Below are 115343 nucleotides of genomic sequence, written 5' to 3'. Positions count from 1 at the left end.
AATTCTGTTAGTAGTTCCTTCGTTTGTCCAAACAAGTAATCCCGGTAAATGGAGAAATCACGTCCTGTGCTCTCTGCAATAAATTTCGGATCAAAACGGAGCGGATGCTTAGGATCAACGGTATAGTGTGAATGATGCCAGTCTATCAAAGAATGATAGAAGCCGACCTTCATATCGCGCTGGCGGAATGCATCGACCATTGGCCTAAGCACATCGCGTCCCGCCGGAGTGTTCGTCGCTTTATAATCCGTAAGCTTGCTATCCCATAAGCAGAATCCTTCATGATGCTTGGTCGTTACAACGAAATATTTCATCCCAGCATCAGATGCTAGCTTGGCCCACAGGTCAGGATCGTACAAATCCGGATCAAACCGTTTAAAGTATTTACTGTATTTTTCCGAACTCATTCTTTCCCTTGATTGCAGCCATTCATGTCTCGCCCCCAATGAATATAAACCCCAATGGATAAATAAGCCGAAACGGTCATGAGTGAACCATTCGCTATTGCCTGTAGTTTGTTCAACTTCAAAAGCCACGTGTTTTTCCTCCTTGCATTTAATTAAGAACTCTTTTCATACGACAAGCTCAAGCCAGGTTCCATTCCTGAGCCTGTGCTGCTTTTCGCCAATTTGGATATGAAAGTGTAGCTCCCAGAGCCTGCTTCGTATACCGTCTGATTTTGTTCTGAGCTCATAAGACGAAGAGCCGGTTGGCTATCTTGTTGATCGTCATTCACAACCCTACCTGGAACATGGATAGTAGCTGTTGTGTTCACAGGAATGCGAACCTTCATAATGAAATAGGACTTCTCGTGCTTCCATTCCACGTTGATAGTACCGTACACGGACTTGAATTCTCCTTTTGCAAAATGCAGCCCGCCTCCCGGACGGGGATGTATCACTATGTGCTTATATCCCGGCTGATCTTCCACGGTATTGATACCAAGGATTGTCTGGTACATCCACTCTCCGACAGAACCTAATGAATAATGATTGAAGGAGTTCATGCCTGGATTTTGGAAGCCATCCGTTTCCGTCCAGGCATCCCACCGTTCCCAAATCGTTGTCGCTCCGTGCTTGACTGAATACAACCAAGAAGGGAACGTATCCTGAATTAACAAGGAATAGGCAACATCTTCTCTCCCCATCTCGGTTAGCGCAGGAAGCAAATATCCTACTCCAAGAAACCCGGTCGTCAAGTGATTGCCATGCTCCTGAATGTTATCCACCAAATATTTTATGGCAAGTGTACGCTGGGTCTCTGTCAGCAAGTTCATTTTCAACGCAAGCACGTAAACCGTCTGCGTATCCCCTTTGATGCGACCATCAACATCCACGAACGCAGTACCGAAAGCTTGTTTAATCGCCTCGAACAGCTCTGTATATTTACGCGCGTCCTCATCCTTTCCAAGTGCTTTGGCTGCTTTGGAAAGCAATACGGTACTGTAAGCAAAATAAGCGGTATCCAGAACATCCTTCGGTGTTTCAGCATTGATGGAGAGCCAGTCTCCATAGTTCGAGTAGCCAGGTCGGATTAGACCGCTGCTGTTTTCTTTTAAATATTCCACCCATTTGACCATAGCCGGATAGCTATTCTCCAATATTCTCAGATCGCCATACACTTGGTAGACGGTCCAAGGAATAATAACGCCAGCATCTCCCCAGCCGCCGTTATCCGGCGCATGCCAGTTAAGCTCTTTATGGTTGTGCTTAAAATGCTCCCAGCCTGAGTCCGGCGCTACATCTGGAAAAGCTCCTGAAGGCTGCTGCGCATCGATAACATCCGTCATATATTTATTGAAAAATCGTGCTACATCCATGTTATAACTAGCCGTCCGGGCAAAAATCTGCGCATCCCCCGTCCATCCCAGCCTCTCATCACGCTGCGGGCAATCGGTCGGAACGCTAATAAAGTTACCGCGTTGCCCCCACTCGATATTACTCAGCAGCTTATTGAGCATCACATTCGAGGTTTCTATCCAGCCTGTTTGCGGCGTTGCCGAATGAATGACCCTTCCGATAACCGAATTCAATGTTGGTGCATGAATTAGCCCCGTCACTTCAACATAACGGAACCCATGAAAAGTAAAGTGCGGCTCCAGCATTACTTCCTTTTGCCCATCTAGGATATATTTCTCCTGCTGTACCGCTTCCCGAAGATTTATACTGTACAAAGTATTATCGCTATTTAGCATTTCTGCACAAGCAACGGTTATCTCTTGACCAGATTGACTACTTTCGATCTGAAGTCGAACCCAACCGACCATATTCTGCCCCATGTCAAACATGTAGGTGCCTCGGTCCGTTTTTTTCATGCTAACCGGAAGCAATTCCTTCATTACTTGTACGGGCGGGTCCACCTGTGCGGTCATCACTCCGTCATAAGAGCTAAGTACAACCGGAGCATCCCAAGATGAATCGTCGAATCCGGGAAGCTTCCATCCTGTAGGCTCCAAACGGGCATCATACGTTTCACCTTTGAGCAAATCTGAATAGAGAATGGGCCCTGACAACGTCTTCCAAGATTCATCCGTTACCACCACCTGAGTAGTCCCATCCTCATATTCAATTTGCAGCTCGATGAGTACATGAGGGTTATCTCCGTAACGGTTCGGGCCGAACATTCCTACATAACCACAATACCAACCCGTTCCTACAATGGCTCCCAATGTAGCCTCCCCTGTGAGAAGATGAGCAGTCACATCGTAGGTTTGATACTGTACTCTAATGTTATAATCAGTCCACCCCGGTGCAAAATAATCATCACTGACTCTTTCGCCATTCACATATAGTTCATACAATCCTAAGGCGCTTGCGTATAACAGGGCTTGCTTGACTGGCTTTTCCACGCGCAATGTTTTCCTGAAATACGGAGACGGCAGAAGATCAGCCGTTTCAGGCTTAGTTCGTCCAATCCAGCTAGCCTGCCATTCATTGCCGTTAAGCATACCCATAGACCATCGTGCAATGCTGCTCCATGGAGAAGAGTTATCGTGTTTATCCCAAACTCTGACTTTCCAGTAATAAACCTGTCTTGATTCGAGCAATTTCCCTTTGTAAACCACGTTCAAAGATTGGTCGGATAGCACCTTACCGCTGTCCCAAACATCGCTTTTATTGTCATGCAACAATTGTGGACAACTAGCAACTATCACTTGATAGGCCGTCTGGAACTGACCGTATATTTCAGATTCAATAATCCAGCTTAATCTCGGCTCGGACGTATCGAGACCTAACGGATTTTCGATGTATTCCGTCTTTAAATCGCTAACTCTCATCCTCTTACCCCCCATGGTCAGATTCTCGGCAATTCACTCAGAAGCTCCGAGGACTCTTTTGATAAAGTAACTTGATTTAAAGTTTACAGGAATGACAATGACCCATTATAGGGCGAATTCATCCTATTTATAGGCGACGGCTTGCACCATTCATGTATTTTCTGACCCTTTATTAATGACCAGACTCTTTTTTAGCATTGGATAAATGGAATTCGTGATCTTTTCGAAGGTAAGCATTAGAAAACCGGGAACTAACATTAGCTCCCGGTTTGTAGGTGTATATCAACAATTTACTTTTACATGGCCTATTTCTTAGAACTTCGCACCGCTTCAAGCCACGTTGACGCCATTAGCGTATCCCCGAGACTGTTCATATGAACTCCGTCTGTTGTTAAATCCAGTCCGGTATTACATTGTAAAAAATGAAGGAACGCTTGATGCGTCGGTACGAGGACGGCTTGAAATTCTTCAGCTAACCGATCGACGATTTCCACATATGGCTTTAACAGCAAATTTCCTGTCGTATCCGGATATTCCTTTATTATGGTTGGCTGCATAAGAACAAGACGGCAATTAGGAAGCGATTGGGTCTGATCTAACAAACCTCGGTATACCGATTCGAATCGATCAGGGTAAACCTGTTCACCATCCGGCGAATCCAACTGTCTCCACACATCGTTGATTCCAATCGAAATCGAAATCCATTGCGGCCGGTGATCCATGACATCTAGCGTCCACCGTCTGGCCAAATCGATCACACGATTTCCAGATACGCCTTCATTGATTACCTTCAAGGAAAGCTCAGGGTATAGAGCCAATAGGGAATCATGCAGCATCCGCACGTAGCCTGACCCCAGCTTTAAGGGGTCTTTTTTCCTTCCCTTGTCCGTAATACTGTCACCTATAAATACAATTCTATCATTTGCTTGAAACGGCATTAAGAAACCCTCCCTTTACTAATTTATATAATGAATCCAGTTGTTCCACTTCTCGTCGGTGATTTTCTCTAAACGCACTGGCGTCTTTGGAACGACAATGTAATGTGATCGGGAGTCCTCTTTGCTGTAAGTGATACTTCGCATTAATTGGATACATCTGCAGCTCCACTAAGGAGGCAGCTCCTGCAAATGACTGAATCGTCTCCGCAGCATCCGGTTCAACACTCCATAGCTCCGTTAGTCGCACATATAAATCAGGGTGGAAATTAGCCATTACACCGCTAAACCCAGCCGCTCCCAGCTTCAAGGATTCCAGCAGAGTAGCTGAGTTGGCGTTAAATATTTGCAACTGACTCCCCCTTACTGCATCCAATTTGTCAGCAATACTGTTTATATCGCAGGAGGTATCCTTAAGAAACAAGAAACGCCCCGAATCTGCGCACCATTCGAGCATGGTCGGGGTCAGCAATCTTTTGTAAGGGTAAGGACATTCATATATGCCGAACGACACATCCGGTATCCGATCAAGCAGCTGCTGGGTGCGATGACTCCAGACTTCGTCCGATTCCTCTGAAGACGCCAGCCTGTTGCTAACCAGCACGACCGCATCGACTCCCGTGTCCGCCATCCGCTGCAGTTCATCCACCTGATCATCAAATCCATCCGATATATGCCCCGAAGCAATAACCGGCACTCGACCATCAGACTTTTCCTTAACGAACCGTGCGATTCGCACCCTTTCCTCAAGGGAAAGGTAAAACATTTCGCTTGATTGACATACCGCGAATAAACCATGAACGCCTTGGTTAATGTACCACTCAATCAGCTGTTCCAATGCTATATAATCCACCTCATTGGAATTCGTGAACGGAGTAATCATCGTCGGCCAGACTCCGGTTGGAATATTATTTTTCAACGGCTTCAGCTCCTTGTCGGGGTTATAGAAATACTTGCTATAAATCCTTTTCTCCTACTATAAGCTCAATTGAACGTTCCGCAAATGGGGGATTCAAACCATTAACTTGGAGATGATTAACCGAAAAGTCCAATCAACCTATAGATCAGATACTATAACCCTCTTGGCGAGCTAATCACCTGTAGTACTCTTCAGATAGAGGTCACGTACAAATAGGATCAGCAGTTAAAAAACTAAAAAAGGTGTGTTCTTATGGATATTCAAGCCTATTTAACTCCTTACAAATACGGCAAACCGGTCCTGGTAGGATCAGGTATTCCTGGCCATTTTGACGAAAATGCCGTCGATTGTCCCTTTGTATTTCAGCATAATGAGAAGTTTTACATGATGTATGTCGGTTTCGACGGAACCGGCTATCAAACGGCTTTGGCGACAAGTGAAGATCTGCTGAATTGGGAGCATCTTAGCGTCATTTTACGTAGAAATGAAGGTTCCGGATGGGACTCAGTCAATATTGCCGGCACTTGGATAATGAAGGAGAACCGAATCGAAGCCCCGCCTGTGCTCAAAAAATGGAACGATAAATATTGGCTAGTCTATCACGCCTATCCTGAGACAGGCTATGAGGAAGGCTCCGCCAAAATCGGCATTGCCTGGACTGATGATGAGGACCTGTTGACCTGGCATAGATGTCCGGACCCGATCCTCACTCCTGAGGAAGGCGCAGATTGGGAGAAAGGTGGCCTGTATAAAGAATGCCTTGTTGAGCACGAAAACAAATTCTATTTATTTTATAATGCTAAAAACAAAAACAAAGGCAGATGGATCGAGCAAACAGGAGTAGCCTTCTCCTCCGACCTAAAGCAGTGGAACAGATATGAGCATAATCCTGTCCTGCACGTCTCTGCGGACCGTTGGGACTCCGGTTTTGTCAGTGATCCATGCGTTCTGCTTCACGGTAATCAGTGGGCGATGTATTACTTTGGCTACAATTACAAGCAAGCTCAAGAAGGCATTGCCTTATCCCAGGATCTCATCCATTGGGACAAATATCCAGAGCCGATCATCACCGTAGGTGAGCAAGGAAGCATTGACTCTATCTTCGCCCACAAGCCATCCGTTATAACGTATAACGGGGTATTGTATCACTTCTACTGCTCTTGCAGGCTGTTTAAAGAAGGAGATCCAACCCGTAATTATGGCAAGGAGTTCCGCTCGATTACGGTCGCTGCATCGCATCCTATTTTTAACGAATGACAACTTTTTCCATTAAGGAGACTTGATAACGATGCAGTTTGGTGAGATGTTGGTAGAAAGCAAAATTTGCCCGATCGGAATCGATGCAGTTACTCCCTCCTTCAGCTGGAGCTATAAGAATGAGCCAATTCGTGCTCAGCTTCAAACCGCATACCGTATCCTTGTGTCCACTTCTGTGGAGGGCATACATGGTGAATCTAGCGACATATGGGATAGCGGAAAAATAGAGAGCCGAAAAAACATTCATATTGAGTACAAAGGTACACAGCTGTTATCTCGCCAGCGTTATTATTGGAAAGTGCAGGTGTGGGATCAGAACAATAAAATGATCGAAAGTCCGGTGTCTTGGTGGGAAATGGGTCTTATGGAAACGCATGATTGGTCTGCAAGCTGGATCGGTGAGTCTGATCAGGAGCATGACGCTCCTGCTTCACTCCCCTTGTTCAGACATGAATTTACCCTCGATAGGCCTGTTGCAAGAGCACGTGCTTATGTGTGCGGCCTAGGACATTTCGAACTCCGTTTGAACGGAAGCAAGATTAGCGACAACGTATTGGAGCCTGGCTGGACAAATTATCATAAGACCTGCCTATATTGCGTATATGATGTGACTGACGATGTTCACGAGGGCTCCAATGCAGTAGGAGTTATGCTTGGCAATGGCTTTTACAATGTGACGGGAGGCAGATATCGCAAATACAAAGGCTCGTTTGGCGATCCCAAATGCTTGGTTCAGCTTGAAATCACCTATGCGGACGGCACTACCTTAACGGTTCCTAGCCACCCGGGATGGCGGACCTCCTCTGGGCCTATCACCTTTTCATGTATATATGGTGGCGAGGACTTCGATGCCCGCCTGATGCAGAGGGGTTGGGATCAGTCTGGGTTTCAGGGACATGCTACATGGAAGAATGCAGCACTTGTAGAGGCTCCTGCGGGAAAGCTGAAATCGCAAGGGACATCTCCATTGAAGGTGATGAAGAACTTCCAGCCAGTAAGCTTCAGTCAGCCTTCTCCAGGCTTGTACGTTGCCGATCTCGGACAAAACTTCTCCGGCTGGGTCGAACTGTCCGTGCAAGGTCCTGCAGGAACCAGAGTTACTTTGACCCCTGCAGAATTGTTGAAAGAAGATGGAACCGTCAATCAGAAGTGGACCGGTTCCCCTACCAAGCTGCACTATACCCTCGAAGGTTCTGGTGAGGAAGTGTGGAAGCCCCGCTTCACCTATACCGGTTTCCGTTATGTACAGATCGAAGGTGCAATCCCGTCCGCTCTAGCGGGAGAACGAAAACCAACCGATAGCGCAAGGTTGCTCCGATTCGAAGGCCAAATGATTTATCCAGATACGCCGGTTACCGGAAGCTTCGAATGCTCGGACATGCTGCTTAACCGAACTCATGAATTGATTAATTGGTCCATTTTAAGCAATATGAAAAGTATTTTCACCGATTGCCCTCACCGTGAAAAGCTTGGTTGGCTCGAGCAAATTCATCTGATGGGTCCATCCGTAGCGTATAATTATCAGATTGAATCCTTGTTGGTCAAATCAATGGAAGACATCCGTGACGCTCAGCTCTCTAACGGCATGGTACCGACAACAGCACCGGAATATGTCGTATTTTCCGAGCAATGGCACTGCTTTCGCGATTCCGTATCCTGGGGAGCTGCCTATGTACTTACAGCTTGGAATCTTTACCGCCTATATGGGAACACTCGAACCATGAAGGAGCATTATCCTGGAATGAAAGCCTATATCGATTACGTGACTCAAGGCTCGGATTCTTTTATCGTTCAAGGTGGCCTTGGAGATTGGTACGATGTTGGCGTGGGTGATCCCGGTTTTGCTAAGAACACGCCTGTCTCTCATACGGAAACAGCGATTTATTATCACATGGTTGATATTTTTGCACAAATGGCGGGCTTATTAAATTATCATACAGATTCCGAACAATACGCGGCGTTACGGGAGAAAATTAAAACAGCGTTCAATGATGCCTTCTTCCACCCTGAAACATCCAACTACGCAACAGGGAGTCAAGCGTCCAACGCATTGCCGCTAGTATTGGGGCTCGTCGATGACCATCACAAAGAAAATGTTCTTTCTCATTTAATTGAGGACATCCGTCTACACGGTTATCATACGACTGCAGGTGATGTAGGCCACCGGTATGTTCTGCACGCATTAGCTATGAATGGTCGGTCAGACGTGATATACGAAATGACGCGAACAACCGATCACCCAAGCTATGGTTATCAGATAGCACATGGGGCAACGTCCTTAACAGAAGCGTGGGACGGCCCAACGGTTGGCAAATCACAAAACCATTTTATGCTGGGACATTTGGAAGAGTGGCTCTATCAAGGGTTATCAGGAATTCATTACCAGTATGAAGCCTCGACCGATTCCTATCAAATATCGATTAAACCGTTTTTGCCTTTTAACTTGGATAGAGCTAAAGCAGAACATCTACTCCCAGTTGGAAAAATTCGTGTCGAATGGGCGCGGGAACTAGTTATGAATGAATGGACTCAACTCACTTTAAAAATAACCATTCCCGTAAATTGCGACGCGGATGTGTATATCCCCTCTGTAAAGGGGGCCTCTATTAAGGAAAGTGGTATTCTTATAGAAGACTGTAAGGATATCGAGTTCCTGTTTCATGAAGCAGGTTATTCTGTCGTTCGTCTTTTATCGGGACAGTATGAATTTATTAGTGCAATCTAATTCCAAATATCCCTGCTATACTCTTGATTATGCCAACTCTCATCCTCACAAACCAAAACCGCCGTAACCTCATTGAGGCTGCGGCGGTTTTTCTTTGCATTTTTTTACTGCGGGTTCGTTTGCTTAGGTATTTCATTTAAGCTCGGAGGAACATCAGCAGCATTCTCTGCGTGGACGACAGCTTCATCCTCTGTAAATTTATTTTCTTTAAAGTTTGGGTTATTTTTAGTATTTGCTTTAGCATTATCCATCGATCATTCACCCCCTCTGCATGTAGAATTTAGTATTTCCATTTCCGTATTTTGTATGTTTTTTGTAATCAAACTTTAACATAACGCTCGACAGCGTTTTACATATTTTACATGCAGTTCATATTATAATAGCTCGATGTGAGGAAAAAAATGTTATCGAATGGGGATATAGGAAAAAATGGACGATGTATTGCTGAAGCGAAATATGGAGCAAATGCAAAGCCGATTATATCAGTTGGTGGAAAAAACCGGAAGCTTGGTAGATCCCCGGGTGGTCGAATTAAGTCAGCAAATTGATTATTTAGTTGTCACTTTACAGCAAAGAAGGATGAAATATCACAGGACAAGCACTCGTAAAAACAGTGCCTCTTTTTAGAAGTCGCCCTTGATAAACATTACATGATGTGTTATATTGAAATCAAGCAAAATCAAGGTTTTTTTGCTGACATGGCACTCTCATTGCAGCTGGAATCCCCTATCTTGATACAGCATAACGATCATGTAAAGGAGCGATACAATATGGCTTATGAAGCTCAAAACCAGCAGGGAAAACAAACCATTTCAGTTGAATTAACGTTAAATGAGGCTTTAGCTTTAACCGGTGTACGTTTTCCTCAGAACCATCAATTGGAAGTAGATGCCATGAGTAAAATCAAACGGTCATTGGAAGATCAAATTTTACTTGACCCCAAACGGAGAACAGTTCAATAAAATTTATTTAGCATAATAATGAAGATCTCCTCCCCTATCCTTATTGGGCAGAGGAGGTCTTTTTGTATATAATGATAATATTCTGATGGCACACCAAAGGAGTATGAGAAATCATGAAAACAACAATCGCAGCAACCATCGATCAACATGCAGATAGCTTCATCCAAATCTCCCGGTTTATCGGTGAAAACCCTGAGCTAGGGCACGAAGAATGGCTGGCCTCTCGCCGACTGATGGATGAGCTAAGGGTTCACGGGTTTGAGATTCAAAATCCAGTTTTGGATTTGCCGACTGCATTTATGGGTACATACTCGAGCGGAAAGCCGGGCCCTATCGTCGCTTTTCTATGCGAATATGATGCACTAGCCGACCTTGGACATGCCTGTGGTCATCATATCATAGGAACCATGGGTATCGCTGCGGCAATTGGGTTAAAATCAGTAATCGACGAGCTGGGCGGTACGATTCGCGTTTACGGTACGCCGGCTGAAGAAACTAAAGGAGCCAAGGTACCCATGTCGGCAGAAGGCTTATTCGATGACGTCGATTTTGCGCTGATGGCACATCCTTATTATACATATGAAAAGTCCGGAGAATCGCTGGCCATGGATGCCATTCAGTTCGAATATTTCGGCAAAGCAGCTCATGCCGCGGCAAGTCCTTATGAAGGTGTCAATGCTTTGGATGCCGTCCTGCTTCTTTTTCAATCCATCAATGCATTAAGACAGCAGCTGCAGAGCCATGTTCGCATCCATGGAATTATTCCTGAGGGCGGGAAAGCAGCTAATATTATCCCGGACTATGCATCGGCACAATTTTATGTACGGTCGTCCAACCGTCCTTACACCGATGAAGTGGTGCAAAAAGTGCTGCGTTGTGCCGAAGGGGCAGCTATCCAAACGGGATGCGCACTTAAAACCTCGAATTACGAGTTCTCCTATGACGAGCTGATTACCAATCAGACGTTATCCGACCTGTTTACCAACAACTTAATAGCAATGGGCGTTAAAGAGGAAGAAATCCAGTACGGTAAGGATCACGGCTCTGTCGATCTCGGAAACGTATCGAGACATTGTCCTACTATCCATCCTTATATCAAGGTTGTTGATGAGGTCCACCTGCTTCATACCAAAGAATTCCGCGACCTGGCGATGAAGGACCGAGCTTTTGATGGAATGCTGCTTGGCGCTAAGGTATTGGCCCATACAGCTTATGATGCGATTGCCAACCCAGACGTATTGAAAGCGATCCGTGATGAGTTCAAAAAAAGCATACATTCTGACTTAAAATAATAATTGAAAAGCTGTTCCTCATCTGCTATGCTACTCTAAATGGTTAATTTAGGAAGGAGCCGATGTCATGAATCCAATTCTTGAGTCGTTCAGGTCGTCTAAGCTGCTCTTTCCTATTTCATATGATTTCGTTTATAAGAACTAAGGCCCTGTGCTTTAGTTCTTTTTTTTGCCCAAGGTTTAAAGTCCAAGTGATCTCATTCATTGTGGAGGTGCTATCCATGTCCAAGTACAAACGCATTTTGATCAAGCTTAGCGGTGGAGCTGTTGCCGGAGGTAACGAGTTTGGATTCGATCCAGATCGGTTGGAGCATATTGCGAAGGAAATTTTGGCTGTAGTTGAAATGGGAATAGAGGTTTCTATCGTTATCGGCGGCGGGAATATTTTCAGAGGCAATATGGCTGAACATTGGGGCATTGAGCGTGTTGAAGCGGATAATATCGGGACATTGGCCACGGTCATTAACAGCTTAATGCTAAGAGGTGTTCTGAAGCATAAAACCGGCAAAGAAGTCCGAGTAATGTCATCTTTCCCTGTGAACTCCGTTGCGGAGCCCTACATTCGATTACGAGCTATCCACCACTTAGAGAAAGGGTATATCGTTATTTTTGCTGGAGGTAATGGTCAACCCTATGTCACTACGGATTATCCATCGGTGCAGCGCGCTTTGGAGGTGAGTTGTGACGCTATTCTGGTAGCTAAGCAAGGGGTTAATGGGGTATTGGATAGTGACCCGCGGACAAATCCGTCTGCAAGGGCTTACGCCACCTTGCCATACGATGAAGTATTAAATCAAAATCTGACCGTTATGGATCAATCCGCCTTTATATTGGCGAGAGATTATAAGCTGCCAGTATTCGTCTTCAACTTCGATCAGGCGGGTTCCATGAAAGCAATATGCGAAGGAGAGCCGGTTGGAACCGCGATTTATCACGGCGCTCCTGTCGCTTATAGAAAATAAGGATTTTCAGGCGGTCAGGCTAAAGAACCTTGCCCAGAAACTCTTTCGTTCTAGCTTGCTGGGGATTCGAGAATACTTCTGTCGGATTCCCCTGCTCGATAATTTTGCCACCATCCATGAAGACGAGACGGCTGCCCACTTCACGTGCGAACCCCATCTCATGCGTAACAACTATCATCGTCATTCCATCCTTAGCGAGCTGCTTCATGACATCAAGCACTTCTCCGACCATTTCCGGATCGAGTGCACTAGTAGGCTCATCGAACAGCAGCATGTCAGGGGACATTGCTAATGCACGGGCGATGGCGATTCTTTGTTTCTGACCGCCGGACAGCTGCCCGGGATACCGGTCTGCTTTGTCCGTCAATCCGATTTTGCGGAGAAGGTCATGAGCAATTTTGTTCGCCTCGTCTACGCTCATTTTCTTAAGCTTACGAGGAGCCAATGTAATATTTTCCAGAACAGTCATGTGAGGAAATAGATTGAACTGTTGAAATACCATCCCCATCTTTTGACGAAGCTGATTAATATTCGCTTTTCCTTTAAGCAATGAGGTTCCTTCAAATATGACGTCGCCTCCTGTCGGCTGCTCCAACAGGTTCAAGCAGCGCAGAAACGTACTTTTACCTGAGCCGCTAGGACCAATGACAACAACGACTTCCCCTTTTGCAATGTCAATATCGATCCCGTTTAGAACGACATTGTCCCCAAATGATTTGCGCAAATCCGTAACTTTAATCAGAAGTCCTCATCCTCCTTTCGGCAATTCCGAGAATTTTGGATAACGTGAAGGTGATGACAAAGTAAATGATCGCAACGATGATAAGCGGCTCAAACGGACGGAATGAGTTCCCGCGAACCGTATCTGCATTGTACATCAGTTCACTAATTCCGATAACGGAAACGATGGACGATTCCTTAATAATGACGATAAACTCATTACCCAGCGCAGGAAGCACGTTGCGAATCGCTTGAGGCAAAATAATAAACCGCATGGCCATGCTGTGAGGCATCCCTAGAGATCTAGCAGCTTCCATCTGACCTTTATCGATAGCTTGAATACCTGCACGGAACGTTTCCGCAACATATGCGGCGCTGTTTACTGAAAGTGCCACGACTCCCGCCATAAACTCGGGAAATGCCGTTCCGAGTGCAGGGACATCCGGAAATTCGATCCCCAGCTTCGGTAACCCGTAGTAAAACAAAAACAACTGGACCAACAACGGAGTCCCTCTAATGAACTCGATGTATGCGGTAGCGATCATTTTCAAGGGAGCTATTCGGGATTGGCGCATCAAAGCCAAAATAACTCCGAGAATAACGCCGAGGATGACGGTAAACAAAGACAACAGCAAGGTTACCTTGGCCCCGTTCAAGAAGAACATATAATACTTAGGCAAAAAAGAAAAATCCACCGGATCGGCTCCTTCTTCATATTGTGATAAACCAAACAAAAACCCGTCGGGTATCCGCACAGGTTTTTGTTTGCGTGCTTGATCTTATTATTCCACCAAATCGTTGGCTTCCATTACAAATTTATCCACGGTCTTATCATTCATCAGCTTGTCCAACGAAGTGTTCATAGCGTCCACTAAATCGGAGCTACCTTTCTTCACTGCAATCGCAGAACCACTGTCTTCTGTCGACAATTTGATATCTGAGACGACCAAGTCTGGGTTTTTAGACAAATAAGCCGTTGCTACTGGCAGTTCTACTACAAGTGCGTCCGTTTTCTTATTTTTCAAATCCAGCATCAAATCGGATATTTTACCTAAAGACTTCATTTCCGAACCTGGCATTTGCTTGGTTACGATTTGTTCTTGAGTTGCGCCTTTTTGTGCTCCAACTCTCTTGCCTTTCAAATCGTCAACCGATTTGAATTTATCTTTGTCTTCGGCACGAACTACAGTCGTTTGAACAGCAGTGTAGTAAATTTTGGTAAAGTCTACACTTTGCTGACGCTCCGGAGTCGGTGTCATCCCGGAGATGATGAAATCGATATTGCCGGCTTCCAGTGCAGCAAGCAAGCCTTCATACTTCAAGTCCTTGATTTCAAGTGTCACACCCAGATCCTTAGCAACGGCTTTTGCGATTTCGATATCGAAGCCAACGATCGTATCCTTACCGTTCACTTCTTTATGAAACTCGTAAGGAGGATAATCGGCGCTAGTACCTACAACAATTTTGCCCGCCTTTTTAATTTGCTCAAGCTTCGTTGCTTTCGCCGCTTCCGGCTGTGCACCGTTCGAATTAGCGGAATCAGCAGCAGGCTTTTGTCCGCACGCCGAAAGAACCAAAACTAGACTTAACAACATAAGAATAAGAGCTTTAGATTTAAACATTGGTCAATTCTCCTTTCTAAATAACTTCAACATTATATCCCACATACCCCTATTTGACAATAACGTTATATTGACTATAAATATGAGATCTAATCTAGCATTTTACCCTTATAGTCTAGTATAATAAAAAGGTTTTGAAGCAGCTACTATCGGGGGAATAGCAATGAATACCAGCAAAAGAAGTCCTGTCCCTTTATGGATAATATTTACGGCAGGGATTATAGCCATCTCGTTCTCGTCCATCTTCGTCAAGCTTTCTGCTGCACCCATATCCGTATCTGGGATGTACAGGCTCTTTTTCACGAATCTTCTAATGTTACCTATTATGTGGAAGTATATTCCAGAAATAAAAAAGTTATCTGGAAAGGATTGGTTATTTCTAATTGGTTCCGGCATTGCCCTGGGTTTGCATTTCTTACTGTGGATGGCGTCACTAAGATATACTTCCGTGGCAAGCTCAACTGTATTGTTAACCTTGGAGCCTATTTTCGTTCTTGCGGGGGCATTTTTGGTTTATCGTGAAAGAACAACCGCAGCGGCTGTTGCCGGCATCTGTCTGGCTGTGTTCGCCGCGATGATGATTGGGGCGAAAGATTTTTCAATTTCGGGGACTGCCTTACAAGGAGACCTCCTCTCGCTCTTGGGTACCGCGGCCGTAGCCGTTCATATGTTATTAGGTCAAAAGCTTAGCAAGCATATTTCTTCGTTGTTATATAGCTTTGTCGTTTTCTTCGTGGCAGGTATTTGTTTTGCCATTTACAACGGATTTAATAGCTATTCTTTTGTTCATTATTCGTTCAATGAGTGGGGTTTATTTTTGCTGTTAGCTTTGGTGCCTACAGTATTCGGGCACATCCTATTCAACTGGCTGTTGAAATATGTTAATGCCGCATCTGTATCCAGTGCTGTATTGGGTGAGCCTATAGGGGCGACACTTCTAGCGTGGATGATGCTTGGGGAGTCCATCAATTGGGTTCAGATTCTAGCCGGATTCCTTCTCATTCTTGGAGTGTGGGTCTTTTTGAGAAACAATCACGTTCGTTACGAGCCGCAAAAAGCGCATTAAACTTTTGAAATATGGAATTACAAAAAGACAAAGCGCCCAGGCTTTGTCTTTTACATTCCTTTCCCTGTATCATCAGGTATAGGTACATAGTTCGATATATTATTCCGTTAGTAAGCTCTGATTAAGAAACACCGGAACAGGAAGATGGATAAAGTCATATAGCTGCTTCGTTACGCCGCCTTTGCCAAAGCGAAGGATGCTCCCGGACGTTCGTTCCTTCTCGCTTTTTTCTCGAATCAGATTCAAGAACGAAACTGTTGCACTCCGTCGCTGGAGTACATCCCGGTAACCGAAATTATAGAGCCACTGATCGATTGTGTTATAAATCCCTCGATTTAAACCAAACGTTTGAAAGCAATACGTGACAAACTGAATATCCGGCAGGTTCAATACTTCCGACTCGCTCAATTCCGCCCACGGCTCCACATTGGCTATCATCGAATCCAACTCCTCTTTATTAGAATCCCATTGCGAATCTATCTAACAAAGAGACTGCTCGATTCTAGTTAGCGAATCCGCCAAAGCACTGCGAATCAACTACTATTCTCGAACAGTCTCCGGTGTACCGGTAGACAACCGTCTGTTTTACCCTTTGCGCCGGTTTCCTTGATGTCTTGCATCTACCACCTGCTGTTCTCTCAGCGCCACTTCGGATTCAAATCTTTTGCGCTCTGTTCGTTCGATTTGAACGATTCTACCATCATGTACAACAATTTGTACGGTTCCATATTCTAAGCCATTTACAGAGTTCACAATTCTGCTGCTCCAAACTTCATCGATTTCCAACGGTTTTGCCATTTTCAATCCCTCCAATTTATTATTCCTATGTCTTTTATCGGATTAAAATCTAAAAAAATAAGGTTAAATCGTCCAGTCATACCAATCGTTTCTGCGTTTATCTAAGGACAAGAGCCAATTTTTCGTTGCTGAAATCAATTGAATATAGGCTTGACCCGATGAATACGTATGATCCGCTTGAAAAATAACCTCTTTATCACACTGACCTTGAGATCTAAGCCAAAAGAGCTTCTGATACAAGAAGCAATAATCAACTGGAATCACTTCATCGCTTGTTCCGTGAACCACTAATACATCTCCAGAGAACTTCCTGGTTTGTTCCAACGGCTGATGCCCTGCTAACGACTCAAAGTAGTCTGGTTTAAATGAATAACCCAAATAATCAGTAGAGCCTAATTGTACCGCTTCTTCATATGATTTTTTACCGATAATTTTCAAAATATCATTAAAGGGATGAGCAACGGCTGACCATAACACTAACGATTTAATTCTCTTATCTCTCGCTGCTGTAAGTACGGATACGGCGCCTCCCAAGCTATGTCCTAACAAAATGAGACGGGTTGGGTCTACGCAGTCAATCTGTAAAGCATAATCAATGACCGTGCGTGTCTGGTCGATCATAGCATCGATCCCACCGGAGCCATATTCACCCGTGCTCTCGCCGCATCCAGCATAATCAAAGCGTAATACCATATAGCCTTGGTCGCTGAATTCTCGTGCCGCTTTGACAAACAGCCGATCCACACCAACCCGATTGCCTATAAATCCATGCGCAATAATAATGATTGGATTCTTGGATCCGGTTGATGCCGGATAATGAAGAGTTGCCGCCAGCTCCGCATATTCGCTTTGTATTGTGATGTGATGTTCCATTGACAACTCTTCCTCTCGATTAAATGTGTACCGGTAGCGGATCGATTTTCAAACCGTTCTCAACCGTTAGATTTTCCTGATCATTAAACAAATAAACCCTATGAATAAGAACATGCACGGGATCACCCGGCTTGATCGTCTCCTGCTCCAAGGACCTGTAGGCATACACGATCTGGTTGCGCACCTCAACTTCTACCTGCCAATTGGTACCACGGAAATATATATTTTTCACAGTGCCAATTTCCGATGCGGATGGAAACGATATTTCATTAGGAAACCCAATTTCAACAAACTCGGGCCGAATAATGGCTTTAGCGTTCTGTAAATCGGCTTTTTCAAAGCCTTTGAATGTGCTTATGTGGGACAGACTGTTCGACTCTCCGATAAAGCCGGCAACGAATGGCGTCTCAGGATTTTGATAAATCTCAATCGGTGAGCCCTTTTGCTCCAACGTGCCCTGATTAATAATCATGATTTGGTCGGCTACCTCGACGGCTTCCTCCTGGTCATGTGTAACGAAGATAGTCGTAATACCGACCCGATTGATCATATCTTTCAGCCATGTACGAAGCTCTTTGCGGACCTTAGCATCAATAGCGGCGAAAGGCTCATCCAGCAGCAGCAGCTGAGGTTCTGGAGCGATGGCCCTAGCGAAAGCCACCCTTTGACGCTGACCGCCTGATAGCTGGTGTGGCAGCCTTTTCTCCAGTCCCTTAAGCCCAGTAAGCTCAATGAGCTCACTGACTCGGGCTTTGATCTCCTGCTTGGAACGCTTTTGTACCGATAAGCCGAAGGCTATGTTATCAAACACGCTCATATGACGAAACAACGCATAGTTCTGGAACACAAAACCGATGCCGCGCTCTTGCGGAGGGAGATGGTTTACTTTTTTACCATGAAACAAAATCTCTCCGGAGTCTGGTTCCTCTAACCCTGCCAGCATACGCAAGATCGTTGTTTTACCGCCACCGCTTGGCCCGAGCAGCCCAATCAGCTTCCCCTTTTCAATCTCGAAACTGACATCTCTGGTAGCTTGAAAGCGGCCAAAGCTTTTCATCAAGTGTTTGGCTACAATATGCATGCTCCCTTACTCCCCTTCCTGCTGCTTCGCACCGTTAAATTTCCATTCGATGACCGACTTCACCACAAGCGTGATAACCGCCAGCAGAACCAATAATGATGCCATAGCGAAAGCACCGGCAAAATTATATTCGTTGTACAAAATTTGAATATGAAGCGGCACTGTGTTCGTTGAGCCTCGAATATGCCCGGATACTACAGATACTGCACCAAACTCGCCCATCGCTCTCGCATTACATAAGATAATGCCGTATAATAGCCCCCATTTGATGTTCGGCAGCGTAATTTTCCAGAAGATGCGCCAGCCCTTCGCTCCAAGTGTAACCGCCGCTTCCTCTTCTTGAACCCCTTGCGCCTGCATCAACGGAATCAGCTCACGTGCTACGAAGGGAAACGTAACGAACACCGTTGCCAGAACAATGCCTGGCAGTGCAAAGATGATTTTGATATCATGTTCTCCGAGCCATGGACCGAACCAACCCTTAGCTCCGAACAATAAAACATAGATTAGACCGGAAATAACGGGTGAGACAGCAAAAGGTAGATCTATCAGCGTGATAAGCAGATTCTTGCCTCTGAATTTGAATTTGGTGATAGCCCATGCCGCCGCTAATCCGAATACCAAATTGAGCGGAACGGCTATTGCTGCCGTCATTAAAGTTAGTTTTATAGCTGCTGCAGCATCAGGATCGGAAAAAGCTTTAAAGTACACCTCGCTGCCCTTTCTGAATGCCTCTACAAACACGGATACGAGAGGAAGCACCAGCAGTAAGCCTAGAAATAATATTGCAATGGTAATTAAAATCCATTTAACGACCGCCGGTTCGGTTATATGCCTTGGTCTATCCGTTGCACCCGAACCTAATTTCACGGTTGCCACATATCCGGCCATGGGGGACCCTCCTAAAAGTTTTTGCGTAGCAAAAACTGACTTCGTAAGCGATGCTGGTAAGCGTTACTGAGTTTTTGGTGTACAAAACGTTAACTCGTAACATTCAGGCGGTTCGCCCGCCATTGAATAAAGTTGATGATAAGAAGCATAAGGAATGAAATCACCAGCATAACCAGTGCAATAGCCGTCGCACCCGCATAATCGTACTGCTCTAACTTGGTCATGATGAGCAGAGGAGCAATCTCGGTCTTCATTGGCATATTGCCAGAGATGAAGACAACGGAACCATACTCACCAACCGCTCTGGCAAAGGCTAGCGTAAAGCCGGTCAATAATGCAGGGAGCAGTTCGGGGAAAATAACCTTGGTGAACGTCTTCCACCTGCGAGCCCCCAGACTGACCGCCGCTTCCTCGATTTCCTTCTCCAACTCTTCAATGACCGGTTGGAGTGTACGAACAACAAATGGTATGCCGATAAAGGTAAGTGCCAAAGCTATTCCGATGGGTGTGAAGGCCACCTTAATTCCTAAAGGCTCAAGAATACTGCCAATCCATCCATTCTGTGAATAAATCGTTGTCAGCGCTATCCCTGCCACTGCTGTAGGCAGTGCGAAAGGCAAATCAACCAGGGCATCAATAAATCGTTTGCCGGGAAAAGAGTAGCGGACTAACACCCAAGCCACGATAAAGCCGAAGATTGTGTTGACCAACGCGGCGCCGATCGCCGTACCGAAGCTGATTTTGTAGGATGCAATGACACGTGGATCCGTAACCACGTGCCAGAACTGCACCCAAGTCAATCCGGAAGTTTTAATGAAGATGGCTGATAACGGAAAGAGGACGATTAGACTTAGATACAACACCGTAAAGCCCATTGACAATCCGAAACCGGGTAAAATACTTCGCTCTTTCCAACCTTTTGCCATGGATTTCTCTCCTCTGACTCTCAGACTCTTTCATCTATTCTCTATCTCTCATTAAGGTTTATAGATTTGGTCAAACACGCCGCCATCACTAAAATGCGTTTTCTGTGTTTTCGTCCATCCGCCAAACGGCTCATCGTCAATCGTAAACAAGTTGACTTTGCTAAACTGGGATTCATATTTTTTGGCTACCGATTCCAAACGCGGACGGTAATAGTTTCTTGCGGCAATGTTCTGGCCTTCTTCGGAGTACAAATATTCCAGATAAGCTTGCGCCACTTCACGTGTTCCTTTTTTATCGGCGACTTTATCGACAACAGCAACCGGAGGCTCAGCCAATACGCTAATGGATGGAGTAACAATCTCGTATTTGTCTTTACCGAATTCGTTAATAGACAAGTATGCTTCATTCTCCCAAGCAATCAATACGTCACCAATGCCGCGTTGTACAAACGTGGTTGTTGAATCACGAGCTCCGGAGTCCAATACGGGCACATTCTTGAACAGCTTTTGCACGAAGTCCTTAGCTTTAGCTTCATCCTTGCCATACTTTTGGTAAGCATAGCCCCAAGCGGCTACATAGTTCCAACGAGCTCCGCCAGATGTTTTCGGATTCGGTGTGATAACCTGCAGACCCGGCTTGATCAAATCATCCCAGTCCTTAATCCCTTTCGGATTTCCCTTCTTCACCAAGAACACGATAGTTGAAGTGTAAGGAGAGCTGTTGCTGGCTAGCTTCTTCTGCCAATCCTTCTGAATTAAACCTGCTTCTTGTATGGCATCAATATCATAGGCGAGAGCCAGTGTAACTACATCAGCATCCAGTCCATCAATAACCGAACGCCCTTGTTTACCTGAACCGCCATGCGATTGCTTGAACGTAACGGTTTGGCCCGTTTTATTTTTCCAATAGGTAGCAAATGACTTGTTATAATCCTGATACAGCTCGCGTGTTGGATCATAGGATACATTGAGAAGCTCTACAGGCTTAGCTGCTGCTGTTTTATTATCTGAGCTTCCTGATGGAGCCGTGCCTGCTGCAGGCGTTCCTGCACCTCCTCCGCACGCGGTAAGACCTAGTAACGATAAACTAACTAAACTAACAACGGACCACTTTTTCCAATTCAACAGGCTTATATTCGACATATTTTATTTCTCCCCTCATCTATTAGGACACAGTCGAACCATATGTAATCTGTTGTCGGTTAAGGACTTATGCCCTTACCTCGGTTTGAAATCTCCGGTGGTCCGGTTGATTAACTTTTATTCCGATCTGATTACTATGATTTATAGTCAGTATATTAGCACCGCTGGTGAAATGTGTCAATTGTTTTTTTTCTTACTTATGAAACCAACAAAAAAACCTTCAGACCCGTGGGCCTAAAGGTTTTTAGGATTGCATCATTGGTTTGTTGCTTTAGCTGAACATTCGTTACAGTAACCGAAAATTTCAAAACGATGGTTCATAATTTGAAAACCCTCAGGAAGACTAGGAACATCCTTCATAGGACAAAACTCGAAGGTAATGGTCTTCTCACATTGAAGGCATATCATATGATGATGATGGTGTGATTGGCAGCGTGCACGAAATTTAACGCCTTCATTCAAATAAAATTGCTCCAGAACGCCCATCTCGCTCAACAGTCGAAGGTTCCGGTATACCGTATCAAAGCTGACGCCAGGATATTTTTGCCTCATGGACTCATATACATCCTTCGGTGACAAGTATCCTTCGGCCTCTGCAAACAAGGCAGCTAAGCTTTTACGTTGATCCGTAATTCTCCAGCCTTTATTGGCCATGGCACGGACCATTTCCTGAATGGTTTCTTGCGTATGTTGTTCATGCTCATGATTTGACATATTTATCCCTCAATTTACGCATACTTAGGTTAATAATGCCCGATTTTGCCAATAGAGTCAATCCTTTTGCTCCAACGACGCCAATTCTGCTGCTAGTCGCTCTTTGGAGAAATGCTCTCCGATAAACACAGCGACATTAGGCAAATCTTCTTTAGGGGTAATTTTCACAAAATCCATCTCACGATAAGCATACTGGAATAAAAATAAGCTGGCTGTATCCGAAAAACGAAGAATGCCTTTAGCCCGATACACTTCTTGCGGCAATCTGCCGACCAACTCCTCAAACTGCTCACTATCAATAGGACGGCTGAAATAATGGGTGTAAACCATCACATGATCGTGTGAATGATGTGCATGTCCATGGTGGAGTTCATCATGCTCGTGATGATGCGTCGGATCGGTGCAAATACCGCTCTCCCCATGTGCATCGCATTCTGAGTGACCTGCTTCTCGATGTGCATGCTCAGTTGCGCTTACGGTTCCAGCGGCTTCCGTTAGCCTGTCGAATAAAGTCATATCAACTTGGCAGCGTACTGTTGCTGTCATAGGAGCAACGGGATTAAGCTCGCGGATCCCCTGCTCAAGTGAGGCTATAGCTTCCGGTTGTATCAAATCGATTTTATTTAATATAAGCTGTGTTGCACAACGGATCTGATCCTGCATGAGACGAAAGGTTTTGCTCTGTCCACCTTCATGCTGTTTCTGGAATTGTGCTGCATCGATAACGGTAATCACCGACTTCAGCTCAAGCTCTGTTAATAACGAAGCATCCGTTACTCCGTCCAAAATTTCAATCGGGTTCGCAGCCCCCGTACATTCAACGAATATGACATCAGGATCGTTATCCCTTATCAAATCACGCAGCTCAAGCCCAAGATCACCCCGGATCGTACAGCAAATACAGCCGCTAAGCATCTCTGTCATCGGAACGTCGTCCTCCACCAGCATACCGTCCAAATTGACATCACCAAGTTCATTCATGAGCACTGCAGGCTTCTTACCGCTTTGCTTATAATAATCGATGGCCTGCGATAGCAGGGTCGTTTTACCGCTGCCCAAAAATCCGGACAAAATGTGTACGGGTACAGCTTTTTTCATGACGCTATCTCTCCTCATCCATCAGCAAAAAAATTGTGTATAAGAAAATTGTAGCTCGTACCGGAACCAATGTCAATTATAAGTAATTATTTCTATTAACAATTTTCATTAGTCAATAAAAAAGCACTCGATCTATTTTAGATCAAGCACTTTGCTTAGACATGAAACTAGATTATCTTCGTTCTCTTTCATGTTCCCGGTTATATCCGCGCTCACCAAAGGGTTGAAGCTCCTTCAGCCACTTTTCCTCCAGCTTGCCTAACGCTTCTTTAGCATTAAAGTAAGGATCATCCTCTTCTATTTTTAACGGCTCCAATAGCTCGATTACAAAAGCAGCTTCACCGTATTGTTTCCATTCCTTTTGAAGCTGCTTGTTATCATGTGAACCCATTTGAAGCGAAAATCGTTTGCCGTTCAACGAATTCATGTTAGGAGTGCTAGCGATAAGCATCTTTCCATTCTGCGTATTTTTTATTTGGTATACACCGGCAACGGTCTTTATTTCTTTATACTGCATCTGAAGTTCTTTTCTCCGATTCACGACAACCTCTCCTTTCAACTATATAATAACAAACATTTTTATATTTTGTCTATATTTTAAATAACCATTTACCTTTAACGTCTAATATACAAAAAAAACACCCTGCCTAGAGTTCAAAAGCGGTTCCGCTTCTAATCCTCAGATCAAAGGTGTGATTCAGCATTTCATATTCTGTTAGATTACAAGCTAATAGTCGCTTGATTTAAAGTTTCTGCAGACTCCGCCACCTTGCTTGTGGCTGCCCCGATCCCTTCAATAACCGTCACAAGCAGCTCCAGCTCCTGCTCTACCTTGGCAACCTCATGAATGCTCCGCTGCATTGTTTCGGTTATATGATTAAATACGTTACGCGCATCCGATGACTCCTCCTGCCCTTTCTCGACAAGCTGCTGTACCTCAGTGATAGATTGGACAACATGGTTAGAGTATTCTCCGGTTTGTGCGATGAATTGCGATATTTCGTTTACCGCTTGCTTGGTATCCTCCGATAGCTTTTGGACTTCACTTGCAACGATCGCAAAGCCTCTGCCGTACTCTCCCGCCCTGGCAGCTTCTATGGATGCATTCAAAGAAAGCAGCTTCGTCTGATCCGCGATATCCTGTACGATGCGTATAATATGTATAATATTGCCTGAAGATTGATTAAGCTTGGTGACCATTTGCTCCATATTTAAGGTACTGTCATGGATATGATGAATACGCTGCTCCAGCTGCTCAATTCTTTCCAGTCCCTGCTTAGAGAAATTCTGAGATTCCTTGGACTTGGCGACACTTTCGAGGAACGTGGAATTCAGCTGGGTACTGCCTGTAACCAGCTCTTGTACGGAGTTACTCGTCTGTTCAGTCATTTGTGCCAGCTCCTGGCTGAATGCGGTGATCTTGCTCTTCAATTCCTCTTTAACTTCCTGATATTGAAGCTCTTTGAGCTTCGTGTTTTCTTTTTCATAGGCCTCCAACACGATTTGCTGCTCGAAACTGAGGAGCTTGGCGATAACACTGCCGATTTCAACCGTCTCTTGGTTATTCGAGGTATGGTTATTTATCATTGATAGCAATGTATTTTGCAGGTTCTGAAAAGCACCCATATACCATTTCGGTTCCAACCCGATACGCTGATGGACACTTGCGATTTTGAGCCGCTTCTGGATAAATTCCTCGTCAATAGTTCCGCTGAACATTTCAATAAGGTGCATTTTTAGCGTTTGCTTCAGACGTTCCACTGTGCTATGTTCAACAATAATGCTTCTCAGCTTTTCCACATCAATAACCGACTGATAAAATTGATCGGTTATTTCATCAATATGCTGCTCTATCAATGGTTGTAATGCCTTAAGCACAGATAAATCTTTTTCACTTAGCCCGATCATTCTCATCTGTGCAAATATTTCCGTCTGAGTATCGATCTGAATGGATACAGACTCCATGTCTCTTTTGGTTAGCCATCCGTCCTGCTGATTTGGTCCGTCCTGTGAAGGCTTTCCGAACAAACGAGAAAACATTTGCTGTTTATATGGCTTCATAGCTCAAGCCACCCCCAATTAAACAAGTATATTTTCTTTTTACATTTCGACAATTTTCTACACTTTCCTTCCGCTTTGCAAGAAATATTTTCTAGCGATTTTTATTTTGTTTTTAAGAGATGATCTGCTTATAATCGACTATTTCGGTTCCTATGAACATATGTAGCTGTATAAACTTTTTAATCCTTCGTACCTGATCGGCAGCTGCAACGAAAGAGGTGACACAGATGAAAAACCTGTTGGGCCCATCCATACAAATCGATCCGACCTTTCCATACTACTTAAATCGTTCTCCACAAAGTATTGCCGATGAGCTAAGGATTGCCGACTACAGGGTTGTCCATTATTTTGTAACTGACGAAACGAAAGTGAACGGCTCCTTACTGGAGGAGCTCCAAAAACAGGGCTTCGCCGTGTGGGCAACTGTCCTTGGCAATGGCACTTATACGACAGCACATCTGCCCGAAGATTGGTCGGATTGGCAAATGACTCTATTGAAGCCGGTCAACGACGGATACTACCGTCTATCTCCATTCAGTTACCGTTACGTGACTTGGAAAAAGCATGCGCTAGCCGAGTTGGTTAAGACATATCCTTTTGACGGCTTAGAGGTAGCAGAGCCTTATTTCCCGGAGTGGAATGGCTTGTCCAGCGGAGTATACGGAGATGTTGGCCCTTACGCCAGAGCAGCCTTCAAACAGCAGTATGGCTCGGACATCCCGGATTTCAAATATGCCTCATCTCCTTTGTTTTATAAAAATAATCCGATCCTTTACCGACAATGGGTCGAGTTTCGGGTATCAGCTGTAAACCGTTTTTTGTTCGAATTAATCAATGGAAAAGATGGAGTAAGAGAGGTCAGACCCGACCTTCGCATTGCCACATGGTCTTTGGGGGTCGATGCTGGGCCTGATTCGGTGCAAAAGCTGCGGGAATATCAGGGAATCGATGCCGCGGCTATGATTTCCTATGTAAGACCGGATGTACATTTCATTCAAACACATTGGCCGGACTGGATGCGTTGGAGGCTCCCTGCTGACTATATTACGCGTTATGAGCCTTTTGCCGCTCGTATACGCTCACTTCATCCGAACCTCCCGTTAGGAATTCAAACCGACATCGGTTCATTAAAAAATATGAGACGCAGTCGCCAGTGGCTATTGAAGTTCGTCGAAACCTCAGATAAATTGGGGTACGCTTCATGGACAGCTTATGAATATCATCTAGGCAAGTATATGTATGATGAAGAACCAAGAGCTGTTAGTGCAGAAAGAATAGGCCACGACAAGCTGCAGGTACGATTTCAAAAAAGAATCGATTCTGAATCCGTACAATCGGCCGTGTTTACTGTCATCATCAACGGTAAACAAGCACATGATACTCACATTTTATTGAAAGAGGTCGATGGGAATCGTATTTTGTTATACAGTACGAACTTCCCGAGAGAACGGTTTCAGCTTTCAATGATAAACATCAAGGATACACCACAGCTCTGGTTATTCCCCTCAAAAAAAGCCAATCAAACACCCATTCCATGTCTGGTTACTGTAGAAGCAGCCAACGAGTCGTAACGATTTCCATGAAGCTATTCTCTGCTCAGCGTAAAATAACTCTTTCCTGGGAACGATAGAATAGGTTGGCAACAGCTTATTCATACAGCGTAAACAGGAGTGGACTATATATGAATGCAACCTCGTGGAAGGAAGAGAGGGCTAATGCCCTAAGTCATGGATTCGCAGCCGTGTTAAGCACCGCTGCGCTTGTCGTGCTGCTGCAGCAATCGCTTAAAAACGGAAGTATGATGCACTTATTAGGGAGTACTGCTTTCGGCTTCTCGCTCGTAATTTTATACGTCTGTTCTACTTTATTGCACAGCGCAACTCAGGAGCGAGCCGTTGCACGCTATGAAATGCTCGATCATGCGGCAATATATTTACTTATAGCAGGAACGTATACCCCTTTTCTTCTCGTTATACGTCACGATTCTGTAGGTATAGGGATGCTGATTGGAGTTTGGTTGCTTGCCTGTATCGGTGTGACATTAAAGCTCCTGTACCCGGGGCGTTACATGACCTTCTCCATTGGTCTATATCTTCTCATGGCCTGGCTTATCGTACTCATTATTCGGCCTTTGCAGCAGGCTCTGTCTCTGGAAGGCATGGTATGGCTGCTCGCCGGGGTGTTCTTATACAGCTTCGGCAGTATTTTTTATTTTTGGCGTAGGATCCGTTACCATCACGTTATATGGCATTTGTTTGTCACAGCGGGCAGCTTGTGTCATTTTATCGCAGTGTACGTGTATGTGCTGCCTTTACTGGCATCCTAATCAAAACAATGAAAAGGACGTTCTCTAAGGATGAATTATACTTAGGGAACGTCCTTTTATCTTATATGGGTCAATTAATTGGGCATAGGCTCGATAGCTAGCTTGCCCGTATTTCTGTCCACTAGTACTATCCGCCCTTCTGTAGCTCTTCCATTCTCGTCGGTTAAGGTCAATCTGGCGGTAGCGCCCTTTTCTATTAAAAAACGTACGGCCGTATCTGTTAATACGGCTCCGAAGCTGTTCTTCCAAATCACAAATCCACAGCCGGATTTGTATTCGGTGCAGCCATAGCCTCGCTTGCCCATTATGATGCGCCCGTTACATCCGGGCCTTGGGCATGCCGCTATGCCCGGCTTAGTCACCGTAGCGGTCACCGTTGGCGCTCCGCCGCCTGCTCTAACCGCGGGCTCGGCCGCGGCGGCGCTTGCCTCAGGCGCCGCGCTGCGTCGCGTTCGCGAGCCGCCGGCTGGCGCCTTAGCCGCGGCATCACCGCTGCGCGCAGCACGGGTGCGCTTCGCCGCCGGCGCTGCTGTGTTGCTGCCGACGGCAGCTTCAGCCTCGGCGCCGCGCTTACGCGTCCGCTTGGCTGCGCCTGCGGACGGTGCATCTCCTTCGAAGGCTTGCTTCGCAGCCTTCGATTGTACTCGAACCTTATCGACGATCAGGTTCGTGAATTTCTTTACATTGGCCATGAACGTCTCATCCGAGGCCACTCCGCGAGCGATCTCATTGAGCCGCCGCTCCCACTGTCCCGTCATCTCAGGCGAGGTAAGAAGATCAACTCCCGCTCCACGGACGAGCTCAATTGCCGTACGTCCCTTTTGCGTGATCACTATACGCTTGCCCTGCATGACGATATAGCCTACCTGCTTCAGCCTCTCAATCACAGAAGCACGAGTGGCGGGGGTACCCAGTCCCGAATCCTTCATTGCATCTCTAAGTTCTTCATCCTCAACCTGCTTGCCGGCCCCTTCCATCGCTTTAAGCAGAGTTCCTTCGGTATAAGCCTTAGGCGGCTGAGTCTCTTTCTCTTTGGCAGTGATTTTGGAACATTTTACCGGAACTTCGGGCTGTAATGTGAATGCAGTGCTTACCTCTTCCTCAGGCTCTTCCTCTTCAGACTTATCTGCTTTCCCTTTGGATTTGGGCTTATCCTTCTTCTGATCAGCATAGATAACCTTCCAGCCTTCAGATAGGAGCTGCTTAATTGTGCTTTTGAACATCTCCTGCTCTACTTCGGTCAGAACGGTATGAATTTTGTATTCTGCCGGAGCATAAAAGTGCGATAGAAACCGCCGTACAATTAAATCATACACATTCTGTTCATCGCTTGATAAACCGCTCGCCTTTTTGTGCGTAGGCAGTATTGCGTGGTGATCCTCTACCTTGGTGGGATTGCATACCGCCTTATTATTTTTATGCACCCTGCTTTTTTCAGCGTTCTCTACCAAATGACTGTAGGCAGTGCCTCTTAGTTGATCCAGCGAGCGATGCATTTCAGGTATGTTCTGCTCGGTTACATAGTTAGAATTAGTCCTGGGATAGCTGATAACCTTATGCTTCTCATAAAGCGCTTGAGCCAGATCCAACGTCTTTTTGGCTGAGTAGCCATATTTGGCATTTGCTTCCCGCTGCAGCAGCGTCAAGTCATACAGCTTAAAAGGATACTCCTTCGTATCCTTCACCTCGTAGCTAGCAACCTTCCCCTGCTTGCCCTTTAGCTTCAGCACCAGCGCATTGGCCTTCTCAGGATCCGTTATTCGCTCTCCTTGCCATAATCCCTTATACTCCGTATCCGCTTGCTTGAACTGAGCTTCCACATCATAAAACTTATTGGATTGGAACGCCTCGATTTCTTTTTGACGATCATATAAAATGGCCAAGACCGGTGTCTGTACACGGCCTACTGACAGCAGCTCATTATGCTTTGTCGTAAAAGCCCGAGAACCGTTCATCCCAATCAACCAATCGGCCTCACTTCTTGCTTTCGCCGCCTTCGTCAAGTTCTCATATTCCGAGCCTTCTTTAAGCTCAGCAAATCCCTTACGGATTGTTTCCGGCGTTAAATCTGAAATCCAGAGCCGCTTGACCGGATGCATAAGCTTCAGATGCCTTTGGATTAAGGAAAAAATATGCTGCCCCTCGCGCCCGGCGTCGCAAGCATTTACTAATTGCCCGCTCCGCTTCGCCAGCTCTGCGATAACCTTTAATTGATCTTTGGTTTTGAAATTGGGCACAAGCTTAAACCGATCGGGAATGATCGGCAAATCGTTAAAGTTCCATTTTTTATACTTATCGTCATAGGCGTCCGGTTCAGCTAACCCAATCAAATGACCTATCGCCCAAGTAATGATGTACTGCTCACCCTCTATATAAGTACGGTGATTTTTAGCTTTTGAATCTATTGCGGCAGCAATGTTCCGACCCATGTCCGGTTTCTCCGCAATGATAAGAGTCTTCAAAACTAGTATCGCTCCTTAAAAGTAAAGAAGTTATTTCACTCATCGTAACGAAAAAACAGTTCTTTGTAAACCGTCTCAAGACTTAGATAAAGAAAGCACCCGCACCGGCTTGAGAAATATCGCCAGCTTGAACGAGTGCTTAATCTGTTATTTTGGATTCGAAATTGGCATCCGCATAATGATTTTGGTGCCTTCATTTTCTTTACTTACTATACGAAGGCCGTACTCTTCTCCGAACACCATTTGAATACGCCTGTGCACATTCATCATTCCAATTCCGTTGGTAACCTTCTCACTACTGCCTACCGTATCCGTTAAACGATAAGTCTCCAGCTTATTGTTAAGCTCTTCAAGCTTTCCCTCTGGAATTCCAGCCCCGTTGTCTTCAACGCTAACCCAGAATATATCTTCATCAATGCCAGCATCGATACGAATAAAATGATGAGGCTCCACACCATCAGGAAATGCGTGCTGGAATATATTTTCCACAAGAGGCTGCAGTGTTAACCGTACCATCTTGTGCAGCAGAAGATTAGGCGGTACCGCCGCGTCTATCTCAAATTCGTAGTCAATCCTGTGTTTAAGAATGGTCATATAAGTCAATATATGCTTAAGCTCATTGGCAACCGTTATTTCTTCTAGGTTCGTCTGTACCGAATATCTAAGCATATAAGCCATAGCCTTGACAATCTCTGATATTTCATCAGAATCCTTCAACGCAGCATAACAAGCGATGGTTTCCAATGTGTTATACAGAAAATGAGGATTAATCTGCATCTGAAGCGACTGAAACTCAGCCTTTTGGCGCTCCAGCTGTGTTTCACGATTTTGCAGCTCCGCTTCGTATACTTGTTTTACCAAGTCGGAAAGACGCTTGACCATCAGATTATAGCTTAACGTCAACTCATCCAATTCATCCTTTGGTTCATTTGAACTTACCGGAATCGTTATCCAGTTCCCTTTTTCCGTCTGTCTCATTCCATTCTTCAACACGCGAATAGGACGTGTTATTGAGCGGCCAAAACGATTCGATAGCCAAATAGCAACAACTAGCGTAATCAATCCAACCAAAATGGTAGTCGTACGAATGCTTGCGATCGGTTTTTTCAACTCGTCAAGAGGCATCGAGACAACCAATGTCCATCCAGAATATTCGGAATCACGACTCACGTACATGCGCTTTTTATTGCCTTCCTTGCTTTCGAACATTTGCGCGTCCGATTGGTCGAGCTGCTCTTTTAATTTGGCGGAGACCTGGGTTCCGATCATCTCTTTTTGTGGATGGTACACAATCTCTCCGGATTCATCCAGTATGAAGAAGAAACCATCCTCTCCAAGGTCAATCCCTCCCCAGAGGGTCGCCAAATCTCTGATTTGCACCTCAAATGCCAATATACCGCTATATTCCGGCGAGCTCAGCCCTCTTATTTTTCGAGCAAGCGTAATGACGCTATTTTTGCGTTCTGGCTGGATGGTTGTGTTCAGCGCGCTTAATTGACCGTTGTCTTTGGTTTTTTCCTTTAACATAGCCAGACGCTTAGCGGCCTCCGTTGAAGTAAGCGGCTGATCTGAACCTCCCCCGTTAAAGCTGAAGATAGAATTGCCGTTATAACTAATTATATACATGTTCACGATCTCAGGGCTTCTAATAAAGATCGGCTTTATTCCATATTCTTTGATGGATGAATAAAAACTGTAATAATCGTATCCGTTAAGCGGCGGCATGTCCAAAAACTGCTTAACATCTTGATTTGAGAGAAGCGATGACATGGAACGATCGTAATTTTGCAAATATAAATCGGTCTGATACATCGCATTGTTTACAATTTGTGACATGTGCCTGCTGCTAAGCTGATCCAATTCGTTCGACGATCGCGTATAGGTGAATACGCCTACCGACGTTAAGGAGACAACAATAACAACTAGAAAATAAGTTAACAGCTTACGGGACAAATTCCATTTCATCATTTAATCCCCAAAATGCTGCGATATTCGGAAGGCGAATAACCTGTCATTTTTTTAAACATTTTTGTAAAATGAGGGTAATCCTCATATCCCACCTCTGCTGCTATATCGCTCATTTTCATATGAGGAACTGCCATTAGCTTCTGAGCAAGCTCAATACGCCTCTTAATCCGATATTGTACGAACGTTTCATTCGTCATTTTCTTGAATAAGGAACTAAAATAAGTTGGCGTCAGTCCAACCATCTCGGCGACTTCCTCGAGTGTTATTTCCTGTGATAAGTGACTATCGATATAACCCTTGGCTTCCTTCATCGGGTCTTTAAAATTACCGCTTCTTTTAATCATCAAGTCAGAAGTCAGTTGTTTTAGCTGAGTTTCAAAAAGCTCCAATGCGTCCTCCCTCGTCAGGGGACGTGTCTCGTTCTTCTCAACGGTCAATATCATAGATTTCTTAGCCATTCGCTTCACAAGCATATTGATGCATTCTTCTAACAATTCCTTTAACTGAACAACATTCAATTCCGATTGAAGACAGTACTGCTTCCACTGCTCGGTCAATTGGTTGATTTCGTTCAGGTTCAGCATCCAAATCGCTTGTTCTACCTCTTCAATCCACTCTTCATATTTGGTTAAAGATACGAAGCTCCTGGCTTTGGACCTCATCAGGGCATCCAGCACTTCAATCACATCGGATTTGGTAACGGGCTTCAGCAAATAATGCTTCACCCCATAGGACATGCATTTTTGCGCATATTCAAAGTCCGAGTATCCTGATATGACAACGATAGGGATATGGCTGAATTGCTCGTGAAGCTGCTTGCATAGCTCCAAACCATCCATCTTGGGCATTCGGATATCCGTAAAAATGACATCTGGGACTTGAGAACGGATAATTTCCATAGCTTGAACACCATTTGCCGCTGTATGAATATGGGATTCAGGCAAAGGATACTGTTCGGCCATACGCGCTAATCCTTTGCGATTGATGGGTTCATCATCCACAATTAGTAACTGCATCCTGTTAATCCCCCTTCTTATAAAAACGGGAAAAGCATCCACCCTATTGCTAGGGCAGATGCTTAGCACTATTTTTGATTGCTGAATACGGAAACGCCGTCTTTCTTATTGTATCTCTCTGTAGCTTCTTTAATAATTTCGTTTCCGCCTTTTGATTTGTACTCTTCAATAACTTTCGGCCAATCGGAGATCGGTTCTTTACCATATACCATTTTAACCATGTGGTCAACGATTAATTTAGGACCCGTATCACCAAGTGGAGTCAAGTCTGGATATTTGGAGAACGATTTCAAGTCCGGGTAGAAGCCGATACCGCCAAGACCTTCTTTGGACAAGATGGTGTCAAACGCTTTCAAAGTATCTTGACCGTCTTTGCTTTGCTCCAATTGCAACTTGTTGTAAGTCGAATCTTGTCCAACCCACAACGTTGAACGCCATCCTTCTTCATCTTTTTCATCTTTGTTTGTTGGAGCTTTGTAAGCAATTTTACCATTGCTTACCGTGTAATTCTCGCCTTCAACTCCAAGGCTGAAGAATTTAGCAGCTTCTTCGGTTTGCATCCATTCGAAGTATTTCATGATGCCGATCGCTTTATCTTTATCTACGCTCTTATTAATGTAGAACGTACGAACCATTGGAGAGTACAAGAAGTAGCCGGCTTTGCCTTCAGGACCTGTCGGTGAAGCGATTACATCAATCTTTGCATTAGGATCAACTGCTGTAATATTAGTTCTGAAACCGGATAATCCACCGCTTACGTTAGCAGACCACATTCCCGCTTTACCAGCGTTGATGTTTTTGCTATAGTCCGTGGAAGAAATTGTTGCAAAGTCTTTCGGAATCAAGCCTTCATCGTACATCGTTTTCAAGGTTTGAAGAGCTTTTTGCATGTTCTCTACATCGAAGAACTTCGGTACAATTTGATCGCCTTGTTTTTCAAATTGATCTTTGTAAGGAAGTACATCGAAGGCTCCGAATACTGTATCCGCATACTTGAAGTTCTCACGCATTTGGTAAGGGTTTTCAACTCCGAGCTTCTTAAAGGCACGCATGACGTTCACGAAATCGTCGATCGTCTTAGGTACTGGAAGTCCTGTCTTCTGCAGCAAGTCTGTACGGATATAAGTTCCGCGACGGGATGGATTGGTCAAGTAGTCTGGAATGCCATAAATTTTACCATTATAGGTTACCGAATCCCATGCCGCTTTAGGTACATTCTTGTAAAGTGTAGGAGCATATTGTTTCAGCAAGTCGTCTAATGGTTGAAACACGCCTGCTTCAACTGAACCAGCCATATCTTTTCCTGTTGGCAAGTCCAAGCTACCCAATACATCAGGAATATCGTTCCCTGCAAACAATACACTCATTTTTTCCCTTTGAATCAACCTTACATCGATTTCGGTATTGGTCAACTTGTTCAAGCGCTGAACCCATTTCTCTTTGCTCAAATCAGGTTGCTTTTGGCCGTATCCGTCACCAGTTGTAGTAGGATATGAAATCGAGAATTTCAACGGACCTTTAGAAGCTGCGGGAGCGCTTCCTTTGTCTGCATCTTTCGTGCCAGCACCGCTGGAGCAGCCGGCGATGGAGCCAACTGCTAGTACGGATGCCATAACTAGACCTACTGCTTTTTTCATGTTACCCCTTCTCCCTTTTGAATTCTAACAATCGAATTGATTTTGTGATTACGTTTACATTGCTATTATAACTTGCTTAAGCAATAATCAATATTGTTAAAATTACGGGAGCTTGTGTTTTTTTATGATTTGATAGAGCCTACGAGCATCCCTTTAATAAAATGCTTTTGCAGGAACGGATAAATTAGCATGATAGGAATAGTTGCGATAACGATTACGGCCATCTTCAAACCTTCAGGAGATAAGTTAACTGCGGAATCCAAAGCTGACGAATCGGATGCTCCGAACTGGTCCGTAATAATCATTTCGCGAAGTCTTACTTGAAGCGGTATTAAGGCACGACTATTGATATAGTAGATAGCCGCTGAATAAGTATTCCAGTTGGATACGGCGTACATAATCCCCATGGTTGCCATTGCAGGCTTGGACAATGGAAGTACGATTCTCCACAACATCCCCATTTCGCCACAGCCGTCAATACGAGCGGAATCGAACAACTCATTAGGCAAGTTCATGAAGAACGATCTCATTACGAACAAGTTGTAAGCACTGATTGCAGTTGGGATCATAAGAACCCACAAAGTGTTCAACAGCTTGATGTTTTTAAGTAGCAAATAGTTTGGAATCAATGGAGCATGGAATATTAAAGTGATAAGAACCATGATCAAAATGATTTTACGACCCAAATATTCTTGTCTGGATAATGGATAAGCTAGAGACGCCGTTGCAATCAAGTTAATTAGCGTACCTCCAACTGTAATGATAACACTGTTTCTGAAAGCGAGCCAAATCGTTTGGTCTTTCAAAATACTGGTATAGTTGGCTCCTGTAAAGTTAACCGGCCAGAAATATACGAGACCTTTATTAATCGCTACGCTATTACTAAATGATTGAGCGATTACGTGCAACAAAGGCAGCACCATGGTTAAACCAAGTAATGTCAGAAATATGATATTGATAACGTTAAACGTTTTTACACCTTTACTAATTACCATTTCGTTTCACCTCCGTAGTACTTTACCTTATTAGTACAGACCGTCACCGGTAGCCTTTTTACTAAATGTATTACCGATCATGATAAGCAATAGACCAACCAATGATTTGAACAATCCGATAGCCGTTGTATAACTGTACTGACGGTCTACCAAGCCGGCCCTGTACACATAAGTATCAAGTATTTCCCCGTTTTCGCTATTGAGCGGGTTCAAGAAGATGTACACACGTTCGAAACCGAAGTCAAGGAAGTTCCCCATGTGAAGAAGGAGCAAAATTGTAATTGTTGGCAAAATGGTAGGAATCGTGATTGAGAAAGTTTGACGCCATTTGCTGGCTCCGTCAATTTGCGCAGCTTCATACAAGTCAGGGTTAATACCAGCGATAGCAGCCAAATAGATAATTGTTCCCCATCCACTGTCTTTCCAGATACCCGATCCAATCAAGATCGTACGAATGTAGGAGTTGTCCCCTAAGAAGTAGATTGGCTCAATTCCAAAGGTAGAAAGAATTTGATTCACAAATCCTGTTGTAGGAGAAAGCAATCCAACAACAATACCGCCTACGATAACCCAAGATAAAAAGTGCGGCATGTAGATAACCGTTTGTACAATTCGTTTATACGTGTGAATGCGCAGCTCATTAAGCAGCAATGCAAGAATGATAGGCACCGGAAACGCAAATACCAGATCGTATAAACCAATTAACAAAGTATTTTTAAGAATGATAATAAATTCGGTATATTCGAACATCCTTTTAAAATGGGCAAATCCTACCCATTCACTGCCGCTAATTCCTTTAAAAATGTTGTAGTCTTGAAAGGCAATGACCGAACCGAGTAGTGGCACATACTTAAATACTAAAAAGAACAAAATACCAGGAACTGAAATGAGATAAAGAGCGAAATATTTTCTAATAAATGCCATTTTGTGGTTTTTAGATTCAAATTTAACCTGTGCACGGTCAGATGCTTGAATTTTACTTGCCATTCGACACCCCTCCTCTAGTTATTGATTGATTTTGTACTTTGATTGTACTTGTGGACCGCTTGTCCTACAATGGACTCCTTTGTAGTGAGTTGTGTTTTTTTACGTTTTTACGCATTTCATATGGTTGCAATTCCCAATCGGACTGTGCTATAGTATATTCCCTGTTTAAAAAATCCATGGTTGGGACCGAATGGAGGTTTATTGTTTTGGAATCCAGTGTGCAGAGTGCATATCAAGAAGAATTAAATAAATTGGAAGAAACTTTTGCGGAAATTGATCGGCAACTAACGGAGCTGCAAAAGTATCCCCCCTATAATGGGGACGACCACACGGAGCAAGTGTTGGAATCGATTCGTGAATCCAGACGGCGCAACCTCTCAGTGGCACAAACGGAACCTTACTTCGGCAGACTGGATTTTCAAGAAAAAGGCCACAGTGAACCTTCTCCATTATATATAGGTAAAGTCGGCGTCGAGAAAGACCCTTCTTTGGAGTTAATGGTTATTGACTGGCGTGCCCCGGTGGCCAGTTTGTTTTATTCCTTCACCGGAGGTACGGATGCAGTTAACTACGATTCACCGGATGGCCTTGTAGAAGGTCTCGTTTATTTGAAACGAAATTTGGTTATTCGTAAACAAATTCTACAGCGGGTTGTCGATACATATGACCGTGCTGGCGATACCATGGCAGTAACCGATGAATTTTTGCTCTATCGTCTGGGTGAAAATAAAGATAACAAGCTTCGAGATATTGTCTCTACAATCCAAGCGGAGCAGGATGCGATTATTCGTGCGGTTAAGAACAGCGCGTTGATCATTCAGGGTGTGGCGGGAAGCGGTAAAACAACCGTCGCCCTTCATCGACTAGCATTTCTATTATATCAATATCGGGATCAGGTTCGTGCAGAGCGAATGATTATATTGGCTCCGAACCGCATGTTTCTCGATTATATTTCGGGAGTGCTCCCTGAGCTGGGTGTTGGACACATCCAACAGACCACTTTTTCCGACTGGGCGCTCGAGCTGCTCGATCATGAAGTTCAACTCGCTGACCAAGCTGAACAGCTCAGATACTGGTTTCAAGTCGGACCTAAACGTCCAGCCATGGATGAAACTGCACCCGGCAGAGTGAAAGGCTCGTTAAAATTCATGAACTGGCTGGATAGAGCCTTACAGCAGTACGAAGCAGCTGCAGTTCCTAAAGCGGACTTTACCCCTTGGGATGGAGCTAAGTTGTCGAAGACGACCATTCGTCAATGGTATGACGTCGAGAATAAACATGAGCCTCTGATGAAACGCCGCGAGCGAGTGCTGGCAAGAATGAAGCGCTGGCTTGAAATGGAGCTTGAGAAGGTGTGGGAAGTGCATCTTAAAAAGGATTATAAGAAGAAAAGCACACAAAAGCTTCGTGAATATACGAAGAACTGGACTTCATATACACCCTTTTCCTTCTATAAAGAGCTGTTTCAGTCTTCCACTGCTCCTGCTTTCTTGTCAAAAGAGCTTCAGGCGGAACTGCCTCAAGCTTTAATAACCTACACGGAAGCCTATGTCAAAAAGAAACGCGTGCAGCCTGAAGATCTGGCGCCACTCCTGTTCATTCGTTCTAAATTTCACGGCATTCACGGAGAACTCACCTTTGACCATACAGTCGTTGATGAAGCTCAAGATTTTTCTCCGTTCCAGATAGCTCTGCTTCAAATGCATACCCGAAATGATTCGTTTACCATCCTAGGGGACTTATCACAGGGCATTCATGCCTATCAAGGAATCAATGATTGGAATGAGTTCAGCTCCCTGTTTGAAGCGGGGAAGACCTCCTATTTTCAATTAAACCGAAGCTATCGTTCTACGATGGAAATCATCTATTTTGCTAATGAGGTGCTAACCCGTGGTTGGGACAAGACACCAGCACTCGCTGTACCTGTATTCCGCAGCGGTGATGCAGTTCGTGTCGTGCAGCTCACCGATGCCGAGTTGGTTCCCAAGCTAATTAGTGAAATTAATCGGATCCAGTCCGGTGAGGTCTCTACAGTAGCCATTTTGGGAAGGACAGAAGCTCGATGCAATGCATTGCATCAGCAGCTAAACGCAGCTGGTGTGCCCGCGAATTTAATATCTGCAGGTCAGCAGCGGTATGAGGGCGGCATCTCCGTAGTCCCTTCGTTTATGGCGAAAGGTTTGGAATTTGATGCTGTCATTATCCTGGATACGGGTTCCGAGCATTACCAAGCCACACCTCAAGACGCTAAGCTGCTGTATGTCGGGTGTACTCGCGCACTGCACGCATTGCAGCTTTGGCATAGCGGCGAACCATCGCCTCTTATCGCTGACATTCAAGGCGATTTCATCGCTCGGGATAATTAAGTATTATGATTTAGACATAAAAAGAGCAGGAACCTTTCACACAAGGTATCCTGCTCTTTACGCTATTTAAGTAAGTATTGTAGCTCAGGCACAACGTAAGCTTGTCCTCCGGTTAAAGCGCCGACCAAATTTCTCGAAGCTACCATAGCCATATCGTTTCGAGTCTTGACTGTAGCGGACCCAATGTGTGGTACTGTAACAGCATTATCCAGCTGCAGCAAAGGGTTGTCCGGTGAAATCGGCTCTTTCTCGAACACATCCAAGCCGGCGCCACGAATCGTTCCATTACTCAATGCATCGATTAATGCTTGTTCATCAACGGTTTGTCCACGGGAAGCATTGATAAAGAATGCACTCGGCTTCATCATCTCAAAATGCTCTTTACGGATAAATTGCACCGTCTCTGGCGTTAACGGAGTCATCAGTACTACGAAATCAGACTCTTGCAGCAGCTTCTCTAACGTACAATATTGAGCTCCGAACCGCTCCTCTATTTCCGGTTTACGACTGCGGTTATAATACAACAGATTCATATCAAATCCGTGCACTGCTCTCTTCGCAATAGCCTCTCCGATTCTTCCCATGCCTATAATCCCTAACGTAGCATGATGAACGTCCATCCCGAATAAGTGCTCTTCGCGAACCGCTCCTCTTTTCCATTTCCCCTGCTTGACGAAAGAGTCCAGCTCCGCCACTCTTCTAGCAGAAGCTAGCATTAAAGCAAGTACCAGATCTGCAACCGTATCATCAAGCACATACGGTGTATGAGTACCGATAACTTCTCTTGCTTTCATATCCTCAATATTAAAATGATTGTACCCAACGCTGATCGAGCTTACAGCTTTAAGCCGCGGCGCTCGCTCCAATAGCTCAGAGTCAACGGATGTACCGCTTAAGAGAAGCCCATCGTAATCTTTAATCTGCTCGAGTAGCTGTTCTCTTGGAAGCGATCCCTCTCCCTCCCATTGAGTACAGTCACAATGCTCTTCCAAATAGGACAAGCATTCTGCGGGGATCTTACGAGTAATAAGTATTTTCGGTTTATGGGTCATTGATCAATCGCTTCCTTCCTGAACCTGGTGAAGTTATGATGCCGATTCCGCATGAACCGCCTGTTGTTCCGGACTCAACACCTCGTTTAAGCTGCCGGAGCGGTATCCTTTTAAGTCCAATGTGATGTAAGCATAACCGATTTCCTTCAACTTGGCATGAACCGTATCAGCTACAGCTAACACTTCAGCCAGATCGGATGCAGGAACTTCGATTCTTGCAAGATTGTCATGTTGGCGGACACGCACTTGACGAAATCCTAGTTGAATTAAGAAATCCTCTGCTTGATCGATCATGGACAGCTTCAATGCCGTAATCGCCTCTCCATAAGGAATTCTTGAGGATAGACATGCAAATGAAGGCTTATCCCATGTACGCAATCCAAATTGTCGAGACATATGACGAATCTCGGCTTTTTTAATTCCGGCTTCCAACAGCGGCGCAATTACACCCTTCTCATGTGCGGCTTGCAAACCTGGGCGATGCTCACCCAAATCATCTGCAATAGCGCCAAAAATTACATGCTCATATCCCCGTTCTTTCGCGATAGGAATCAAATGTTCGAAAAGTGAATTTTTGCAAAAATAACAACGGTTCGTCGGATTTTCCGCATAACCCGGTATATCCAACTCGCTTGTATGAATAACTTCATGTGCTGCTCCGAGCTCTTTAGCCAAAGCAATTGCTTCCTCTTTCTCCCTAACCGGATATGTCTCGGAATCAGCCGTAATCGCTAGAACTTTGTCATGACCTAGAAACTCAAGTGCCGCTTTCAGCAAAAAGGCGCTGTCCACTCCACCTGAAAAAGCGACTACGACTTTGTCCATGGATCGCAATATTTGACCAAGTTTCTCGTATTTTTGTTCCATGCTCTCCATCTTTATTCCTCCTGAAGGCTTCCGTCCGGAAACCGTATCTTTGTCGTCCTGGTAATGTCCCACTCGTTTTGCAATCGTGTGCATAAGAATTAATAGTAGTACCTGGATTTATCCATTATAGTCTTTTTTCACGTTTAGAAAAAGAGGTTTTGTGCGGTGGAAGCATGGAAAATTAGCTGTTAGGCAGTACATTTTCATGAAGTAGCTGCTCGAACTCCGTATGTGTCAACGGTTTGCTGAAATAATAGCCCTGCGCGTGCCCGCAGTTTTGCTCCAATAAAAATTGCAAATCCTCTCGTGTTTCCACACCTTCCGCAACCACATCCAGCTTTAAATGATTCGCCATAGCTATAATGGTCGATACAATAGCAGCATTATCCGGGTCCATGGTAATATCGCGTATAAATGATTGGTCGATTTTTAATTTATGAATTGGAATCTTTTTTAAGTAATGCAGCGAGCTGTAGCCCGTTCCGAAGTCATCCATTGAAATGCGAATGCCTTCTTTTTTCAGCTCGTTCAGCTTCTTAATAACCCGTTCTACATTGTCCATTGCCATACTCTCTGTAATTTCCAGCTCCAAGTATTGAGGATTAAGACCGCTTTCCCTAATAGCCTGCAAAATATCTCCGACGAGATCGCTTTTTTGAAATTGACGAGTTGAAAGATTTACAGAGACCGTAACCATCGGCAAGCCGACATCCTGCCATCTTTTATTTTGAATACATGCCGTTCTAATGACCCAATCGCCGATAGGAACTATGAGACCTGTTTCTTCTGCTAGAGGAATGAATTGAGCGGGTGAAATCATGCCATGCTTAGGGTGACGCCAACGGATTAGTGCTTCCATCCCAATCAGCCTATTGTCGCGAATATCATACTGCGGCTGGTAATAAAGCTCGAATTCGTTATGTTCCAATGCCTTGCGGAGGTCATACTCCAGCTCAAGTCTCTGCAGTGGATTAGAGGTAAGCTCATCATAATGAGATCGACTCCATCCGTGAGACTTCTCTTTTTCCTCCGTCAAGACTTTGGATGCATGGCGCAGCAAACTATTCATGTCCGTTCCATCCTGTGGATACCGCGCAACCCCAATACTGCCGGGAATAACAAATTCACGATCGTATACGACAAACGGTGCAATGAGCTGCTGCTGAATAATTCTGGATTGCTCAGTTAAGTCTATGGATACATCTACATGTTTATACAGGATTACGAATTCATAATTCCCAAGCCGACTGATTAAATCCGCATTCTTAATACAGCGCTGCAGCCGTTCGCTCACTTGCTTCAGCAGCATATCGCCCCAATTCAAGCCTAGCGATTCATTAATGATTTGAAACCGGTCCAAATTGATCAGCATAATCGCAAAAGGAGCATAAGGAAGCTCACTTCCTGCCGCGGCAATGGTTTGTGTCAGCTGGATTTGAAACAAGGTGCGATTCGGAAGTCCCGTCAGCGTGTCGTGATATGCCATGTGTTCGATCAACTGAACGGTAATTTTTTCCTCTGTAATATCTCTCATCACAAGGAATATAAACGTTTGTTGATGATAACGGATGGGAATAAATCTCAAATTCAAGGTGAGTAAATGGCCAGATCGATGCCGTAAGTCACATTCCATATCACACGGTTCTCCCTCCACAGAACGATGAAATTGGGTATAAAATAATGTGGAGATATCCGGTTCTAGGAAAATAGCGAATAATTGCTTGCCAGCGGTTAGCCAATCATATCCAGTGAGCTTGCAATATTCCGAGTTGACTTGTTGAATGTAACCGTGCTTGTCCAGTAGCAGCATGGGGTCGCCACTAAATACAAATAATGGATGCGATGTGATGGCGTTTACCGATTCCGAATCAATCATGCTGTAATCACTCCCACCCAACCGTTCAATATTTTGGTTTATTATACCATATTGTCACGGATATGTTTGGAGAATTTGATGAATTTTGTTGAAAATTGTTGATAAAAAAAAGAATCGCAGCTGATTCCCGCGATCCTTCATCCTTTTTTATAATAACTTCTCAATAGCTTCTTGAAGCTCCTGATCTTCCGGCGCTACTCGACTGGAAAACCGCCCTTGAATCTGACCTTCTCTATCAATCAGAAACTTTTCAAAATTCCATTTGACGTCACCATCCGGTTCCGCTTGCTCAGTCAGCAGCTGGTACAAAGGATGCTTGTCCTCACCAAGAATGTTGACCTTGCCTAATACTTCAAAGCTGACGCCATAGTTCGTACTGCAGAACTGCTGAATTTCTTCCATTGTTCCCGGCTCTTGTCCACCGAAATCGTTACAAGGGAAACCAAGAATAACGAGTCCCTTATCCTTCCACTGCTGATTCAGCTTTTCAAGTCCAGCATATTGGGGTGTAAAGCCACATTTGGATGCTACGTTAACGATCAGTAATACTTTTCCTTCATATTCACTTAATGATTTCGTACTGCCGTCTGCTGCTTGAACCTGGATGGTATAGATGGATGCGGATGCCATTATTCATTCCTCCTCACTTAGCTTTATTCATCATATCATGAAAGAGTCTGGAATAAAAATCCTGCAACTATTCGTATAAGGCGAATGATTTTGATACAATAAAAAGGTTATAGCTGCCATATATTGCTCTAAGGAGGCCCCCCTAATGAATGAGATTCTGAATATACAAAATAAGCTGGAGCAAGCTATTCAACTGCTGGAAAGCAGGTTCCTAGAACGGGAGGAATTAATCCGTCTTCTCCTTCTCGGTTTGATGAGCAATGAAAACGTACTCCTTATAGGTCCACCAGGAACTGCAAAGTCTCAACTTGCGAGGGGGATATCACAGCTATTCGGCGGAGGCCGCTGGTTCGATTACTTGCTAACCCGCTTTACAACTCCTGATGAAATGTTCGGCCCTGTGTCGCTGCAGCAATTGAAGCAGGATTTATATGTACGTCAAACAGAAGGCTACTTGCCATCTTCACATTTTGCTTTTCTTGATGAAATCTTCAAAGCCAATAGTGCGATTCTTAACGCTCTGCTGTCTATCTTAAATGAACGAATTTTTTTCAATGGCCGTGAAAAAGAAAATGTTCCACTCTTCTTCTTAATGGCAGCTTCAAACGAACTTCCTGAGGACAACGATCAGCTAACCGCGCTCTATGACCGATTTCTCATTCGTTATGAAGTTGGTTTCATCAAGCAAATGTCTAGCTACGAGCGTATGTTCCAGCTCCCAACGGAGCCCCTCCCTTCCCTACTTTCACTTCGAGATGTGGAGGCTGTCCGTTCGAAAGCGGAACAGGTAACCATTCCGGAGCCATATATTTATATGCTGTACCGATTGAAAACTGAAATGGAAGCCAAGGAGTATTCTTTATCTGATCGCAGGTGGAGAAAGATTGGCCAAGTGTGGAAAACTTCTGCGGCACTAAATGACCGCAGCTCTGTTAATGTCTGGGATACCGTCTATACACCGCACATGCTATGGGACTACCCGGAAGATCAGACAGTTCTTCAGGAGCTGTTCCAGAAGGAGTTTCAGGAAGCATTAAAGCAGGAATCCGAGCGTGAGCTTCCACTTAGCACCTATGACCGGACAGCTAAGCATTGGTTGAGCCTTGAAGACGAGCTCCACGCTTTTCAATTTAAGAAAGAGGTCGGAGCCAGACTGGACAAGGACGCACAGGAGCAGATGGGGCAAAAACTCGAAAGTTGCAGGATCGAGCTGGAAGAAACGGCAAGGATGCTTCGCGGTAAGCTGGTTCAGTGGCAGCAGCGGGAAAAAGATTTGCCGGGCTATATCCGCAATCAAAACTTTTTACTAACTCAAACCGATCGCTTCGCGGTGAAGTATACCCATCTGCGTATTCAAGGAGAACGTATATTACAGACTTTGCAAGGGCTGTACCGGACCTTATTTGACCGTGAAATCCCGGGTGTCCAGTACGATTATACCTTGTAGACCGAACACTACAGTTGCCGGCGGTGAACGATTATGATTATTCAATGTGCACGTATCGACCGGTTCGTATTTGACGGTTATGTCCACTCCTCGCGAACAGCCCAGGAATGGATACGTGAAGCACGCATAACAACAGCATGGTTTTCCGTAGAATTGTTTGCCGACTTTTTCATGTGCTTTTATTTACCCGAACCTCGTTATAATGCAGCACAAGACGAGCCCCCGTTTCATCGTTGGCTGGTACAACAGCTGCGGGGGCAGTTTTTTTATCGGACAATCCATCCAAGAACGATCGGTGAGGTTAACGCATCCTTTAAAACAGCTTTAAAAAGCTTAATGTGGTTAACTACTAGCTATGAAGAAGAGGTCAATCGTCGAAAGAAGGACGAGCAGAAGCTCTCGATAGGCTTTAACGAGCGTATGCAGCAGCAAGGACAGGATGAATCCCTCCTTCATGAACGATTGTCCGATAAACAGCTCGAACAGCTAAAGCTGATCGGATACACATTGCAGCAAGGCAAAAAAAATGTTGAGGATAAGCAGGCAGCTCTCGATACACGACCTTTGGTAGAAGCGGAAATCATTCAATTGAAGCTACGTATTGAGGAGCTTCAAGATCAAATGCGGACGGACTTCACCAAACGCGACAAAGCAAGACAAAAGCTGAAAAAAACAGAGGCAGAGCTGGAGCAGCGGGAGAAACAGCTAGAAAGATTCACGAAACGGGATAAAGAGCTGTTCCAGCAATTGGAAGAGCAGCTAGGCCAATGGCTGAATCAGTCGTTGAAGGAATCACTATCGCTTGAGGAGCAAGAAAGCTTAAATGTACACGAATTATTGCAAGCCAGCCAACGCATCGCCAACCGCCGATGGGGGAGCGATCTAGGACGGCTTCACCGACAGGAATTCGCCAATTATATGAGTTGGATTGACAAGCTGAAGCGACATCCCGAATTAATTGCTTTCCTTCGAGAAGTCGGGCGCAATCTTCAACACTTCAAGGTGCTGCGTAAAAAAATGCGCACGCCTCATATCCCGGAAGCTTATGATGACCTGCGCCAATCCGGCAATATCGCGCACATGCTTCCTAGCGAAGCCAGCTTACTTGCAGATGAGGATTATGAAATGTATTTTACCGTTAAGTGGCTGGACCGTAAGCTGCTTACTTATAATATAACTGGTATGACTGATGAGCCTCAGAAAGGTCCTGTTATCTGCATGCTAGACACTTCGCACTCCATGCGCGGGAGTAAGCTGCGTCTAGCGCAAATATTTACAGCAACCTTCGCTGCTTTCAGTCTGCTGGAACGCCGCGATTTCATCTTATTGCTTTTCGGCTCAAGAGGCGAACTTGTAGAACAGCCTTTATATTGGCGCAAGCCTGATTGGCCCGCTTTCTATGCCATGACGCAGCTCGCCTTTGGAGGTGGTACGCATTTTGATGCGCCGATCAAACGCGGCATCGAAATTATCGAAAGCCATCCGAGGTTCCCTGATGCCGATTTTGTCATGGTTACTGATGGAATCGGAACCATTGGAGCGCAAGTGAGACAGCAGCTTAGCGAACTTGGTAAGAAGAAGCAAGTGCGTTTACATACGCTAATCATCGGTAATGCCCGACAACACTTAGCCAACTCCTATGATATTTTAGGTGTATCTCATCAAGTCCGCTTTGCGGCTACGTGGGAAACACAGGATCCCGTCAAGGACGAGCTGCTTCTCGATGTGTTCCGAAAGCACTGAGTTGAACGTTAAAAACCCGCAAATCCCAAAGATTTGCGGGTTTTTGATTCTTTTAATACATCCTCAGCCTGTAGCTTTCCTCCAACGACTTTGCAATCTGTTCCTCGGTTGATCCAGTATGCTTCGCAAGGATACGTGCAGGGACCGGCAGCTGATCTTTTTCGAGCCATGTGCCAGGATTCCATAGCATCGAGCGTTTGAATGCTTTAGCACAGTGCATATAGCATTCTTCTACTTCAACACCAATTCCCAGAAGTGGGCTTTTGCCGTTCACTTGCATCCGTTCGAGCAGCTCACCATCTCTGGTCACATAAGCTCTGCCGTTCACACGAAGCGTCTCCTCCAAGCCTGGAATCAAAAAAATTAAACCAATATTAGGGTTGGAAACGATATTTCGCAAGGAGTCCATTCTGCGGTTTCCCGGTCTTTCTGGAATCACCAGGCGTTGACCATCAAGGACCAGAACAAACCCCGGAGCATCTCCTCTTGGAGACACATCACAATGACCATCCTGATCTGCAGTTGCTACGAGAACAAAAGGGGATCGTGAAATATATTCCTGACAATGACTGTCTATTGTAGAAATTACTTTACGAGCCACAACCTCACCAGGGTAACCAAGCAGGTCTCTTAACTCTTGCTCTGAGGTAATTACTTCCTGAAACGCAGAATTGCCTTGCGCCATACCTTTTCCACCTTTCTCTTATAAAGTACTATAATCGCTTTTTCCCTCTATGCTCATCAATTATCTGATTCTTCCTCTGCTTTTTGCTGAATTCGATCAACAATCTGCTCCAATGACTCGGGGTGCAGCAGCTCAACTGGTGAAATGCCTTTGTCGAACTCCAAGCCATCCCCCTCCATCACAACGACATAACGATTTCCCAGCTTAGCGATATGCAGCCGATCTCCAAAATCAGCCAGAAGCGCCCGGACGGTCATGTTACCTACCTTCATCTTCATTTCAATGTCCGGCTTCTGTTCGATGAGAAAAGAGGAAGCCTCCACTACCTGCTCCTGCGTCCATTTCTCCTGAAGCTCGCGCTTCTCGCTGCAAGCCCATAGCTCCATCTCTTGGGTTTCCTTCTCGCGAGCTTCTTCATTATCCTCATAAACCTGCTCGATATATTGGTGGACAAAGCCCATAACCTGCTCATTCATCATCTCTGGCATCGATTTTTCATATTCGACATATTTGAGAAAGTCTTCAAAGTAACGGGCATGAGACGATTGATGTATTTTCAACTCCCAGGGCTCTAGCATTCCTTCTTCAGGCATGTGCGGGTACATGATCGATTTCATGTTTTTCGCATTAATCGCCATTTCCACTTTGTTCAAAAGACTCCGCTCGTCCGTGATGCGGGCAATTTTTTGTTCAAAATCGCATTTAAGTACAAAAATAAACGGCTCATCAAATAATTGATTGTGCTTGGCTCGTACGATAAATACGGCCCCTCCCCTAATTGCGCTCGTATCCATGTATGCCTGCACTATGGCTTCAGCGTGCTCCACATAGGCATCCTTCGTTTCTGCCATTCGTAATCGCGCGAACAAGTTATAATTCGGGTTACTCTCCAGATCATATCCGGGCTCAACAGCAAACCGACCTATCTTGGTCGGAACCTGCTCTGCCTTCGGATTGCGTTCAGCATGACGTTTAGCAATCTTGGTGAATTCAGTTCCAAGAAATGAGCTTAGCTCACTCTCAACATAATCTTCGCCGTCCAGTGTCTGGTAATGCTTGCAGTGCTTTCCTGATTGATTTTCCTCCCCGTCGACCTGTATGACAAAGAAAGAGATATATTCTACTTCAAATTTCATCGTGTGAAAACTCCCCCATAACAAGTAAAAACCCACCCCATAGACTGACCCTCGTCAGCCCTTAAGGTGGGTGTTTAAATATCGTATCACAGGTTCAAGGAAGCAGCAATGCTTTACCGCCTATAAAATGTCATTACATGATGACGCCGCACGCAACCCGATCACCGGAGTTGCCGGATGGGTCCGTTTTATAGTCATCTTCTTTTTCGTGAATAACCAGCGCAGTACCTCCAGTTTTTACAACGGAGTTCGCTTTGTCTTTGGCAAGCGTTAATTTCGGAGCTACTACCTCAGCTCTTCCTCTGCCATCGGAGCCAATCTCCAGGTTTGGTAAGTCGCCTGCATGATAACCCTGCGGATTATCAAAGCCATGCTTTTTGCTCTCAGGATTGAAATGCTCCCCTGCTGTTTTGAAATCAGGCGGAGTGCATACACCTGTTTGGTGAATATGCATACCATGCTTTCCTGGAGTCAATCCGGAAACATCAACCTGAAACTTTACTCCCTCAGGAACCTGAGTAAGCGTAGCTGTTCCAATTTTTGTTCCCTTGCTGTTAATAATATCGATCGTCTTCGGAGCAGGCGCCGGCTCATTTGCCTGGGCCGCTATAGAATTGGTTCCAGTACTTCCTTCCTCTGTAGAGCCTTCATGATGTCCAGGATGCTCTTGTTCTGTCGCAGCCGTAGTAGCAGCGGACTTCCATTCACATCCAGACGTAAGCACCAGCGCGAAGCTTAACATTAAGGCCCCGCGATTAACCCATTTTCTCATGCTCTTATCCTCCATTGGTGATAAAATGTACCTCTATCATTGTTAACCTAATGGAGAATAAATAAACATGAAATTCAATTTAGGCCATGAGACTTACATTGACAAAAAAGGGTTTTTCCATTCCATTAACATCGCGTAATGGTGTGAATCTTGATCGTCCAGATAGCCGCTGATCAGCTTAACTGGCGTTCTTCCACAGCGCAAAAGAAAGGTTAGGACGGGATCCTTCAATTTCCCCTGAATGACGGCTTCAACGTACTCTTCTGCCGGCATTGAAGCAGCATGAAGATGATACCCCGGAATACGCCCGCCACCGAGAAGTCTTTTTAGCTTCATATCTATGACCACTTCATACATAGATTGCATCAACAGCTTACCGAGTCCAAGCTTGCGAAAATCAGGCAGCGCGCAAATATCTACTACATATAGTGTATTTCCGCTCGCGTTATGATTACGGATATAACCGCTATCTGTGATCTCTTCCCAAGTATGATCTGCATGATTAGGATCAAAGTCAATAAGTAATCCCGTGATGGAGGCCGCTACTACACCATCGACCTCAACGCAAAGCGCCCCTTGAGGGAACAGCGTAATATGCTGGTTCAATTGTTCCTCATTCCACCACAACTCCGAGGGAAAGGGCGGTGGAAAGCTCTGCTGCTGAATACGGATCAAGTCAGCGAAATCAGCCCGGGTATAGGAACGGACACAAGCCTTAATAGGCCGATCCTTATCAAACACGTACAGTTCTTTACGATACAAGAAACCCTCCCCTCCCTAGCTCCAATCGGTGTACAGATCCGTTCTCCGGTCACGCCACGTAGTTACCGAACCTTTCTCACGCACTTGCTGAAGCAGGCTCAAGTCTAGATCGGCAGTAATAACCATATCATGGTTAATTTCCCCGACAGCAAGCAACCCCCCCGGAGGAAAAGGAACGTCATTTGGTGTTATGACTGCCGCTTGTCCGTAGTTCCCTCTCATAAAGTCAACAGTGGGCAGTGAACCGATAGTACCCGTAGTTACGACATAGATTTGATTTTCTATCGTCCTTGCATGACAGGTATAACGCACTCGGTGAAATCCATGGCGATCATCCGTGCAGGATGGACAGAACACGACATCCGCACCGCGAGCCCGAGCCATTCTCACAATTTCAGGAAATTCGATATCGTAGCATATTAGTATAGCAATTTTGCCTTTATCCGTATCGAAAATATGCAGCGCATCACCTGCCTGCATATTCCATTCCTTTACTTCCGGTGGTGTGATATGCAGCTTACGCTGTTCACCTATTCGCCCATCTGGATAAAAAAGGAACGCTGTATTATACAAATGGCCCTTTTCTTCAATAATGTGCGTTCCTCCTATAATATGCATTCCGGTTTGCTGAGCAAGAGATACAAAAAGCTCTTTATATGAGTCCGTAAATGCAGGTAATTCATCGATAGTCAGGGATTCCGGGTGTCTCTTACCTCCCCCAATGGACATAAGCTGAGTGGTGAACAACTCTGGGAAAAGTACGAAGTCCGCCTCGAACTCCTCCGCTGTTTTCACATAATGGGTTACCTGAGCGGCAAACTCTTCAAAGCTTCCAATCGTATGTAAATGATACTGAACGGCGGATACCCTTAGTTTCATAGTTTCTATGATCGCTCCTTACTCCACTGAGTGTTCTTTTTCTAGTACTCCACTTTCTTCAATCGGATCAAAAAATAAAATATGCGGCTTCTTCAAGCACCAGGTCGTCATACACCGTTGATTTGCCACATTAACGGTTTTGATTGGCTCTAGCAAAATACCTTGAAGCTTCTCGGTCATTTTCATTAATCGCTGCTCATCTACAAGAAAGCGCGTACTTCCATCCGGAAGTTTATATTGATCGTTCTCTAAACGTATAACTCGATCTTCAATACCAATTGTCGAAGCTAGTCTGGCAAAGAGCAAGCCTCCGGGACGGAGCACTCGCCACAGCTCTTGAACCATCTGTTGAAAGTGCGCATCATTCACTGCAAAGTGAAGAACAGCACAGCTAATTACGACATCAAAGCTGTCGTTAGCAAAGCTCATTTTTTCCACGGGCTCAACACGGGCTTGTTCATCCGTCCATTCGGGAGCCAGTGTTTGTCCCAGCTTCATAACACACTGAACAGCGTCTTCCGACCTATCGACCGCGAACACATTGTAGCCGCTGCGCAAAAAATAGGTGAGGTTTCTCCCCGTGCCGCAGCCTGCATCGAGAATCCTCATCTTTTCCGTAATTCGGCCTTTTAATAATTGATCAAATAAATAAATATCCATTTCGCCGAAAAGTTCGCGAGGGTTCATGCACTGTATCAGCTCGCTTCCAAATCATAACTATTTTGTTCAGACATTATATCATCATTAATACAAGAAAACCACGGCAGATCTACCGTGGCAAGCGTTTAGATCGAGGATTGCGTCACTTGTTCTCTAAAGTTGAACTTTGATATGTACCCTGGAGGTTGTCTTCCCGGGAATACATTTTAGCGAGCTCCATAGTTTTACGCTGCATCATTTCAACCATTTCCTTGGGATTAACAACTCGCCCTTCGGTACCGAATCCGATAAAAAAAGAAGAAAAGTAATCGAGTTCGTCGGACGAAATGTACATGTTGATTTTACCGGTACCATCCTCGAATAGCTCCAGCTCATTTCTAAACAAAGCCTCCCACTGACATTTACGAACACCCGCCTTAGTTAACAGAACCTCCACTTGAAGTTTTTTTTCATTTTTGTTAACAGGTTGTTCCATTCTATTGATCCAATCCATTATGGTTATTTGGCTTTGATCTACGGACACTTGTTCATTTTCCATGAACATGGCGTCTATGACTCTGTCCACTCGAAACAACAACGTTGTAGCTTTGGTAAAGCAGTAAGCCGGGCTATACCAGTATCCGTTGTAGGAATAAAGACCAATTGGCTGTATAACACGGAGCTTTGCTCCATCTTTGGAATCATAGTTGATTTGCAGCGGCTGCTGTTGAATAGAAGCTTCCATAATGAGCTCTAGATGAGGACTGTGAATGCTTCGAGTAGGAGTCCAGAACACAATTCGCTGTTTCATCTTGTCTATCTTGTCTTTCGTATCCTCCGGTAAATAATGATAAAATTTGTTCAACGCAGAAGCAGATTCTTTACCAAAAGGAAGTGCTCCATATTGCTGCAGGGATTGATAAGCAAAAAACATGGCGACCGCTTCATTCTCGGAAAAAGTAATTGGTGGAAGCCATCTTTCATTCAAGACCCTATACCCGCCGTGCGGACCAAACTCAGAGTACAAGGGCACTCCCAGCTCACTAAGCTCCTGCAGATCCCTCATAATAGTTCTGGAAGAAACATTAAATTCCTTAGCTAACTCGCGGACTGTAAACTTCTTCCGTTTATTCACAGCTATCATAAGCTCAATGAGCCTTTTCGATTTTGGCATTGGTCCACTGTGCCTCCAATTTGAATATTATCCCCATTATACCTTATAACTAAGACCTTTTTTGTCATAGTTATCGAAAGGATATGAATCTACACCTAGATACTACGCTTCGTACTGAACCCCTTCTATATATTCCATCACACAAGGGCATACTACGAAACGATGAAAGGAGGGATAAACTCAATGAAAGATAATTTAAGCGGTGATACCGAGAGCTGGGTTGAGAAGGTTCATGATACTCAGACTAAGGATGAGAAGAACCGGAAACATCAAGGAGACGGACATCCCGATAAATCATTGCCAGGAAAGCAGCATCGAAACGGCAACTGATAATGGAAAAAGCACCCGGGTGGGTGCTTTTTTTGCAGCTTTTTATGCTTCAACTGTATCTACATGCTCTAACCAGTTCATCTCTTCTTCAGTCAATCGAATTCTGGCACCATCGCGGCACGAGGCCAGCTCAGTCATATCCCTAGCTCCGATTAATGCTGCTGTAGGAAATGGCTGGTTCATTACATAAGCCAATGCAATCTGGATCATGCTGACACCTTTTTGGGCGGCAAGCTCTTGTGCTCTGCGCAACCGCTCCCAATTCGCATCGCTATAGTAAATACGGACGATTTCCTTATTATCAAGCTTATCTGGAGCGAATCGCCCTGTAAAGAACCCTCGTGCCTGTGAAGACCATGACAGAAGCGGCAGCTGCGTTTTTTCATGCCATTTGCACGTTTCCGAATCTGCAGATACACAGCCCTTCCAATGAGGTTCGTTTGGCTTTGCCAAGCTCAGATTAGGACTGCTGAAGGTGAATCCCGCCAAGCCGTTAGCCCCAGCATAATTATTAGCTTCCTGCAGTCTTTGATATGACCAGTTGGAAGCCCCGATCGCATGGATTCGTCCGGCTTGAATATGTTCGTTTAATGCATCAATAATCACACTAACGGGAATGTTCTCATCGTCTCGATGAAGCCCATACAGATCGATGTAATCGGTTCCTAGCCGCTCTAAGCTTTTGGCCAAATCACTCTGAATGGCTTCCGGAGTCACTCGCGGACCCTCCGCATTGTGATGTGCTCCTTTTGTCAGGATCACTACATCTTGCCGATTGCCGCGCTCTTTCATCCATCTGCCTATCGTTTCTTCACTTTGACCGCCGCAGTAAATGTGAGCTGTATCGATCGTATTTCCGCCAATAGAAAAGTAATTGTCTAGTACGTTACATACTTGATCGTAAACGTCATGCGTAAAAAAATCTGAACCCTGAATTAAATTGGATATCGGCTTCTGCAATCCTTCGATACGGATCGTCTCCATGAAACTCATCTCCTTATTTTACAAGACTACGCGAACGCGTTCTTGTGCAGATTTCATACAAGCATCGATCACACGCATGTTAAGCACGGCATCAGACGGCTCAAATCTCTGTGGCTTTCCTTCAAGAATGCTTCGTCCAATATCATCAGCTTGCAGAGCATATTGGTTTACATACGGAACCGTAACCTCTCTGCGTTCGCCTTTGACTGTTACAAAGAAATGATCATCCGCATTTTGACGGACCACATATGCACTAGGCAACTCAATACGGCCTTCAGTCCCGAGAACCTCCAGCACGTTACGCCCTGCAGCCCACATGCCGCAATCAAAAGTTAAAGCGACACCTTCGGCAAATTCAAGTAATCCAGAGGCCATCATATCGACATGATCATGTTCCGGTGAGAAAAACGCATGTACGGTAGCCGCTTGAGGCTCTTGCTCCAACAAGAAGCGCGCCGCGCTGATAGGATATACGCCTACATCATATAATGACCCTCCGCCCATAAATTGTTTGTAGCGGACATTGTTAGCATCCTTGGCATTGTTGAATGTAAACGCACCTCGGATACCGCGGATCGTTCCGATCTCACCCGACTGCATGATATCTTTGATCATGGCATAACGGGGATGGTGACGATACATGAATGCTTCTGCCAGCTTCACTCCAGCCTTGGAACAAGCTGCTCTCATTTCCTCCGCTTCCTCTGCGTTAAGAGCGACCGGTTTCTCGCACAGCACATGCTTGCCTGCTTCGGCGGCGCGAATCGTCCATTCTTTATGTAAGTGATTAGGGAGCGGAATGTAAACGGCATCAATCTGATCATCTTCAAGGAGTGCTTCATAGCTTCCATAATAGGTTGGTATATTCAGTTGGGCAGCCGTTTCCTTGGCTTTCTCTTCTCCCCGGCTGGCAATGGCAGCTACCACTCCCGTTTCCGATTGTTGAATTCCCGGTATAACCGCGCGTTTGGCAATTCCGGCACAGCCGAGAACTCCCCAACGAAGCTTTCTATGACTCATTGTACTTCCCATCCCCTTCTCATGAATGAAAGAATAATGTAATACTATATTGCCATTATATTGAACTATAACTAAAATGAAAATAACATCTTATTGCACTTCGATACAACAATATTGTCCTCATAGGAGATGTTTTCATGCGACGCCAACGGTCTCTTCCTACCTTAACGGAACATGCCTATTTTTGTTTGCCTGAATCGGTCGGATGGTATCAGAACGATGCTGCCCATACGGTGGATCGGCAAGAAGGTGCTTTAAACAATTTCAGCATTCATTTCATTGTTAGCGGTAAAGGCTATCTAGTGTCCGAGCACGAGCAGCATACGCTGCAGTCTGGCGATGCTTTCTTGTATTTCCCCCTCCAGCGGCAGCGCTACTACTCCAGCACCGATGAACCTTGGGATGTGCGTTGGGTGCATTTTTACGGCTCCAAAGTAAAAGATTATTTATTGGAAAGAGGGCTGCACCGCTCTCATCTTTGGTCCATCCGTCAGCCCAAGCCGCTCGAGCAGGCTCTGCATGATTTATTGGTTGAAGCGGAGGAGAATACCTTTTTTCAGCTTACCAAGTTATCTACTTTGACGTATGCGGTCATCGCTGAATTCGTGAATCAAGCTGTACCTCTAAGCACTAATAAAAATCAGGAAACAACCGATCGCATCGTTCAACTGCTCCCACAGCTCCAACAAGAGGCCTGTAAGCCGTTCGAGCTTGATTATTGGGCGCGTCAAGCTGGTGTAAGCACCTACTATTTCTGCAAGCTGTTTAAGAAAGTGACCCAGATGACTCCAATGACCTTTATTACTTTAAGCCGTTTGCAAATGAGCAAGCAGTGGCTCCTCGAAAAGAGCGATCTGACCGTCAGACAAATAGCTTTGGACGCCGGATACCCTAGCACCAGCTACTTCAATAAGAAATTTCTAGAACAGGAAGGCATGACTCCTATGGAATATCGGGAGCTATATTGGAATAAATAATGACTTCGGTCTTCTGGTGTAAATGGACATCCGACTTTTTTTACAGTAATGTTGTTAATAGAATAATAATATTTAGAACAATTGAATGCTGCATAAGGAGAGATTATGAAATCATTAGTTTTAGCTGAAAAACCGAGTGTGGCTAAAGAAATTGCACGCGTACTCGGCTGCAATCAAAAGCATAAACATTATATGGAGGGTCCAAAACACGTAGTCACATGGGCGCTAGGCCATCTGGTCACGCTAGCGGAGCCAGAGGATTACGACGCCAAATATAAAGCCTGGAATCTCGAAGATTTGCCGCTGCTACCTGAGAGAATGAAACTGAAGCTGATCAAAGAAACTACACCGCAGTTTCGGGCTATCTCTCAACTGGCTCAGCGTGGAGATTTGGAGCAGCTCATTATTGCCACGGATGCGGGACGCGAAGGAGAGCTCGTAGCTCGTTGGATAATGGAATTGATCCGTTGGCGGAAGCCGTTTCACCGTCTTTGGATATCTTCCCAAACCGATAAGGCCATTAAAGATGGATTTGCCAAGCTAAGGCCCGGCCGCGACTATGATCCGCTCTTTCAATCAGCCGTTTGTCGAGCTGAGGCGGATTGGTTAATTGGGCTTAATGTTACCCGTGCACTCACTTGCAAATTCAATGCACAGCTCGCCGCAGGTCGCGTACAAACCCCTACCCTATCCATGATGATGGAAAGAGAACGTGAAATCCGCAGCTTTCAATCCAAGGATTATTGGATGATTAAAGCCAATTTTGGCGGTTTCCATGGAATCTGGCGCAGTAAAAGCCAGCCGGACGGCCGACTGTTTGATAAACCCGCAGCCGATGCGCTGTTGGGTCGATTGCAAGGAGGCAAAGCCAAGGTAACTCAATTGAAGGTCATTGAGAAAAATGAGCCTCAACCTCTAGCCTACGACTTGACCGAGCTTCAAAGGGATGCAAATCGAAAGTACGGATTTTCAGCCAAACAAACTTCTAATGTATTGCAAAAGCTGTACGAGCAGCATAAGCTGGTCACCTATCCAAGAACAGACTCCCGGCATTTAACATCGGATATGGTTTCCACACTCCAAGGTCGTCTCGACAGCCTAAGTGTCCAGCCGTATGCTCCGCTTGTGAAGCCGCTGCTTCGTAAGCCGCTACCTATAACGAAACGCATTGTAGATGATAGTAAGGTCTCAGATCACCATGCCATTATCCCCACGGAGCAAGCACCGCTTCTGCATACGCTGTCTGCTGATGAGCGCAGGCTGTACGATTTAATTGTGCGTCGTTTTATTGCCTTGTTCTATCCAATATTCCGTTATGACGAAACCGCTGTAACGATAGAGCTTGCAGGCGAAAGCTTCCATGCGAAGGGACGAGTTACCAAAGATGCCGGTTGGAAGACGGTATATGGACAAGAAAGTGCAGCCGCTTCATCGGGAGATGGGGATGAAAGTGATGAGGGTGAGCATGACACTCAACAGCAGGCTCTGCCTCAGATGCAAGTCGGGGATGTACTGAAGGAAGCTCGCTGCAGCCAGGAGAAACACTCTACCAAACCGCCAGCGCGTTACACAGAAGCTTCCCTCTTATCGGTTATGGAAAAGCATAATCTCGGAACACCTGCAACTCGGGCGGACATTATCGAGAAGCTGCTCCAAACGGACACAATCGAACGTAAAATGAACACTTTGCAGCCCACTGGCAAAGGGGCTCAGTTAATCGAGCTTGTAGCTCCGGCGCTTCGTTCTCCTGAATTAACGGCTCGGTGGGAGCAAGACCTTGAACAGATCGCAAAAGGAAAAGGCAATATGAAAGCATTCCTGCAAGGTATCCGTGAGCAAACGGTTTCGATGGTTCGAGAAGTGAAGAATAGCACCACCGAATACAAACCGCATAATCTAACAAGCTCCAAATGTCCCGAGTGCGGTAAGTCGCTTCAGGAGGTTAAAGGAAAACGCGGTAAAATGCTCGTTTGTATTGATCGTGAGTGCGGCTACAAAAGAGCCTCAGAGCCTATGCTCTCCAATAAGCGTTGTCCGCAGTGCCATAAAAAAATGGAGATTCATACCGGTAAAGCGGGTAAATATGCCCAATGCCGACAATGTAACGTCATTGAAATGCTGAATGACGATAATCGAATGACCGGTAAAGCGGCAAAACGCAACACATCAAAATTGATCAATCAATTCAGCGATAACGCGAGTCTTGGAGCAAGCCTGGGGGATGCCTTAAAGGCTGCCCTGCAAAAACAAAAAGAAGATTGAGGCATGCTGCCCAATCTTCTTTTCTTTGTCCTATTGTACTCCTGCTTTAGCAAGCAGCATCGGTCTAACTTCATTCTCATAATAGTCTTTTAGCTGTGCTTTTTCTAATTCTGTAAACTGATATTCGCAATCCCGTCCCTCATCCTGAGGAATGATCTGGGCAATTCCTCCTGAGTAAGAACAAATTAATAGAGCACTTAGGTCAGTTAGATCGTGAGGGAGCTCACTGCCCTCCCCTAAGTCAAAGCGTACCTCGACATCGATCCATTGTTCATCCCGCAAATCCACTGTAGATTTCATACGATGAAATTTCAATTCTTTTACATCTACCGATCCGTATTGTATCATACTTTAACCTCTTTCCGTGTTTCCCACATACCCTTACTTTAAACGACGTTTGGCCCCAACTAAATTTTGTAAAGCCAGTTCCAGAGTTGAGTATTTAAAGTCAAACTCGTATTCGACAGCAAGATAAGGAAATACTCGTTGCCCCTCTAACAGTAAGGTCGATAGTTCCCCAAACATCAGCTTCATGACAAAAGCCGGAACTGGAAAACGGTGCGAAGTCCGCATAACCTTAGCTAGCGTACGTCCGAACTCATCATTAGTAACAGGCTGAGGAGCTGTAGCATTCAGCTGTTCGATTATATCTTCGTTCTCAATACAAAACTCGATGAGTCTGCACAAATCCTCAATATGAATCCAAGACAGTACTTGCTTGCCACTGCCGATTCTTCCCCCGACACCAAGCTTATACGGAAGCATCATCTTCGGAAAAGCACCGCCATCATTCCCAAGCACGATGCCCAGGCGCAGCTTGACAAGACGGGTATCCTGAATTTGATCCATGGCTTGCTCCCACTGCTCGACCACTCCTGAGAGGAAGTCCTTCACATTTGGCTCACTGTGCTCAACAAACGATTCGGTCTCTGAAGTTCCATATATCGAAATGCCTGAAGCGTTTACCACAACAGCCGGCTTAATCTCCATACGGGAAACAACACTGGCTATCTGGTTAACTGTATCCAGACGTGACTGCAGAATCCTCTCCTTGGCCGATTTCGTCCAACGTTGATTTATGGACTCTCCCGCCAAGTTAACGATAGCATCGACGCCCTCCAATACTTTGACATCGTTGTTCAATTCTGCCCAGGTCACATTCCGAATTAACACGTGCTTGGATGTTTGACGCTGGCGCGAAATAAGGATAATCGAATATTTTTTTTTGAGGAAATACTCTGTCAAATGTCGGCCTACAAAGCCGGAAGCACCTGCAATAGCTATTTTCATTAATGACTTCTCACTTTCAATAAATAAATAATTTATTTTAAAACAATTATATAACATAAATTCTAATAAATAAAAAGCACAAACCGTAAATGTTCGGTTTGTGCCTTTCCTCTGACATTCGATAGATGTGAGATAATTATGGCTTGTCGTTAGGATCAGTAGGCGAGCTTTTCACGTTTTTAAACATTTTCACCGTCTTGCCTACCAGTTCACTACCAGAAGGTACCATATCAGCTGTAATGACTACATCCTCAGGCTGACCCATTTCTTCACCGTCTGTAAACCCGTCATTATCTGTATCTTTACCGGTTAAAGGATCGATGCTTGTTTTCACCAGCATGCCATTTTCCAACAGCATTCCGGTTACTTCATAATAATCGTCCAATCCGTCTTGATCCGCATCAACGAATTCGTTGTGGCGAGTCGTTTCGACTACGGTTTTGAAGGAAGCTTCCAGTTCTTCTGCTGTGAGTACCTGGAAGTATTGTCCTCCTCCAAGAAGCGCCATTTTTTCTAGGTAGAGCTTATCAACTTCCTGGCTTAAGCCCATCGTTACCAGCATTACGCCTTTACCATAAGCCGTTTGAATCATATTCCAATCTTTAATTCCTGGGGAATCTTGGCCGTCTGTCAACAGAACAGCTACAAATCGATGATTCGGGTCCCCATTTTTATCGAATTGCTCGTATGCTAACTGCAAACCGGAAAAAATGTTCGTTCCGCCGGAGCTGTCGATTTGATATACCGCACTAGCAACGGTTGCCCCATCAGCAGAGAATGTCGAGTACAATTGCGCCCAATTATCAAAATCGATGATAGCCGCACGATCGGACTCGGAGTGTACGGAATTCGTGTAAACATTGCCGAGAACGGTTACGGTTTCATTAACCATAGACGAACTTGAATTATAATTGAGATTGTATACTAGATCCGTCACCGCTTTTTTACGGAGATCACTTGGATCGTTCCAGCTCATGCTGCCGGAGCTATCGATAATGAACGCATAGTCCACATAAGGCTTATACACGCCGGATGTAACGGACAAATTGTTCTTCCACGCCTGCTCCCATGCCAGCTTATCAATCAGAACGTATTTACTGTTATGATTCGTCACGAAGCTTAGTGTGCCATCGCCTGGAATAGTCGTATTCAAAAACTCAAATTTGTTGGACGTTTCATTAAAATATGCAGCAACCAGATTTTTACTGCTGGCAATAGAGCCAACATTAAAGGTCAACGTAGCGCTGTTGAACGGAATTCCGTTCGTACTAAATTCAATGACTGGTCCAACAATACCCGGTACAACTGTATTGGAAGCTTTGAATACATTTTCTTGTGCCAAAGTCTCCACATTGATGCTGTTAGCGCCGCCTCTAAACCCAATCAAATTCAATCCAGTCAGCTCAACGGTATTGCCTTGTCCGTCAGTGCCGGCAATCGGCTTTCCTTTACCGACGGAAGCTATCAAGTCCGCCCCGCTTAATGCGATGGTAACGCCACCGTTATTCGAGCTCGAGCCTGAGCTTGATCCTCCTCCGCTTGAGCCGGAGCCTGAGTTACCAGTAGTTCCAGGGGTAGTTGTTTCTGCTGGAGTTGAAGAATCTTTCTTCTCGTCCGTTCCATTTGTGTTGCTTGAAGACGCATCTAGCTGCTTCATATATCTTGCGATGACAGTCATGGACTCTGCACGTGTCGCAGCCGCGGCAGGCTTAAACCATGTTTTACCGTTTTCTGCCGTACCTTCGACCAACTGGTTCGATGCTGCCGTTTTAATGGCATTGTAAGCCCAGTTACTTGAAGATACATCCTCGAATACGATTTGATGATCCGGCTTCTCTTTTAATTTATAAGCACGAACCAACAGAGTAGCCAGCTCGGCACGGGTGATTTCGGCATCCGGCTTAAATGCGCCATCCTCGTAACCATCAACCAGCCCTTCTTTTTTGGCCGTTTCCACATACTTGAACGCCCAATGGCTTGCATTTACATCCCGGAAGGAAGCTGCTTGTGTTTCTTCGCTCTTTTTGTTCAGAGCGCCAACCAAAATTTTGATGTACTCAGCACGGGTAATCGTTTTATCCGGTAATATCCAGAGCTTCCCGTCCTTTTCCACCCCATCGATAATACCTTTTTGAGACAAATACTCAACCTCTGCCTTTGACCAATGGCCTGTCAAGTCGGCAAATGAACGCCCTGTCCCTTCTGCGCCCGCAGCTGCTGTCATACCGGAACCTACAGTAAGACAACAAATAAGTGCGGATGCCAACATCCTCTTCAACTGCATGTTCACCCATCCCTTAACAAATTATGTATTTTGTTACGCATCGACATTATATTACAGTGTTTTCAGAAGCTACAATCTCTTTCTATCAATATGTGTTAAAGTTAACATTTTCATATACAGCATCCCTCGAAAAATCTCAAAAAAAGTCGATTTACAAAGTTTTCTTTCCTGATTATAATCTGTATTTGTAGCTACTAACTCAGGAGAACTGTCATATGAAAATGCTATTGGTTAAAATTATTATTCTATTATTCATCGGCGTTTCTATTCTTCCATTTATCAGCTCCAGCTCGCCAAATGATATGTACGAGGATGAAGTCGCCGTCATTATGTATCACCATTTGAGCGATACAGCCAAAAGCAATGTCACAATAACGCCAGATCTGTTCAAGAAGCAGCTTGAATATTTGGCCAGCAAACATTACAATTTCATCACTTTGGATCAGTTTAAGCATTACATGGCAGGCGGCGAAGTGCCTGATAATGCCGTGCTTGTAACATTCGATGACGGTTATCAGAGCTTTTATGACAGGGCATATCCCATATTGAAGGAAATGCATATACCTGCTGTAAACTTCATCATTACACGGTACTTAGCCAATCCTAACGGCGGTAACATTCCCTTCATGTCGAGGGAGCAGCTTAAGGAAGTCCTGAGTCATCCCGAGGATCAAATCGAATTCGAGTGCCACTCAGATAGCCTGCATGAACAAATCAACGGTCAGCCCATGCTGACGAGCAAGCAAACGATCGATGGGGCCGTAGAAAATAATGTCGAGTACGCTAACCGTGTTGTTTCCGATACGGAAACCTGCAGAAGTAAACTATCGCAGATTAACGGCGGACCTACTAGCACTTACGCTTATCCGTTCGGCGGTGTAGATCCTATCGCAGCAGATCTCGTACATAAGGCCGGTATTGAGTATGGATTTACGACTGTGAGCGAAATGGCTACCCGTGATGACGACCCTTTGCAAATTCCTCGGATCACCGGTGGAAATCCAAGTATTACACCAGAAGAGCTTCATCGGACGATCATCCGTAAAGTAGTTAATCTGAATCAGCAATTCGGATATATTCCTTTTCGTGAGAGCGTGGGTCAAGTGGGAGGCACTATGATTCAGGACAAGGACGGCACCATTAACTTCTACTATAACGGCAATCACTGGATGACACGTAAAGGCAGCAGTACCGTTATGCTGGGAGATAAGGAATATGACCTTGAGTCACCTATCACCTTGAAACGTCGCCATGCACAGATCCAGTACGATGACTTGCAGCGAGTCATGGGTATTAAAATGGCCTTTAATCCTATCGCCAAAACATTTTCCGAACGGCTGACCCCGTTAAAAAAAGAAGAATAATCGTCGTTACACGAGAGGCAATCCAAAATTGCCTCTTTTTGCTGTTGTCAGCCTATTTAGTAACGCTATATAATACTACTAAATGGAGGCTATTCTATGAAAAACAATGAAGCACTAGAGCAATTTATTACTCATATGCAAACCATAAATCGCCATCTCCGCTCCAAGGTTTTTGATCAACAGCCAGACTCCTTGACACGAGTTCAATGGCTTCTGCTTAGGCATTTGAATCGCAACGGGACCCGGACTATTGGGCAGCTGGCAGTCCATCTTGACGTTCGACCTAGCACGATGTCCCAAATGATCGACCGTTTGGAAAAATCGAAGCTCGTGTACCGGGAAAGCAGCCAACCTGACGCACGTGTAAAAAATGTGGCGCTAACCGAAGAAGGCAAAGACTTAATTAAACGTACCGAAGCACTATGGATGGAAGCGCTGAACGACTCCTTCGATCAATTCACCAAGCAGGAACAGTCGGAATTGATTAGCTACATGGAGCGGCTCACGGTTCAATTAAATAAAAACATGCGAAATTAGGCGAGCTTGGATCCCGCTGTTCCACGGCGATTCACGCCCCCTTTCCATATAAACAGCTAATGTTTACATATTTTCAAAAATACTGTCGTTTTTTGATTAAATTTGTCTATTTTGGCATTTTCCTGTTGCTTCCTATTGGGGGAAAAAGTAAAATAAAAATAATTGGAAGTAATCGGAGGTTACCCGCTTGTCATTGACCATAAACGATATTCAAATGGAAAAATGGTACGATCACGAGCCGTTCACCCTTTACCGCGGCTTCAATCCTTCCACACAAGAAAAATTTTGGATGAAGATGCTTACAGCGGAGTATCCGACTAAGCAAGAAATCCAGTGGATAACAAGAGAATATGAAAACGGACAAGATATCCTTCTGGATGAGCTTATTAAGCCGATCCGTTTGGAATCCTATCATAATACTACTATCCTATTAATGGAGCATTCGGATGGTCTTCCGCTTTTCCAGCTTGCAGCTTCAGGTCCTATGGAATTGAAGCTCTTTTTGCGTTTGTCAGCAGATATTACCGATACGATTCGCAAATTGCACCAAGCAAAATATGCTCATTTCAATATATCAACCCACGCTTTTATTATGGAACCGGATAATCGGGGTATTCGACTGACTGATCTTAATTCAGCTGCCTCTTTTTCATCGATTATACATACCAGCGAGCCGACAGAGGGATTTCTGAACCATCGTCTTCTTTATATGGCTCCTGAACAGTTCGGGCGAATGGAACGCAGTGCAGACTATCGGAGTGATATTTATTCTTTGGGGGTTGTATTCTATGAGTTGCTTACCGGGAATCTCCCCTTTATTGGAAGCGATCCAAGCGAGCTGATTCATCAACATGTAGCATTGCAGCCACCCGCTCCTTTTGAAGTAACACCTACTATTCCAAAGCCAGTTTCAGATATCATAATGAAATGCTTGGCTAAGCACCCTGAACAGCGTTATCAGAGCGCTTTTGCATTAAAACGCGATTTAGAGTCATGTCTTGATCTGCTTCTTCATGAAGGCGCTATCGATAATGTAACGATAAATAATGGGCTGCCTGCGGATATATTCAAAATCCCTGATGCCATATACGGCAGAGACCAAGAGCTTCAGGATATTCGCAATGCTTTTCATAGAGTAATGCTCGGTAGTAAAGAGATAGTATTCGTCTCAGGCTTATCCGGCGTGGGCAAATCTTTTCTTATTCAGGAATTTCAGAAATCGATTCAGAAGGAAGATGGACTCTTCGTCTTTGGTAAGTTCGAGCAATTTAAAAGAGACATGCCTTTTCAAGCAATACAGCAAGCAGGTCTGCAAATTATTCAATTCCTATTGACCCTAAGCGATTCGTCGTTTCAAATTTGGAAAAGGAACATCCTTGATGCGGTCGGCCCCAATGGGCAAGTATTGATTGACATGCTCCCGGAAATGGAAAAGGTATTAGGCAGTCAACCGCCTCTATCTAAGCTTCCTCCTGCTGAAACTCACAATCGTTTTTTATTAACAGTTCATCAGTTTCTAGCCGTTTTTGCTACAAAGGAGCATCCACTAGTTGTATTTATTGATGATATGCAGTGGGCGGACCCTGCTTCTTTGCAGTTGATTCAGGAGCTGGCGGCACAGCCTTCTAGTAATTACTGTCTACTCATAGGAACATATCGAAGCAACGAAGTAATGGAATCCCACCCTCTTCAATACATGCTGGATAAATTAGAACGGATGGAGCCTATTCGCGTTTCCTATATTGAGCTAGAAGCACTGACCCATAAGGTTGTGCAAAGCTTGCTCGTGGACACATTGCAAGTCATTGCCGGAGAAGAGCTGGACGGGTTAGCCCGCATGGTCGTTAACAAAACGAAGGGAAATCCTTTTTTCACCAAACAATTTTTAAGATCTCTTTACGATCTTCAGCTGCTCCACTTTAATTACGACATGAGCCGATGGCAATGGGATCTTGAGCAGATTAATGAGCTGCACATTACGGACAATGTCGTTGATTTTATGATCGGTAAAATTCGCAGGCTGCCAGATTCCGTCCAGCAATTATTAATGCAAGCTGCTTGTATCGGTCATGTATTTCATCCTGAATTGTTAGCTTTGGCCTCTTCTCAAGAAGTAGCCTCTATTCATAATGAGCTTCGTTATGCTATAGATGAGGGATTAATCGTTGCAATAAAACGAGAATCTTATTCCCATAGTTCATCTCAATATTCGTTTTTGCATGACCGTGTCCACCAAGCCGTCTACTCTTTATTGCCAAAGGAACAAAAGAAAGAGCTTCATTATCATATAGGTCAAAAGATGCTGCAAGCATTGACCGCTGAAGAATTAGACGAGCAGTTATTCGAGGTCGCCAATCAGTTGAACCTTGGTAAACAGTACTTGCCTTCGATCAAGGATAAAGAGCAGCTAGCACAATTCAACATCATGGCAAGCCGAAAGGCTAAATCCAACACAGCGTATGAAACCGCTCTTAAGTTTGTTACACACGCGGTTCAGCTTCTGGAGTCGACCCATTGGACCAATCAATATGAATTGTCTTTTATGATTTATTTAGAGCTTGCTGAGCTGGAGTATTTATGCGGCCATTTTGAAGAGGCTAAACGATCATTTCAGCTGCTTCTAAGCCATGCACGTACGAAATTAGAAAAAGCCGACGCTTATAATCTGATGATGGTGCTCTACACCAATCTGGGGCTGCATGAGGAAGCTATGGCCATGGGGCTCGAGGGATTGCGTCTGTTCAATATCCCTTTGCAGTCAACCATCCGTCGAACCTCTATTCTAATGGAACTTGGAAAAACAAAGTGGCATATGACGGCGAAGCATCCGGGTGATTTATTCGATCTGCCGCTTATGGTTGATTCAGATCATAAAGCTGTGATGAAGCTGATGGTAAATCTAATCGCCCCTACGTATTATTTGAATTCCGATTTATATATTTATCTCATGCTTAGAATGTTTAATTACTCCTTACGCAACGGGAATTCAGAAGGCTCTGCCTTAGCTTATTCCACTTATGGAGTTATCATCAGTTCTATTTTCGGTGATTTGAAAAACGGAGCCAAATTCGGCAAAGTCGGCTTGATGCTGTGTGATGCTTTCGATCATTTGCCAATTAAATGTAAAGTGTATTTTGGGTTTGGGGCATTTACAAACAATATGACCCAGCACATTGAGACGAACATTTACTATCTGAAAAAAGCATACCAGTTCGGTGTTGAATCGGGAGACCTGGTTTATGCCGGCTATTCCATTGCCTTCAGCTTTTTCCTTCGTTTATTTAAGGGAGATCACCTGAACGATGTTTACAATGAAACTGAGCTTTATTCTCCCTTCATTCAAAGGGCACAGGATCAGGATACGATTCATATATTCATGGTTCTTCAGCGTTTCATGCTGTTTATGATGGAAGAACCGATACCGCAATCGAATCTTCATGCAGCGGTTAAGATGGAACCATTCATGAGCCCTGAGGAATGTCGTCAGCTACAGGGCTTTACGAATAAAGCAACCGTGCACACCTTTTATGCCCTGCAGCTTCAAGCGTACTATATACTCGACAAGCTAGACGAAGCGAAGCATACCATGCAGCTGATGGAAGAAAGCATCCAGTCGGTCTTCGGTTTAATCCATGTGCAAATGTATCATTTTACAAGCTCACTGGTGCTATGTGCGTTGTATCCGGAAGCGTCCGTATCTGAACAGAAACGATATTGGAACAAGCTTAAGAAGCACTTATCCATTATAAAAAAATGGAGCGCCCACTCTCCTGATAATTTTGCGCATCAAAAGCTGCTGATTGAAGCGGAACTGAATCGTATTTCCGGTAATCCAATAGCTGCAGCCGAACTGTATGAACAAGCGATATTTCATGCCAACAAGCAGAAGTTTCTCCAGCTCGAGGCTATTGCCTATGAATGTGCAGCCAAGTTTTATACCCATACCGGCAAGCTAAAAATCGCCCGCGCTTATTGGACAGAGGCCAAAGCTTTATACAGCAAATGGGGAGCGCTGCGTAAAGTTGCTCAGTTGGAGGACCAGCATCCTTATCTGGTAAGCCGCATTTCTCCTCCCCAGTCCGCAATTGATGTCTCAACTGTGGCGAAAGCTTCTCATGTGCTCTCCAACGAAGCAGTGTTCCATAAGCTATTGGAAAGCTTTATGCACATCGTCATGGAGAATGCAGGTGCAGAAAAAGGGCTGCTTATTCTTGAACGGGATCATCAGCTTTATGTTGAAGTTGAAAAAATGCCCAATAGACCGTTCATGGCGTTACATTCCGTACCGATTGAAGACTATGAATTTGCTGCCATTTCAGCCATTCAGTTTGCCATACGCAAAGAAGAACCACTATTGCTTCACGATGCAGCGAGCTCTGACATGTTTCCTAAGGATGTATACATCCAAACACACTTGCCGAAGTCAATTCTCATAATGCCTATTATAAAACTAGGTAAAATGATCGGTGTGCTGTATTTGGAGAACAACCTGGCGAGCCATGTTTTCCAGGAACAGCGCTTGGATACGCTAAAGCTTTTAACATCTGAAATTGCCGGAACCATCGAAAATGCGAAGCTATATACCAATCTGGAGCATAAAGATTACAAGCTCCAGCTCTTGGAGGAGCAGGAAAAGAACGTTCGGCTTCAGTTGGATGAGAAGGAACGATGGGTTCAATCCTCCGAAGCGACCATGTTAAACATTCGCAAAGCGCAGCACGAGCTTATCAATAATGTGCAAACGGTTCATGCTCTGCTGATGATGAACAAATACGATATGGCCAAAGACTACATTTCCGTATGGTGCAAAGAGATCGTTCAACAGTCCGTTGTCAATTCGGTTAAATTCCCGGTCCTGGGAGTAGTGCTGAACAACATCAGTCTTCCATGTATTTCCAACAAAGTGGACCTACAGGTGAGCGGCGAGCTCGACTGTACCTTTGACGGAATAACGCTGCCGATCAGTTATTTCTCCAGCATCGTTCACAATCTACTCAAAAATGCAATAGAGGCCATCCCGGAGGATGACCCGTTACGGACGCTTCGTCTTACTATCGAGGAGCAGGATGAACGCTATAAGCTGCTAATTTTCAACAGCGGGTCCTATGTCTCAGAGCCAAACCGGACTAAAATATTCGAAAAAGGCTTTTCGACAAAATCGGAATCGACAAATTCAGGATTGGGACTTCATATTGTTCAAAACTATCTGCAGCATTATGAGGGTTCCATCGAATGCTTTTCCGAAGAAGGCATTGGAACAACATTTACTGTGTATATGAAGAAAAAGACTCCTGTCGCCATGGCAGCGAAAACCCCTTAAGACCTTGCGTCCTAAGGGGTTTTGATTTCAATAATATATCCTTCTAATCACCTAACAGTTGTTTAAAAGAAGCTTCCAGGAAGCCAAGAGCATCAGGAAGATGCTGAGTCCAATAATCCCAAGTGTGTTCTCCTGAAAATTCTTCATATTCGTGCTGATAGCCAATCCGATCCAAATGCTCGTGATAAGCAGCATTCATTGAATATAAATAATCCTCCGTGCCGCAATTAAAGTATAATGCCGGCCGTTGATCATTCGTTAATTGAGTATCAGCAAGCTTTTGAAGGTCATACTGTTGAGCATAAGGACCGTGCAGCGGTCCGATCATACGGCTGATATCGCTTCGCGCATATTGAACGGAGATAAGTCCAGTAGATGTCATGGCACCCGACAAGCTTGCCGCGGCACCAAATAGCTCCGGATGACGCAGTGACAAAGAAAAGGCTCCAAAGCCCCCCATTGACAAACCACTTATGACTCTATGAGCCCTATCAGGTATCGTCCTATAATGCTTATCTATTTCAGGCAGCAAATCATAAATCAAGTAGTCCTCGAATTGACCTGTACCATCATACCAATTCATATAAAAGGTACCTAACCCATATCCCCCGTCACTGGGGAAGACAACTATGCTTTTACGCAGCGAGCCCTCCTGCATCATTCGATTCAGGGTAAGTTCAGCGCCACCCTTGAGGAGCCAGTGGGCCTCACTTCCATGCATGCCATGAAGTAAATAAATAACAGGATAACACTGCTCACTTTCCTCATAGCCTTCCGGTAAATAGACAAAGCACGATTTACGCGCAAACAGGGCGCCGGAGAAAAACGGATGCGGTCTTATGCTCATAATCGTGCATCCTAATCAAGTACAGCCGTGATGTGCTCTTCTGTTATTGCCCAATGAGAAGTATTCCAAATCGTTTCTTTATTCTTAATATATAGAATTTGTGGAGAAGCATGTTTAACGCCAGTATCTTCTGCAATCTGATTGGATACAGGGCGGGATTCAATCACTTTAACCAGTACGTAGTCAACGTCGCTATTCGGTTTATTTTGCAGGTAGGCTTCGTATTCTTTCAATGCGTTGAAGCTTACAGGGCAAGCCGTGCTGTGCTTTAATAATACGATGGGTTTATTGGAAGTTCCTTCAAATTGCTCATTCCATTGATCCTCTGTTGTAATCTCTTTCCATTGTGTCATGTGGGTTCCCTCCAAATATATAATATAGCTGCAAATCAATTAATCGTAATAATACAAAGCTGCTTCTAGCGTTGAGCCCAACTCCATGATGCCGTAAGAATACTGCGGCTGACGTCTTTTATCCGTAGGAGAGCCGGGATTAAACAATAGCGTTCCGTTGTGCATCCCTCTATAAGGAACATGTGAGTGTCCGAATACTATGACATCTACACTCATATCTCGAAAAGCATCCACAGAGCGATCTAGTGTCGATTTGCGGCCACCATCTCCATGAACTAATCCGATCCTATAACCGGATAGGTTCAATACCTTTTGACGACCGAATCGTTCAATGATATCCAAGCCATCGTTATTCCCTGCAACTCCATCGGTAGGAGCAATTTGCTCGAATAATTCCACCACTCTTGGATCCACCCAATCCCCGGCATGCAGAATGAGATCGACTCCCTTCAAGCCCTCCAATAAGGTTGGCGGCAGCTGCTTCGCTCGACCGAACATGTGCGTATCGGAAACAACGCCAATGCGCATCCCGTCCCCCCCTTTCATGTGTCGCTCATTTCTCCATTCTACCATAACTTGCATAAAAGAAAAAAGCACCGCATCGGGTGCCTTATTTCAACTTCTTGTATCTTGTTAATCCGTGATTGCGAACCAATCCATTGTCTGTGATGCGAGGAGCTTCCGCATACCCTGGAACTCATGGTAGATTGAGAGCTTGTACTGTTTTAAAGATTGGATTTTGCCTAGTAGGTCACTATCTTTGATCGTCATCTTATAATTATGCTCTCCAAGCTCCAATCGAACATCGTCCTTGTCAGGCGCTGATTCCAAGTAGTACTTTTGCTCATAGGTCATATTACCATTCATATCTGCAAACTGGATGATCAGCTTACTTCCGTCGTTATTTGTTTCAAAGAAGCTGTCTTTTTTCAAATCGTAGATGAAATTGACACGTAATTGCGTGCTATCCAACCAAGTGCTCATCTTACTCAAAGAAATCGAGTACTGGTCAAAAGCGACATCCTTCAACCCAGTACTAACCACAGGCTTTTCTACAGGGAGCTCCATCTCAACGGCATTGATATAGGCATCGGCCTTATCCTCCGTAAGACTAAGTCTTTGCTCAGTTACGGATTCGCCTACAACTAGGCGCAACCCTTTCGTATCAAACCCTTTCGGTAATTTCGCAGCAAAAGAGACCAGCGCTTTACCTTGAGGATTCAATTTTTGCTTTACTTCGCGAATTTTGGTGGGGTACAACGCATCATCCGGTGTTTTCAGAAAGGCTGTCAGCTTCGGTACCGTATTAGAACGCTTTTCTAGGTTAGATACTTCAAGCTGAACCTCCAGCATATCGCTTTTTCCATCCGTATACGTATTAATCTCACGGGGCGCATATTGGGTACTGCGACCTGTTCCTGTAATCGACTGCTGCTGTCCGAATGCAACAACTGGAAGCTTAATCTCAGCAGGTGGAAGATTGAATTGCGCCATATCCTCCGTAGCGCTTTCGCTTACTTTTTCCTGCAGAACTAGCTTCGTTGCAGCAAATGGATATGTATAAGGGATTTTTCCTACGAGCTGGAAATGAACGGTTTGACCTGGAGGAACACCAACAGCTCTATCCGTTTTAACGGCCTTTACCTCCACTTTAACACCGCCGTCCAATTCATAATACGCCTTAATATCAGGAAATGGCAGTGCATCCGCTTGGTTATGAGAGATCGACAGGTCTGCGCTTAAAACGTCTTGATCGTCCCAAGGCAAACGGTCCAGCTTCTCTACCTTCAACTCGTAGATGCCTTCCTTATTGGCATATTCTACACTAGAACCGAGCATTGGTGCCGCTTGTTGCTCCGTCGATACTTTGAGAGTTGTTACAGGTACGCTCAACTTCAAATCAGTAGTCACTGTAACGGATTGTGTTACCACTACGTCCCAACGATCTCCTATCGCAGAAGCTGGAAGCTGCGCTGCCTTCAATTGAATATCCAAAGGCACATCTGGCTGCAGCTGCTGCTTATCCCCATTTACGGTAATGTCGAGTGGGTACATGGCCCCATTCGACGCTCTAAGCGCATATTGATAGCCGGTAAGCTTTGTACTGGCTTGCCCCTTGTTTGTTGCTCTGAGGGTCAGTTTTGGCGTTATGTAACTATCGTTTTGTACAGCACTCCATTTGGTTACCTCCAAAGCAACCGGCACATTGCCCATTTGTACCGTCTTGCTTCCTGCCTCAGGTGCAAATACATCCGATACTTGCTCAGGGAATCGAATATCTCCGATAGCTTTCTCCAATTCAACCGTGTTATAGTCCCAACGTGTCATCCGGAACCACAGGTCCTGAAGTGAAGTAGCATCATTCACAGGTGCGTAAAAGGTAAAATCCACCTGTTGACCTGCTGGGATATCTTTCTTCAGCTTATCCTGCGGAAGAAGATCTGGAGTAAATTCTGCACCCGATTTATTGTACACCTTAACCCAATAATCCAGGAAAGAAATCGAGCTGTTCTCACCATTGGTAACGGTCAAAGTGAAAAATAGCATATTTCCGTTATCGCTTGGCATTACCGTAGCATTCTTTAACTCGATCTTGCTATGAGGTGCTATAGAAACGGAGGTTAGCCGCAGCGATTCATCTATCTCGTCCTTCTGATAGCTCTCCCCTTGCGCTAATGTTATCTGATTAGGAACAACTCCAAGCGAAGCTGTCATGGTTGCTATCAGAAGTAACAGGATTTTACTTTTTGCCGACAATTTCATGTTCCTTTTCCCCTTTCTCCTGTTCAGGAGGCAGTAAAACAATACGGCCATCCTCCACTTGGACCCTAACCTTATTCGATGATTGAACGCCGATGGACTGCAGCATATCGCCAGGAATTTGTAAACGTCCAGATTTGTCCAGGACTGCATATTCCACATGCGTTTCTTCTTCCTCCGCTTGCATTCCTTGCTCCAGTTCAGCCAATTCGTCCGCATAGGATTTGCGCCGAATAATTTCTGAAGAGGTTTTCCCATCCCGAATCGCAACTACGCGATCGACCTTCTTAGCTAACAATGGGTCATGGGTAACTATAACGACCGTCAGCCCCATTCTTCGATTCAGGTCACGGAACAAATCAAGTATTTGATTGGCCATCTTCGTATCTACTGAGCCTGTAGGCTCATCTGCCAGTAGCATCTTGGGATTGTTCGCTAACGCTATCGCTATCGCAACCCGCTGCTGCTCCCCTCCGGAGAGCTGATTCAATCTGTTTTTGATTCGATGACTCAAGCCTACCGCTTCAAGAAGCTCAAGGGCTCTCTCCCGTTTGCGCTTGCCTTGAAGCAAAATCGGCAGCTCCACATTTTCCAGCGCAGTTAAGTAAGGAATCAGGTTACGTGCGTTATTTTGCCAAACGAAGCCTACGGTTTCCCGCTTATATTTGACGAGATCCCTCTCCGTAAACTTCAATAAATCTTTACCATCTACCAATAGCTGCCCGGCGGAGGGACGATCAAGTCCCCCCAGCATGTTAAGCAATGTCGATTTGCCACTTCCGCTGTTGCCGATGATAGCCATCAGCTCACCGGGTTCCACATGAAGATCAAGCCCCTGAAGAGCTACGACTTCCAAATCAGCTACTTTGTATATTTTTACGAGGTTATCACAGTGAATCATGGTTAGTCCTCCCCGAGCTTCACAGCTTGATGAATTTTTATTCTCGATAACATGGTACCTAGAATGAACAGACCAATGACCAGCATTATGCTCACAATAATATACAATTGGAGCTGATCCCGTGAATCAAAAGTAACCTGGAACGGCGGCACTTGACTTGTTGATTGCAGTGAAAGCTGGAACATCGGAACAAAAAATCTGCTTGCAAGACTTCCTGTTAGCAATCCTATGCCTATTGCCGCACCAGAGGTCAGCAACTGCTCCCCAATCAGCATAAAGATTAATTGACGGAACGATATTCCCATGGCCCTTAGGATCCCAAGCTGGAGTACTCTGCTGGACAAGGATAATATCCAATACAGTAAGAAGCCACAGAAGCTAATGACGATAGAAATGATAAACCCTAACGTCATCACACCGTTGATAGCCAGCTGGAACGGATCGTTTTTCGAACGAATCAGCTCCTGCTTCGCATCGCTCATTTTCGTAACCGGAATGTTCTTTTCTTCCACCGCATCGTACAGCTCTTGGCTTGAAGCTGTCGGCTTGAGCTTCAACCACACATCGTAAGGCTCAAGAGCCATATTGTTCTGAATGTACGACAAATGACCTACAATCAACATAGGAGCTAATACTTTCTTTGCTTTGGCATTGGCTCCAGTACCCGTACTTGTTGAGGTATTCTTATCTGCATATTTGGGATTCGGATTCCAGGATGGCCAGTAATCTACAATACCAAAAACGTTAAACATGGTATTTTCTACACCATTCCAGCCTACATAAATATGGTCCCCGACTTTCAGATTAAACTGGTCCGCCAGCGTCCGTGATATAAGCACCGCTGAGGGACTGGAGGCCAACAGGTTCAAATATTCGTTGAAGGAATGGTCGAGCAAGCCATTGCGAAGCCATGCCGTACGGCCGAAATCGTCCGTATCGATGCCCATCAAAGTCGCGTTCCCTTTTTCCTTGCCTATCGTAAAGTTGGCGTCCTTCTTCGTGAATACTTTAGCGGCCTGTTCTACTCCTGGCAGCTGTGTCATAGGTTGAAACGGCGGCTCGGAGTACTGCACTTTTTTCTTGACAACCGGAACAACCGGTGCAGTCACTGCGGGAGCACTTTCACCGTCGTCTGAGCTTTCAGCCCCTTCATCCATTTCCATTCCTGGAGGAGGTGCGTCGTCTTCCCACTTAATCTGCATCGAGATGTCGGCCCCATTGCCGTACATAATTTTTTCGCCGGTGTTCTTATTGATGGTACGAGCCGCACTCGCACTAAATAGCCCTGTGGCCAGCGTTACACTTAAGAACACCATAATAGCTTGATACTGTGTGATGGATCTACCCACCTGCAGCAGAGTTGAATACAAGGATGGAGACCACCAACGGCGCCCAGCTTGATAAATGAACCGAATGATCCAAGGATATATGCGAAGCAGTACAAAGCTTACACCCAAGATAAATAGTGCAGGCACCAAGAACAGCAGCGGGTCCATTTGTAGGTCACTTGCTTCAAGACCCAAAGCCTGCATATCCGACATCCGTCTCTTGAACGTTTGTAAGCCATATAGGGATACGCCTAGCAGCACAACATCCACAAAGTATTTATGCCAAAAGGAAAGCTTCGTTTGACGAGCCATTTGCTGCTTATGACCTACAATGCTCGTTCTAGTCGCGAATAACACGGGTAGAATCGTCATGACTAAAGAACATAACACAGCAATCAAGCCGTATTGATAAGCTTCGTTATTCAAGCCAACATCCAGAGCAGCACGCTGTACAAATTCTAAAAATCCGTTCGATGCTCCAAGCATTTTGGTCAGCATCAACCCGCAAACCGGACCAACAATAATGGCAATACCGCCTAATAGCAAACCTTCAACCACATAGCTCATTATGATCTGCAAGCGGCTGGCTCCCCGGCTTCTCAGCACGGCAATTTCCGTCTTCTGGCGATCCGTAATCAGATTGGAAACCATGAATAAATAATAAGCAAGCATGATCATTACAGGAACGTTTAGAGACCACAGCATCGTGCGCAGCTTTTCTTCTTTGACAAAATAAGTGCTCATCGTTTGCAAGGCCGGAGCTTTCATAGAGTAATTCGGGAACCGCTCACTCAGAAAATCTTCCGTATGTGAATACGTCGTAATGAATCGGTTAATGGAATCAAGCTTCATCTGGTTATAATCAACCGCAGTGTACCAGATGCTCGAACGAAGCGTCAGCTGTCTTTCCTGAGTTACATTCTTTTCGAACCAAGGATAAGCGGCCAGCAGACTTGAATTGTAGCTGGATAATGCATTATACCAATACACATCGTCATAGGACTTGCGATCAATAACCCCAACGATTTTAAAAGTGAATTTTCCAGTTACTGACTCATCTTCAATCGTATATTCCTGACCGACGACCATTTTCAAATTCGTTAAGGTCTGATCTACAACCGCAACTTCAATGACACCGTTCACTGGCTCTGATGAAGGAAATTTACCGTCTATTAGCCTAACGTGATCTTCAAGGCTGCTAAGCGATGTAATGTCCGCCATCCGTTTAACCGAGTTGTCTACCTTATCCGCGTCGTTCGGCACCATATTGTATTTGTCGGTAGCTCTTTCCGTTACATAAGACTTGATCGGAAGCTTAAATCGAGGTTGAGCGGTCTTTACCATGTAATCGTCCGCCTCTTGGATTGCCTGTTTGGATTGCTCAGGCGTCATTTCCCCCGTCAAGAACACCGATGTCCAGAATATTCCCGGATATTGCTGACTGCTATCCTGCAAAAGCTCCATATCTTTGATTAATAGACGCTGCAAAATCGCGTTCGTATAAATAGGCATACTGCTTACAAGCCCGACCGAGATGATCAAGCCCAGCAGCAGGCTGAGTTCTAGCCATTTGTTTTTGATCATCTTTCGCATGATCATCACAATGATTGCCACCAAGCGTCACCTCAATTGTTTAAAATCACCTTTTGTCCTTCTTTTAGTCCTTTGCGAATTTCGACTTCCGTAGCGGACACAATCCCTTTCTCCACATCAACTTCCTTACGGCTTTCGCCTTCGAGCACTTGAACGTAGTCCCGGCCCATGTATGAGCGTAATCCTACTTTAGGAATAATCAGCACATTGTCTCTGTTTTCCGTTACAATCGTTATATCTGCGTTCGTTCCTATTGTAACTTCCGGAGGAAGCTCATCAGGTACGATGATTATAGATTTGGCATTTTTATCTGCAATCGCTTTCACATCGGATTGCGGTGCAGTTGCGGGGATTTGGACGACTTTGCCTTTTAGCGGCTTACTTTTGATTTTTAGATCAGCCACCATGCCTACCTGGATCCCCGTCAAATCGGCTGAATTAGAGGACTCGTAAGCCAGCTTCATGGATTTAGGATCTGATACTGTCAAAAGGGTTTTGTAAGCCGTAACGGCATCCCCCTGCTTGATCGTATCGATAAAGGTCACAATGCCATCCACATCAGACACAAGCTTAGTCCGATTCAGCTGCTGCCTAAGCATGTCCAGCTGGATTTGTTCTTTTTGCACGTCAAGCACCTTGGAGCGTATAGTCAGAGCGTCTCCACGCTTCTCTTCCTTCGCCTGCTCGAGAGCAATTTGAGCCTTCTCTACCACCAGTTCCTGCTGGCGAATTTTCCCCTCCACTTCACCTTTCTCCAGCTGTGCTACAACATCCCCCTTTGAGACCTTGGCGCCAAGAGAGACATTCATAGCATTGAGCCTTCCGCCGGATTCAGGATAATACAAGTACTGCAATTTATCCGAAGCGAATGTTCCTACACCGCTAACCTGCTTCGTAATATTTCCCCGTTTGACCTCATACAGCTCAAAATTTTCCTTAACTGGCTTCACCAGCGGCGGTTGAAGCGCTTGCTCTTCCTTTGGAAGCAAACTGCATCCCGGTAATGCTGCCAGTACGGATGCCGCCAAAACTGCTACGATAACAGAGTTAGGGCGGTTGTTAGCCTTCTTCCACAATATGTCCATCCTCCAATGCATACACTTGATCGACGATTTCCATAATCGCCGGGTCGTGCGTCGTCAAAATAATGGTCATTCCTTCAAGTTGAACCAGATCTTTAAACACCTTCATTACTTGGAGCCCCATCCGACTGTCTAATTCTGCCGTCGGTTCATCAGCTAACAGCAGCTTGGGTCTATGTGCAATAGCTCTTGCAATCGCCACGCGCTGCTGCTCTCCCCCTGACATTTCATAAGGACGATGCTTCATCCTTGCCTTCAAGCCGACAAAATCAAGCGCTTGCTCAGAATATTCCCGATGCTTGGAGGAAGGAATGCCCGCAATGCGCAGGCCAAATTCAACATTTTCATATGCCGACATATACGGGACGAGCGCAAACGATTGAAAAATGAGTCCCAGCTGAGTTCGTCGCAGCTCGTTGCGCTTTTTGTCGGACATGACGGTGACATCCTGCCCCATAAAATAAATGGCGCCTTCTGTCGGACGATCCAACGCTCCAAGCATGTTCAAAAGCGTCGTTTTGCCCGATCCGGAACGACCTCTTAATGCAACAAGGCGGCCCGATGGGATGCTCAGATTGGCTCCGCGAAGAGCGTGAACGGCTCCTGACCCTTTACCGAACGATCTTGTGACGCTAACTGCCTGAATGATCGGCTCACCCGGCTCATGCTTGATCAATGGATAATTCATGGAAATTTCGTCACCCCTCTAATGAAAGCGTTCTCTATAATAAATGTAAACTTTTCCAACACATAAAAATAGACACCAATTTGTTAGGAATTGGTGTCTATTTGTTCTGTTCTTCATACTCTTTCGGCGAACATCCGACAATTTTCTTGAACGTTTTGGTAAACGTTTTCGGATCGACAAATCCGACGGCTTCAGCAACTTCATACACCTTCTGTTCACGATGGCGCAGCAGACGCTTCGCTTCCTGAATGCGAATGCTCGTTAAGGTTTCAATTAACGACTCCCCAGTTTCTTTGCTGTACAAATCACTCAGGTAGCTCCGGCTTAGTTTGACATGATCAGCTATATCCGAAGTACTGATTTGCAGATGATACTGCTGACGCATAAAGCTCATCGCTTTACGGACGAACGGATTACGGGAAGTCAGCTGAGCATTGGACTGAAATATTCCGGCAAGCTCTGACACGGCTTCCAGAAACCATTCCGCTAAAGAAGCTATACTTAGATGTGCTTGCACAGCGGCTGATGACACGAATTGTCGTTCATAGTGCTCCAGTTCCACATCCACCTGCTGTCGGGCAAACGCTGCCGCAAGGCCGAGCAGCTCGTATATAAAATTGTACGTAATGTCTACAGAAGGCTGATTTTGTTCCAGTTGCACAGTAACTTGCTTTGCCCAGTAATTCATCGCTTCTTCGTTTTGACCGGATATGGCTTTTAGAAGATTTTGCCTCTCTTCTAATGGAAGGATGCCGTTCCGTTCCTTAAGATCTTTAGTATCGATAGAACCATAATAAGCCAAGTCAGAGGCTTTTCTATCATAAAACAGGCGGTGCCTGACCAGCTCGTGCTCTTGTACAAGATTGTACAATTGATCGGCTCTATGAATCCCCCTCACTTCGGTTAGACAAAAGCTTTCTTGACCCAGACCAAATTGGACTGTCAACGTTTGCTCTACTTCGACAGATCTGCTTGTTCCGATATCCTCATAGACCAATAACGTCCGCTGCTCCGACAATGACACATAGGCGAAAGCGCCGGGCCACTGCCAGCCGAGTAAAGACAGATGCGAATCCATTGTAAATTGGATCATACAGCTTGATAATATTCGTCCCTCTTGGAACCAATCCTGCTCCAAATCTTCATCTCGGTATCCGCTAATCCAACATTTTTGCAGTCTCATGCCCCACTGCGCCTGATTGGATAACTGCAGCTGACGATGCAACTGCTCCCGCTGTTCCTTCTCCATTCGCTGCTTCAGTAAAGCTTCCTTCGCTTCTACGAGAATATCCGCAAGCTGTTCCGGTTCCATTGTGGGCTTCAAAATGTAGTCATGCGCACCTTGCTTCATGGCTTCCTTCACGTAGGAGAAATCATCCAAACAGCTTAACACTACTACGGCAGCATCCGTTTTGGCCTGCCTGAGTCGTTTGACCAGCTCCAGACCATCCAGTCTTGGCATCAATATATCGGTAACCACCAGATCCATGGATTCCTGCTGCAACAGCTCCCAAGCTTCCAACCCGTCACATGCTTCTCCGCCCCATTGAAGCCCGTATTCCTCCCAACGAATCATGGTTTTGAGGACTTTCCGAACTATGGGCTCATCATCAACAATGAGTACCTTCATCACTTTTATCCTACCTCGCTTTGATGCACTGGCATTGTCAACCGAATCGTTGTACCTTGTCTCGGTTTGCTGTTAATGTGCATGCTGTAGCCTTCTCCGTAATACAGCTTTATTTTCTCGCGTATATGCCGAAGTCCTATTCCACTCATCCGTTCACGCATGGTGGATGCTGAAGGATCGCCGTCCAGGCTTCCATTGGCCATCCCCACCCCGTTATCTTCTACCTGACAATAGAGGATATCGCGAGGTACGTCAAGCCATATTCGAATCATAATAAGACCTTCCTGTTTCCCTGGCTCTATTCCATGGATGATAGCATTTTCAATTAACGGCTGCAGGATCATTCTAGGTACAAGACAGTTGTTAGCCAACGGATCTACTTCACATTCCAGGCGCACCAGTTCACCATAGCGGAAAGATTGAATTTCCATATAATCACGAATTAATCCGATTTCCTCGCGTATCGTAATGAAGTCGCCTTTTTTGCCTAAACTGGCTTGCAACAAACGTACCAATGAAGTGACGACTTCTGCAATTTGAGGAGTCCGATGCATTTTGGCAACCCATTTAATGGTATTTAAAGTATTATACAAAAAATGTGGATTTAATTGGTATTGCAGCGCTTCCATTTCCGCTTCTTTTTTCAGAGATTCTTCTCTCTTCACCTGCTTAATAAGCTCTTCCAGACGATTCAGCATCTGATTGTAGCTCTCTCCAAGCTCGCTCCATTCCCTGCTGCTCTTTCTAACCCAATAAGCTTTAAAATCCCCTAATTCTGCTCGGTTCATTAAGGCTCGTAACTGCTGCATAGGGCGCGCAAAATAATACCTAAACAAGTAAGCGCTAAGAACGGCTACAACGACTAATAGCAGGACAACAAAGAACAACGTTTGCCGTACAGCTTGTCCCTGCGCTCTATCCACACTCTGCCGCACCTCGATCCTCGAAACCCACACCGTTCCAGGCAAATCCACTTTAAGCTGCGACCAAATCGAATCGTCCTTCCATTGAACCTGTGCCGGATCTGCCGCCTTCCACTCCGGCTCTTTCCCATCAGCTCCTTGGCTAGGAGCAATCCGGCTGTACATGACTGTTCCATCGGAATCCATAAGTTCATTGCGCAGTAATGGCCACTTTCCATAAATATCCTTCATCGCAACATCCAGAGCAACCATCATCTGAATGGATCCTTTGATCACATTTGACTTGCGATCCACCAGTGGCGCCATAAAAATGACCTGCGACGAATTTGCCGTTTCTTCTTCAGGGTCTCTCTTTACAATCATCCGATCCTGCTTTTGCAGAGGTAGCTTCTGAATGTCCAGCATGGGTGAAGCAGCATCCGAGTTCGTGCACAGAATAAAACGATTGTCACTTAATGTGATGCACATATCCGTTATATAGGGAAGCTGAGAGGTTTGCTGTTTGATCAATAAGTCCGCATATTCCTTAAGCGCGCGCTCTTCCGCTGAATCACGAACCACAGAACCCTCGGCTAGCCGCTGAAGTATACTATCGTTCCCCACATTACGGGCCATCGAATCGATTTGGCTGAATGTTTGCTTAAGTCTCTGCAGTGTCTGTTCGTGCAGCAAACCTACCTGATTTGACATCTCCGCCCTTTGGTTAGCGGAAAAGTTATGCGAGTAAAGCATCACTGTCCCTGTTACAAACAAGCAGCAGGTGACCATGATATAGACTAAAATACGAAGCATGTTCGACCCTCACCCGGTAATGCTTAAATTTTGAAAAAAACCCATGAGCCTGTAGCCCACGGGTTTAGTCGAACTTACGGAGTACCTGCCAGCTGCAGCGCCTGCGCGGAAAGTGTATCCTTATAACTCATCATGCAATTGCACAAAAAGTCTTTGCGGCAAATCGGGCAAGGCTCTTTCAACAAACGATTTACGTGTGTTGCAAAAGCTTCGCCTGTAACTGCATCCTTTTCGAAAATAAGACGGCAGGATGTACGATCCTTCAAATTGACCACAATTTCAAACAATCCGTTTTTCGGGTTGTTGCTGACAATTTTGGCATCGACGACTTGTGGTTGATATGCCATTCTTTCAGCACCTCTCTTATGTAATGTATATTGAATAATAGCTTGTTTTACTTATCCCCGTCAAGTAGGTTGCCAAGACCGCCGAGAATACTACCTTCTTCTTTGCGGCCTCCCGCACGAGAAGCAGATACGATTCTGTCTGCCAAGCGGCTGAATGGAAGGGATTGGATCCATACACGGCCTGGTCCTTTTAAGGTAGCAAAGAATAATCCTTCGCCGCCGAAAACCGCAGTTTTGATCCCTTTGACAAATTCAATGTCGTAATCGACGTCCTGAGTCATAGCAACCAAACAGCCAGTATCTACGCGGATCAACTCTCCGGGAGCTAACTCTTTCTCACAGATAGCGCCTCCGGCATGGACGAATGCCATTCCGTCTCCTTCGACCTTTTGCATTATGAAGCCTTCTCCACCGAAGAAGCCGGCGCCCAGCTTACGCTGAAGCTCTATCCCGATAGAGACGCCTTTGGCCGCACACAGAAAAGAATCTTTCTGGCATATGAGCTTGCCGCCAAGCTGTGATAAATCCATCGGCAATATATGACCCGGATAAGGGGAAGCAAAGGATACTTTTTCCTTCTGATAGCCATGGTTGGTGAACACGGTCATAAACAGGCTTTCCCCGGTCAACAACCGTTTCCCGGCTCCAAAAAGCTTGCCTACAAAGCCTTTGTTCTCATCACTGCCATCTCCGAATATGGTTTGCATCCGTATGTTGCCATCCATCATCATTAAGCTGCCCGCTTCAGCAACTACGCTTTCACTAGGGTCCAATTCTATCTCGACATATTGCATTTCCGAACCCATAATTTGGTAATCAATTTCATGAGCATTCATCGTGGCAATCCCTCCCATAACACTATAACATACCTTAGCGGGTAGTGCATCGGGATCGTTTATCAGGAATTGGATTCGCGCTCTTCCTTACGTTTTCTTCGCGCTTGGTAGCGTCCCTCCGCACTTTCGAATAAGCGGCGTTCCTCTTCTGTTTCAGGAATAACCGCTGGAACGGGTGTCGGCTTCCCTTGATCATCGAGAGCGATAAACGTTAAAAAGGACGTTGCCGTCGTCTTACGTTCTCCGGTAAACAAATTCTCCGATTCTACCCTTACATAAACCTCCATCGAGCTTCGATGAGTCCAGGAAACGAATGCTTCCAGCAGAATGGCCTCCCCGACTTTTACAGGAGCCAAGAAGTCCAAGCTGTCACTCGAAGCTGTGACTACTCCACGCCTTGAATGGCGCATACTGGCTATAGTTGCAATTTTATCAATATAGCGCATTACCACTCCGCCGAACATAGTGCCGTGATAATTTGTATCCGACGGAAATATTATGTCCGTCATCGTTGTGCGTGACATACTTGCCGGTTTTGCTTCACTCATAGCTGTTCCCCCAGACGATGGCAAGTGGATTTCGTTCAATTTAGTTGTAAATAAGCTTCAGCTTGCCCGCCGCTTCGGCTGCCACTTGACGTGCTTCCTCTACATCATCAGCAGAACTTAGCGCAACAGCCATACGTCGACCTACCTTGGTCTCAGGCTTGCCAAAGACACGAACCTGAGTATTAGGCAGCCTCAACGCTTCTTCAATGCCTTCGATTCTGAAGGCTTGCATCTCCTCAGAAGCTTTTAGCGTGTGGGATGCCCCTGGCGTCAACAAGCGGATCGTAGAGATCGGAAAGCCTAGAATAGCCCTCACATGCAGTGCAAATTCGGACAAGTCTTGAGTAACCATGGTAACCATTCCTGTATCATGAGGTCTCGGCGACACTTCACTGAAATAGACCTGATCTTTGCCTAAAAATAGCTCCACCCCATATATCCCGCTCCCGCCCAAGGCTTCGGTTATTGTCTTAGCAATATGCTGGGCTTGAGCGATCTGTTCTTCAGACATTTGATGCGGCTGCCACGATTCAATGTAGTCGCCATCTTTTTGTACATGACCAATTGGAGCGCAAAAGGATGTGCCCGAAACGGAACGTACGGTCAACAGTGTAATTTCAGATTCAAAATGAATGAACTGCTCCACGATAACTCTCGTCTTTTTAGCACGTCCGCCTTCCATTGCATAGTTCCAAGAGGTCTCGACATCGTCTAAGGACTTACAAACGCTTTGTCCTTTTCCGGAAGAACTCATAATCGGTTTGATGACACAAGGTGTACCGATCTTGGCGACGGCTTCCTTCAGTTCTTCTAAGCTATCGGCAAATTCAAATTTCGCCGTTGGCAGGTTTAGCGTTTCCGCTGCCAGCCTCCGAATGCCTTCACGATCCATCGTTAACCTTGCGGCAGTTGCTGTAGGTACGACCCGGAAACCTTCCTGCTCGAGCTCTACAAGCACATCCGTTGCAATAGCTTCAATCTCGGGAACAATCAAATCCGGTCGTTCCTTCAAAATCAAGTCGCGCAGCTGTGCTCCATCTAGCATGTTAATGACGTAGGAACGGTGCGCAACCTGCATAGCAGGTGCATTGGCATATCGGTCGACAGCAATCGTCTCCACGCCAAGCCTTTGTGCCTCGATAACAACCTCTTTTCCAAGCTCGCCAGAGCCAAGCAGCATCATTTTTCTTGCTTGTCCTGATAATGGTGATCCGTACATCGTTATCCTTCCTCTCATCGCCGGAATACTTGCATTGTCATCTAATTTTTTTACATAATTACAATTGATTTAATAGCAATTTGCGAAGCAGTGGACCCAGTTGGCCAGTAATCTCAGATACGTCCGGCACCAGCACACTGAATCTTCCGTAAATGTTCCTCATCGTTTCGCGTTCGGTATCTTTGATTATCCCACTGCCAAGAAATACACTAACAACTTCAACGCCCATTCTCCGCGCTTGCAAAACAGCTTCACAAGTATCGACGATACCGTCTTCATGATAGTCGGAAGCCGAAGGCTCACCGTCCGAAAACACAAGCAATACCTTCTGCTTCTCCGAACGTAACATCAATCGTTCAGCGGCTATCCTAATTGAGTAGCCATCCCTATTGTCCTGCTCAGCCTGAAGCTGAAGCAGCTTGGGTCCCACGGAATTATCCGTCAGACTATGTACATAATCCGTCACCATATGAAATATATTCGGGCTTTCCTTCTCTGTCACCTCATCGGCATCTTCCCAGAAGCCTATGATTTCATGAGGGACCCGAAGTGAACGAAGTGATTCATGGAATAATGCGATGCCTCGATGCGTCTGTTCCATTTTATCATACATAGAGGCGGAGCAGTCGACGAGAAGGCAAAAAACGGCATCCACCTCGACCGAAGGACTATTTTTCTTATAAAACAACCTCGGAAGAGGCTCCCATGCAGCGCGGACCAGCTTCTTGCCTAGTCTGCCGGATAAAAGCTCATTCCTTGGTGCTACGCGCTTTTGTTCCATCGTCATTCGAATCGTTTTCTTCAGCTTGTTCACCATCGGTGTGATCTCTCGAAGAACCTCTTCGTATTGCATGCGGGATTCCACATCTGGAGATTCGGCATCCCTATAGATCGGTACGGCCTTACGATTTAATCTCCCGTAAGCGTCCCCTTTCCCATTCAACCCAGTATCAAGCCGTTCCAATGGCTGCGGTTTTGGAGGTTCCGGCTCGTTGCGGCTGGCAGCTTGAGATGAGCCTTGAACAATTCCCAATGCTTGATCTCCACTATCCCCTTCACGAACGTGATCGCTTATTAGACCCGTCTTTGAGCCCTGCTCTATATCAAAACGGAGCATACTTTCATCCTGCTTTTCCGTTTCACGGTGCCAGTTGGGCAATCTTTCCCCCTGCTCCGGTTTTTCTTCCTTCTCGTTTAACGGAAGCATTAAATCACTGTGAAGCTTCTTCTTGCGCTTCAGTTCACCTATGTATTCCCAAGATAAAGGCTGTTCTGTGCCGCTATGCAGTAGCAGGGAGAAGTATTGGGCTCGGCAATCCCCTTCTAAAGCCACATAGCCCTCCAACTGTTCGAGTACCCTACAAGCTCGCTTCGCGGCTTCTGCAGTGCCGTGCAGCTTGCTTAAATCGTCCAAGAGCTCCCTTATCGTCATTGCATGTTCAGGCTTTAACCATTCAGGAAGCCATAATTCCTGTTGGTCATTGTGATTGAACGCAGCGGCAAAACCGCAGAACAATGCATCGGCATATTCTTTGCGGTTCAAATGTGCATCCCGCTTCGAAGAATAGTGCTTTGCTACAATTTCTTTGCGTAAATCAAAGCTCGTCGCAGTTCCCGGTCTATGCTTTATACAAATGGCCATCAATCTCGCTTCTTCGCACATCGCAAGCCATTGCTTGGCTAACTTGGGACGCTTCAGCGACTTGGTCCAGTCCAAGTAAGTAGCAATAACTGTGGAGTCCGTGAACCAGGCACTTCCTATGGATCCCAAGTAAACATCGGTTTTCATTCCAATAAGCTTCGTCGGTTCAGGATAATAGCTCCAAAATTGACTAACTGCTATGATTTTGTCTTTGTCGTTGTATGAAGAAAGATAAGATAACTCCAGCTGCAGCTCGTCCCAGCCAGATAGTGCTCGCGCCAAATCCAACAGCTGCATGCGAAGAAAAGCATCCACTTCATTTTCCAGAAAACGCATAGGGATTCTCCTCTTCTCCGCTTAATGTCTGGGTGTTCTCAACAATCGCTTCATCCAAAATAAGTCTCTGCCAAATTCATCACAAGTACTTGCTCCCGTTCATCATCCAGCTTATCTGCAATAGCTCTTCTTATCGCACGTAAAGGAGGAATGTAAGCTGCCATATCGCATGCATCCAACAATGCACGCACGGATGCCGCTTCGTCCGATAGCTGCCCCGATCGGATCTGCTCCTGCAATTCAGCTGAGAGCTTGACAAACCTACGCAAAGCATCGTCTTCGGTTAAAAGAGAACGTTCCTTAAGGAGCTCGAACAGTTGATCTCCCTGTAGATACGGAACATCGATAACGACAAAACGATTCTTCAAAGCCTCATTCATCGGAACGGTTCCAACATACCCTATATTTACTGCGGCGATAACACCGAAGCCCTCTTTGGCACGGATCACTTCTCCAGTAAACGGATTGGTAATGGTTCTTCGATGATCCAGCACTCCGTTAATTAATGGTAATGTTTCCGGCTTTGCCATATTCACTTCATCAATATAGAGCCATTGGCCCTGGGTCATTGCTTTGATGATGGGACCTTGAATGAATTTTACAACGGATTGTCCCTGCTCCACTTCCAGTGTCTTGAATCCGATTAAACCCTCCGCATCCAAATCAACCGAGCAATTTACGGCGTGTACAGGCTGACCGAATAAGTAAGATAAAGTTTCAGCCAAACGCGTTTTACCCGACCCTGTCGGACCTTTTAACAATACATTTTTACCTAAGGCCATAGAGACGATCGCATCTTCGAGCACTTGCTCGTTAGGTGCCTTATATCCGTCTTCTCCTACAAGCTTTTGCGACTCCGCATCCAAAGAATGGCGCAAAAACTCTCGCCTCTCCAATATCTTTTTCAGCAGAGGGGCAGGAAGCTTAGATGTTGACCATGGTTCTGTTACAATCATGATATCTATCCTCTCATGAAGATTTATTGCCTATCGTTGTTATACTTCACCCCATGAAAATTTTCAACACTTCTTACAGAAAAACCTTTTGCAACCGCTATCAGTCCTTCAATAATCATGGAATGATCCCTATTTTTTCATTAAAGAAGACATGTTAAATCTTTATCAAAATTGTATAATAATATCATACGATCAAAATAATCGTCACAAACAAGCCCAATGTTAGTTTTTTATCGCCACATTTGGTTAAAAAGGCTTACTTTTATCAAGTAACTTATGATAAACTATATATATGAAGGAGATGATACAAATGGCCGACCATGATCATCAGCTTTGTCCCAAGTTTGAAGCCGCATTTGAGTTATTAGGAAAACGCTGGACAGGCTTAATTATTCAGTCGCTGTTGAACGGCCCTCGACGTTTTAAAGACATATCGGAAATGATTCCAGGGATGAGCGACAGGATGCTGGCCGAACGTTTCAAAGAGCTGGAGGCATCCGGCATTATTTACCGCCACGTATATCCGGAGACACCAGTTCGTATCGAATACGAACTGACGGAAAAAGGAAAAGCATTGAAACCCGTAATGGCCGCTGTCCACCTTTGGGGTGAAAGCTGGTTAAATATATAAATGCTCTAAGGCATTCACTCAAGGGCATTCCACGGATATGGATGGTATACTTCTAAAGACAAGTATAAAGCAGCTGCTCATCAGGTCTTTTGCTGGCATGATAAAGGAGTCGATTACTTCTTTATTATGAAGCCATGACACCTTGATTAGCAGCTGATTTATTTCCGTTCAATAATTTGACACGAATGTTAGGAAATATGAAGCTTGTTCTGTCAAGGATTTTCAGTTAAAGTAAGTAACGATCGCTGGAATCCGTGAATGATTTTATTTACATATTTTCATTTATTTATTAGCTAAATATATTTGCATTATAGGAGGATTTCATGGCAACCGTATTGCTGATTGAAGATGATCATAGTATTGCGGATATGATTTCCATTTATTTATCGGAAGAAGACTATGTTGTACACATTGCGCGAGACGGTCAACAAGGTTCCGAGCTTTTCCGTACGATCCATCCAGATGTTGTTATACTAGACGTAATGCTGCCCGATACGAACGGAATGGAGCTGTGCCGGGAATTTCGAACGCACTCCTCTGTTCCTATTATGATGGTATCTGCAAAAAGCGAAGTTTCTGAACGGGTTAAGGCGCTCATTATCGGTGCTGATGATTATTTATGCAAGCCTTTTAGCATGAGAGAATTGGCTGCCAGAACCGGAGCCTTATTGCGAAGATCTTCTATGAACAAAGCGAGCCTGGAGCCAAAAACCGTTGAAACCCAAGCAATCCGAGTCGATATGGACAAGCGATGCGTTTATTTGCACAGCACGGTTGTGGAAACCACTTATTCAGAATTTGAAATGATGAAGCATTTTTGGCTGCATCCCGGCAAAGTGTTCTCAAGAGAAGAGCTTCTGAATAAAATTCGCGGTATGGATGCGTTTGTAACCGAGAGGTCTGTAGACGTTCATATCACCAACCTCCGCAAAAAAATGGAGCAAGACCCCAAAGAGCCCAAGCACATTAAAACCGTCTGGGGTGTGGGATATAAGTTTGAACCCTAAGAAAAACTCCTGATACGACGCGCTGAGCACGCTGAGTCCAGGAGTTTATTTTCTTATCTTCTCGTATTGCTGTCATTCGGAAATACGCGCTGAGTCAATGTATTGAATTCATTCATGTAGGTCGATAAATCCACTCCGTTTTGAAATTCCTTCGCATAGAAGCGAATTCTTTGTACATAATTAGGATTTGCCGACACGAACACCCGTTGCAATCTCGGTTCCATGGCTAATAGTTGGCCTTTAATTCGTGAAGCCATCGAATGGCTCAAACCACCCGGATCGCCCCAATTAATACTTCCAATCCCTTTATTCGTACCGAACAACCCCACTCCACCCTTAGGTGTAACCGGATTAGCCATCATCTCAGGATGCGCTTCGGCATCCACATTATGACCGTCCAATACGACCGCGACATATGCGTTCGCCTCTGTAATCAAGATCGTCGCTTTGTCGATGCCAGGCAACTGCTCAATATTGTTTGATAATTCCGGAGCAAAACGGAACGTTTTGGTCAGATGATAGTTCGTCATGTCCAACTGTTGAAAGGCTCCCGGGTTATCCGCTTTCGGTCCGGGCTGCGAATTTTCCCACTTCGGCTTTACGCCTAAAGTACTATTCTCGTTATTTAAACTACTTCTGTCGTAGAGCGCATGATGATCCTTTGATTCCAGACCGGCCCCTAGCTCTTTATTCCGATTCTGATTACAGCCGGCAGCAAGCAGCAGAATACTTCCCACCAGTCCGACACGCCATGCCACTGTCCGTATTTTCATGTGACGCATGATTTCCCTCCTCATTCACTACATTATCTACATGGTTAGGATGAGTTATGTGCAGGAAAATATGCGTTTGACCTATGAGAAAACCTCCTGAGAAATCAAAAAGGAGTGCCTAGCGTAAAGCTAGAGGCACTCCTATATCATACTTATTTAGTTATCGTCCTTACCAAGAGTACGATCCAATTCCTCCAAAAGCTTGCGAACCGCTTCTTCCGATCTTTCAGGTGACTGCTTAAAGCGGAGAAGTTGATCCTGAAGACTTGCTCCAATCTCTTCACTTTCACCCTCTTGGTCTGTATAAGAAGGGTCGAACCAAACATAATCACCATCTGGACCGTTTCGTAAAAATGTTTTGTTCCAATGATCCGGGTATGTGAAGGATTGTTCGCCAAATACGAGTCCCAGCACATCATCGCTGTCAATAGGCATTAAATGATGAAAGGTTTCTTCTCCAGTGCTTTCAGGACCTATTGCAGCAACCTGTTTATGAAGATAAGCATAATGTAAATAATGCTCTCCTGTCAGTTTATCTTTGGCAACCTCGTACATTTCGATTTTGTCGTCGTTTAATGATTTGACTGTCTCCAGACGTTCTTGCAACCAATCTGAAGGGACTCGTCTCATGTCGGTGAATGACATTACCATCGTCTTCTCACTCCCTATTGAATACCGTCGGCCGCTATACTAAAACCTATTATAGATTACATGGTAGGAGCGCCGCGGAAAACGTCTTTTGAATGATGTGATTTAATTCCAATCCAACGTAACAACTTGGCCTGTTCGAGAAGATTCATAAATGGCTTCCAGTACCAAATTGTTGGTAAGGCCTGTCAATCCAGAAGTTATTGGTTCCTTCCCATCGCGAATGCACTCTAGGAAATGACGGCTTAACCGTATACGTGATCCTTCATCTTGGGTAGGAGCTACAATATCGACATCCGCCGTACGATCATATAACTCAGCGAACAGCTTTCCTTTCCCACCGCGAAGCGATGCTCCACCTTCTGTACCCATGACATACAAGTACGGTTGGTTGTCCAGCATATCCGTGTGTGCTGCCCAACTGACATCTAGAGTCAATGTGCTTCCATTATCCATTTTGATCAAAGCGGTTGCCAAGTCCTCCACATCGTACGAACCGTTCCAATCCGGCTTGCCCCATGTACCTATCCCGCGGCGTTTGGGACCAAATTCGGCATAGGTCGTTCCAAATACGGATACTGGCTTCACATTCCCCATGAAGTGGAGGGATAAATCCAGCATATGCACACCAATGTCGATCAAAGGTCCACCACCGGATTTAGACATTTGAGTAAACCAGGTTCCCCAGCCTGGAATCCCCTTACGCCTCATCCAGCCTGTTTTTATATTATATATATGGCCCAAAGCCCCTTTATCAATCTGCTCCTTCAGCTGCATATTGACCGTTTCCCATCTCATTTGATGAGCGACCATCAGCGTCTTGTTGGACTCACGGTGTGCTTTGATAATTTCTTTTGCAGAAGCTGCATTGATGGCCATCGGCTTCTCCAAAAGCACGTGCTTGCCTGCTTGCAGAGCTTGAATGGTTATAGTAGCGTGCATTTCGTTGGGAACGGCAACAATGACTGCATCGACATTCGGATCTTGAAGCATTTGTTCGTAGTTGCTATATACATTAGGTATCTCGTGCTCCTTAGCCCTTGCTTCTGCCAATGGCAAGTAAACATCCGTTACAGCGGTAATAGCCGCCTCCGGCATTTGTTTAATTCCGTTCATATGGACGTTGCCGATATTTCCAGCCCCGATTATACCGATTTGAATTTTGCCGTTCAAACTCATTGCAGTTGTTCCTCCCATCATCTATATCAAACTGAACTTAAATATAACACATGCTGATCGATTTGCGCTATTGAAAATGCACCCCGAAAAAGAACGTTTTCTTTACATGAAATGGCAAAAAAACGGCTTATACTGCCAAAATCAGCAGCTAAAAGCCGTTACAATATTCCCATATCTTTGGCTTTTTGAGCTGCTTCCTTGCTGCTCTTTCCGCCTAGCTTTCGCAAAATATTGCCTACATGAACTTTAATAGTACGAATCGAAACAACGAATTTATCCGCTATTTGTGTCTGAGTATGTCCTTTTTCAATCATGTCCAGAACTTGAATTTCAGTTGGCGTCAACAGATCGCGCAGTTCCTTCACTCTAACCTCATGCTCCAGTTTTTTGAGGCGTTTGAATTCCTCTCGCATCTGAGCCGCAGCAGTTGGATGAATCGAGCTACGGTTGGCAAACGCATTCCTTATGGATTGCGGAATTTCCGTGAAGTTGGACTTCACCATATAATCGACGGCCCCTGCTTTGAACGCTTCAAAGATCAGTTCCTTCTCCTCCATCGAAGTCAGCATAATGACTCTGGAGCCGGTACACTGTACAATCTCCGCAGCAGCCCAAATCCCGTCAGGACTATCCGACATCATAATATCCATAAGCACAACATCCGCTTCGATTTGCTCCAGCAGTTCAACGGCCTCTTGCCCTGATGAAGCTGTTCCGATGATTTCGATATCCTGTTCCTTCTTCAAATAGCTGGTCAAGCCGCGCAGCCAATCTTGATCATCCTCCACTATAACAACGCGTATCTGACTCATGTAGGTCCGACTCCTTTCTTTTTAGGAAAATGAATGAATGCCGACGTCCCTACTCCCTGCTTACTGTGCATATCCATCGTTCCCTTATGCTTTTGAATGACATGATAGCAGTAGGACAATCCGAGTCCAAAATTAAGCTTCTTCCCTGATTTCGTTGTGAAAAACGGATCAAACACCTGCTTGAGCTGTTTTTTATCCATACCAACACCGTTATCTTTAATTTCCACTGAAATAGTACGCTTGGTTTCAATCAGCTTCAGAGTAAGTACACCGCCTTGCGGCATGGCATCGATAGCATTGGAAATAACGTTGGTGAACACTTCGGTCAGCTGTGCCCTGTCTCCCCAGACCTTGCCTGAAAACCGTAAATCTTTCACTATTTGTATCTGGTTCATAGCAGGCTCCAGCATCGCCACACACTGCTCAAGCATTTGATCCAGTTGAAGCTCTTCAGGCTGTAGAATCACTTCCTGCGTCTGACCCTGAATACGATATATCATATCATAAATGTGCTGAGAAGCGTTCATAATGACCTCTATGTCGCTTACAAGCTGCGATGGATCGGACTCATGAGCCTCGGATTTAATCTTTTCACTGAACAAGCGAATTTTCCCAACATCGTTCTTAATCGCATGATTTAAAATGGTTGTTCCCGAAGTAATGGCTCTTAAGGTGTAGTCGAGCTTTTGATTTTGTATCGATATTTGCAAACCCATGAAGCCGTAACGAAAGCTTGATATCAAAATAACTGCAAGTGTAAAGCCTATCACCCATGCATTGTAACGCCACCATTCATATAAACCGAAATAAGTAGGAAGGACGTACAAAGTGAACAATGCAAAAAATAATGTAGGCGCGGCAGCCAGGGTCGTAAGCATCCTGTGCTTGCGCAAAAACGTATTTCTTTCCTTTACCGTCGCATGAATTAACATGACAATACCTGACAAAATATAGGGTGCCGTCCATAACGTCACAAACTGATATGGAATCGGGTCCAGTGCACTTGCAGGTTCAAAGATAAAAGATATCAGAACAGGAATAATCAATAGCCACGGAATCCACTTCTTACGGTGCGGCCAAATGGAATAATTAGGATGATAAACCATCGTAAACATGAGAAAGGTGTAAGGCAGCCCATAATAGCAAATGAGAGAACTAATACTCTCTGCATGAAGCATCCAAATGGAAACAGACTCGGTCAGCCAGCCTTTATCGTAAAAGCTTGGAATGAAGTAATCATGTATTACAGCCGATAAACCGCCTGATCCCCCGGTAAAAGCTATACTGGCTATCCATCGGGTCGTTAACCGCCTAGGATCTGTGACAAGCAGCAGCAGCCCGATGGTCCATAAGCCTATAAGCACAAACAACATCGAATCCGACACTCCAATTTTCCATATTGGTAAAGACTACAACGAATAGTCTTTTTTCAATTGCTCGAGCTCTTCTATGCAGCGCTGTGCCCATTGAACGGTTTGCTGAAGGGTTTGAAGCTCGGATTGCAGTGCTCTTTGCAATGAAACCGAATACTCAGGAATCGTGCCGCGATAAGGCTTTACCGTGTATAGGGGCATTAAAGCAATCTCCTGATGAGCCAATGCCCGGCGTTGATGAAAGAAAGCGACATCCGGGTTCATTGGATTGTGCAGATCTCCTTGGGTCGGATGCTTGACTACGGCCAAGACTTTAACAGTCGCTTTGGAGGCCGATGACATTTCAACAATTTCACCGATATACTCCCCGGTCTTATATTCAGCAGATACGATACTTCCTATTTCCAGTGCTTCACTCACAGTATATTCCTCCTTAGTGTCTTTTGCGTTCCAATAATTAGATTCTTTGCACAGTAGTCATCCGGTCTGTTGAAACCACCGCAGCAGATCGTCTACAGCCTGCATACGGTACCGCTTTCGCATTAGATGGTGATCCTCAATACTAACGATACACGGCACGCTTTCCAGCTGCCAGCTTTGCGCCAGTTCCGGACAAAAGTTAATGTTGCATTTGACCAACGGTAAATCTTTTTCCAATTCAACAATGACCTGCAGCATTCTTTCCGTCACTTTACAAGTACCGCACATCGGGGTGTAAAAATAAATAAACAAACGTTCATCTGATTCTGAAATCCATTGTTGAACCTGTCGTTCTGTCCATTCCTCCAACTGTTTCCAACCCCTTTCCAGAACAAAGTACGACCCACCTCGCAGCAGTGACATAATTCAAGGCAGAATTACGATTTGTGAAAATGCTGCTGATCGAGCTGCTCCATACTTAATACCAGATGATCCATAAGGCTGGGAATATCATCAATTTGCCTTTCATCCAGCTTGCGGATGAATTGCAGGGTAAGCTCGTTTCTTAGTACAGCTTGGTCTTCGCCATATACCTGATGTACTTTTTGGCTTATTGTAGGGCCCTCTCCCCAGATGGATCGCATCAGCGTCTCGGCAACTGCACAGTCCTGCTGCATATCCTTGATTGTAAACTCGAATCGAAGCTCTAAGCCACAGCCTGGCTGCTTCCCTTGCTCAGATAACAGTTCGGCTGACAAATCTGCGAGAGATGCTTTCAATACGAAGCAGCCCTTCACAATGCCATGCGGACGCCTAATTGCCTCCATGCCAAAGCTCCGGGACATTGTCGACAGTTCTACACGATCCGTCCGATTCAGGATCTGGATATCTCCTGCCAGGTCCATGTCGTACATGGCTCCTTCAAAAACAACTTTCAAATTATCAAATATTGTTGGGTCGAACATATTACTCCTCTAATCTTCTAAGTTGAGTATAAATATATTTTTCACTTGCTTCCTTTGGGACAAATCAGTACAATGATATCATCCAATTCAAGGAAGGTGTGCACCATGTCTGACGAGAATCAAACAAACGAATCCGGACAAGAACCGAAGAAAGTCAGCCTAGCGGACGCTATTAAAAACAAGCTTGCCCAGAAAAAGCAGGCTCAAAACGATGCTAAATCGGGAACGCAGCTCCGAGGCGGTAACAGTGCCGTGATGAGAAGTCAAAACAACAAGAAGCCTAACAACCAACGTCGTCGTACCGGCGGAAGCTAATATCATAATCCACACATACTACGATGTTATCAATGCGTTAAAAAGAAGGATGAGCTTGTTAATCAGGCTCATCCTTTTTTCATTCCCGCTCTTAAGCGTATAGCTGCTCGCGCTGCTTCTTGATTTCTTCATTTTCAAGATACTCGTCGTAAGTAATCATTTTATCGATCATACCGTTCGGTGTGATTTCAATAATGCGGTTGGCTACCGTTTGAATGAACTGATGGTCATGCGATACGAATAGCATCGTTCCATCAAAATCTACCATTCCATTATTCAGAGCAGTGATGGATTCCAAGTCCAAATGGTTCGTTGGCTCATCCAAGAGCAATACATTGGCGCCGCTCATCATCATTTTGGATAGCATGCAGCGAACTTTCTCGCCCCCTGAAAGAACACTCGCTTTCTTCAGAGCTTCTTCTCCAGAGAACAGCATCCGTCCTAAGAAGCCGCGGAGATAAGACTCGTCTTGATCCTTAGAGTATTGACGCAGCCAATCAACCAAGTTCATATCGGAGTTGAAATAAGCCGAGTTTTCTTTGGGGAAGTAAGCTTGTGTAGTTGTTACACCCCAAGTATATTCACCTGAATCAGCAGGGATCTCGCCCATCAAAATCTGGAACAAGGTAGTCTTGGCATGACCGTTAGGACCAACCAACGCTACTTTATCCCCTTTATTCAAAGTGAAGCTGATGTTATTGAATACCGTTTCGCCATCTATTGTTTTGGACAATTTATCGACGGTTAACAGCTGTTTGCCTGCTTCGCGCTCCGGTTGGAATTTAATGAACGGATATTTCCTTGTCGAAGGCTTGATATCTTCCAAAGTCAGCTTCTCCAGCTGTTTTTTACGCGATGTAGCTTGCTTAGATTTGGAAGCATTCGCGCTAAAGCGTTGAATAAACGCTTCCAGCTCTTTACGCTTCTCATCAACTTTCTTGTTAGACTCACGAGTCAGCTTCAAAGCCAATTGACTGGATTCGTACCAGAAATCATAGTTACCTACATACAGCTGGATTTTGCTGAAATCGATGTCCGCAATGTGCGTACACACCTGGTTCAAGAAGTGACGGTCATGGGATACGACAATGACAGTACCTTCATATTTGGCAAGGAAGTTTTCCAGCCAGTTGATGGATTCGATGTCCAAATGGTTCGTCGGCTCATCGAGAAGCAGAATATTCGGATTTCCGAACAACGCTTGGGCAAGGAGAACGCGTACCTTCTCGTTACCGCCCAAATCCTTCATTTTCTGTTCATGCAAATCTTTTGGGATGCCCAAACCGATCAACAGCTCAGCAGCATCAGACTCTGCCTGCCATCCGTCCAGCTCTTGAAATTCGCCTTCTAGCTCGGCTGCACGCATTCCATCTTCTTCAGAAAAATCGGCCTTAGCATACAGCGCGTTCTTCTCTTCCATAATTTCGAACAAACGAGCATGCCCCATCATAACAGTCTTCAATACTTCCACTTCGTCGTATTCGAAATGGTTCTGTTTCAGCACAGCCATCCGCTCGCCTGGAGTGATGCTCACTTCACCCTTATTTGCTTCCAGCTCACCGGATAAAATTTTTAGAAATGTCGATTTGCCTGCACCGTTAGCGCCGATCAAACCATAGCAGTTGCCTGGGGTAAACTTGATGTTAACATCCTCAAACAACGCTCTTTTACCGTATCGTAATGTAACATTATTAACTGTAATCATCCATAGTACCTACTCTCTTTAATTAGTGCTCTAAAGCCCGTAAAGCTTCCAATCACAAATTATACCACAAAATGACCGTTCATTCCCAATAATATTGCGAATTAATCATTTTATCGCACGTACGATATCGCCTGCTGACCCATCTGTTCCCAGGCTGCGATAAAATCATCCTTATTCACTTGCTCCGCTTCACCTAATGGATCATTAATGTAGATCGTGTCTTCATCAAAACCAGTAATAAGAACGGAATGCTCTTTATAAGTAATGTCGATCCCGCCTTCCTCTGTTTCCCACGTTTCAAAGGCGTCGTCGTCCAGTGCCTGATACTCCATATTTGTGATGACCCAGACCGGTGATCCCATTTCCACAAACTTCAAGATATCATTGAAATTACCACCTGTTGCATCAATTAAACGTCCTGGCAAATAATGAGCAGCAAGGTTCATAACGGGACCATGGTACACTCCGTATCCGGGATGATCGAACGAGACAATATCCCCCACGAAGCCGTCATTCGGGTTGCCGAAATGAATCTCATGATTGATGATCTCAAAAGAACTTGGATCCTTAATAATCTCATCAGCCAAGGTCATTTTATCCACATCGACACCCGCTGACTGTAAAAGCATGGCTAAGCTCGTGACCTCGCACCCACGCTGCAGCTCAGGCATTTGATAAATCAACGGGGCATCGACATGCGCTTCCGCTGCGAGGGACTTGTCTGCTGACCATACAAGCTTGTCCTTCGCTTTGAAGTATAGAGAGGTATCCGACAAGCCTTTAGCTTCCTTAACCGCTTCCGGATAACTTGCAAACGCATGGAGAAACCGGTCTTGCTGATAAAGTCGGAAAGGAAATTGCTCTACATCCGGCTCAGGAATGTGCACCGCTAGGTCTTCGTTATAGTTGAATATACCTGTGTTGTTGAGTTGAAGCTGTGTTGTATGAAGAGTGGCCAGCGGATCTGCCGAAGCAGTAGGATGTCTGACTGCCGAGACTTCCTTTATCACCATATAGCCTAAGGATAACGACGCTATACATGCCAAAGTCACCCGCATCCCTACTGCCCGTGTCCTACCTTTCCTCATTGCTTGCATCCCCTTGCATTATTTGTTTGCGGCAATTTGTTCAACCAGCTCAGATAGCTCAGTCCACCGATCCATCGCCTGCTCAAGCTGTTCATTAAGCTGCTGCTCCTCAGAATACAGATCCTGAACCTTTCCATAGTCACTACCTGCTTGTACAATAGCCTTCTTAACAGAGTCCAATTTTTCTTCAAGAGTGGCAATTTTACCTTCGATTTCATCCCATTCTTTTTGTTCTTTGAAGGACAGCTTACGAGCTCGTTGAGTCTCTCTTTTCTCACCTGCGTTTGTTTCAGCTGAAGGTTGGGGAGAAGCCTTAACATTTTTGCGATCATTGGCTTCCTCTTGTTCTTCTTGCCGCACCGCTTCCATGTATTCCGTATAATTGCCAAAAAAGTGGCGAATCTGTCCATCCCCTTCAAAGGAGAACAAATGATCCGATGTCCGATCCAAGAAATATCTATCATGAGAAACGGTGATGACAGCACCCGGGAAATCTTCCAAATACTCTTCTAAAATTGTTAACGTTTGAATGTCCAAATCATTAGTCGGCTCATCCAACAATAGAACGTTAGGCTCGCCCATTAACGTGCGGAGTAAATATAGTCTGCGTTTCTCACCCCCGGACAGCTTACCGATAGGCGTCCATTGCAGTGAGGGTGAAAATAAAAATCGTTCCAGCATTTGAGCTGCTGTAATAGATTCGCCATTAGCTAGACGAATGACTTCCGCTACTTCTTTGATATACTCAATAACCCGTTGTTTTGGGTCCATCTCGACATTTTCTTGTGTATAATAAGCCAGTTTCACGGTCGTTCCGACTTCGATTGTCCCTTCATCGGGTTGTAGCCTGCCCGCCAACATATTAAGTAGTGTCGACTTCCCGCTGCCGTTTGGACCAATAATACCAATTCTATCATCCGGCAAAACTATATAGCTGAACCCGTCAATCATTTTGCGTCCGTCAAATGACTTCCTGACCTCTTCAAGCTCGATTACCTTTTTACCCAGTCGGCTTGCACCGAGTGCCATATCCAGCTTCTCGCCAGGGCCATCAACCTTTCGATCCCGTAGCTCAACTACACGGTCGATCCTGGCTTTTTGCTTCGTTGTCCGTGCCTTTGCTCCGCGGTGAAGCCAGGCCAATTCTCGGCGCAGCATATTTTGACGCTTATCCTCTTCTGCAGCTTCACGCTCGAGCCGTTCTGCCTTTTTCTCCAAAAAGGCAGCGTAGTTGCCTTCGTAGCTGTAAAGCTTGCCTCTGTCCAACTCCATAATTCGGTTAGTTACACGATCAAGGAAGTAACGATCATGAGTGACGAGCAGAAGCGCACCCTTCCATTTTGCAAGGAATTCCTCTAACCATTCTACCGTATCATGGTCAATATGGTTCGTAGGCTCATCCAATATAAGAAGATCGGCAGGCTGAATAAGCACACGTGCCATAGCAACACGTTTGCGCTGCCCCCCCGACAAAACGCCTACTTTCTGAGAAAAATCAAGAATACCAAGCTTGGTTAACACCGTTTTGGCTGTAGTGCTCGCCTCCCACGCATTCAAAGCATCCATTCGCTGCTGAACGGCGAACAGTCGGGATTGTCTTTTTTCGTCCTCTGGAGCTTCCTGCAAAGAGGAAAGAGCCTCCTCGTAGTCCCGAAGTACTTGCATTAATGGCGTTTCTCCATAAAAAACCTGATCCAGCACGGTCGATTCTGCATCGAACTCTGGATTTTGCGGCAAATATTCTACCCGAAAATGATTAGAGTGGATAAGCTTGCCAGAATCAACTGGCTCCAAACCCGCCATAGCCTTTAATAAGGAAGACTTACCGGTACCGTTCACACCGACAAGACCAATTCGTTGCTTCTCATTTATCTGAAACGAAATATCGTCGAACAATATTTTTTCGCCATAGCTTTTGTTCAATTGCTCTACTGTTAAAATGTTCAATATAAACAGCCCCTTCTATCTTCCGTTAGTTACTCAGAAACTAAAGAGATTCCATTTTCATGTCCAATGGATTCTGTCAAGTTAGTTCCTAGGTCTCTGTTACATACGCCGTTAAAAGCGCAATCGTGTTCCATATGGCCGCGCTATGAGTCCGTTCCATACTGTGTGACGCATGTACTCCTGGACCAATCAAAGCAGCTCGAATGTTGTTTCCGCCGCGCAAAGCTGCAGAAGCATCTGATCCGTATTGCGGATATATATCCACCGCGAATTGCAGTCCTTCGCGTTTTGCTAGCTCTATTAGCTTTGACGTCATATTATAGTCATAGGGTCCCGAGGAATCCTTGGCACAGATCGAAACGTCATGTTCTGTACAAGATAAATCATCTCCCATAGCTCCCATATCGACTGCCAAAAGTTCATCGATTTCCTGAGGTAGGAAAGCCGCGCCATGACCTACTTCTTCATATGTGCTAATAACGAGTTGTAAATTATGTGCCGGAACGATATGTTCCCGCTTCATCAGCTCCAACATGCCAAATAAGGCGGCAACACCGGCTTTATCATCCAAATGCCGCGATTTAATAAAGCCATTATCCATGAAGCGAGCCCTCGGGTCAAAAGACACGAAATCCCCTACACTAATTCCTAGCTTCTTAACATCCTCTTCTGAGCGAACCTCTTCATCAATCCTGATTTCCATCGACGCTTCTTCACGTTTGAAGTCTCTTGCATCCGGGTACACATGAACGGATGGCTTTGTCGTCAAAATAGTCCCTTCATACACGCTACCATCACGGGTATGCACACGGCAATACTCATTTTCCACGGCTCCCATCATAAATCCACCTACTGAAGTAAATCTTAATGATCCGTCTTTTTTTATTGAACGTACCATAGCCCCAAGGGTGTCTACATGAGCCGACAATCCGACTACTTTTCCGCTATGCTGTCCTGGAACAGTAATGATGCCTCCGCCTTTTTTCGTATAGGAGATGGAATAGCCAAGCTTTTCTGTTTCTTCTGCAATAAGCTTCATAATTCCTTGACAGTACCCGCTAGGACTCGGTGTAAGGAGCAGCCGCTCCAAAAGGTCGAGTACATACGAACGATTGATTTTGGATTTCATCTTATCCAGCTCCTTAATTAATATTAAAATCCGGCAATCATTTGCTATCGGCAAAATTTTCATGTAAGCTAACAAATGAATAAAATCAGGGAGGAATTTACACAATGTCCGAGACACTGCCACCAAAAACCTGTTCTATCGAACGCCTAGTTACTGTTGCTGAGGATGTAGAAAAAGTCATCCGCGGCGAAAAAACAGCTACTCGTCGTAACGGTCGCTATGCTGACCCAGGTGAAATTATGGAGTTAAATGGCCATAAATTCGAGGTTCATAAAGTTTATCAGCAATCCCTTGGAGAGCTTACCGATGAAGCGGTACAATCCGAAGGATACAAAAACGTTGAAGAATACAAGAACTATATTCTATCCATGCATGCAGGAATGCCTTGGCTCCCGCAAATGAAAGTTTGGGTTCACGAATTCCGTGCTGTTCAATAGAATGATGCAATCTTAATGCAAAAACAGTGTAGACATCAATAAATGAATGCTACACTGTTTTATTCACCTTTTCAAGTTTGGAGGCTCTTCCTTTGTATCTTTGGCTTGTCTTTATTCATGCCGTAAGCGCAATGATTTCCATAGGACCTTTTTTTGTCCTCTTCCCCATGCTGGGTAAACTTCGCAAAGCCGAAGAACCATTATTGTCCTCATATCTCGACTCATTTTTGTTTGTCGTCCGACTATCTAAGCACTCAGGACATGTTCTGGTGATTTCAGGTCTTTTATTGTTGTGGCTCGGTGGTTGGCCTTGGACTACACCTTTCATAGCCGCTACTTTCATCGTATTATTTGCTTCGCTGCTATTTATGGCTCGTGCCTTTTCTCCGACCATTCGCCGACTGCGTCAACCGGATCACGACAGAGTCAAGCTGGTCAACAAGCTGGCCCGTTCCTTGTATATTTATATGTTTGTTTTGTTCGTTATGCTTTGGCTTATGATGATGAAACCGGCTCTGTGGTGATACAGACATCACCCGAACCGGTTTTTTCGTTTCATCTATAGAATTAGGATGCGAAATCAACGCAAACGCTCGTACCATCCAACACTTGTTTCATATGTGCTTTTACTTCCACATGAATAGGGTGATTGTCATAGACGCTCAAGTCTTCCAAGGAATCAAACTTCGTGATTAGTGCAATATCGTAAGATCTATCCGAATGCAGTACATCCGTACCTACTTCAATGTATTTTAATACAGGAATTTTACCCTCCATGTTTTTCAATACATTCACGGTAACTTGAACCGATTCCGGACTGCGGTCCTTTAATTTGAAAAATACGACGTGTGTAAGCATAAGAACGATCTCCCTTTCTTGGTTAAGAAATATTATTTATGATTGTGGAGTCAGCTGTTGATTAGACCAGTGTTCGACATCCCATACTTTTGTAACCCAATCCTCGTAAAAATCAGGCTCGTGACATACTAGCAGGATAGTACCTTTGAACTCCTTGAGTGCGCGCTTGAGCTCTTCCTTCGCTACTACATCCAGATGATTCGTCGGTTCGTCGAACAAGATCCAATTGCTCTCTCTCATCAATAACTTGCATAAACGTACTTTGGCCTGTTCACCGCCGCTTAACATACTAATAGGTCTTGTAATATGTTCATTGGTAAGTCCGCAGCGTGCCAGCGCAGCCCTCACCTCATGCTGGTTCATACCTGAAAACTCATTCCATACATCATCAATGGGTGTCAAGTTAGGGGCCTTTACTTCTTGTTCGAAATAAGCTGGAAACAAAAAGTCACCCAAATAGGTCGATCCACTAAGAACCGGAACCTTACCCATAATGGATTTCAGGAGCGTTGACTTCCCTACCCCATTGCAGCCGACAATTGCAATTTTATCTCCACGTTCAATGCTCATATTCAGAGTCGGCAGCAAAGGTCTGTCATAACCAATGACCATATCCTTACCTTCAAATACAGTTTTACCGCTCGTGCGGGCATCTTTAAAATTAAAGGTGGGCTTGGCAGCCGTCTCCGGTCTATCAATTCTCTCTACCCTCTCGAGCTGCTTCTCGCGGCTCTTGGCCCTGCTTGAAGTCGAATAGCGTGCTTTATTTCGTTGAATGAAGTCCTCTTGCTTCTTAATGTACTCCTGCTGCTTCTCATACGCATCCATGTGCTGCTGTTTATTGATATCTGCCATTAGCAGAAATTTTTCATAGTTAGCGCTGTATCGCGTCAGCTTAGAAAATTCCAAATGATAAATGACATTAACAACCCTATTCATAAATTCCGTATCATGAGAAATTAATATGAAAGCATAAGGATAGCTTTGCAAATAGTTCGTTAGCCATTCGATATGCTCCACGTCCAAATAGTTCGTAGGCTCGTCCAGCAATAACACCGTAGGCTGTTCCAGCAGCAGCTTCCCCAATAACACTTTGGTGCGCTGACCGCCACTCAACTGTGATACATCCCGGTCCAATCCGATAGCATTCAAACCAAGGCCATTAGCCATCTCTTCGACTTTAACATCCAGCAAATAAAAGCCGCTATTTTCTAAACGATCCTGTATTTCACCCATTTGCTCTAACAAAACTTCCAGCTTATCCGGGTCCGCATCCGCCATTTGGTCGGTAATTTGAATCATTTCCTTCTCTTGCTCATAAAGAGGGAGAAAGGCATCCTGCAATACATCACGTATCGTTTTTCCCGGTGTCAGCTTCGTGTGCTGATCCAAGTAACTATAATGAACGCGAGGCGTCCATTCTACTCGTCCATCATCCTTTAACAGCTGACCTGTTAATATATTCATCAATGTTGATTTTCCAACACCATTAGCACCCACTAGCCCTACGTGCTCACCGGCTAGCAGTCGAAATGAAACCTCTTTAAACAACACTCTTCCACCAAAGCCGTGGCTTAAACCTTCAACCGTCAACAAACTCATTGCTGTTCGATCTTCTCCTGTCTCATGTAAATAATGTCAGTTGATGATCAGAACTACAATGCATCATGACGGTTTATTATATCATTTACTCCAATCGACAGGGAATAGGTAATGAATATTTTTCAGTCTGCTTATTAACCTCTGCAGCATGGAATACGACTTATTTAGCGGACGAAGAAGCAGAACACTGATATTATCGTTTGAGCGTTGATCCAAAGCTTTATCCAGCAGAAGATCACTTATCTGTTGAAGAGTTATTTGCGAGGGCTCTTGTTCTTTCAAAAAATGTTCTATCCCCTTGTTAGGTAAACGATCATAAAATCCGTCGCTACATAGCAAAAAGAGGCTGTTTGGATGATAAAAACCGCTTGAAAATTCGATCTTGAGCTCCTTTTGAGTACCGAGGCAGTGAAGCAGTACATGACGATTAGGATGTTTTCTCGCCTGCTGAAGAGACATTTTCCGTTTGCGCACCTGTTCCGCTGCCCAAGAATGATCTTTGGTCAACTGCTTCAATCGACAGCGATGAAAATAATAGATTCGGCAATCTCCAATGTGACATAGTAAGTAGGTTTCATTCAGCAGAAAAAGCAGGGTCAGTGTCGTGCTCATCTGACATCCTGCATCTTTCCCAATCCTTATCAATGCCTCATTGATCTCTTGAAATAGCTGACGAATGGAATGACTCAGATCAGTCCGTAGCGATTGAGCCGTCAGCAGCTTGGGCAGCTTCACATCCAACCATCGCCTTACGTATTCCATTGCCGTATCGCTAGCTCGGCTTCCATCACCTACACCACCGACTCCATCAGCAATAACCGCAACCGCATACGGTTCTCCTTGCTTGGTCGTACCGATCCTAAGTAAGGATCGATCCTCATTCATCATCCGGAACCAACCAGAATGTGTGGCAACCCCATAGTGCCAATGGACGGCAAATGTTGTTCTCAACCGCTACAACCCCATTTTAAAAATGAATTCAGTATTGATGATTCTAACTATATCACCATCATTCAAACAATACACCCGGTAAGGCGTTAATAATTCATTATTCACAAATGTCCCGTTACGGGAACCCAGGTCTTTCACTCCGTAGACTCCATTTTCCCTTACAATCTCGGCATGAAGTCTAGAAACGCCGGTTTCCTTGTGCTCATAATCAACGCCTTCGCCAGCGCGACCAATAACGAAGCAAGGCTTAACTAGACTTATTTTAGCAGATGCTCCCGATTGATTCGTCTCCAAGTATGGGTACGCTGAAGTTACAGGTCTCATGGAGCTATGGAGCAGTACAGTAGCATCAGACTTGGGAAGCAAGGTCGTACGCTGTTCTAGCCCACGGTAGTATGCTTCAGAATCGTTGTCTGCTGCTTTCGACACATTCGTGCTCATTGCGACCCTATTTCCATTCGTTTCCAATTGCTGTTTTAACGGTTTTTCTGAGGATGCAGCTTCTTGTGCCTCCACCTTAAAAAAAGCCGCCAAACTCGAGCTTGGTTCCAACGTTGACTTTGAGGCAAGTCTCGCAAGAATAGCTTCTGGAACTGGATTGTCTTCTGATGGTTTCCCCTTTTTTTCTTCAGGCAAATCGTTAGGGTCCTGCTTAATACCATATGGCTTCCAAATCCATAAGATTACGAATACCAAATCTGCAATGAGCAGTGACAAACCTGAGCAAATATATACCCACGATTCTAACGGATGATCCAAATACAGCTTCCATACTAGGCACAGTGATAATATACCGGCAAGCATGACCGGCAGCTTCAACTTATTGGATGCTTGATCATTTGACATGTTCGTTCCTGCTGCTAAAGAAAACGGCGAAGGAAAAGGAAGTTGAACAGATCCAACTTGAGGCAACGATTTATCAGACATAACAGGGTTAGATAAAGCTTGTGAAGTTATTGTGCTCCACGTTGATACTACTGTTGATTGTTTCAACAAGTCTGGACTAGCTGATTGCTCTTGCGGTGTATCGTATTCCCTTGGGTAGTTCGACACAAAGTCTTTGGAACGGGCATTCTCCTTTTGAACCACATTGGCGTCATTCCCTAACTGGTTCATATGCTTTAGAAGGAGCTGCTTTAGTGCTGCCAAATGAAATGACTCATCCATGAGGTAATTCATCAGCTCTTGATAACCACTTCCGCTTAACTCCGAAACTTTATGAACAAGCCTAGAGGCTAAGTGCTGCAAATCGACGGAAACCGTATTTTTATCTGTCAGTGATTCCATTGGAAGGTACGTAATATATATATCGGTTAAATCCTTCCCACAATAAATATAATCTTCTTTAAGAATATATCTTCCTTCCTGAAGCATATAAACGCTGCTTTCTGACAACACATCCACAAGTGTGTACAGCAGAGTAAAAAACTGCTTGATCGAGAGACTTCCGAGACGAAGCCATTGAGATAACATTCTTTTATCGGTTATCGAGTAGTAAAGCTTAAGATTTTGATCCACTTCCTCCACATGCAGCTCCAATAATCGCGGAATCCGATTCATTAACAGCATGTTTAATTGAAAAGAAGAGATATCTTCTTTGTGCAGACCGTTCTCCTTATACATCACCATAAAATGACCATTCTGATTTTGATAATCTACTTGTAAACCATAAACCATTTGATTCATTTTAGTTACAATCCTCCTCTCCCATGAAAGTCTAAATTACATTACATTGATAAACACTGTAATTGTCGCTGGCAGTACGGCCCACATAAAAGGAAAGCGTACATGATGATCTGACTTTATGTATGGCTTCCACTGCGCAGTATCTTTCAGGGCTAGAAAACACCACAGCATAGAGCCCAAACGATGAGCTGTTTGTTTCCACTGCCGACGCCATAACAAAATTAAACATCCAACCAGAGCTGCATAAAATAAGGAGTACATCATGCTTTGAAGCACCACTTCTCCTCCAGCTAGCGTGCCTATAGCGCCAAACAGCTTTACATCTCCTGCGCCGACCGCCCTAATAAAATACAAAAGCAGCATAGGCACGAAACCACATGCCGTTCCTATTAATCCGTACAAAGCGCCAGAGCTTCCTGAATAAGCAGTATGAAGCGCCATTCCTGTAAGCCAGCCTGAAACAGTGAGCCAGTTAGGAATTTTTTGATATCTTACATCAGTAATAAAAGAAGCGATAATAATTCCGAATGTTATTAACGTAAAGATCACCCAATACCCCCAACCCATGCACGCTCATAAGCTTGTTTTCGAATAATGATTACTTTTTTAAAGAATGGAACGGTAAGCGGTACCTCGTACTGGGCTTCGATCCCTATAAACGCATTTTCTTTATGCTCCAGATCCGGCAATATGACATTCGTAACCTTCAAGCGTTCCTTTTTTAATCGAGTTGGATTTGCGTAAAGCACAACAATTGGAGTGACAGTGTTGTTCAAAAGCGGCTTATAGGCTGCTTCAAGCTGATCCTTAGCTTCCTCCGTTTTCGCTTGTCCCAAAGCCTCTAAATGCTCTCTGTTCGTTTTCTCCCATGTGATTAATTGAACAACGGGGTCGGGTATCCAGCGTTCGTAATCATCGACAAACTGTTCTGTATCAATCGCCTTTTGTTTAACAGAATCTATTTGTCCAATCACTCCATCAATCCAGCCGCTCGGTGCACTCTGATTCCATTTGCTTCTTGCCTGCTGGTATAACAAATCTACCGGGTACAGATTCGCAGCTATAACCTTTGTCGTGTCTGATACAGCAGACTGCAAAGCCATCTCTGCGAGCGATATTTGAATAAAAGCAATCAACACTAAAATAAATGACAAAAATAACGGAAGGACGAGCGCAGCTTCCAGAACGATCCCGCCCTCTTGATCGCTCGCCATACTCCGTCTCCTTTTAGTGCTGAATAAAAGGACCCTCTTAACCCAATTCAGTACGCCATCACTCCCGTCTTCGTTATTTGACATCTGCCAAGGTTGACATGACAAGCATTTAGTCCTGATTTTCCCAATTGATTCATAAGTCCCGGAAGAAACCATAAACGAATAGAGGTTGATGCAGTACCGGATATATACGTAGTGCTTTGCTGCAAATCTATATCTGTATTCAGTTGAATTAACGATTGCATTCGGGATAAAAGCACTTTATCTCGACTATGCAGTAAAAAGAACATTCTTAAATAATCCTTGTAGCCCATGGTGAAAAAACTGCCTAACTTTTTTGACAAGGGTACCATTTCCCCTTGAATCAGTTTTGACATATCCTGCTGTGCGTGGATGGCTCCTTCTGCTACAGCTGCTAAAAATACCAGCAGAGGAGAACCTACATTCAATATTTCATTTTTGGGTTCAAGCAGAGCCTCCGCTGTATCAACAGCTAACCGAAATGCGAACATTTCAGCATATGCCATAGAATAGTTGCTTGCACAGGTATTCGATCCATATAGTAAATACTCCAGCTCTTGATTAGCAAGCTTGTGCTTACCAGGCTCTGATGGTTCTAACGAGCCTTTGATTGCCCCTGTGCTGTCCTTTTCTAAACCAAAAGTGCGATAATTGAATTTGCTCACCGCAAATTCGTCAACATAAAACTCATCTCGAACATCGGTCAGGAGACTGGTTAAAGACGAAATAAGATTCATCGCGCTTGCTCCTGCCTTGTCTGCATTATCCAGATCAACTGATGGGACCGGCTGAGATAAGTTGCCTGCATTATTGGACTCCATGAAAGACTGATAATAGCCTTTCGTCCCTTGTGAGGGATCCCCTTGCAGTGTAATATACTGCTGCTTAGAGGAATCTGTCATCCCTGGTATACTGCAGCCGCCAAGAGCCAGCTTTACTTGGTCCAAATAAGCTTGAGCTTTTTTGCGTTGCTCCTGTTTGGAGGTGGTCGCTGCTGCTTTATTACTATTCCTCTGCTGCTCTTTCACGCTTTGTGTCGATTGTAACTCCTGAGCTTGTTTCCAAAAGGATTGTATCGATTGGTCCGCATTGCGATAATTTTGAGCATCGAACAAAATAACATTGGAAAGCTGAGCTTCTAGCCCGGAGAATAGAGCAACCGTGGAAGCCGCTTTGCTGCCGTAATCATCAAGATCGGCTCGGGAAATCAAATGAACAGCCTGAAATACCTTGTTAGCTTCATAGGAATCTGATGCCGCGTTTTGTGACTGAATATCCCGAAGCTCAGCATTCAATTGATCATTAGTTTTTTTAGCCTTGTTCAAAGCTTCGTCAAAAGCTTTGAGCCGATCCTTTAAATCATCCAAATCGCTCTTTGATTTCAGCTTTAACATTGCCAGCAGTTTTGCGTACTCGAGCAAATCATCAAGCAGCTGCTCTAAATCTGCAATTTTATCCTTTACATCCTTGATTTCGTCTTGTAAATCATCCTTAAGATCAAGAAGAGAATCTATCGTAGAGCTTGCTTGAGAGCCCGCTTGCATCAAAGAGCGTATGTCACCGTCGATTTGCTTCACTTCATCCTTTAAATCAACCAATTGCCTCTTGGCATCCTGAATCGACTGTTTAACCTCACCAATCGTATGAAGACCGATCTTATCGCTTAACTTATTCAGATCAGCCAGCTGAGTTTGATAAAAAGGGTGCATCGCTACCGCTTTTTGGTATATTGCTGACCATTCCTTCCAAGCTTGATCCAGTTGATCGTCACGTTCCTCAAGCAGCTTTTCGATTTTCTCAGCATTTTTAGAAAACTGTGAAGCTTGCCCCATTGCTGATGCAATTCCGGTCTTCTTAAATTTGTCCGCCATCTCTAACGAGTAAATCATTGGGGCACGATATTTCATCTCCTCTAGAATTTGCTTTTTAAATACCGTGTGGTTACCAAGCGAATACATCGAGGTCAGGCTGGAGCCCTCCGGTTCGAGCTTTTGATCAATAAACTGAAATTGATTTGATGCAAGAGAACCCGATATATTCCCTTCAACCACCTTCAGAAACAGTGCTTTGGATTCATCCGTCTTTTGGTTTAATGCATACAATCCATACGCCTGCAGCTTAGGCGAGAAGGAGGATAGCGTAGAGCGAACCCCTGTTTTCACAGCATTTTCCGCTTCCTTCTCAGCTACTTGAATGCGGGCAAAATCGATTAGCAATGCACAAAACAAAAACACCGGGACAAGAATTAACAATAAATACAAAGATACCGCTCCCTGCTGCTCCGCCCATAACCGCCGCAACAGTAACACCGTAAGCCCTCCTTCTCTTTATGCTGAGGCAACTCACACAAAGCTCCACTTTATTTTCTCTGTCATTCATGAATGACAACAACAATACCCTGACGCTCCAGCTCCTGACGAAGACCGTTGGAAAGCTTGACTTTATCTTGCTTAGACAATTTAAAGAAATGCCATACCACTCCCGTTACTTGAGATCCTTCTTTAAGAAGCCCCGCATCCTTAGGCATTTGTACATTTCTTAGCTGAGCTTCGTTAAAGCTATAGTAGGCTTGATGAGCAACCTTATTGGCGTCCAGCGCATCAACCACTCGTTTGGTAGAAGCATTAACCTCCAGCGTTTGCTCTTTCCCGTTCACTAAGGTACGCAAATAGTTCGCTGCACTTTCATGATTTGTAATAACGACAGCAGGCTCGGGGACAGATTTCGGCTCGACCATTGTAGCTAAAGCGGCGCTTGGCTTGATCCTCCCTTGGATCTCTTGTATAAATGATCGCGTCAAGTCAATCAACCGAATTGTTTCGACCGGATCAACAACTTGAGCGGATGCCTCCGACACGACATGGTTATCCAGCTTCTTGACCATAAAATGTGGAGATCGGAATGGTTTTTCCAAGTTCACCACTACTTCCCTGGAAAAACCGCTATTTTGATAACGCATCATTCCGCTCCAATCAGAGGAAAGAGTAGCGCCAACCTTTTGCATCTTCCCCTCCGGTCCTGTGTCACTACCCGGTGAGGAAACAGGAAGAGAGATTTGTGCAGCTTTGTTTGGGATGAGAAAACGGAACAAATCCGACATGCTGTCGCTGTGCAATCGCCAATACAAGCCGTCATCTTGATGAATGGAGTAATCCCCCGTAACGGCATCCTTTTTGCTGTTATCCCATATGAATGCCGCTCGATCAGCTGCTACACCCGCATTTTGAAATGCAGATGAAGTTTGATATACATACAGGGCTAAAAATAGCAAAGATATCGTGCTCAGCAAAATCATTGGGAGGACAAGGCTAGCCTCTATTGTGAAGCTTCCTTTTGTTTCATAAAATAGCTTAAGTTTTTTGGGAAACATAAGCTTATGACAGGCTGGAAGCAATCGGGAGCACAACAAATGCTTCTTACGGGCTAATGGAACTAACATCACTCTGGACAGTACCCGTCTGATTTTTAATTTGTGCGTCAGCCGAATCGAACAAACTTTTAACCCATTGCATAATCCACTTACGAAAAGCAAAATGTTCAAATATATGAACTAAAAGCCTAGTCAGTTAAGACCAGGCTTTTAATGTTTGAAGTGATTATGAGTTTCCTACCCTTTACATTAAATCCTTCTCCTATTGATTCTTTTCCTTGCTTCCTCAGTCGCTACAACATTTAACCATCGTGGTAATTTTGTGTTAAAAATAAAGAGCCTCCAGGGCTCCTGCGTAACTCAGTATGAAATCCAAAATGAAGCTGTATTTTCCTTTGAAGTTCTCTCCCAAGCCTCCAGTATAACAATACGCTCCGGTTCAGCGCGGTTCCATTCTATATATCGCTCCTGGGCAAGGATAGCCAATACATCCATAATCCCTTCCCGGCTACGGCCCGTTTTATTTTCGAGCACATGAATGCTGGGAGTCGCCTTGCACATAAAAGTATAGTTACCGATGATCCGTAATACCTTGCGTTCAATATCTTTCAGCACTAAATTCAACTCCAATAATATCTTTGAAGTCGATTAACTTCCAATCGCCTAGCCATTCCAATTTCACAAGCTGCTGCCGTGGATCCAATCCGCTCACGATCCCTGTATACTTCATGCGTCCATATTCGCAGAAAACCGATACTGTTACTTCAAGCGTGTTTGACATAGAAGACTTCAGACGTCCAAACAACTCCTGCAGCTCCTCTTCCATTAACTCCAGTTTTGCAAGTCTATCCGTTTGCTTGTGCAACTGAACGCTACGCTCCCGGTGCTCTGGCAGCATCATCCTGCTTGATTCCCAAAGACCGTTCCCTGTAAGTTTTTTCATGATGCCCTCCCTACAGGCTGCACGGCTAGAATGTTCTCTATTCGAAATACCCTCGGCGCTCGCCAGCGAAGACAAAATGCTTTAACGGTATTGTTACCAATTTCTCGAACCTCTATAGCACGCTGCGTAATGGATCCATCATTTCCACTGTAGATGATTTCAACAGTTTGACCAATAAACCTTAGCATTTGTAACTCCAATTCGTCCGCCCCCATTTAAGAACATTTGTTTGTATTATATAGGAATATATGTTCGTGTTTCAAGAGGTAAAAAAAGAACAGCGAGATCATTCCTCCTGTTCTTTTTTGGCGCGCTCTATTTTCTCTTCGATTGCTGCCAGAATGAATGCATTACGGCTCATTCCGTGCAAGGCTGCTTCTCTATCAATCCGTTCACGATCACCCTTTTTTACCATTAATTTAACCTGATCATAATTAGCTGCATTATATTTTTCCTTGGCCTTAGTTGATGCATTGCGTTTCTTTTCATCCAATGGATTCACCTTCCTTTCACCTTATTGTAACACAAAATATATACTTGTACCAGTACAAAAATAGCTTGACTATATACTAGTACAAGTATATAGTATAATTATAAGGAGGTGAGACAAGATGGCAAAAAAGAAAAGGAAGAAGCAAACGATTAGCCGAAGTGATTTAATAGGATTAATGATTGCACTCATTAACCTAACAGCTTCGATAATCACCCTCATCGCCGCTCAGCGATAATCAACACGGGAAAGGGAGCCGAAAGGCTCCCCGAACCACCGGGGATGAAATACAAGGGTTTGCTTCTTCCTTCTCAATTATACCATAAAGGGGCTGAAAGTATGAAGCTTTCGGGCATCAGAGTCGCCACTTATATTATTAGTATTGCCGCTCTGGTTATCAGTATTATTAGTCTGATTATCGCTTTAACGAAATGATCAAAGTGCTGGAGGAACAGGACCGACGAGGCTGCCGATATATGTCGGCAGCCTCATATTTATTGAACTATCGTACCCGTTAGTTCAATAAAAAGTCCCCTAAACTTCACTTTTAGACCGAAGTTTCACAATACTTGACGCTAGATTGACAAGCTCATTTCCATTAACAAATTCGACCGCTTGATACCAGCTTTCATTCACTGATTCTGGGGACATCGCTCCCGCAATTGCTGCACCCATTGATGCGACTGAATCAGTGTCGCCGCCTAGGTTAGCGGCTAGTAGCGTTGTTTTTTCAGCTGAGTTAGTAATAACAGCGAGACTTATCGCCAAAGCAACAATATTAGGGGTTTTCCAAGGCATGTATTTTTCTTTTATGTACTCTAAAGATAATGTCGCTTGATTAGAAAGGTCCTCGTGCACTTGCATAATCAAGGTAGAGATGTTCTCGTCGGTTGTTGATTGGCGGTATTTTTCGGCGAGTCTCGCTGCCCGAACAGCATGCTGGAGTACCTCATCTGGGGACTTGTTATCAATTGCAGCAGAGACTGCGGCGGCAATTGCGGTAGCACCACATATTGCTATTCTTCCGCCATGCGTAGGGATACTCGCTTCAAAAACACTTGAAACAAGTTCGTGTATCTTTTCATATGAATACAATGCTCCAATGGGGGCCACACGCATTGCAGCTCCACAGCCGTCGCCTTCAAAAGCTATCCGAGAAGGATCGCCGAATTGTTGGAACTTTCCCAGCTGTAGAGTCGGGCGGTTTGACTTTTTGCATTGCATAAGTTCTTCTCCCACAGAAGCGTGAGTGATAGGAAATCCCCGTGTAATTACCCTTGCAATTGAAGTCGTTTGTTCAGTGTCATCTGTTGTTTCTCCAAATTTCCAGAAGTAATGCTTACCTTCATATCGGGGCATGATACTACCTATTGGTCCATGAAATCCGGTAACCCCACCTGGAAACCACTGATTAATTTCCTCAAACCTTAAAGATTCTGTTTGTTTTCCAATTGCATCCCCAGTTGAAACTCCTTTGAAGGAACCTACTACTCGTTTTAACAATTCAACATTCCCGACCATAGGAGCCGCCTCCTTTCACAAATGAGAGTGATTACAGTACTACTTTCCCACAAAAAGAACTTGATTTGTGTGACAATATTGTTAAATTATGTAACACCCCATACTTCTTTTCGCGATCGTTATTCAACTCTATTGCCCAATAGCTTAATGAGGCTGCCGATCACATTCGTGGCAGTCTCACTTTGAAGTTTGTTATTGAACTAACGTACCCGTCCCTCGGTTTTAAGGGTTTATCTCACGTAAACTCAGTCATTCGCAGGATTTCTCACGTTGGAATCTAGTGGTCCGTAGGAAATAAAGCATTTTTACCCGTAAGGTTAGTGTTTTGGGCATGCGGAAATAAAAGAAATGAACGCTTTGGAACATTT

105 protein-coding genes (1 of these 105 running past the window's edge) are annotated in these 115343 nt (G+C 44.8%); 23 read left to right on the top strand and 82 right to left on the bottom strand.

Going from position 1 to position 115343, the window contains the following annotated elements; genetic code table 11:
* The 4 genes from BP97_RS0106155 to BP97_RS0106140 form a co-directional block, all read right to left on the bottom strand.
* Window positions 1-536: the 5' portion of an alpha-L-fucosidase gene (locus BP97_RS0106155; protein WP_028548305.1), read on the bottom strand. Its footprint begins 766 nt before the window's first position; 536 of the gene's 1302 nt are visible here — the first part of the coding sequence; it begins with the start codon at window positions 534-536; the stop codon falls past the left edge of the window.
* A gap of 23 nt (window positions 537-559) precedes the next feature.
* On the bottom strand, window positions 560-3277 hold the full coding sequence (locus BP97_RS35480) for a glycoside hydrolase family 78 protein (RefSeq protein WP_064745670.1): 2718 nt from the start codon (window positions 3275-3277) through the stop codon (window positions 560-562).
* 305 nt (window positions 3278-3582) lie between these two features.
* Entirely contained in the window at window positions 3583-4215 is a 633-nt protein-coding gene (locus BP97_RS0106145) for an SGNH/GDSL hydrolase family protein (protein ID WP_028548304.1), read from the bottom strand.
* Window positions 4196-5131 carry a dihydrodipicolinate synthase family protein gene (locus BP97_RS0106140; RefSeq protein WP_028548303.1) on the bottom strand — a complete coding sequence of 312 codons (936 nt, stop codon included), beginning with the start codon at window positions 5129-5131 and terminating at the stop codon, window positions 4196-4198. Before BP97_RS0106140 ends, BP97_RS0106145 begins: the two co-directional genes overlap by 20 nt.
* A 252-nt stretch (window positions 5132-5383) precedes the next feature.
* Here BP97_RS0106140 and BP97_RS0106135 point away from each other — a divergent pair, with 252 nt between their 5' ends.
* Together BP97_RS0106135 and BP97_RS0106130 are read left to right on the top strand one after the other, a co-directional pair.
* Window positions 5384-6388: a glycoside hydrolase family protein gene (locus BP97_RS0106135; RefSeq protein ID WP_028548302.1), complete on the top strand. Its 1005-nt coding sequence runs from the start codon at window positions 5384-5386 to the stop codon at window positions 6386-6388.
* A 31-nt stretch (window positions 6389-6419) separates the two neighbouring features.
* Complete coding sequence (locus BP97_RS0106130; protein ID WP_156043155.1) at window positions 6420-9113, top strand: alpha-L-rhamnosidase; 2694 nt, start codon at window positions 6420-6422, stop codon at window positions 9111-9113.
* Between the two features lie 104 nt (window positions 9114-9217).
* On the opposite strand, the gene BP97_RS40600 is transcribed toward BP97_RS0106130, so the two are convergent.
* The gene (locus BP97_RS40600) at window positions 9218-9364 is read right to left on the bottom strand and encodes a hypothetical protein (protein ID WP_197035416.1); all 147 of its coding nucleotides are present in this window, start codon (window positions 9362-9364) and stop codon (window positions 9218-9220) included.
* Window positions 9365-9542: 178 nt separating this feature from the next.
* Here BP97_RS40600 and BP97_RS35475 point away from each other — a divergent pair, with 178 nt between their 5' ends.
* From BP97_RS35475 to pyrH, 4 genes are all read left to right on the top strand, one after another.
* Window positions 9543-9740, top strand: a complete 198-nt coding sequence (locus tag BP97_RS35475; protein WP_036745587.1) for an aspartyl-phosphate phosphatase Spo0E family protein — start codon at window positions 9543-9545, stop codon at window positions 9738-9740.
* A 143-nt stretch (window positions 9741-9883) separates the two neighbouring features.
* Entirely contained in the window at window positions 9884-10075 is a 192-nt protein-coding gene (locus tag BP97_RS0106115; protein WP_028548300.1) for a hypothetical protein, read from the top strand.
* Between the two features lie 113 nt (window positions 10076-10188).
* Complete coding sequence (locus BP97_RS0106110) at window positions 10189-11367, top strand: M20 family metallopeptidase (protein ID WP_028548299.1); 1179 nt, start codon at window positions 10189-10191, stop codon at window positions 11365-11367.
* A 221-nt stretch (window positions 11368-11588) separates the two neighbouring features.
* The gene (gene pyrH / locus BP97_RS0106105; protein WP_028548298.1) at window positions 11589-12329 is read left to right on the top strand and encodes a UMP kinase; all 741 of its coding nucleotides are present in this window, start codon (window positions 11589-11591) and stop codon (window positions 12327-12329) included.
* Between the two features lie 19 nt (window positions 12330-12348).
* On the opposite strand, the gene BP97_RS0106100 is transcribed toward pyrH, so the two are convergent.
* The 3 genes from BP97_RS0106100 to BP97_RS0106090 all read right to left on the bottom strand — a co-directional run bounded on the left by BP97_RS0106100 (window position 12349) and on the right by BP97_RS0106090 (window position 14671).
* Window positions 12349-13071, bottom strand: coding sequence for an amino acid ABC transporter ATP-binding protein (locus tag BP97_RS0106100; RefSeq protein ID WP_028548297.1), 723 nt, complete (start codon window positions 13069-13071; stop codon window positions 12349-12351).
* The gene (locus BP97_RS0106095) at window positions 13064-13744 is read right to left on the bottom strand and encodes an amino acid ABC transporter permease (RefSeq protein ID WP_028548296.1); all 681 of its coding nucleotides are present in this window, start codon (window positions 13742-13744) and stop codon (window positions 13064-13066) included. The genes BP97_RS0106100 and BP97_RS0106095 overlap by 8 nt, the downstream gene beginning before the upstream one ends.
* 87 nt (window positions 13745-13831) lie before the next feature.
* Window positions 13832-14671 carry a transporter substrate-binding domain-containing protein gene (locus BP97_RS0106090; protein ID WP_028548295.1) on the bottom strand — a complete coding sequence of 280 codons (840 nt, stop codon included), beginning with the start codon at window positions 14669-14671 and terminating at the stop codon, window positions 13832-13834.
* A gap of 163 nt (window positions 14672-14834) precedes the next feature.
* Here BP97_RS0106090 and BP97_RS35470 point away from each other — a divergent pair, with 163 nt between their 5' ends.
* Window positions 14835-15737 carry a DMT family transporter gene (locus BP97_RS35470; protein ID WP_036745586.1) on the top strand — a complete coding sequence of 301 codons (903 nt, stop codon included), beginning with the start codon at window positions 14835-14837 and terminating at the stop codon, window positions 15735-15737.
* Window positions 15738-15836: 99 nt separating this feature from the next.
* On the opposite strand, the gene BP97_RS35465 is transcribed toward BP97_RS35470, so the two are convergent.
* The 11 genes from BP97_RS35465 to BP97_RS40595 form a co-directional block, all read right to left on the bottom strand.
* Complete coding sequence (locus BP97_RS35465) at window positions 15837-16175, bottom strand: hypothetical protein (protein ID WP_051620408.1); 339 nt, start codon at window positions 16173-16175, stop codon at window positions 15837-15839.
* A 147-nt stretch (window positions 16176-16322) separates the two neighbouring features.
* A complete protein-coding gene (locus BP97_RS0106075) occupies window positions 16323-16535 on the bottom strand; it encodes a YezD family protein (protein WP_028548294.1) in 213 nt (70 codons plus the stop codon).
* A 63-nt stretch (window positions 16536-16598) separates the two neighbouring features.
* Window positions 16599-17408 carry an alpha/beta hydrolase gene (locus BP97_RS0106070; protein WP_028548293.1) on the bottom strand — a complete coding sequence of 270 codons (810 nt, stop codon included), beginning with the start codon at window positions 17406-17408 and terminating at the stop codon, window positions 16599-16601.
* 19 nt (window positions 17409-17427) lie between these two features.
* A complete protein-coding gene (locus BP97_RS0106065; protein ID WP_028548292.1) occupies window positions 17428-18489 on the bottom strand; it encodes a sulfate/molybdate ABC transporter ATP-binding protein in 1062 nt (353 codons plus the stop codon).
* A gap of 6 nt (window positions 18490-18495) precedes the next feature.
* Complete coding sequence (cysW, locus tag BP97_RS0106060; protein ID WP_028548291.1) at window positions 18496-19380, bottom strand: sulfate ABC transporter permease subunit CysW; 885 nt, start codon at window positions 19378-19380, stop codon at window positions 18496-18498.
* A gap of 89 nt (window positions 19381-19469) precedes the next feature.
* Entirely contained in the window at window positions 19470-20306 is an 837-nt protein-coding gene (gene cysT, locus BP97_RS0106055; RefSeq protein ID WP_028548290.1) for a sulfate ABC transporter permease subunit CysT, read from the bottom strand.
* A gap of 51 nt (window positions 20307-20357) precedes the next feature.
* The gene (locus BP97_RS0106050) at window positions 20358-21449 is read right to left on the bottom strand and encodes a sulfate ABC transporter substrate-binding protein (RefSeq protein WP_028548289.1); all 1092 of its coding nucleotides are present in this window, start codon (window positions 21447-21449) and stop codon (window positions 20358-20360) included.
* Between the two features lie 255 nt (window positions 21450-21704).
* Window positions 21705-22163 (bottom strand): Fur family transcriptional regulator, encoded by a 459-nt coding sequence (locus BP97_RS0106045; RefSeq protein WP_028548288.1) that lies wholly within the window; start codon window positions 22161-22163, stop codon window positions 21705-21707.
* Window positions 22164-22220: 57 nt separating this feature from the next.
* Window positions 22221-23261 carry a CobW family GTP-binding protein gene (locus tag BP97_RS0106040; RefSeq protein ID WP_028548287.1) on the bottom strand — a complete coding sequence of 347 codons (1041 nt, stop codon included), beginning with the start codon at window positions 23259-23261 and terminating at the stop codon, window positions 22221-22223.
* A 172-nt stretch (window positions 23262-23433) separates the two neighbouring features.
* Window positions 23434-23802 (bottom strand): GIY-YIG nuclease family protein, encoded by a 369-nt coding sequence (locus BP97_RS0106035; RefSeq protein WP_028548286.1) that lies wholly within the window; start codon window positions 23800-23802, stop codon window positions 23434-23436.
* Window positions 23803-23981: 179 nt separating this feature from the next.
* Entirely contained in the window at window positions 23982-25322 is a 1341-nt protein-coding gene (locus BP97_RS40595; RefSeq protein WP_028548285.1) for a globin-coupled sensor protein, read from the bottom strand.
* Between the two features lie 227 nt (window positions 25323-25549).
* On the opposite strand from BP97_RS40595, the gene BP97_RS35460 reads away from it, so the two are divergent.
* Complete coding sequence (locus tag BP97_RS35460; protein WP_036745585.1) at window positions 25550-26893, top strand: hypothetical protein; 1344 nt, start codon at window positions 25550-25552, stop codon at window positions 26891-26893.
* Window positions 26894-27003: 110 nt separating this feature from the next.
* Window positions 27004-27648, top strand: a complete 645-nt coding sequence (gene trhA, locus BP97_RS0106020; protein ID WP_028548284.1) for a PAQR family membrane homeostasis protein TrhA — start codon at window positions 27004-27006, stop codon at window positions 27646-27648.
* A 74-nt stretch (window positions 27649-27722) separates the two neighbouring features.
* On the opposite strand, the gene BP97_RS0106015 is transcribed toward trhA, so the two are convergent.
* The 6 genes from BP97_RS0106015 to BP97_RS0105990 form a co-directional block, all read right to left on the bottom strand.
* The gene (locus BP97_RS0106015; protein WP_028548283.1) at window positions 27723-30110 is read right to left on the bottom strand and encodes a type IA DNA topoisomerase; all 2388 of its coding nucleotides are present in this window, start codon (window positions 30108-30110) and stop codon (window positions 27723-27725) included.
* A 147-nt stretch (window positions 30111-30257) separates the two neighbouring features.
* A complete protein-coding gene (locus tag BP97_RS0106010) occupies window positions 30258-32075 on the bottom strand; it encodes a cache domain-containing sensor histidine kinase (protein ID WP_331281300.1) in 1818 nt (605 codons plus the stop codon).
* Window positions 32075-33094, bottom strand: coding sequence for a response regulator transcription factor (locus BP97_RS0106005; protein ID WP_028548281.1), 1020 nt, complete (start codon window positions 33092-33094; stop codon window positions 32075-32077). Before BP97_RS0106005 ends, BP97_RS0106010 begins: the two co-directional genes overlap by 1 nt.
* Window positions 33095-33162: 68 nt before the next feature.
* Window positions 33163-34731 (bottom strand): type 2 periplasmic-binding domain-containing protein, encoded by a 1569-nt coding sequence (locus tag BP97_RS0106000; RefSeq protein WP_028548280.1) that lies wholly within the window; start codon window positions 34729-34731, stop codon window positions 33163-33165.
* 122 nt (window positions 34732-34853) lie between these two features.
* Window positions 34854-35726 carry a carbohydrate ABC transporter permease gene (locus tag BP97_RS0105995; protein WP_028548279.1) on the bottom strand — a complete coding sequence of 291 codons (873 nt, stop codon included), beginning with the start codon at window positions 35724-35726 and terminating at the stop codon, window positions 34854-34856.
* Between the two features lie 30 nt (window positions 35727-35756).
* Window positions 35757-36713: an ABC transporter permease gene (locus BP97_RS0105990; protein ID WP_028548278.1), complete on the bottom strand. Its 957-nt coding sequence runs from the start codon at window positions 36711-36713 to the stop codon at window positions 35757-35759.
* A gap of 206 nt (window positions 36714-36919) precedes the next feature.
* Between BP97_RS0105990 and BP97_RS0105985 the strand changes: the two genes are divergently transcribed.
* Complete coding sequence (locus BP97_RS0105985) at window positions 36920-39079, top strand: HelD family protein (protein WP_028548277.1); 2160 nt, start codon at window positions 36920-36922, stop codon at window positions 39077-39079.
* A 62-nt stretch (window positions 39080-39141) separates the two neighbouring features.
* Here BP97_RS0105985 and BP97_RS0105980 read toward each other — a convergent pair whose 3' ends face one another.
* The 4 genes from BP97_RS0105980 to BP97_RS0105965 all read right to left on the bottom strand — a co-directional run bounded on the left by BP97_RS0105980 (window position 39142) and on the right by BP97_RS0105965 (window position 43504).
* The gene (locus BP97_RS0105980) at window positions 39142-40131 is read right to left on the bottom strand and encodes a 2-hydroxyacid dehydrogenase (protein ID WP_028548276.1); all 990 of its coding nucleotides are present in this window, start codon (window positions 40129-40131) and stop codon (window positions 39142-39144) included.
* Between the two features lie 33 nt (window positions 40132-40164).
* A complete protein-coding gene (gene larE, locus BP97_RS0105975; RefSeq protein ID WP_028548275.1) occupies window positions 40165-41007 on the bottom strand; it encodes an ATP-dependent sacrificial sulfur transferase LarE in 843 nt (280 codons plus the stop codon).
* 172 nt (window positions 41008-41179) lie between these two features.
* Complete coding sequence (locus BP97_RS35455; protein ID WP_051620407.1) at window positions 41180-42874, bottom strand: sensor domain-containing protein; 1695 nt, start codon at window positions 42872-42874, stop codon at window positions 41180-41182.
* A 147-nt stretch (window positions 42875-43021) separates the two neighbouring features.
* Complete coding sequence (locus BP97_RS0105965) at window positions 43022-43504, bottom strand: glutathione peroxidase (RefSeq protein WP_036745584.1); 483 nt, start codon at window positions 43502-43504, stop codon at window positions 43022-43024.
* 145 nt (window positions 43505-43649) lie between these two features.
* On the opposite strand from BP97_RS0105965, the gene BP97_RS0105960 reads away from it, so the two are divergent.
* Together BP97_RS0105960 and BP97_RS0105955 are read left to right on the top strand one after the other, a co-directional pair.
* Window positions 43650-44951, top strand: coding sequence for an AAA family ATPase (locus BP97_RS0105960; RefSeq protein WP_028548273.1), 1302 nt, complete (start codon window positions 43650-43652; stop codon window positions 44949-44951).
* Between the two features lie 33 nt (window positions 44952-44984).
* Window positions 44985-46694: a hypothetical protein gene (locus BP97_RS0105955; protein WP_028548272.1), complete on the top strand. Its 1710-nt coding sequence runs from the start codon at window positions 44985-44987 to the stop codon at window positions 46692-46694.
* Window positions 46695-46746: 52 nt separating this feature from the next.
* On the opposite strand, the gene BP97_RS0105950 is transcribed toward BP97_RS0105955, so the two are convergent.
* The 7 genes from BP97_RS0105950 to BP97_RS35450 all read right to left on the bottom strand — a co-directional run bounded on the left by BP97_RS0105950 (window position 46747) and on the right by BP97_RS35450 (window position 52741).
* Window positions 46747-47379: a pyridoxamine 5'-phosphate oxidase family protein gene (locus BP97_RS0105950; RefSeq protein WP_028548271.1), complete on the bottom strand. Its 633-nt coding sequence runs from the start codon at window positions 47377-47379 to the stop codon at window positions 46747-46749.
* A gap of 56 nt (window positions 47380-47435) precedes the next feature.
* Complete coding sequence (locus BP97_RS0105945; protein ID WP_028548270.1) at window positions 47436-48515, bottom strand: DUF3900 domain-containing protein; 1080 nt, start codon at window positions 48513-48515, stop codon at window positions 47436-47438.
* 133 nt (window positions 48516-48648) lie between these two features.
* Complete coding sequence (locus BP97_RS0105940; RefSeq protein WP_028548269.1) at window positions 48649-49287, bottom strand: superoxide dismutase family protein; 639 nt, start codon at window positions 49285-49287, stop codon at window positions 48649-48651.
* 93 nt (window positions 49288-49380) lie between these two features.
* A complete protein-coding gene (locus BP97_RS0105935) occupies window positions 49381-50049 on the bottom strand; it encodes a GNAT family N-acetyltransferase (RefSeq protein WP_028548268.1) in 669 nt (222 codons plus the stop codon).
* A gap of 15 nt (window positions 50050-50064) precedes the next feature.
* Complete coding sequence (locus BP97_RS0105930; protein ID WP_028548267.1) at window positions 50065-50928, bottom strand: carbon-nitrogen hydrolase family protein; 864 nt, start codon at window positions 50926-50928, stop codon at window positions 50065-50067.
* 18 nt (window positions 50929-50946) lie between these two features.
* Window positions 50947-51615 (bottom strand): class I SAM-dependent methyltransferase, encoded by a 669-nt coding sequence (locus BP97_RS0105925; protein ID WP_028548266.1) that lies wholly within the window; start codon window positions 51613-51615, stop codon window positions 50947-50949.
* Window positions 51616-51730: 115 nt separating this feature from the next.
* Window positions 51731-52741 carry a helix-turn-helix transcriptional regulator gene (locus BP97_RS35450; RefSeq protein WP_064745669.1) on the bottom strand — a complete coding sequence of 337 codons (1011 nt, stop codon included), beginning with the start codon at window positions 52739-52741 and terminating at the stop codon, window positions 51731-51733.
* A gap of 183 nt (window positions 52742-52924) precedes the next feature.
* On the opposite strand from BP97_RS35450, the gene BP97_RS39555 reads away from it, so the two are divergent.
* Window positions 52925-53071 carry a DUF4023 domain-containing protein gene (locus BP97_RS39555; RefSeq protein WP_081823962.1) on the top strand — a complete coding sequence of 49 codons (147 nt, stop codon included), beginning with the start codon at window positions 52925-52927 and terminating at the stop codon, window positions 53069-53071.
* Window positions 53072-53113: 42 nt separating this feature from the next.
* On the opposite strand, the gene BP97_RS0105910 is transcribed toward BP97_RS39555, so the two are convergent.
* Together BP97_RS0105910 and BP97_RS0105905 are read right to left on the bottom strand one after the other, a co-directional pair.
* Window positions 53114-54055 (bottom strand): aldo/keto reductase, encoded by a 942-nt coding sequence (locus tag BP97_RS0105910; RefSeq protein WP_028548265.1) that lies wholly within the window; start codon window positions 54053-54055, stop codon window positions 53114-53116.
* 18 nt (window positions 54056-54073) lie between these two features.
* A complete protein-coding gene (locus tag BP97_RS0105905) occupies window positions 54074-55075 on the bottom strand; it encodes a Gfo/Idh/MocA family protein (protein WP_028548264.1) in 1002 nt (333 codons plus the stop codon).
* A 137-nt stretch (window positions 55076-55212) separates the two neighbouring features.
* On the opposite strand from BP97_RS0105905, the gene BP97_RS0105900 reads away from it, so the two are divergent.
* Entirely contained in the window at window positions 55213-56052 is an 840-nt protein-coding gene (locus tag BP97_RS0105900; protein WP_028548263.1) for an AraC family transcriptional regulator, read from the top strand.
* Window positions 56053-56157: 105 nt separating this feature from the next.
* Window positions 56158-58314, top strand: a complete 2157-nt coding sequence (locus BP97_RS0105895) for a DNA topoisomerase III (RefSeq protein ID WP_028548262.1) — start codon at window positions 56158-56160, stop codon at window positions 58312-58314.
* 30 nt (window positions 58315-58344) lie between these two features.
* On the opposite strand, the gene BP97_RS0105890 is transcribed toward BP97_RS0105895, so the two are convergent.
* From BP97_RS0105890 to BP97_RS38700, 3 genes are all read right to left on the bottom strand, one after another.
* Window positions 58345-58662: a hypothetical protein gene (locus BP97_RS0105890; protein ID WP_028548261.1), complete on the bottom strand. Its 318-nt coding sequence runs from the start codon at window positions 58660-58662 to the stop codon at window positions 58345-58347.
* A 33-nt stretch (window positions 58663-58695) separates the two neighbouring features.
* Complete coding sequence (locus BP97_RS0105885) at window positions 58696-59604, bottom strand: TIGR01777 family oxidoreductase (RefSeq protein ID WP_028548260.1); 909 nt, start codon at window positions 59602-59604, stop codon at window positions 58696-58698.
* A gap of 136 nt (window positions 59605-59740) precedes the next feature.
* A complete protein-coding gene (locus BP97_RS38700) occupies window positions 59741-61888 on the bottom strand; it encodes an S-layer homology domain-containing protein (protein WP_028548259.1) in 2148 nt (715 codons plus the stop codon).
* A gap of 215 nt (window positions 61889-62103) precedes the next feature.
* On the opposite strand from BP97_RS38700, the gene BP97_RS0105875 reads away from it, so the two are divergent.
* The 3 genes from BP97_RS0105875 to BP97_RS0105865 all read left to right on the top strand — a co-directional run bounded on the left by BP97_RS0105875 (window position 62104) and on the right by BP97_RS0105865 (window position 69109).
* Window positions 62104-63252 carry a polysaccharide deacetylase family protein gene (locus tag BP97_RS0105875; RefSeq protein ID WP_051620405.1) on the top strand — a complete coding sequence of 383 codons (1149 nt, stop codon included), beginning with the start codon at window positions 62104-62106 and terminating at the stop codon, window positions 63250-63252.
* A gap of 96 nt (window positions 63253-63348) precedes the next feature.
* Window positions 63349-63789: a MarR family winged helix-turn-helix transcriptional regulator gene (locus BP97_RS0105870; protein WP_028548257.1), complete on the top strand. Its 441-nt coding sequence runs from the start codon at window positions 63349-63351 to the stop codon at window positions 63787-63789.
* Window positions 63790-63976: 187 nt separating this feature from the next.
* Window positions 63977-69109: an AAA family ATPase gene (locus BP97_RS0105865; RefSeq protein WP_028548256.1), complete on the top strand. Its 5133-nt coding sequence runs from the start codon at window positions 63977-63979 to the stop codon at window positions 69107-69109.
* A 43-nt stretch (window positions 69110-69152) separates the two neighbouring features.
* Here BP97_RS0105865 and BP97_RS0105860 read toward each other — a convergent pair whose 3' ends face one another.
* The 16 genes from BP97_RS0105860 to BP97_RS0105785 form a co-directional block, all read right to left on the bottom strand.
* A complete protein-coding gene (locus BP97_RS0105860) occupies window positions 69153-69956 on the bottom strand; it encodes an alpha/beta hydrolase (RefSeq protein WP_028548255.1) in 804 nt (267 codons plus the stop codon).
* An 11-nt stretch (window positions 69957-69967) separates the two neighbouring features.
* The gene (gene ytxJ, locus BP97_RS0105855; RefSeq protein WP_028548254.1) at window positions 69968-70309 is read right to left on the bottom strand and encodes a bacillithiol system redox-active protein YtxJ; all 342 of its coding nucleotides are present in this window, start codon (window positions 70307-70309) and stop codon (window positions 69968-69970) included.
* 39 nt (window positions 70310-70348) lie between these two features.
* Window positions 70349-70837, bottom strand: a complete 489-nt coding sequence (locus tag BP97_RS0105850; protein ID WP_028548253.1) for a metallophosphoesterase family protein — start codon at window positions 70835-70837, stop codon at window positions 70349-70351.
* 105 nt (window positions 70838-70942) lie between these two features.
* Window positions 70943-73072: a hypothetical protein gene (locus tag BP97_RS0105845; RefSeq protein ID WP_028548252.1), complete on the bottom strand. Its 2130-nt coding sequence runs from the start codon at window positions 73070-73072 to the stop codon at window positions 70943-70945.
* On the bottom strand, window positions 73050-73970 hold the full coding sequence (locus BP97_RS0105840; protein ID WP_028548251.1) for an ABC transporter ATP-binding protein: 921 nt from the start codon (window positions 73968-73970) through the stop codon (window positions 73050-73052). Before BP97_RS0105840 ends, BP97_RS0105845 begins: the two co-directional genes overlap by 23 nt.
* Window positions 73971-73972: 2 nt before the next feature.
* Window positions 73973-76912 carry an ABC transporter permease gene (locus BP97_RS0105835; protein ID WP_028548250.1) on the bottom strand — a complete coding sequence of 980 codons (2940 nt, stop codon included), beginning with the start codon at window positions 76910-76912 and terminating at the stop codon, window positions 73973-73975.
* Window positions 76913-76923: 11 nt separating this feature from the next.
* Window positions 76924-77967, bottom strand: coding sequence for an efflux RND transporter periplasmic adaptor subunit (locus BP97_RS0105830; RefSeq protein WP_231506224.1), 1044 nt, complete (start codon window positions 77965-77967; stop codon window positions 76924-76926).
* The gene (locus tag BP97_RS0105825) at window positions 77951-78661 is read right to left on the bottom strand and encodes an ABC transporter ATP-binding protein (protein WP_156043154.1); all 711 of its coding nucleotides are present in this window, start codon (window positions 78659-78661) and stop codon (window positions 77951-77953) included. The genes BP97_RS0105830 and BP97_RS0105825 overlap by 17 nt, the downstream gene beginning before the upstream one ends.
* Window positions 78662-78758: 97 nt before the next feature.
* On the bottom strand, window positions 78759-80291 hold the full coding sequence (locus BP97_RS0105820; RefSeq protein WP_028548247.1) for a response regulator: 1533 nt from the start codon (window positions 80289-80291) through the stop codon (window positions 78759-78761).
* 5 nt (window positions 80292-80296) lie between these two features.
* Window positions 80297-82006: a sensor histidine kinase gene (locus tag BP97_RS38695; RefSeq protein WP_051620404.1), complete on the bottom strand. Its 1710-nt coding sequence runs from the start codon at window positions 82004-82006 to the stop codon at window positions 80297-80299.
* Window positions 82007-82080: 74 nt separating this feature from the next.
* Complete coding sequence (locus BP97_RS0105810; RefSeq protein ID WP_028548246.1) at window positions 82081-82353, bottom strand: hypothetical protein; 273 nt, start codon at window positions 82351-82353, stop codon at window positions 82081-82083.
* Between the two features lie 47 nt (window positions 82354-82400).
* Entirely contained in the window at window positions 82401-83189 is a 789-nt protein-coding gene (locus BP97_RS0105805; RefSeq protein WP_028548245.1) for a TIGR00266 family protein, read from the bottom strand.
* A gap of 62 nt (window positions 83190-83251) precedes the next feature.
* On the bottom strand, window positions 83252-83737 hold the full coding sequence (locus BP97_RS0105800; RefSeq protein ID WP_028548244.1) for an acyl-CoA thioesterase: 486 nt from the start codon (window positions 83735-83737) through the stop codon (window positions 83252-83254).
* A gap of 40 nt (window positions 83738-83777) precedes the next feature.
* Window positions 83778-84956: a formate-dependent phosphoribosylglycinamide formyltransferase gene (gene purT, locus BP97_RS0105795; protein WP_028548243.1), complete on the bottom strand. Its 1179-nt coding sequence runs from the start codon at window positions 84954-84956 to the stop codon at window positions 83778-83780.
* Window positions 84957-85014: 58 nt separating this feature from the next.
* A complete protein-coding gene (locus BP97_RS0105790) occupies window positions 85015-86934 on the bottom strand; it encodes a vWA domain-containing protein (protein ID WP_028548242.1) in 1920 nt (639 codons plus the stop codon).
* Between the two features lie 50 nt (window positions 86935-86984).
* Entirely contained in the window at window positions 86985-87890 is a 906-nt protein-coding gene (locus BP97_RS0105785; RefSeq protein WP_028548241.1) for an ATP-binding protein, read from the bottom strand.
* 310 nt (window positions 87891-88200) lie between these two features.
* Between BP97_RS0105785 and BP97_RS0105780 the strand changes: the two genes are divergently transcribed.
* Window positions 88201-88521 (top strand): winged helix-turn-helix transcriptional regulator, encoded by a 321-nt coding sequence (locus BP97_RS0105780; RefSeq protein WP_028548240.1) that lies wholly within the window; start codon window positions 88201-88203, stop codon window positions 88519-88521.
* A gap of 323 nt (window positions 88522-88844) precedes the next feature.
* A complete protein-coding gene (locus tag BP97_RS0105775; RefSeq protein WP_028548239.1) occupies window positions 88845-89528 on the top strand; it encodes a response regulator transcription factor in 684 nt (227 codons plus the stop codon).
* 53 nt (window positions 89529-89581) lie between these two features.
* Here BP97_RS0105775 and BP97_RS0105770 read toward each other — a convergent pair whose 3' ends face one another.
* From BP97_RS0105770 to BP97_RS0105735, 8 genes are all read right to left on the bottom strand, one after another.
* Window positions 89582-90310, bottom strand: a complete 729-nt coding sequence (locus BP97_RS0105770; RefSeq protein ID WP_051620403.1) for a YhcN/YlaJ family sporulation lipoprotein — start codon at window positions 90308-90310, stop codon at window positions 89582-89584.
* Window positions 90311-90457: 147 nt separating this feature from the next.
* Window positions 90458-90952, bottom strand: a complete 495-nt coding sequence (locus BP97_RS0105765; RefSeq protein ID WP_028548237.1) for a hypothetical protein — start codon at window positions 90950-90952, stop codon at window positions 90458-90460.
* A gap of 102 nt (window positions 90953-91054) precedes the next feature.
* A complete protein-coding gene (locus BP97_RS0105760; RefSeq protein ID WP_028548236.1) occupies window positions 91055-92128 on the bottom strand; it encodes a Gfo/Idh/MocA family protein in 1074 nt (357 codons plus the stop codon).
* Between the two features lie 158 nt (window positions 92129-92286).
* The gene (locus BP97_RS0105755) at window positions 92287-92940 is read right to left on the bottom strand and encodes a response regulator transcription factor (protein ID WP_028548235.1); all 654 of its coding nucleotides are present in this window, start codon (window positions 92938-92940) and stop codon (window positions 92287-92289) included.
* Entirely contained in the window at window positions 92937-94313 is a 1377-nt protein-coding gene (locus BP97_RS0105750; protein ID WP_028548234.1) for a sensor histidine kinase, read from the bottom strand. Before BP97_RS0105750 ends, BP97_RS0105755 begins: the two co-directional genes overlap by 4 nt.
* A 36-nt stretch (window positions 94314-94349) precedes the next feature.
* Window positions 94350-94733 (bottom strand): kinase-associated lipoprotein KapB, encoded by a 384-nt coding sequence (locus BP97_RS0105745; RefSeq protein WP_028548233.1) that lies wholly within the window; start codon window positions 94731-94733, stop codon window positions 94350-94352.
* 57 nt (window positions 94734-94790) lie between these two features.
* Window positions 94791-95102, bottom strand: coding sequence for a thioredoxin family protein (locus BP97_RS0105740; protein WP_028548232.1), 312 nt, complete (start codon window positions 95100-95102; stop codon window positions 94791-94793).
* Window positions 95103-95170: 68 nt separating this feature from the next.
* A complete protein-coding gene (locus BP97_RS0105735) occupies window positions 95171-95698 on the bottom strand; it encodes a hypothetical protein (protein WP_028548231.1) in 528 nt (175 codons plus the stop codon).
* A 105-nt stretch (window positions 95699-95803) separates the two neighbouring features.
* On the opposite strand from BP97_RS0105735, the gene BP97_RS0105730 reads away from it, so the two are divergent.
* On the top strand, window positions 95804-96013 hold the full coding sequence (locus BP97_RS0105730; RefSeq protein WP_028548230.1) for a hypothetical protein: 210 nt from the start codon (window positions 95804-95806) through the stop codon (window positions 96011-96013).
* Window positions 96014-96104: 91 nt separating this feature from the next.
* Here the strand turns inward: BP97_RS0105730 and BP97_RS0105725 are convergent, their stop codons facing one another.
* The 4 genes from BP97_RS0105725 to BP97_RS0105710 all read right to left on the bottom strand — a co-directional run bounded on the left by BP97_RS0105725 (window position 96105) and on the right by BP97_RS0105710 (window position 101882).
* Window positions 96105-97718 (bottom strand): ABC-F family ATP-binding cassette domain-containing protein, encoded by a 1614-nt coding sequence (locus BP97_RS0105725; protein WP_028548229.1) that lies wholly within the window; start codon window positions 97716-97718, stop codon window positions 96105-96107.
* A 110-nt stretch (window positions 97719-97828) separates the two neighbouring features.
* On the bottom strand, window positions 97829-98806 hold the full coding sequence (locus tag BP97_RS38690; protein ID WP_051620402.1) for a C39 family peptidase: 978 nt from the start codon (window positions 98804-98806) through the stop codon (window positions 97829-97831).
* Window positions 98807-98824: 18 nt separating this feature from the next.
* The gene (locus BP97_RS0105715; RefSeq protein WP_028548227.1) at window positions 98825-100753 is read right to left on the bottom strand and encodes an ABC-F family ATP-binding cassette domain-containing protein; all 1929 of its coding nucleotides are present in this window, start codon (window positions 100751-100753) and stop codon (window positions 98825-98827) included.
* A gap of 88 nt (window positions 100754-100841) precedes the next feature.
* A complete protein-coding gene (locus BP97_RS0105710) occupies window positions 100842-101882 on the bottom strand; it encodes a M42 family metallopeptidase (RefSeq protein ID WP_028548226.1) in 1041 nt (346 codons plus the stop codon).
* Window positions 101883-101986: 104 nt separating this feature from the next.
* Between BP97_RS0105710 and BP97_RS0105705 the strand changes: the two genes are divergently transcribed.
* Both BP97_RS0105705 and BP97_RS0105700 read left to right on the top strand, forming a co-directional pair.
* On the top strand, window positions 101987-102319 hold the full coding sequence (locus BP97_RS0105705) for an ASCH domain-containing protein (protein ID WP_028548225.1): 333 nt from the start codon (window positions 101987-101989) through the stop codon (window positions 102317-102319).
* A gap of 131 nt (window positions 102320-102450) precedes the next feature.
* Complete coding sequence (locus BP97_RS0105700; protein ID WP_051620433.1) at window positions 102451-102843, top strand: hypothetical protein; 393 nt, start codon at window positions 102451-102453, stop codon at window positions 102841-102843.
* A gap of 43 nt (window positions 102844-102886) precedes the next feature.
* Here the strand turns inward: BP97_RS0105700 and BP97_RS0105695 are convergent, their stop codons facing one another.
* From BP97_RS0105695 to BP97_RS0105625, 13 genes are all read right to left on the bottom strand, one after another.
* Entirely contained in the window at window positions 102887-103177 is a 291-nt protein-coding gene (locus tag BP97_RS0105695; protein ID WP_028548223.1) for a Dabb family protein, read from the bottom strand.
* Window positions 103178-103213: 36 nt separating this feature from the next.
* The gene (locus tag BP97_RS0105690; RefSeq protein ID WP_028548222.1) at window positions 103214-104779 is read right to left on the bottom strand and encodes an ABC-F family ATP-binding cassette domain-containing protein; all 1566 of its coding nucleotides are present in this window, start codon (window positions 104777-104779) and stop codon (window positions 103214-103216) included.
* Window positions 104780-104860: 81 nt separating this feature from the next.
* Window positions 104861-105730 (bottom strand): PP2C family protein-serine/threonine phosphatase, encoded by an 870-nt coding sequence (locus tag BP97_RS0105685; protein ID WP_156043152.1) that lies wholly within the window; start codon window positions 105728-105730, stop codon window positions 104861-104863.
* A 3-nt stretch (window positions 105731-105733) separates the two neighbouring features.
* Complete coding sequence (locus tag BP97_RS0105680) at window positions 105734-107416, bottom strand: DUF6382 domain-containing protein (RefSeq protein WP_028548220.1); 1683 nt, start codon at window positions 107414-107416, stop codon at window positions 105734-105736.
* Window positions 107417-107452: 36 nt separating this feature from the next.
* Window positions 107453-107965, bottom strand: coding sequence for an A24 family peptidase (locus BP97_RS0105675; protein ID WP_051620401.1), 513 nt, complete (start codon window positions 107963-107965; stop codon window positions 107453-107455).
* A complete protein-coding gene (locus BP97_RS0105670; protein WP_028548218.1) occupies window positions 107962-108630 on the bottom strand; it encodes a TadE/TadG family type IV pilus assembly protein in 669 nt (222 codons plus the stop codon). The genes BP97_RS0105675 and BP97_RS0105670 overlap by 4 nt, the downstream gene beginning before the upstream one ends.
* Before the next feature lie 47 nt (window positions 108631-108677).
* The gene (locus BP97_RS0105665) at window positions 108678-110960 is read right to left on the bottom strand and encodes a hypothetical protein (protein ID WP_231506223.1); all 2283 of its coding nucleotides are present in this window, start codon (window positions 110958-110960) and stop codon (window positions 108678-108680) included.
* A 62-nt stretch (window positions 110961-111022) separates the two neighbouring features.
* Entirely contained in the window at window positions 111023-111922 is a 900-nt protein-coding gene (locus BP97_RS0105660; RefSeq protein ID WP_231506222.1) for a hypothetical protein, read from the bottom strand.
* Window positions 111923-112381: 459 nt separating this feature from the next.
* Window positions 112382-112636: a hypothetical protein gene (locus BP97_RS0105655; protein ID WP_028548215.1), complete on the bottom strand. Its 255-nt coding sequence runs from the start codon at window positions 112634-112636 to the stop codon at window positions 112382-112384.
* Window positions 112620-112964 (bottom strand): YolD-like family protein, encoded by a 345-nt coding sequence (locus BP97_RS0105650; protein WP_051620400.1) that lies wholly within the window; start codon window positions 112962-112964, stop codon window positions 112620-112622. The genes BP97_RS0105655 and BP97_RS0105650 overlap by 17 nt, the downstream gene beginning before the upstream one ends.
* Complete coding sequence (locus tag BP97_RS0105645) at window positions 112961-113164, bottom strand: hypothetical protein (RefSeq protein WP_028548213.1); 204 nt, start codon at window positions 113162-113164, stop codon at window positions 112961-112963. Before BP97_RS0105645 ends, BP97_RS0105650 begins: the two co-directional genes overlap by 4 nt.
* A gap of 86 nt (window positions 113165-113250) precedes the next feature.
* Entirely contained in the window at window positions 113251-113466 is a 216-nt protein-coding gene (locus BP97_RS0105640; protein ID WP_231506221.1) for a transcriptional regulator, read from the bottom strand.
* Between the two features lie 522 nt (window positions 113467-113988).
* Window positions 113989-114975, bottom strand: a complete 987-nt coding sequence (locus BP97_RS0105625; RefSeq protein WP_028548211.1) for an ADP-ribosylglycohydrolase family protein — start codon at window positions 114973-114975, stop codon at window positions 113989-113991.
* Window positions 114976-115343: the final 368 nt, after the last annotated feature.

The sequence above is a fragment of the Paenibacillus sp. UNC451MF genome (genome assembly GCF_000686845.1).
GTDB lineage: Bacteria > Bacillota > Bacilli > Paenibacillales > NBRC-103111 > Paenibacillus_S.
This window is presented reverse-complemented; position numbering and strand designations above follow the sequence as displayed.

What these genes read in the sequence shown, in the direction of transcription:
- cysT (WP_028548290.1), bottom strand. Translation starts at nt 20,306, where the DNA reads ATGGCAAAAGGTTGGAAAGAGCGAAGTATTTTACCCGGTTTCGGATTG.
- purT (WP_028548243.1), bottom strand. Translation starts at nt 84,956, where the DNA reads ATGTACGGATCACCATTATCAGGACAAGCAAGAAAAATGATGCTGCTT.
- BP97_RS0106040 (WP_028548287.1), bottom strand. Translation starts at nt 23,261, where the DNA reads ATGAAAAAAGCTGTACCCGTACACATTTTGTCCGGATTTTTGGGCAGC.
- BP97_RS0106010 (WP_331281300.1), bottom strand. Translation starts at nt 32,075, where the DNA reads ATGAAATGGAATTTGTCCCGTAAGCTGTTAACTTATTTTCTAGTTGTT.
- BP97_RS38695 (WP_051620404.1), bottom strand. Translation starts at nt 82,006, where the DNA reads ATGCTTCGTATTTTAGTCTATATCATGGTCACCTGCTGCTTGTTTGTA.
- BP97_RS0105785 (WP_028548241.1), bottom strand. Translation starts at nt 87,890, where the DNA reads ATGATTGTAACAGAACCATGGTCAACATCTAAGCTTCCTGCCCCTCTG.
- BP97_RS0105875 (WP_051620405.1), top strand. Translation starts at nt 62,104, where the DNA reads ATGAAAATGCTATTGGTTAAAATTATTATTCTATTATTCATCGGCGTT.
- BP97_RS0105765 (WP_028548237.1), bottom strand. Translation starts at nt 90,952, where the DNA reads ATGGTAATGTCATTCACCGACATGAGACGAGTCCCTTCAGATTGGTTG.
- BP97_RS0105885 (WP_028548260.1), bottom strand. Translation starts at nt 59,604, where the DNA reads ATGAAAATAGCTATTGCAGGTGCTTCCGGCTTTGTAGGCCGACATTTG.
- trhA (WP_028548284.1), top strand. Translation starts at nt 27,004, where the DNA reads ATGAATGCAACCTCGTGGAAGGAAGAGAGGGCTAATGCCCTAAGTCAT.
- BP97_RS0105860 (WP_028548255.1), bottom strand. Translation starts at nt 69,956, where the DNA reads ATGAGCATAAGACCGCATCCGTTTTTCTCCGGCGCCCTGTTTGCGCGT.
- BP97_RS0105945 (WP_028548270.1), bottom strand. Translation starts at nt 48,515, where the DNA reads ATGAAATTTGAAGTAGAATATATCTCTTTCTTTGTCATACAGGTCGAC.
- BP97_RS0105690 (WP_028548222.1), bottom strand. Translation starts at nt 104,779, where the DNA reads ATGAGTTTGTTGACGGTTGAAGGTTTAAGCCACGGCTTTGGTGGAAGA.
- BP97_RS0105760 (WP_028548236.1), bottom strand. Translation starts at nt 92,128, where the DNA reads ATGAGTTTGAACGGCAAAATTCAAATCGGTATAATCGGGGCTGGAAAT.
- BP97_RS0106130 (WP_156043155.1), top strand. Translation starts at nt 6,420, where the DNA reads ATGCAGTTTGGTGAGATGTTGGTAGAAAGCAAAATTTGCCCGATCGGA.
- BP97_RS38690 (WP_051620402.1), bottom strand. Translation starts at nt 98,806, where the DNA reads ATGAGGAAAGGTAGGACACGGGCAGTAGGGATGCGGGTGACTTTGGCA.
- BP97_RS0105790 (WP_028548242.1), bottom strand. Translation starts at nt 86,934, where the DNA reads ATGCGTTTTCTGGAAAATGAAGTGGATGCTTTTCTTCGCATGCAGCTG.
- BP97_RS0105625 (WP_028548211.1), bottom strand. Translation starts at nt 114,975, where the DNA reads ATGGTCGGGAATGTTGAATTGTTAAAACGAGTAGTAGGTTCCTTCAAA.
- BP97_RS0105820 (WP_028548247.1), bottom strand. Translation starts at nt 80,291, where the DNA reads ATGAAGGTACTCATTGTTGATGATGAGCCCATAGTTCGGAAAGTCCTC.
- BP97_RS0105955 (WP_028548272.1), top strand. Translation starts at nt 44,985, where the DNA reads ATGATTATTCAATGTGCACGTATCGACCGGTTCGTATTTGACGGTTAT.
- BP97_RS0106050 (WP_028548289.1), bottom strand. Translation starts at nt 21,449, where the DNA reads ATGTCGAATATAAGCCTGTTGAATTGGAAAAAGTGGTCCGTTGTTAGT.
- BP97_RS0105805 (WP_028548245.1), bottom strand. Translation starts at nt 83,189, where the DNA reads ATGAATGCTCATGAAATTGATTACCAAATTATGGGTTCGGAAATGCAA.
- BP97_RS0105950 (WP_028548271.1), bottom strand. Translation starts at nt 47,379, where the DNA reads ATGGCGCAAGGCAATTCTGCGTTTCAGGAAGTAATTACCTCAGAGCAA.
- BP97_RS0105980 (WP_028548276.1), bottom strand. Translation starts at nt 40,131, where the DNA reads ATGACCCATAAACCGAAAATACTTATTACTCGTAAGATCCCCGCAGAA.
- BP97_RS0105840 (WP_028548251.1), bottom strand. Translation starts at nt 73,970, where the DNA reads ATGATTCACTGTGATAACCTCGTAAAAATATACAAAGTAGCTGATTTG.
- BP97_RS0105940 (WP_028548269.1), bottom strand. Translation starts at nt 49,287, where the DNA reads ATGAGAAAATGGGTTAATCGCGGGGCCTTAATGTTAAGCTTCGCGCTG.
- BP97_RS35465 (WP_051620408.1), bottom strand. Translation starts at nt 16,175, where the DNA reads ATGATAGCCAATGTGGAGCCGTGGGCGGAATTGAGCGAGTCGGAAGTA.
- BP97_RS0106070 (WP_028548293.1), bottom strand. Translation starts at nt 17,408, where the DNA reads ATGGAACATCACATCACAATACAAAGCGAATATGCGGAGCTGGCGGCA.
- BP97_RS35475 (WP_036745587.1), top strand. Translation starts at nt 9,543, where the DNA reads ATGGACGATGTATTGCTGAAGCGAAATATGGAGCAAATGCAAAGCCGA.
- BP97_RS0106075 (WP_028548294.1), bottom strand. Translation starts at nt 16,535, where the DNA reads ATGGCAAAACCGTTGGAAATCGATGAAGTTTGGAGCAGCAGAATTGTG.
- BP97_RS0105965 (WP_036745584.1), bottom strand. Translation starts at nt 43,504, where the DNA reads ATGGCATCCGCATCCATCTATACCATCCAGGTTCAAGCAGCAGACGGC.
- BP97_RS39555 (WP_081823962.1), top strand. Translation starts at nt 52,925, where the DNA reads ATGAAAGATAATTTAAGCGGTGATACCGAGAGCTGGGTTGAGAAGGTT.
- BP97_RS0105750 (WP_028548234.1), bottom strand. Translation starts at nt 94,313, where the DNA reads ATGTTGTTTGTGCTTATAGGCTTATGGACCATCGGGCTGCTGCTGCTT.
- BP97_RS0105850 (WP_028548253.1), bottom strand. Translation starts at nt 70,837, where the DNA reads ATGCGCATTGGCGTTGTTTCCGATACGCACATGTTCGGTCGAGCGAAG.
- BP97_RS0105910 (WP_028548265.1), bottom strand. Translation starts at nt 54,055, where the DNA reads ATGGAGACGATCCGTATCGAAGGATTGCAGAAGCCGATATCCAATTTA.
- BP97_RS35460 (WP_036745585.1), top strand. Translation starts at nt 25,550, where the DNA reads ATGAAAAACCTGTTGGGCCCATCCATACAAATCGATCCGACCTTTCCA.
- BP97_RS0105755 (WP_028548235.1), bottom strand. Translation starts at nt 92,940, where the DNA reads ATGAGTCAGATACGCGTTGTTATAGTGGAGGATGATCAAGATTGGCTG.
- cysW (WP_028548291.1), bottom strand. Translation starts at nt 19,380, where the DNA reads ATGGCCGGATATGTGGCAACCGTGAAATTAGGTTCGGGTGCAACGGAT.
- BP97_RS0105725 (WP_028548229.1), bottom strand. Translation starts at nt 97,718, where the DNA reads ATGATTACAGTTAATAATGTTACATTACGATACGGTAAAAGAGCGTTG.
- BP97_RS0105730 (WP_028548230.1), top strand. Translation starts at nt 95,804, where the DNA reads ATGTCTGACGAGAATCAAACAAACGAATCCGGACAAGAACCGAAGAAA.
- BP97_RS0106065 (WP_028548292.1), bottom strand. Translation starts at nt 18,489, where the DNA reads ATGCATATTGTAGCCAAACACTTGATGAAAAGCTTTGGCCGCTTTCAA.
- BP97_RS0105710 (WP_028548226.1), bottom strand. Translation starts at nt 101,882, where the DNA reads ATGAAATCCAAAATCAATCGTTCGTATGTACTCGACCTTTTGGAGCGG.
- BP97_RS38700 (WP_028548259.1), bottom strand. Translation starts at nt 61,888, where the DNA reads ATGCAGTTGAAGAGGATGTTGGCATCCGCACTTATTTGTTGTCTTACT.
- BP97_RS0105735 (WP_028548231.1), bottom strand. Translation starts at nt 95,698, where the DNA reads ATGTTCGACCCAACAATATTTGATAATTTGAAAGTTGTTTTTGAAGGA.
- BP97_RS0105890 (WP_028548261.1), bottom strand. Translation starts at nt 58,662, where the DNA reads ATGATACAATACGGATCGGTAGATGTAAAAGAATTGAAATTTCATCGT.
- BP97_RS35455 (WP_051620407.1), bottom strand. Translation starts at nt 42,874, where the DNA reads ATGATTGATTCGGAATCGGTAAACGCCATCACATCGCATCCATTATTT.
- BP97_RS0105960 (WP_028548273.1), top strand. Translation starts at nt 43,650, where the DNA reads ATGAATGAGATTCTGAATATACAAAATAAGCTGGAGCAAGCTATTCAA.
- larE (WP_028548275.1), bottom strand. Translation starts at nt 41,007, where the DNA reads ATGGAGAGCATGGAACAAAAATACGAGAAACTTGGTCAAATATTGCGA.
- BP97_RS0105870 (WP_028548257.1), top strand. Translation starts at nt 63,349, where the DNA reads ATGAAAAACAATGAAGCACTAGAGCAATTTATTACTCATATGCAAACC.
- BP97_RS35450 (WP_064745669.1), bottom strand. Translation starts at nt 52,741, where the DNA reads ATGCCAAAATCGAAAAGGCTCATTGAGCTTATGATAGCTGTGAATAAA.
- BP97_RS0105925 (WP_028548266.1), bottom strand. Translation starts at nt 51,615, where the DNA reads ATGAACCCTCGCGAACTTTTCGGCGAAATGGATATTTATTTATTTGAT.
- BP97_RS0106110 (WP_028548299.1), top strand. Translation starts at nt 10,189, where the DNA reads ATGAAAACAACAATCGCAGCAACCATCGATCAACATGCAGATAGCTTC.
- BP97_RS0105800 (WP_028548244.1), bottom strand. Translation starts at nt 83,737, where the DNA reads ATGAGTGAAGCAAAACCGGCAAGTATGTCACGCACAACGATGACGGAC.
- BP97_RS0106145 (WP_028548304.1), bottom strand. Translation starts at nt 4,215, where the DNA reads ATGCCGTTTCAAGCAAATGATAGAATTGTATTTATAGGTGACAGTATT.
- BP97_RS40600 (WP_197035416.1), bottom strand. Translation starts at nt 9,364, where the DNA reads ATGGATAATGCTAAAGCAAATACTAAAAATAACCCAAACTTTAAAGAA.
- BP97_RS0105825 (WP_156043154.1), bottom strand. Translation starts at nt 78,661, where the DNA reads ATGAATTATCCATTGATCAAGCATGAGCCGGGTGAGCCGATCATTCAG.
- BP97_RS0106115 (WP_028548300.1), top strand. Translation starts at nt 9,884, where the DNA reads ATGGCTTATGAAGCTCAAAACCAGCAGGGAAAACAAACCATTTCAGTT.
- BP97_RS0105700 (WP_051620433.1), top strand. Translation starts at nt 102,451, where the DNA reads ATGATTTCCATAGGACCTTTTTTTGTCCTCTTCCCCATGCTGGGTAAA.
- BP97_RS0105705 (WP_028548225.1), top strand. Translation starts at nt 101,987, where the DNA reads ATGTCCGAGACACTGCCACCAAAAACCTGTTCTATCGAACGCCTAGTT.
- BP97_RS0105695 (WP_028548223.1), bottom strand. Translation starts at nt 103,177, where the DNA reads ATGCTTACACACGTCGTATTTTTCAAATTAAAGGACCGCAGTCCGGAA.
- BP97_RS0105995 (WP_028548279.1), bottom strand. Translation starts at nt 35,726, where the DNA reads ATGGTAATTAGTAAAGGTGTAAAAACGTTTAACGTTATCAATATCATA.
- BP97_RS0105895 (WP_028548262.1), top strand. Translation starts at nt 56,158, where the DNA reads ATGAAATCATTAGTTTTAGCTGAAAAACCGAGTGTGGCTAAAGAAATT.
- BP97_RS0105770 (WP_051620403.1), bottom strand. Translation starts at nt 90,310, where the DNA reads ATGCGTCACATGAAAATACGGACAGTGGCATGGCGTGTCGGACTGGTG.
- BP97_RS0105990 (WP_028548278.1), bottom strand. Translation starts at nt 36,713, where the DNA reads ATGGCAAGTAAAATTCAAGCATCTGACCGTGCACAGGTTAAATTTGAA.
- ytxJ (WP_028548254.1), bottom strand. Translation starts at nt 70,309, where the DNA reads ATGACACAATGGAAAGAGATTACAACAGAGGATCAATGGAATGAGCAA.
- BP97_RS40595 (WP_028548285.1), bottom strand. Translation starts at nt 25,322, where the DNA reads ATGAAGCCATATAAACAGCAAATGTTTTCTCGTTTGTTCGGAAAGCCT.
- BP97_RS0105845 (WP_028548252.1), bottom strand. Translation starts at nt 73,072, where the DNA reads ATGAAATTGTCGGCAAAAAGTAAAATCCTGTTACTTCTGATAGCAACC.
- BP97_RS0105900 (WP_028548263.1), top strand. Translation starts at nt 55,213, where the DNA reads ATGCGACGCCAACGGTCTCTTCCTACCTTAACGGAACATGCCTATTTT.
- BP97_RS0105905 (WP_028548264.1), bottom strand. Translation starts at nt 55,075, where the DNA reads ATGAGTCATAGAAAGCTTCGTTGGGGAGTTCTCGGCTGTGCCGGAATT.
- BP97_RS0105680 (WP_028548220.1), bottom strand. Translation starts at nt 107,416, where the DNA reads ATGAATCAAATGGTTTATGGTTTACAAGTAGATTATCAAAATCAGAAT.
- BP97_RS0106135 (WP_028548302.1), top strand. Translation starts at nt 5,384, where the DNA reads ATGGATATTCAAGCCTATTTAACTCCTTACAAATACGGCAAACCGGTC.
- BP97_RS35480 (WP_064745670.1), bottom strand. Translation starts at nt 3,277, where the DNA reads ATGAGAGTTAGCGATTTAAAGACGGAATACATCGAAAATCCGTTAGGT.
- BP97_RS0105670 (WP_028548218.1), bottom strand. Translation starts at nt 108,630, where the DNA reads ATGGCGAGCGATCAAGAGGGCGGGATCGTTCTGGAAGCTGCGCTCGTC.
- BP97_RS0106090 (WP_028548295.1), bottom strand. Translation starts at nt 14,671, where the DNA reads ATGTTTAAATCTAAAGCTCTTATTCTTATGTTGTTAAGTCTAGTTTTG.
- BP97_RS0105930 (WP_028548267.1), bottom strand. Translation starts at nt 50,928, where the DNA reads ATGAAACTAAGGGTATCCGCCGTTCAGTATCATTTACATACGATTGGA.
- pyrH (WP_028548298.1), top strand. Translation starts at nt 11,589, where the DNA reads ATGTCCAAGTACAAACGCATTTTGATCAAGCTTAGCGGTGGAGCTGTT.
- BP97_RS0106005 (WP_028548281.1), bottom strand. Translation starts at nt 33,094, where the DNA reads ATGCAGTTACTAATTGTGGATGATGAACCCATCAATCGCAAAGGATTA.
- BP97_RS0105780 (WP_028548240.1), top strand. Translation starts at nt 88,201, where the DNA reads ATGGCCGACCATGATCATCAGCTTTGTCCCAAGTTTGAAGCCGCATTT.
- BP97_RS0105775 (WP_028548239.1), top strand. Translation starts at nt 88,845, where the DNA reads ATGGCAACCGTATTGCTGATTGAAGATGATCATAGTATTGCGGATATG.
- BP97_RS35470 (WP_036745586.1), top strand. Translation starts at nt 14,835, where the DNA reads ATGAATACCAGCAAAAGAAGTCCTGTCCCTTTATGGATAATATTTACG.
- BP97_RS0105650 (WP_051620400.1), bottom strand. Translation starts at nt 112,964, where the DNA reads ATGAAAAAACTTACAGGGAACGGTCTTTGGGAATCAAGCAGGATGATG.
- BP97_RS0105810 (WP_028548246.1), bottom strand. Translation starts at nt 82,353, where the DNA reads ATGGCATATCAACCACAAGTCGTCGATGCCAAAATTGTCAGCAACAAC.
- BP97_RS0106045 (WP_028548288.1), bottom strand. Translation starts at nt 22,163, where the DNA reads ATGTCAAATCATGAGCATGAACAACATACGCAAGAAACCATTCAGGAA.
- BP97_RS0106000 (WP_028548280.1), bottom strand. Translation starts at nt 34,731, where the DNA reads ATGAAAAAAGCAGTAGGTCTAGTTATGGCATCCGTACTAGCAGTTGGC.